The organism is Candidatus Palauibacter sp. (assembly GCF_965222475.1).
GTDB lineage: Bacteria > Gemmatimonadota > Gemmatimonadetes > Palauibacterales > Palauibacteraceae > Palauibacter.
Genome location: NZ_CBDCUB010000001.1, coordinates 57672 through 173014 on the forward strand (window position 1 = coordinate 57672; position 115343 = coordinate 173014).

Consider the following 115343-nt stretch of genomic DNA (forward strand, 5'->3'; position numbering starts at 1 on the left):
GCCTCCGGGAACGCCTCCCGCGCCCCCTTCATGTAGGCCGCCGACATGTCCATGCAGAGGTCCCGGACGCTCCCGGCCCGGCCCCCGCGCGCCTCGAGATCCTCCCGGAACAGGCTCACGACCAAGGCGTCGCGCCCCGGCGTCGCGTACAGAAGCCGCGAACGGTCCAGGTCGGCGAACAGCGTGATGTGGTCGTGGCCCCGCCGGCACGCCGTCTCGTCCACCGCCACCGCGCGCACCGACGAGAAGTCCGCCTCCGCCCGGGCCTCTCCCACGCGGCGCTTCAGAAGCCGCCACAGCCGCGTGTCGTGCTCGCCCACCAGGCGGGCCACCGCCCTGACCGGCATCTCCCGCGCCAGCGCCACCGCCAGCGCCTCGAACCACAGCGTGAAGCCCGAGCCCGGCTCCGCCCACGGCACCCTCGCCCGCCTCACCCCGCACGCCGGACACCTCACCCTCGGCACCCGGGCGTGCAGGTAGGCGCGGTGCTGGAAGAAGTCCAGGTGCCGCCAGCGCTTCCCGCTCGCGTCGTGCGCCTTGCAGCCCCCCCGTCCGCACGAGGGGCAGTCGAACGTTCCGCCCGGCTCGAAGTCCAGATGCAGGTCCAGGCGGCGTTCCGCGGCGTCGAACTCCGTCCGCTCCACCCGCCACGGCCACTGAAGCCCCAGCGCCCGCTCGAACAGTCCCCTCTCCGCCATGCCGCCGTCCCGCCCGGCCGCTCCGCATCCCTCCACCGCCCCGGCCGGCCCCGGAGACCACCGGGCACGTCACGGACCCGCTCGGGCACCGGCGGCCACCGCCGCCGGCCCCGCCACTCTACCGCCCCTCATCCACCCCCAGCAGCGAGGAGCCAAAAAAATACGTGGTGATCATCCCCAACTCTCTCTTGCTCGGAACCCGGAAACTGGGAACCTACCGGCCCGCCCGAAGCACGGGAAACCGCCGCCCGGACGTTCATTGCGGTCCTTTTCGGGCCCTGATGACGCTCCGTTGACACGTGGCACCAAGCTGGCCTGTGAACCTTGGGAGGCGGAGGACGGAGGGCCCGTCCCGGAGGGTCGCGTCCGGCTTCGGCTGCGGCCGCGATCCGGCCTTCCCCGTCGGAAGAAAGGGAAGATCGTGAGAAAGCGACGATGGGTGTTGCTGGGCGTCAACCTTCTGCTCGGCACCGCCATCCTGGCCCAACCCGGTCAGGCGGCGTCGGCGTCGGCGGCGGCGTGCCAACAAGGCGACTGCCTGTGCGAATGTGCGCAGGAATGGGGCGAATGCGTCGTGAACGGTGGCTGGAACTGTAACATCCGGTTCTCTCGGTGCATCAGCAAGAAGTGTATCCCCGTCTAGACGCGCACGCCGTCGCGGGCGTGCGACGAGAACGGAGGCGAGAACTGCGACGCCGTGTACGCCATCCCTGGGTCCTCCTCGCCGCACCGGTGTTACTGGTGGCGTGTCTGGATGGGGATCTCGACCGCAACGGTTCAGCCACGCCCGAACCGGACCCCGCGCCCCTGCGCGCGGGGTTGCCGCGGCTGAGTCTGGGAAGCTGGACCGGAGACGGGCACACGGACTTCTACGGCGTCGTGGGCGTCATCCTCGACCGGCGGGCTGGCATTCTGGTCGTGGCGAACGGCGGCGACGCGACGATTCGCACCTTTGGTCTTGATGGAGAGTGGCGCCGTACGCGCGGCGGGACCGGAGGCGGGCCGCAGGAGTTCCGGGACCTGACGGCGCTCTTCGCATACCGCGGCGATTCCCTCCTCGCCTTCGATGAGCGAAGGGATGAGGCGTCGGTGTGGCCGTACTCCGATGGGGACGTGCGTCGGATTGCGGTTCCGAGTCTTGCCGGGGACAGTCTGCGGTACCCGAAGTTGAACGGCACCCTGGCGGACGGCCGACTCGTGTGGACGGCGGAGAAACCGTACCGCCAGCCGGACGAGGTCGGCGACTCGCATCCGGATACGATGCTCATCTTCCTCACGTCACCGGGGGGAGGGGGGTTCGAGCCGATCGCCGAGACCCTGGGCAGACGGTACTTCAGTTACGCAGCCTCCATTTACCAACAGGGGAGGGCACCGTTCTCGCCGGAGGCGTTCGTGCTCCCCCGGGACTCGGTCATCCTGTTCGGGTCGACGGAGCGGGCTCGGGTGGAGCGCGTGTCCGATGCGGGGACCCCTATGGACCCGATCGTGGTCTCGCTCCCTCCCGACCCGGTGACCGGCGGCCACCGGGCGTGGGAGATCGCGGGGCGTCGCCGAGTGCTGAACAGCCGTCCCCTGCCGCCCTCGCTGCTGGAAGGTCAGACGGCGGTCCTCGACATCCTGCCCTTTCCCGACTCCTTCCCGGTCCTGGGCGAGGTGGATGCCGGGGAGGACGGACGCGTCTGGGTGAGGGGCTATCGGCCGCCGGAAACGGACTCCGCGCGTGTTCGGGATGAACCATCCGTGTGGAGCGTGTACGCGGGACCGGGCAGCCGGGGCCGGGACATCGAGTTCCCCCCGGGGTTCGACCTGCTGTGGGCCGATGAACTGGAGGCGGTCGGTATCGTGCGAGACGAGGTCGACGTGGAGCAGGTCCTGATCGTGCCGCTCCCGGCGGCGGCTCGGGGTAGGCGAGAGCCATGAAGCGGCCCGCGATCCAGGACATCGGACTCGGGGTGTGCTTCCTCCTCCTGGCCGTGATCGCGTTCCGGCCTTCGGGGGTACTGGGCAGCCGGCTCCGGGCGTGGAAGGTCGAGCGGCAGGCGCTGGCGCTCTATCGCGCGGAGTGGGAGGAGGCCGCTTCCGGCAGGAGAAGTACGCTCGGGAGCGGCGGTGCGCCCGTGATCTTCGAGTTCAGCGACTACCAGTGTCCCTTCTGCCGGGCTTCGCACCAGACCGTGACCAGGTGGGCCACCGCTGGCCGGGCGGGGGTCGTGTTGGTGCACGTCCCGCTCTCGGACCGCTCGAGGGAGGCGGCCCGGGCGGCCATCTGCGCGGAGGAAGGAGACGCCTTCGGGCGCATGCACGACTACCTGATGACGAATGAGGAATGGAAAGCGGCGGTGGTGGACTGGGAGGCTGCCGCCGAGGCGGCCGGCGTTCCCGCGGGAACGCGTTTCGCCCGCTGCCTGGAGTCGTCGGCGACGGCGGCGCGACTGGCCCGCGACTCCGCGCTCGCCGTCCGCTGGCTCGTCACCGGCACCCCGACCTTCGTGTCGGAGCACGCCCGGATCGTCGGACAGGCGTCGGAGGCCGACCTCGAGGAGCTGCTCGGCCGGTAGCCCCGCCGCCTACCCTGTTGAGCCTGGTGAGGCGGTTGAGACTGCGTTGACGCGCGGGGCGACTATGGCGCGGACCTCGGGGGGCAAGGGACGGAGGGACCGTGCGCCGCCGCCCGAATCGAAGAGGGGGAGGACGATGATGAAGCGACGCTGGGCACTCCTGGGTTTCAATCTCCTGCTGGCCACCGTCATCCTTGTGCAGCCCGGCCGGGCTGCGTCCACATGCGACTACAACGCATGCACATGCGCATGCCTGGACGTGTGGGATGAGTGCTTCGACAGCCGGGGCGAGAACTGCCACCGGAAATACAACAAGTGCATGAAGAAGACGAAGTGCAAGCCGGACATCGATATCGGGTGAGGGGCCACGCGGCGAGGGGCGTGGCCGTCGTGTCGGCGGCCGCGCTCCTCGGCTCTCTCGCGGGCTGCGGCGAGCCGCCGGTCGAGTGGCCGGAGTCGAGTCCGTTTCCCACCGAGGAGATTCAGCTCGGCATGACGTTTGCCGATCTGCGCATCGCGCGTCCCGACATCGTGATCGATCCGGACGAAGGTTCCATCGAGGATGCCTACTACGGCAATTGGCTGCACTACGGCTTCACTTCGTGGGGCGCGAACGGTCCGGTCCCGCGGTCGAGGCTGGTCTATGTCGACCTCGTTCAGACCGACCTGACCCGGGAGCGGGCCGAAAGCTGGTGGCCCTCAAGGGTCGCCGACCTGTCGGCTGATCTTGGCGTGGAGCCCCGCTGCACGACGATGGAAAACGGACGCCTCACCTGGCGACGCGCGACGCTGCGGCCCCTGGACTCACCGCTCGCCGCCGCCGTCGAAATGCGCGTCATGGCGGACGCGCCGGGATCCGCTACCGCGGAGCTGACCACGCGGATGTGGCTCCCCGAATACGCGACCCCGCTCGCCGATGCCGCGGACCCGCCCGAAGGGGGGAATCAACTGCCCCGCTGGAGGCCTTGTCCCGGCGAGTGATGTCGACTGCGTCAGGACGTTGAGCCGTATATGCTGGGTCCGGGGAGGGCTGCCCGACAGCTTCCTGGCCGGGAGCGACGAAGACAGCTTCGCCTTCCGGAGGAACTTCATCCGCACCTATCCGGAGCGCGACGTGGGGGAGTTCGTCTCCAGGCGCCTGCCGCCCGAGACGCTGGGTCGGCTGTGGACGATGCTCGCGCACTGGCAGGGCGGGCTGCCGCGGGCCTCGGAACTGGCGAGGAGCCTGGGGATCAACACGGCGACGGTGGGGCGCTACATCGATACGCTGACCAGCCTGTTCATCCTGCGGCGGCTTCCCCCGTTCGTGGCGAACGTCCGCAAGCGGCTCGTCAAATCGCCCAAGATCTACGTGCGGGACAGCGGTCTCGTGCACGCGCTGGCCGATCTCGCCGGCCTGCGGACCGGGCCAGCGCGGGATCCGTAGCCATGCCCACTTGTCCGCGCGGGCCGATGAATCTCACCGCGCAGCCCCGTATCGTGATCCGGAACTATTTCGCCGCCGGGGGCTATGGCCATGCACGATCCGTCCCATCCCCGGAAATGGCCCTGACGCAGGCTCGTCGAGCCCGGGAGCAGAGAGAAGAGAGGACCCTGATATGAGTTCCGCATCCTGCCGCTGGAGCCTCGTTGCGATCCTGGCCGTGACCACGCCGGTTCGGGCGCAGGACGTCGTGCCCATCTCCACGGATCACCCGCAGTGCACCGTCATGCTGGAGGAGGTGCTCAGCCTGGGTGGGATCGACGATCCCGGCACCATCGGACTCCCCACGTGGATCACGCGGCTCGAGTCCGGGGACTTCGTGCTCTCCACCCCGGAGAACGGCGCGGAGATGATGGTCTACGACGCCGAGGGCCGTTACCGGGAGAGCTTCGGCCGGAGCGGGGAGGGTCCGGGCGAGTTCGTCGCCCCCGGCATGGGGAGGCTTCGCCCCTCGCCCGACGGAGGCGTGCTGATTCTGGATCCCATGACGCGGCGGATCACGAGCCTGTCAGCCACCCGGCAGCTGCTGGGGGCAACGCAAATCGGCGACATGATGGGGATGAACTTTCTCCCCGCGACCTCCGGGTCGGGCTTCATCGTCGGGGGTTGGGGCGGCTCGGCCGACGGGACTCCGGGTGGCGTCACGAGGATGATCGACTCCGAGGGCGTGACGCTCGCGGAGACCGACGCCGTGCCTCGCGAGCGATGGCTGATGGGGTTCTTCTTCTTCCCCATGACGACCGATGCGGAGGGCAGAGTGTGGCGGGCGCGGCCGACCGAATACGTCGTGGAAGCGTGGGATCCCGAAGACCCGGCCGTGGACGTCAGGCTGGAGGGATCGCCCGATTGGTTCACGCCCGGCCCGCCCCAGCCGGGCTACCCACTCGAGGCTCCCGGCCCATCGGTCATCGGGAGCCTGGCGTACGAAGAGGGGCTGCTGTGGATCGCGACTTGGGTGGCCGACAGCGAATGGGCGCAGCTCTCCGGTTGGAGCGTGGACGACGGAGCCCTGGATGGCAACAAGCTGATGGACACGGTCCTCGAGGTGATCGACCCGGCTACGGGCGCGCTCGTCGCCCGCGCCGTGCACGACGAGTTCCTCTGGAGGACCGGTGACGGTGCCTTCCTGTACGGCCTCCGTCGGGATGGCCTCGTCCCGACGGCCGTGCTCTATTCCCCCTCCTTCGAGGGACAGGACTGCCCGCCGCCCGGCGCCTCATCCGGATAGACATGGCGGGGGCGGGGAACCGGCTCTCCCGTCGTGCCAGCGGGGACGGCGAGCTGGGCTACTGACGACTGCTTGGGTTGCGGCGGAGCGAACCGTCGGCGACCGAAACGCACTTTCCTGTCTGCTTTCTCGCAATGATCGCAACCGTGCCTGCCGAGGAACCACAGGAGACAGACGGCTGTCCACCAGACTGGCGGCGATGCCGAGCCAAGCGCGTGTATCCGGGCGGTGCTTCCGACTCACTCGATTGATCCTTGGAAGTTGCTGAAGTGCGTCAAAGTCGATGCCCGAGGCGTGCTGCGGATCGAAGATCTGTGGACTATCGAGAAAGAGACTCAGCCCGGCGTTCCAGAGCTGCGTGGCGTTGCGAGCGCGATCCATCGCCCCGATAAACGTCAAGAACCGGCGAACGACCCGGTCGTCCGCGCCTGACGACCGGATGGTTCGTGCGGCCGCTACTTCTGGAATACCGAGCCACGTTTGCCCACCTGCTCTCGAACCTGGTGGTGCACGCCCAAGACGGTCATCGGCGTCTGCTGATCGCTCACCCTGGTGACCCATGTTGCATGAGGCCAGGTCCAGCCCGTCGCGATAGAAGTCCTCCGCGATCAGCCGGGCGATGCAGCCAGCCCGAGAGCCGTCAAACGACCGGCCCACGTCGACCTCGGCGATCGGGGGGCCGTGGGTCGGCGCGATCCAGGCCGCGAGTTGTGACCCCGTTGAGCCCGACCTGCAACGTGTGGTTCATATGGAACGTTTGGGCGTTCTCGAACGAGTAGCCTGTATACGTAACGGTATGACCGGCCATAGCGCGAACTGGATCATCGCGGGACCAACGTGGCCGCGGTCGCGCCGAATCAGCATACTTCGCCGGTAGGTGGCGTCGCGGTCGGCAGATTCCGCGCCGCCGCTCGAAGTTGCCCGCACCGGAGGTGTACAATGACAACGCCTGCTTTCGGCACTGGAGAAGCCGATGTCTGGTTCGACGCCGACGCGTGGGGTTTCACGCCGGGGCTGCGGCGCGCGAGCGTATCTTCGGGATGATGTCGCCGTGATGTCGCCGCGCTTCACCGATGCCGAACTCCGCAAAATCCTCTCACGGGGCGAGGGTCGGTTTGTGGAGTTCAAGTCAGCGTGGGACCGAAGCTCGGGAGATCCCAAGGCACTTAAGCGGCGCGATGTTCGAGACAAGATCGCCGACTCCGTCGCGGCCTTCGCCAACGCCGATGGCGGTCTACTGCTGCTGGGCGTGGAGGATGACGGCGCGCCCAGCGGTCACGGTTACTCTGGCGGGGCGCTGGAGGATTTTCGGGCCGTTCCCGCCCGCCGCCTGCGTCCATCCGTCAGTTGCCGGACCGAACGACTGACAATCGACGGCAAGGAGATTCTGGCGTTCCAAGTCCCCATCGCGGCCGAGGCGGTCATGATCGAAGGGAACGGTTTCCCCTACCGCGTGGGAGATCGGATCTTACGCGAGCCGCAGGAGGTCATGAACGAACGGAAGCAGGCGTACCGGCGAGTCGGCTGCGAGCAACGGTATCGACCGGAAGCGATGATTGAGCACCTGGACCTTGACCTGGCCGCTTCATTCCTGCGGAAGACACCGGTCGGAGAGAGGCCCGTCCTTGAGCTACTCGAGTACTACGGGCTGATCGAGAAGGACAGCCGTGACTGGCGGATCACGACCGCCGCCCTGCTTCTCTTCGCTCGCCGTCCGGCGCTCAAGTGGCATCCAAGAGCGGGAATCCGGGTCTTCCGGGTGACAGGAACGGAACGTCTCCACGGAACGGAGAGAAACGTGACCCAGATCGGTCGTGCCGACCCGCCCCTTGCTCGCGCCGTAGAAGAGGGCAAGGTCATGGCTCGGAGCCAGGTACGTCGTTCCGAGACGCTGCGCGACCTCTTCTTCGAGGATACGCCGGAATACCCCGATTTCGCGTGGCAGGAGGCCCTCGTGAACGCCGTCGCGCATCGCGACTACGAAGTGACGAGCCGCGAAACCGAAATCTGGTTCTACGCGGATCGCGTTGAGACATCCAACCCAGGCGACCTCGTCCCGCCGGCCACCCTGGAGGCCCTACGCCAGGGACGCCCCATCCACGCGTCGCGCAACCCCATGCTGGTCCGTGTACTCGCTGACGCCGGAATCATGCGTGACGAAGGTGAGGGTGTGGCCCGCATCTTCGGCGAAATGAAGACACATTCTCTTGCCGTGCCCACTATAACCTCGGTCGACGGGCTGTTCACGATTACGCTGCACAACGATGGCCGCCACGAGGCATCGAGCCGCGAATGACGCCGTTGCACGGAGTCGATCGGCCATTCTCGGAGGACGGCCGTCGCCATCCCCGCCTTGAATTACCCCGCGCGCCCTACTGACTCCTCGCCCGGGACTTCAGGATCTCCATGCTTTGCTTGACGAGTGCTTCGTATCGCCCAAGGAGATGACGATTGCGGCGAAGCGCCTTCCGGCCGTCGCGTGCCAGCAGATAGTTCTTGATACAGTCATCGCGGTACGTTTGATTCCCAATCCTCTCTTCCAGCAGGTCCGCGAGGCTTCCCCCTTCACCGATGTACCCCTCCAGCAACTCCAGTTCGGACACGGCCATTGCCTGCAAAGGGCGAGCTTTCCGGTGGGTTAGCGCGTCTCGTCGAGTGATTTCCTCTTCGATGAGCTGGTAGAAGAAGGGTGTGATAGGAAGCGTGTCCAAGGTGACGACCAGCGGCAGATAGCGGGACACGCGATCGGGTTGGATCACATGCCCGAGACGCCCGGCTTCAATCGCTGCGATGGTGTTGGTGAACTGCTGTGCGGCCCTTCCGAAGATATGACCGAGCTTCCGTTGCAAGGTGTCGAAATCACCCTGCGCCCTTACCGCGTACGGGAAGAGCGTCGCTTTGCTCTCGACCAGAACGACGGAGTCGCCGTAGAGGATCGCCCCGTCACAGGCCTTCCCTCGGCCCACGAACTGCCTCAAGTCGGCTTCGCCGATGTAGCGCCGCGCCTCCGGCGGGAACACACGGCCAAGAAGCTCCTCGACATAGTCTTCGAATATACGGCCCGCGAAGGTCAGGTATCGATCTGCTTCGGGACTCTTGGAAGGACTAAGAAATACGTGGTGAAGTCCCGTCGTCAGCTTCCAGCGGAGAAGCCGAACCGAAGGGCAATACAGGCGTCCCTCCAGCCTCACCAGGGGTGTGGCGGCCAGGGGAAAGGGATCGTACGGGCGCAGGTTGCCCGGGCCGATTCCGCGGGTCTCAAGTTCGGTCTTGGCGGCCTTCGCGCCGACCGAGAGGAAATCCGACAAGGCCTCCATCTCGCGGTTCTTCAAACTGAAGGACGAAGCGAACGCCTCCACGCTGAGCGGGCCGGGTGGCCGGTCTGCGCGGGGGTCCACGGTCCGCCACCTCGCCAGCAGGGCGATTCCCGTGGCAAGCGCAAGATCGGGGTCTAGTCCCGTGATCTCGCGAAAGCGACCGGGCAAGTCGACGCCACCGGGGGCATCCCGCAGTACCGGCTGATCCGTGAAGTAAAGCTCGTGCGCACGGGCTAGTGCGTGCGAAATGTCGTCGGAAGCGTTGAACAGCCCGTTGGTTAGCAGAAACCGCAGCCACGGGATCCGACCTTCAAGGGCATCGAAGCCGGCAGGCAGGTCGTCCGCGGTCTCGTCGTCGATGAGATCGCTGACCATGAGCAGCGACTCTCCAAGGGGTTGCAGAGACCGGACCTTCATCTGAGTTACGGGTGGGCAGACCAGCAGAGCGATTTTAGCGAGAGCCAAGATCTGGTGTTCACTGAAGAAAAGCGGGAGATCCGTGAGGCCTTCGCGCTTCATCCGATCCCACCACGCTTGAATGTCGCGCCCCATCTGGTCTGGTGACTGGAAGAGGGCCCCAATGATCCGGCGCTGTCCGGCAAGCGGCTCGTAGGAATTGAGTACGGCGCTGACCCCACCGAGCCCGTTCAGTACCTGCCCGAGCCCGTACCCGGAGAGCCTCGCAGCGATGTCGTCCCACGTCGGCGCTTCTCCGTAGATGTCCCGCCAGGTTCCCCGCGCGTAGTGCCACTCAAGCCCGCTCGGTGTCCGGGGGGTCGCCAACCGGTCGGGCAGGTACAGCCCGTTCTCGGCGGCCTGGACAAAAGCTTGAACCACTCCCGATCCGAACTCCGGCAACAACGGCGCTCCTCCCCCCGGCTCGTTCGGCCGACGATTCCGGCCTGCAGTCCGAGCCATCATACCCCCGACGCGCTGACGCTCAAGGCCGATGCCACGTCCGTTCGAAGTTGGCTCTCGGCCATTCGAACTCCCAGGAGGTTGGCGACACTTCCCAATGGTCGCCCATGTATCGCGCAGGCCTTGCCTCGAAAGTCACGGAAGACTGATCGAGGAATGCCATGAATCGCGCCGCCGTTTCCCCATTGTCAAGCACCGGCACGAGGACCGTATGCAAGTGTTCGCCGGTTCGAACGAACACCGCTTTGGCCAAACCGCCGCTATACCTGCACAGGTGGAACAGTCCATCCGTCACTGTTCCTGCAAGATCCGTCGTTGGCGGCACGATGGGACGGACAAGATTGCGAAACTCCTTGAAGTGGTTCCGCGCCTCGAGCAGGGCATCTGATCGTGACAGTTCGACCGTCCGGTCAAAGAAATCTCCCAACACCTTGCGACCCAGGAAACGCCCGCCCGCCGACAACGCGTACCTGTACCCCACCAGCTGGAAGAGCGTCAGGTGTGCCGATTTCAGCAGCGACACTAACGCAGGTAGCCGCAGGTCCTGTTCAAACGCGACGTCCCATTGCTTCCGCTCACCTTTCAGCAGCTCTTCCGGCGGCACCTTGAGAACCAATTCAATCGGCTCGGACTCATGGTCGACGAGGACGGGCGAGAAGCGATCCGGGACGGGGCCGGTGACAGCGTAGTGCTCCACCTCTTCGCCATCGAGAGTGAACTTGGGGCGAAGCTGTCTCGTCAGCTCAGGGTCGGCCAGGACATCCAATACTTTGAGCTTCTCTCGGTACTTCAGCTTGACGAAATCAGCTTCGAACATGGAGCCAAACCAGCTGTCGACGTCAGCTCTCTGGATGGTCCATTTCCGATCGGATTCGGGAAATGACTCATTGACAATGTGAGCCCTGCACAACTCAACCTCCTCGTCCCGATACAGAATCGGGCAGTAGAACGTTTGGGGCTCACGTCCCGCGACCTCTCGGTAATCGGCGTTGAGCAGCCTTAGTCTTTTCTCTGCAGCAGCTTCCACGAGTAGGTTCGCCTTCCTGAGGCAACAGCCCGGGACTCGACCGAAGCACTTCGTTCAGGCTGCACTGGTTCCGGTGATCCGTAGCGGAAGATGAGGTAGTAGGAGGTTCTCCGCCAACAGAACAGCAAGCGCGCGGAAATGAAGGCTCGTGGCCACGTGGAGGCGCCGTCCAGAACGGGTCGGACATGAAGCCGCATAGAGTGCATCCCTACTACACTAGGAAGCCGTGATGCGGGTCAGCGCGTCTCCGAGGTCCCGCATGTAGCGGTCCACGTCGCCCTCGGCGATGGGCGGGCCGTGAATCGGCGCGATCCAGGCCGGGGGGTGCCGCTCCAGCATGGCGCGCAGCGCGCCCATGACGCGGTCGGGGTCGGCGTAGCGCAGCCAGGGCAGCGTCTGGGCGTGGAACTCGTGCACGCCTTCCGCGCGTCCGTCCTCCGGGATCCGTCCCCAGTCGATGTCGCAGGCGCCGGGGGCGTGCAGCGTCCCGAACCCGTCCGCCACGAACAGCGTGCGCGAGACCTCGTCGTAGACCCACGTCGTGTGGTTGCGGTCGGCGAGCGGGGGATCGAGGACGGCGAAGCGGCGTCCCAGCACCTCGGTGACGTCGCCGATCCGGGTGCGACGCGCGTAGGGGAGTCCCTGGAGTTCGGGGTCGCCGCAGGAGGCGACGATCTCGAAGTCGCCCCAGTCGCGGCGGAACGCGGGGATGTTCCCCGAGTGGGGATAGTCGGAGTGGGAGAGGACGATGGCGCCGATTCCGCGCCCCGCGGTGGCGTCGCTGATCCGGTCCGAGAGGCGTTGCCGGTGGTGGAAGGAGCCGGAGTCGATGAGGATCGCCCCTTCCGGCGCGTCGACGAGGTAGACGGAGACGTGGATGTGGCCGTCCGTCTCGGCGAAGCACTCGTGCACCCAGGAGACGCCACCGCCCAGCCCGATCGCGCTCACGGGGCGCTCACAGCACGCCTCCGCGCCCGCTCGCCGCCACGCGCCGCACGACCTCGTTCATGCGCTCGTAGCAGGGAGCCGCATCCGCGCCCGGGATCGGAAGGCCGTGCGCCGGCGCGAACCCGTAGCCGTCGAAACGCGCCGCCAGGTCGTCCGTCGCCGCGATGACCCTGGGCGGGTCCACGTACTGGAACCAGAACATGACGCGGCTGTGGAACTCCTCGAGGCGACCCACGTCCACCGGCGTCTCGATCTCGTCCGTCCGCCGCAGACACTCGCCGCCCTGGTGCGGGAACCCCATCCAGTCGACGGTGAACAGCGTGCGGGTCGTCTCCTCGCTCATCCAGGTGTGGATCGCGGCGTCGAGGAACGTCGCCTCGGGGAAGCGCACCCGGAGCCCGCCGAGATCGATCTCATCCTCCGGGCCCACCTTCATCGCTTCGTCCAGATGGTACAGCGCATGCGTCTCGCCCGCGGCCGGCGCGACCAGCCGGCACTCCGGGTAGCGCCGCAGCACCTGCAGCGTGTTCCCGGCGTGGGGGACGTCGGGGTGGGAGAGCGCGAGGTAGTCGAGAGGCCGGCCGCCGAGCAGGTCCTCCAGAGCCGGGAGCAGGATGTCGTCCGATGCCGGCGAGAGGGTGTCCCAGAGCAGCGTCCGCTCGCCCGTCAGGAGGTACGCGTTCTGGGGGACGTGAAGCTCGCGGCCGGGCGTGTACCAGTGGGCGCCGCTCTCCTGCACGGCGCGGGCGATCCCGGCCCGGTGCGCGCCGCATTCCTGGACCCAGTGGATGCCGGGCCACACGTCCCGCCGCCAGCCGGCGTCGGTCCGCGGCGGCATGGTCTCGCTTCCGGGCTCGTTCATGAGGGCCAGTCTACCGACCGACCGCCCGCCGCCACCAGCCCGGGAGACCCGTGCCCGGCCGGCTCTATCCGAGCCGAAACTTCAGCGCCGCCGCCACCTCCGCCTGTCGTTCGTCAAGGGTGATGAACGAGACATCCGACGGATTCCGCGCGACATACAAGGCGCATGCCACATGCCAGAGATCCGCGCCCCGCAGGTAACCGGCTCGGAGCGCGGCCCGCATCTCTCGCGACAGAGGCGGGTTCGGCTGAATCCAGCGGAACCCCGAGACGAGGTTCTCCGGAAAGGGCCTCCCCTCTCTGGCGCAGGCGGATCGCAACTCCGCCTCGAGGAGGCTGGATGAGATCAGATCCCGGAACCTCCCCAATCGGCGAGCGATATCTTCCGCGCCCGCCTCGACAAAAGCGACCGAGACGATCGCGGACGTGTCCACATAGGCCGTGCTCACTCTCCGCGGTCGGCCAGGAACCGTTCCATGGCGCCCGGCACCGGCGTACCGAGCTTCATGGGCTCGCGGTGCTTCGGACGCGGCGTAAGGACCCCTCGCCGCTCCAGATCCGCCAGCCGTTCCTCGAGATCCGTGGTTTCGCGCCGAAGCGGACGGAGTTCGGCCACCGGCTCCCCCCGGTAGGATATGGTCACGGTTCTGCCCTCCCGGACGTGACGTAACACTTCGGAGAAACGGGCCTTCGCCTCGTAGGTCGAGTAGAGGAGTCGCATCGAATCATTATAACTAGTCAGACCAGTCTTTTCAATTGGATCCGACCACCCTCCCGTGGCCTGCCTTCGACCGAGACCTCACATTCCTCCCATGGAACCCAAGAGATGGTCTGCTCCATCATCCGGACGTCAACGCGCGGTTGCGACGAGAACGCGCGTATCGCTGACGACCTTGGCCGCAGTGACCCTGGGGACCGTCGCGTGTTCGCCGGCCGGAGAAGACGTGGCGTTTCCGAGCCGTCCGGTCGAGATCGTCTCGTGGGCGACGCCGGGCGGGCCGACCGACCTCCTCTCGCGGGCTTTGGCAGAGGCCGCGCCGCCGCACTTCGGGGGCCAGCGCGTGACCGTGATGACCCGGCAGGGCGGGGCGGGCGCCGCGGGCATGCAGTACCTCCAGGGCCGGGAAGGGGACCCCCACGTGCTCGGCGTCTTCACCGCGAGCGGGACCGTGAACATGGCGACGGGGCGGATCCCGTTCGCGCCGGAGGACTTCACTCCCATCCTCCGCATCCAGATCGATCCGTTCCTGATCGCGGTGCGGGACGACAGCCCGTTCCGCACGCTCGGAGACCTGTTCGAGGCGGCCCACGCACGGCCCGGCGAAGTTTCGGTGTCGGGGTTCGGGGCGGCGTCGGCCCACTTCCTCGGCTTCGCCCGGCTGCGGGCGGCGGCGGGGGATCCGGACATCCGCTGGATCGCCTACGAGGGGTCGGCCGACGCGGTCGTGGCGGCGCTTGGGGGGCACACGGACGCGGCCCACACGAACTACAACATCGTGCGCGAGCACCTGCGCGCGGGGACGATGCGGGTGCTGGGCGTCGCGCTTCCCGTCGAGGCGCTCCCGGACACGCCGAGCTACGCGGATCAGGGGTACGACCTCCAGCCTGTCCACTGGCGGGGCGTGGTGGGACCGCCGGGACTCGCCCCCGAGACGCGGGCCGACATCCGCGCGCGGCTGCTGGCCGCGATCGAGGATCCGGGGTTCCGCGAATACATGGAGCGTGCCGCCCTCGAGTACGCGACGATGGAGGATTCGGACGCCTTCGGCGCCTGGATGGCCGAGGAAGTGATGACGAGCCGGGATCTCCTGAGGCGGCTGGGGATCCTGGATGAGTCGCGTTGAGTAGCCCCTCCGCGCGCCGGGCCCCGCCGATGCGCCTGCTCGCGGAGGCCGCGTTCCTCGCGGTCCTGGCAGTCGGCGTCCTCCTGGACTCGCGGAGCTATCCGGCCTCGCTGGCCGAGGGCGCCCCCGGCCCCGCCTTCTTCCCCCGGCTCCTCGCGACGCTCGTGATCGCCTGCGCCGCCTGGCTCGCGGTCCGCGCCAGGCCGTGGTCTCCCCCGGAGCGGCCTCCGGAGGCGGGTGCGGATGGCGGCACCGGGGTCGATTCGGGCCAGAGACTTTCCCGCGGGAACGTTTTTTGGGGCGCCGGCGCCTCGGGCGGGGCCTCGCGCGGTGTCGGGCGCGGCACCCGCCTGTGGCTCGCGGTGGGGTGGATCGCGGCCTTCCTCCTCGCGTGGCCGCGGCTCGGCACCGTGCTATCCGTCCCCCTCCTCGTCGCCGGGCTCATGTGGCTGACGGGGGAACGTTCGCGGGTGGTGCTCGTCTCGGTGCCGCTCGTCTTCGCGGGTTTCATCTATCTCGTGTTCATGGTCGCGCTCGGCGTGCCGCTGCCGTCCGGCTTCTGAGCGGGCGGCGCGGCGCGTGACCGCCTTCCTCGACGGCCTCCTGACGGCGCTCCAGCCGGGGAACCTCCTGGCGCTCCTCGCCGGCAGCCTGCTGGGCGTGTTCGCGGGAGCGATGCCGGGGCTGAGTTCGACGGTGGGACTCGCGCTCGTCCTTCCGGTGACCTTCGCGCTCGATCCGACGCCGGCGCTGCTGATGATGGTCTCGATCTACATGGCGGCGGAGTACGGGGGATCGATCACGGCGATCGCGATCGGGGTCCCGGGGAGTTCGCCCGCCCTTGCCACCACCTTCGACGGCTACGCGATGACCCGGCGGGGCGAGGCGGGGCGCGCGCTGGGAATCTCCCTCTTCTCCTCGATGAGCGGCGGGCTGCTGGGGACGATCCTCCTCGTGCTGGCGCTGGGGCCGCTCTCGCGGGCGGCGATCGCCTTCGGGCCGGCGGAGTACTTCGGGCTCGGCGTGTTCGGGCTCTCGATCGTGGCGAACCTCGTGGGGAACGATCCGCTCAAGGGGATCATCAGCGCGCTGCTGGGCCTCCTCTTCTTCGTGGTCGGGCTGGACGTGCTGACGGGGGCGCCGCGGCTCACGCTTGGCACGACCATGCTCATGGACGGGCTCGGGCTGGTGCCGATGCTGATCGGCTTCTTCGCCATCGCCGAGGCGCTGAAGGCGGCGACCGGCCAGCGCAAGGAGACGGCCCCCGGCAGTGGGATTGCGGGCGCCCTTCCCAAGGCGCGCGAACTGTTCGGCCTCTGGCGCACGATCCTGCGCGGCTCCGCGATCGGGGGGATCATCGGGGCCATCCCCGGCGCGGGGGCGACGATCGCCTCCATCGTGGCGTGGAACGAGGAGCGGCGGGTGTCGAAGACGCCCGAACGGTTCGGGACGGGCGAACCCGCCGGCATCGCGGCCCCGGAAGCCGCGAACAACTCCTGCGTCGGGGCGGCGATGATCCCGCTGCTGGCGCTCGGAATCCCGGGGTCGGCCAGCGCCGCGGTGCTCCTCGGCGGGCTTACCGTGCAGGGGGTTGCGCCGGGGCCGCTCCTCATGACCGAGCGCGCCGACCTCGTCTACGCTCTCTACGCCGGATTCGTGGTGGCGGTGCTGCTCATGCTGGCCGTGGGACGCCTCGGCATCCCGCTGTGGACGCGCGTCGTGCGCCTGCGGCCCTCGATCCTGATGCCGCTCGTCGTGGCCATCTCCCTCGTCGGGACCTACGCCCTGCGCGGGAACCCGGCCGACGCCTGGGTGGCCCTCTTCTACGGGCTCGTCGGCTTCGCTATGCTGCGATACGGATACCCGCTCGCCCCGGCGGTGCTCGGCCTCATTCTCGGTCCCATGATCGAGACGAACTATCGCCGAGCGCTGACGCTGTCCTCCGGGTCGCACTCGGTCTTCCTCGAGAGCCCGATCAGCCTGGTGCTGCTCGCGCTGGCCGTGATCAGCTTCGCGGCCCCCGCGGTGCGCAGCCGGCTGGTGGCGGGAAGAGCGCGCGGGCCCGACAAAGGACGCGGGCCCGGCAGGAGCCGCGGGGCACGAAAACACGAACCCGAAAAACCCAACCACAAGGAGCACGAGTGAGCGCGACCCGCGCGGTCATCGACTTCATACTCGAGACGACGATCGACGGTTTTCCGGAGCGGCTGCTGGCCGAGGGGCGGCGCTGCGTCACGGACGGCACGGGCGTGATCCTCGCCGGTTCGACGGATGCCTGCGCCCGCATCGTGCAGGACCAGATCGCCGCGCAGGGCGGGAACCCGCAGGCGACCATTCTCGGGCCGCCCGACACCCGCGCCCCCGCCTCGCTCGCAGCGCGGGCCAACGGCACGGCGGGCCACGCGATGGACTTCGACGACACGCAACTCTCAAACGCCCCCGACCGGATCTTCGGGCTCCTCACGCACCCTACGGTGGCGCCGCTCTCGGCGGGGTACGCCGTCGCCGAGCGGGAGGGGGCCACGGGGGCCGAGTTCCTCGAGGCGTTCCTCATCGGCTTCGAGGTGGAGTGCAAGATCGCCGAGGCGATCCACCCCCGGCACTACATGGAGGGGTTCCACTCGACGGCGACGATCGGGACGCTCGGCGCCTGCGCGACGGCCGCCAAGCTGGCCGGACTGGAGGCGGACGAACTCGCCATGGCGCTCGGCATCGCCGCCAGCCTCTCGTCGGGGATCCGGCTCGGGTTCGGCACCATGACCAAGCCGCTCCACGCCGGCCGCGCCGCCGAGAACGGCATCCTGGCGGTCGACCTCGCGGCGCGCGGCTTCACGGCCGGGCACGACGCGCTCGAGGCGCCGTGGGGCTTCTTCCGCGTGTTCGGCGGCGGCTTCGAGCCCGAGCGGCTGGTCGGCGCCCTCGGCGCCCCCTACACCCTGCTCGACCCCGGCGTCTCCGTGAAGCCGTTCCCCTCGGGGAGCCTCGGCCACCCCGGCATGGCCGCCATGCTCGAACTCGTCACCGAGCACGACCTCGCTCCCGACGACATCGCCGAGATCACCTTCGGCGCCGGGCACAACATCCTGAACCCGCTCCGGTATCCGGTGCCCAACAACGAACTCGAGGCGAAGTTCTGCATCCCCTTCGTCCTCTCCAGCATCGTCCTCCGCCGCCGGGCCGGGATCCGCGAGTTCCACGACGACTTCGTCCTCTCCGGCGAGGCGGCGGACATGATGCGGCGGGTCACGGTCCGGTTCGACGAGGAGATCGACGCGCGCGGCTATGACCGCATGCGGAGCGCGATCGACGTCCGCCTCCGCGACGGCACCGAACTCCACACCGAGGCGGACACCTATCCCGGCGGCCCGGAGCGTCCCCTCAGCCGGGAGGAGCTGCACGCCAAGTTCCGGGACTGCGCGAGCCTCGTGATGGACGACGCGCGCATCGACGCGGCCCTGGACCGTCTCGAAGGCGTGGACGAACTGAGCCATATCGCCGACCTGGTGGACGCCCTCGCGACCGTCTCGGCTGGAGCCCCGGCTGGAGCCCCGGCTGGAGCCCCGGCCGGAGTCCCGGCGTGAGGAGCGTCGCCCAGGCCTCGCGGGGGGGCGTCGCGGGGAGCGGAAGCCGCCGGGCACGATGCGGCCTCGCCCTGCTGGGAGCGCTGTGGGTCGCGGCCTGCGGCGACTCGGCCGGCTCCGGAGCCCCGGACGCGGACGCCGAAGCGGCGGGGCGCGGTCCATACGACGCGCTCCAGGTGGAGACGAACCTCATGGTCGAGATGCGGGACGGCGTTCGGCTCGCGACCGACATCTACCGCCCCTCGCGCGACTATGAGCCGGTGGACGAACCCTTTCCCGCCCTCCTGCACCGGACCCCGTACGACAAGACCTCGCGCGGGCTCGTCGACCAGGCGCGCTGGTTCACGACGCACGGCTTCATCGTCGTGCTCCAGGACACGCGCGGCCTCTACGCCTCCGAGGGCGAGTTCCAGAAGTATCACGAGTTCGATGCGCCCGACGGCTACGACACGATCGAGTGGATCACCGGGCTCGACTACGCGGAGCCTTCGATCGGCATGTGGGGCACCTCCTACGGCGCGCACACGCAGGCCGACGCCGCCAAGCTGAACCCGCCCGCCCTCGCGACGCTCGTCCTCACGATGGGGGGGCTCTCGGACGCCTGGACGCACAAGGTCCGCAATCACGGCGCGTTCGAACTCGGCCAGCAGCTCGGCTGGGCCCACCTCCAGCTCGCCGCCGTGGCGGACGACCCCGAGATCCGTCTCCGGCTCCAGGAGGAGCCGCCCTCGGACTGGTTCCCCGACACTCCGTTCCAAAAGGGCGCGAATCCGCTCTCCGTCGCCTCCAATTTCGAGGACTATTACCTCACCATGCAGAACCGCGGGGACTATGACGACTATTTCCGTGGTATCGGCCGCAACTGGGCGGAGTACTATGACGAGACGGCGGACATCCCGATGCTGCACGTGGGCGGCTGGTACGACTCCTACGCCCCCGGGACGATCCAGAGCTTCGCCGAACTGTCTCGCCTGAAGTCCTCCCCGATGATGCTGGTGATGGGGCCCTGGACCCACGGGGGAAACAGCCGCTCGACCGCAGGCGACATCGAGTTCGGAGCCGAGGCCGCGATCGACGACTTCTCGCGCGAGTTCCACCTGCGCTGGTTCGACCGGCACATGCGGGGACAGCGCTCGACCGACCTGTTCGAGGATGACTCGCGGCCCGCGGGGCGGAGCGTGGGCCCCGTCACGATCTTCGTCATGGGCGGCGGCGACGGGCACCGCGACGAGAACGGCCGCCTCTTCCACGGCGGTGAGTGGCGCACGGCGGACGCATGGCCGCTGGAGGATACCGAGCCGACCCCCTTCTACCTGCGCGCCGGGGGCGGGCTCACCTCCGAACCGCCCGGCGACGACGAGGGGTCGACGGCCTACACCTACGACCCCGAGCACCCCGTGCCCACGATCGGCGGCGCCTTCTCGGGCGCGCTCAAGCGAGGCGGCTACGACCAGCGAGAGCGAACGTTCCAGTCGCTCCAGGGCGGCTCCGACAATGGGTTCTTCGCCTCCGAGGTGGACGGCCGCCGCACCGCGGACCGGTCCGATGTCCTCGTGTTCGAGACCGAGCCCCTGGCCGAGGATGTGGAGGTGATCGGCCCGGTGACCGTCGCCCTGTGGGCCTCATCGAGTGCCCCCGATACCGATTTCACGGCCAAGCTCGTCGACGTCTATCCCCCGAATGAGGACTATCCCGAAGGGTTCGATCTCAATATCACGGATGGGATCCTCCGCGCCCGCTACAGGGACTCGCGGGAGACAGAGACGTTGATGACGCCCGGGGAGGTCTACGAGTTCGAGATCCGGCTGTTCCCGACCGCCAATCTGTTCGCGGCCGGGCACCGCCTCCGGCTCGAGATCTCCAGCTCCAACTATCCCCGCTTCGACGTGAACCCCAACACCGGCGAACCGCTGGGCCGCCATACCCGCATGACGCCGGCCGAGAACACGATCCACCACGCCGGCGCGCGCGCGTCGGCGATCCTCCTCCCCATCCAGATCCCCTCGGAACGGAGATGAATCATGCATGACGTCAACTGGCTCGCCGTCCTCGTCGCCGGCATCCTCCCGATGGTCGTCGGCTTCCTCTGGTACGGTCCGGTGTTCGGCAAGCAGTGGCTCGCCCTCATGGAGACGACCGCGGAGGAAATCCAGAAGGACTTCAACCCGCTGAAGACGCACGGGTCGAGCTTCGTCCTGTCGCTGGTCACGGCGTACGTCCTGGCCCAGTTCCTCGCCACGATGGACGGCTCCGGCGCGATGGCGGGGGTCCACGTGGGGCTGCTGGTGACGGTCGGGTTCGTCCTCAACGTCGGATACCAGGGCGTCGCCTACGAACAGCGGAAGCCGGGGATCTTCGGGCTCAGCCTGGGCTACAACGCCGTCTCCCTCATCGGACAGGCGGTCGTTCTCGCCGCCTGGACCTGATCCCGTTGAAGGCTCGTTGACGGAGCGAGGGAGGATGAACTCGGAAGCTTTGCAGGCCGGTGCGCTTCAGAGTAGATTTCCGAGCAATGAACCTCCACGACATGCTCCGGCGGCCCGAGGGCAAGACCCTCGAGTTCAAGCGCGACCTTTCGTCGCCGCAGGGATTCCTGCGCGCCGTCGTCGCGTTCGCCAATACGGCGGGAGGCACCGTGCTCATCGGTGTGGAAGACCGGACTGGCCACGTCGGTGGCGTCGACCAACCCCTGGATCTGGAGGGACGTGCCGCCAATCTGATTAGCGACGCGATCCAGCCTCCGCTGCTGCCGGATCTCGAAATCCTGCCGTTTCGTAACAAGCACGTGCTCGCGGTTCGGGTCCACCCCGGTTCTGTGCGCCCGCATTTCATCGCCAAGGCCGGACTCGAAGCGGGAACCTACGTACGGGTGGGCTCGACCAACCGCCGAGCGGACCCCCAACTCATCACGGAGCTGCGGCGCTTCGCCACCGGCGAATCCTACGACGAACACGCGCTGCCGGCGGTTGACTCGGAAGCGTTGGACTTCCGAGCGGCTTCAGAGTCGTTCGCAGCGGTTCGGGAGCTGAGGCGGCGCGATCTCGAGAACCTCCGCCTCCTCGCTCCTTACCAGGGCCGTCTCGTGCCGACCATCGGCGGGATGCTTCTGTTCGGCCGCGACCGGCTCGACCATTTCCCCGACGCGTGGATCCAGGCGGGGCGTTTCGGCGGAACGAGCAAGGCGGTCATCCTTGACCAGACGCGGCTGGAGATGCCGCCGCTGCAGGCGGTCGAGGAAGCGGTTTCGTTCGTGAAGAAGCACCTGCTCCACGGCGCCACCATCGGCCCCGTGCGGCGCACCGACCATTGGAATCTGCCGCCCGAGGCCGTGCGGGAGGCGGTCATCAACGCCGTGGTCCATGCGGACTATTCGCAGCGCGGCGCGCCGATCCGAATCGCGATCTTCGATGACCGCGTGGAGGTCGAGAATCCCGGCCTTCTCCCGTTCGGACTCACGCTGGAGGCACTGCCGCTCGGCGTCTCGAAGGTGAGGAACCGCGTACTCGGCCGCGTCTTCCACGAACTCGGGCTCGTCGAGCAGTGGGGGAGCGGCGTGCCGCGAATGATCAGAGCCTGTCGGGACGCGGGTCTTCCGGCCCCGGTGTGGGAAGAGATCGGGTTCTTCGTGCGGGTCACCCTGCGCACCGAGAAGGTGGGTCCAGCCCTGGTCGATGGGCGGGACAGTTCGATCCTCCGCGTGCTGGAGCGTGGCGACGGACACCGCACCCGCGAGATCGCCCAGGAGGTCGGACTCTCGACGCGTTCGACCCGCACACGGCTGGCCAGACTCGTGGAGAGGGGCCTCGTCCGCGAGGTGGGCACGAGTCCCAACGACCCGAAACGGACTTACGTCAGATCCTTGGAGGACTTCCGCGGCTTCACGAAGAAGCGGTAGATGAGATAGCCGACGACGCCGAGGACGAGGATCGTCGGGATCCAGCCCAGGAAATTGAAGATGGCCCCCGCGGCCACGACGGCGGCGGCCCCCTCGATGCGGCCGAGGGTCCGGTGTCGCCCGCGGGCCTTGTCCAGCTCCCGCTGGGTGTAGAGGTCGGGCAGGAGATCCGAATCCGCGTCCTTCATGAGGCGTCCTCCGGGCTGGGGCTGGGAGATCCTACGATGCCGCGAGGGGGGAGGATTCCGCCATTCCCCCTCTCCCGTTTGCGCTCGATTCGGTAGGTTCAGGCCGCGACCGGGCCAGGTTCCGGGTCGCTCCCGGACGCTGGACACGCAACGGAGACTCGAGATGCGCTTTCCGATTCCCTCCTGTTCGAGGTTGGCCGGCCGTGCGCTCGCGGTCTGGGCGCTGCTCGGCGGCCTTTCGCTGACGCCGGGACTGACGCCGGGACCTGCTCCGGGACTGTCCCCGGGGCCATCTCTGCTGGCGGCGCAGTCGGCGATCCCCGCTGCCCACGGCGGTTTCGCGGACGCGCAGCGAACGGACGGGGCGATGCCCGTCGTGCTTCCGCTGCGGGAGCGGGCGGCCGTCATCGACCGCTGGCTGGAGCGGCGGCTCGAGACCGTGGTGCCCGAGATCATGCGCCGCGAGGGGGTGGACCTGTGGATCGTCGCCGCGCGCGAGTACAACGAGGATCCGGTCATCGAGACCATGCTCCCGTCCACGTACATGGCGGCGCGGCGGCGCACGGTCCTCATTCTCCACGACCGGGGGCCGGGGCAGCCGCTCGAGCGGGTCGCGGTGGCCCGGTACGACATCGGTCCCTTCCCGCGCGCGTGGGATCCCGAGATGGAGCCCGACCAGTGGGGGCGCGTGGCGGAGATCATCGCGGAGCGCGACCCGGGGCGGATCTCGGTCAACCGCTCCTCGACCTTCGCGCTGGCCGACGGGCTCACCGGCACGGAATACGATGCCTTCATGGACGCGCTCCCGGCGAAGTACCGCGAACGCGTGATGCCGGCCGAACGGCTGGCGATCGGGTGGCTCGAGACGCGGACCCCGGAGGAGATGGAGGTCTATCCCCAGATCGTGCGCATCGCGCACCGGATCATCGCCGAGGGGTTCAGCGCGAAGGTGATCCAGCCGGGGGTGACGACGACGGAGGACGTCGTGTGGTGGTATCGCGAACGGATCCTCGACCTCAGGCTCGGTACCTGGTTCCAGCCCAGCGTGTCCGTGCAGCGCCACGAGAAGGCGGGCGGCGCGCGGGAGGGGGAGGGGGATTTCTCGGCTCGTCCGGAGGAGAACGTGATCCGGCCGGGAGATCTGCTCCACGTGGACTTCGGGATCACCTACCTGAGGCTGAACACGGATACGCAGCAGCACGCCTACGTGCTGAGACCGGGAGAGGACGCCGCGCCCGCGGGGCTGGTCCGCGCGCTCGCGGCCGGGAACCGTCTCCAGGACATCCTCACGGAGAACTTCGCGGCCGGGCGCTCGGGGAACGACATTCTGGCCGGCGCGCTGGCCCAGGCGGAGGCCGGGGGGATCGCCGCGACGATCTACACGCACCCGATCGGTTTCCACGGGCACGGGGCCGGACCCACGATCGGGCTGTGGGACAATCAGGGCGGGGTGCCGGGCCGCGGCGACTATCCGCTCTTCCCGAACACGGCGCACTCGATCGAACTGAACGCGGCGGTCGCGGTCCCCGAGTGGGACGGCCAGACGGTCCGCATCATGCTGGAAGAGGACGCCTTCTTCGACGGCGAGCGCACATGGTACATCGACGGCCGCCAGACCGATCTCTGGCTCATCCCGCGATGACTTGGGCGACGCCGGGCGCGCGGACCCGGGGTGCGCGGACGGGGCTCCGAGGGCTCGCGGCGGCGGCGGTCGGAGCGCTCGCGGCGCTGGCCGCGGGGGGCGGAAGCGGGCTCTCCGCCCAGATGCCGGACGCCTGGGTGCTCGTCGGCCCGGACGAGGCGGACTACCGGCTGCGGCTCGACCGTGAGGTCGCCCATTCGGGGGGTTCCAGCATGCGGCTCGAGGCGAGGGGGAACCGCCGCCGCAGCCAGTGGGTAGCGAGCGTCCAGATGGTCGACGCGACCGCCTACCGGGGCCAGCGGATGCGCCTGCGGGGGTATCTGCGGGCGGACGACGTGGACTCGGGCGGGCTGTGGGTGCGGGTCGACGGTATCCTGGAAGGCAAGTACGCCATGCTGGCGCTGGACAACAGCGAGGACCGCCGGGTCGAGGGAACCGGCGACTGGGGGCCCCGCGACATCGTCATCGACATCCCGCCCGAGGGGGTGACGATCCTCCTCGGGGCGATGATCACGGGGGACGGCGAACTCTGGGTCGACGACCTCACCTTCGAACCGGTCCCCGCCGACGTACCCCTCACGACGGAACCCGAAGTCGTCGTCACCGACCAGCCCTACGAGCGGCCCCTCGGCGTCTTCCCGACACCCACGAACATGGACTTCGAACGAGAGATGGAGGACCCGATGGAGTCGAACCGATGAGGCCCGGGCGACCCGCACGCGGCCGGGCCGTGCTGCTGCCGGCGCTGCTCGCCGCGGGGCTCGCGTGGGGTTGCGGCGAGGAAGGCCGCGGTTCGTACCGGCCGCTCCCTCCGCTCGATGTGACGTATCTCGACGGACAGCCGGCCGATCTCGCCCAGTTCCGAGGCCGCGTCGTCGTCCTCAACCTGTGGGCGACCTGGTGCATCCCCTGCCGCGACGAGATGCCGGAACTGGAGGAGATGCAGGCCCGCTACCCGTCGGACGACTTCACCGTGGTCGGGATCTCGATCGATGAAGGGGATGTGGCGCTAGTGGAGGGGTTCCTGAACGAGTTCGGCATCACCTATCCCAACTTCATGGGCGATGGACCCGCGCTGACGGAGTCGCTGGACCTCTACCCGGGCGTGCCGCACACGCTGCTTGTGGACAGGGAGGGCCTGATCCGGGCGTACTGGGGCGGACGCTTCCACCCCTTCGAACCGGAGACGGAGGCCCTCGTAGAGCGCGTACTCGCGGCTGCCGAGTAGCGCGCCGGTCCCTGCCGGCGGACAGATGATACCTGGTTGACGCGTCGGGCTATTCTCATGGCGAGGGAGGCAGAAGGGACGATGGTTCTTGAGATCCGGCCGCTCCTTCCGAAGGACTGGAACCGGGTGCGGACGATCTACGAGCAGGGGATCGCGACCGGAGACGCGACCTTCGAGATGACGGCGCCAAGCTGGGAGGCGTGGAGTGAGAATCACCTCGAAGGTTGCCGGATCGTGGGCGTGAGCGGCGGGCGGATCGTGGGGTGGGCCGCGCTCGCCCCGGTCTCGGAGCGTTGCGTCCACGGAGGCGTGGCGGAGGTCAGCGTCTACGTGGACGCGGACGCCCGTGGAGGCGGAGTCGGACAGGTGCTGCTGGCCGCGCTTGTCGAGGCGTCCGAGCGGGCCGGGATCTGGACGCTGCAGGCGGGCATCTTCCCGAAAAACGAGGCCAGCGTCCGGATTCACGAGCGCGCCGGCTTTCGGCAGGTCGGGCGGCGCGAGCGGTTGGGCCGGCTTGCGGGGCGGTGGCGCGACGTTCTGCTGCTCGAGCGGCGGAGCCCCAGCGTCGGGATCGACGCCCGCGTCGACGTAGGCGTGTGAATCGGTCCCCCTTGACGCGCGGCCCACACTCCGCGATCATTGCGCCCGTCCGGACCTACCCGGTCGTATGCCGGAGGTCACGGGCTGAGAAGGCAGGATCGCAGGATCGGGGGGGCCTCTCAACACGGCCGCCCTTTTTTTTATAGGTTTGCGTGGCGAGTGCCACGACCCTGGCGCGGGGGAGACCGCGTCGAACTGGTCAACGGTCGGCAGATGCGGGTTTTCCGAACTCCGACAGTGACTACAGCAAGGAGTAGGGAATGCGTACGACAGGTACAGTGAAGTGGTTCAACGACCAGAAGGGCTTCGGTTTCATCACGCCCGAAGGCGGTGGTAAGGACTGCTTCGTACACCACACGGCGATCCAGTCAGACGGTTTTCGCACCCTCAAGGAGGGCGAGGCCGTCGAGTTCGACGTTACGGACGGGACCAAGGGCCCGGCCGCGGAGAACGTGACCCGAGTCGCATGATCGCCGATCGCCACCAGGCGTAAGGTGAGATCAGAAAAGGGCCGCCCGGCGACGGGCGGCCCTTTTTTCTGGCTCCTCGCTGTTGGGGGTGGATGAGGGGCGGTTAGAGTGGCGGGGTCGGCGGCGGTGGCCGCCGGTGCCCGAGCGGGTCCGTGACGTGCCCGGTGGTCTCCGGGGCCGGCCGGGGCGGCGGAGTGATTCGGAGCGGCCGGGCGAGACGGCGGCATGGCGGAGAGGGGACTGTTCGAGCGGGCGCTGGGCCTGGAGTGGCCGTGGCGGGTGGAGCGGACGGAGTTCGACGGACCTCTGCATGGACATGTCCGCGGCCTACATGAAGGGGGCGCGGGAGGCGTTCCCGGAGGCCGGGATCACCCTTGACCGCTTCCACGTCCAGCGGCTCATGAACCGGGCGGTCGACGAGGTGAGGCGGCAAGAGCGCAAGGAGCGTCCCGAGCTGAACCGCACCCGCTATCTGTGGCTCAAGAGACGCGGCAAGCTCACCGCCTCCCAGCGGCGGTGGCTCGGCGAACTGCTCGATCCGTCGCGGCGGGGACTGAAGACGGCCCTCGCCTACCGGATCAAGCTCGCCTTCGAGGTGTTCCGGGATCTCCCGCCCCGGCTGGCGGCGACCTACCTCGAGAAGTGGTGTTCGTGGGCCGCCGAAAGCGGCCTCCAGCCCGTCATCGACGCGGCGAAGACGATCGGGAAGCACTGGGACGGCATCCTCCTCTGGTTCCGCTCGAGGATCGGCAACGGCATGATCGAGGGCATCAACTCTCTCGTCCAGGCCGCCAAGGCCAGGGCCCGCGGCTACCGGACCACCGAGAACTTCATCACCATCGCCTATCTCGTGTGCGGCAAACTCAACTTCAACCTACCCACTTGAAACAGCGAGGAACCAAGTTTTTCTATCAGTATTTCAGCAAGGCGGGTTTCCAGGCGAGTGCCTATACTAGTACGAACCGGTTTTGGCGGTATGGCACGTCCTGGCTTCTGGGTTATAGGGGAATTGCGGGACATGGCACGACCGTACCGAATAGTTGCTAAAAGGAGAAGAGGAATGAAAAAGTCTATATTGTTGTTGGGCATGTTGGTCGTTCCGGCAGGGCTGGAAGCTCAGACCGACATGCCACAAGGGATGCTCCTGAAGGAAGGTGTGTGGCAAGCGCCGACACCGGCTGCAGCCCTTCAGGCCCTACGCGAACGGCCGCAATCGTTCGAGTCCGTAAACGCGGCCATCGCCGTTTTGAGACAGAAGTTCGAGTCCCGGCCGCTCGCGGAACTGGATGCGTTTGCCGAGGACCTTACGCAGCTGATGCGCGAAGATGCAGGGTCAAGTTCGATCAACGCCGCGGCTGCTTTACGTCGTGCGGGGATGGCGATGGCGGGCAACCAGGAAGGCATCCCCTATGAAGGTGCAAACGACGCTTTTGTCCGTCTGTATGAGTCCTATGACGACCGGACCTCCGATGGCGCGGACATTGCGTTGTTCGAGGTCTTTCAAACCGGCGGTAGGGATTATGTGCGAGAGTTGTTCGCATCGGGCGAAGAGCCGCCTCCGTGTTCATCTCCGGTGCCGGTGACGGACATGGCGGGTAAGCCGGTTCTTGATGAAGGTGGCGAGATGATCTTGACCGAACCGGAGAATCCGTGCCCCAACGTCACTACTTGGTGTCAAGCCGGGCAGCTTCTGTTGTCGATAGGCGAAGGACCGGACCCTATGCTTTGGCGGTACCGATGCCAGCTACAACGAGCATAGGACTTCGAAAGGGACGTAGTAGAATGCGTTGGTGATGTTGCTTGCGTTGGGACACCTCGCTGCATCAGGTGCAATCGGCGGAGCACCGAGGAAGGAATCGCGGCGCAAATGCTCGGGTGGACCCTGTTCTCGCCACGAAACAGGTATATTGGAGCACAGATGGCGATACGCTCGCCGGCCCCGGTGCATGGAGACAGCAGGATCGATGTTCACGCGGCCCGGGCTATAAACTGGCTCCTCGCTGCTGGGGGTGGATGAGGGGCGGTAGAGTGGCGGGGCCGGCGGCGGTGGCCGCCGGTGCCCGAGCGGGTCCGTGACGTGCCCGGTGGTCTCCGGGGCCGGCCGGGGCGGTGGAGGGATGCGGAGCGGCCGGGCGGGACGGCGGCATGGCGGAGAGGGGACTGTTCGAGCGGGCGCTGGGGCTGGAGTGGCCGTGGCGGGTGGAGCGGACGGAGTTCGACGCGGCGGAGCGCCGCCTGGACCTGCATCTGGACTTCGAGCCGGGCGGAACGTTCGACTGCCCCTCGTGCGGACGGGGGGGCTGCAAGGCGCACGACGCGAGCGGGAAGCGCTGGCGGCACCTGGACTTCTTCCAGCACCGCGCCTACCTGCACGCCCGGGTGCCGAGGGTGAGGTGTCCGGCGTGCGGGGTGAGGCGGGCGAGGGTGCCGTGGGCGGAGCCGGGCTCGGGCTTCACGCTGTGGTTCGAGGCGCTGGCGGTGGCGCTGGCGCGGGAGATGCCGGTCAGGGCGGTGGCCCGCCTGGTGGGCGAGCACGACACGCGGCTGTGGCGGCTTCTGAAGCGCCGCGTGGGAGAGGCCCGGGCGGAGGCGGACTTCTCGTCGGTGCGCGCGGTGGCGGTGGACGAGACGGCGTGCCGGCGGGGCCACGACCACATCACGCTGTTCGCCGACCTGGACCGTTCGCGGCTTCTGTACGCGACGCCGGGGCGCGACGCCTTGGTCGTGAGCCTGTTCCGGGAGGATCTCGAGGCGCGCGGGGGCCGGGCCGGGAGCGTCCGGGACCTCTGCATGGACATGTCGGCGGCCTACATGAAGGGGGCGCGGGAGGCGTTCCCGGAGGCCGGCGTCACCTTCGACCGCTTCCACGTCCAGCGGCTCATGAACCGGGCGGTGGATGAGGTGAGGCGCGCCGAGCGCAAGGAGCGCCCCGAGCTGAACCGCACCCGCTACCTGTGGCTCAAGAGACGCGGCAAGCTCACCGCCTCCCAGCGGCGGTGGCTCGGCGAACTGCTCGATCCGTCGCGGCGGGGACTGAAGACGGCCCTCGCCTACCGGATCAAGCTCGCCTTCGAGGTGTTCCGGGATCTCCCGCCCCGGCTGGCGGCGACCTACCTCGAGAAGTGGTGTTCGTGGGCCGCCGAAAGCGGCCTCCAGCCCGTCATCGACGCGGCGAAGACGATCGGGAAGCACTGGGACGGCATCCTCCTCTGGTTCCGCTCGAGGATCGGCAACGGCATGATCGAGGGCATCAACTCTCTCGTCCAGGCCGCCAAGGCCAGGGCCCGCGGCTACCGGACCACCGAGAACTTCATCACCATCGCCTATCTCGTGTGCGGCAAACTCAACTTCAACCTACCCACTTGAAACAGCGAGGAACCATTTTTCTTGGGGGGGCCCGGCACCATGTGCGCGCGCTGCAATCGGTGGTATGCTCGAGGCATCGGTCGGAGAATCCTGCGGCCGAGGAGGATCCAGTTCTGGTTGGCACCGTGACGAATCCGCGCCGATGGGTCATTCTGGCGATTCTCGGATCCACTGCCTGCTACGATCCGGTCACCTGGGGACTGGTGGTGGACGAGGGAACCGGCGAAACACGTCCGCCGACCACGGATGAGGCGTACAGGGCGCTCCGCAACGGCGACGGATTGATGGCCGTCGCGGTCCTCCGCCAGATTCACGAGAAACGGTCACCGGCCGAGTTGCAGGCGTTCGCCACCAGGGTCGGATACCTTCTAGTGGAACCGCCGGTGCCGGACGGCGACGACCCCCACCACCGCAGCGCGGCCCTGGCGCTGCATCATGCGCTGGCCCGCTGGCAGACCTATGGCAAGAGGTATCGACCGGCGTTTGATCAATTCGTCAGAGTCTACGAAACGCGGGCCGCACGGATGGCAGGTGGCGGGAGAGATCCGATCTACGTGGCGCATCGTAGCGGAGATCGCGAAACCGTGCGCTCGCTGGAACGTGCCTTGCGCGACATCCATAGCGCTGAACCCAACGGCCGCGGCAAGAACCATCTGCGCCGTCTCGCTGCCTCGATCCGTCCGCCGCCGCCATGTCGGAGATTCGTACAGGTACCTCCGCCGGGCTACACGCCCGACCTCTCGATCCCGCCGTGCCCGAACCATTCCGCATGGTGTGTCGCGGTCGGTAGATTCATGACTACGCGGGACGGCGACCTGCGCAGGCCGTCCCGCCGATTCCTTCGGAACGCACCGGCACCCGACCTGTACGAACGTCTCTGCGAGATGCGGCTGCATTAGCATCGGCCGCTGATCCATCGTTCCTGCCTGTCCGATCCTGTCGCGGCGGCTCCTCTCTTCGTACGGTGGATTCCTGGTCCCGTTCGCCATCACCAGGCGGGCTGCCAGCCGCAACCCCATCGACATGGACGGAGAGCGTCAAATGACCGCCCGGCGACGCAGCACCCGATTCTCCCCCCGATCCGCCTCCCCCCGGCTCGTCTCCCTCTGGCTCGTCTCCCTCTGGCTCATCACAACGGCCACCATCCTCTCCGCCCCTCCGCCCGCTGCGGCGCAGGACGGCGCCGAGTCCGGCCCGCTGCGCATGGGGGACATCTTCGAGGTCGAGATCGCGGCCGACCCGCGGATCTCGCCCGATGGCCGCTGGGTCGTCTACGCCCGGCAGCGCGCCGATATCATGACGGACAGCCGGTTCTCGAACCTGTGGATCGTGGGCGCCGACGGGTCGGGTCACCGGCCGCTCACCGCCGGAGATTTCACGGACAGTTCGCCGCGCTGGTCGCCCGACGGCACGCGGCTCGCCTTCATCTCGAACCGGAGCGGGGATGCGCAGATCCACGTGCGCTGGATGGATTCGGGCGAGACCTCCGCGATCACGAACGTGACGGAACCGCCGAGATCCTTCGCGTGGTCGCCGGCCGGGACGCAGATCGCGTTCGGGAAACTGGTGCCGCAGCCGGCGCCGACGATCGGCGGCATGCCGACGCCGCCCGAGGGCGCGGAGTGGGCCGAGCCCGCCCAGGTCGTCGAGCGGCTCGTATACCGCTTCGACCAGCTGGGCGACCTCCCGCACGGGTTCGTCCATGTCTTTGTGGTCCCGGCCGAAGGGGGGACGCCGCGCCAGATCACCAGCGGCGACAACCACTGGGCCGGAAACGGGATCGGCGGGACGCACTTCTCGTGGACGCCGGACGGCGGCTCCCTCGTCATGTCGCGCGACCCGCGAGGGGGCGACACCGAGAGTGTGTTCGTGGCGGACACGGAGGTATTCGAGGTTTCCGTCGGCGACGGCGCGGCCACGCAGTTGACAGATCGCCGGGGCCCGGACGACGGGCCGATCGTCTCCCCGGACGGCCGTCACATCGCCTACTTCGGGATGGACGACCGCTTCCAGGGCTATCAACTCACGCAGCTCTACGTCATGAACCGCGATGGGAGCGACCCGCGCTCGATCTCGGCCGGGCTCGACCGCGAGGTGTACAACGCCACGTGGGCGCCCGACGGGTCGGGCCTGTACGCGCTGTACGACGACGAGGGAATGACCAAGCTCGCGCTCTTCGGTCCCGGGGACGACGGAACCGACCACCGGGTGCTGACCGAGAACGTCGGCGGTGTCGGCCGGGCGTACGCCGGCGCGACCTATACCGTGGCCCAGGGCGGCAGCTTCGCGATGAACTACACGACGCCCGCCGTCCTCTCGGAGGTCGCAACGGGTCGCCCCGGCAGCGACATCCGGGTGCTTACGGGGATCAACGACGACCTGTTCGCGAAGCGGGAGATCGGCGAAGTCGAGGAGATCCGGTACGAGTCCTCACACGACGGACGGCCGATCCAGGGCTGGATCATCAAGCCGCCGGGCTTCGACCCATCGCGCCGGTATCCGCTCATCCTCGAGATCCACGGCGGCCCGTTCTCCAACTACGGAGCGCGCTTCGACCTCGAGAAGCAGCTCATGGCGGCGCAGGGCTACGTCGTCCTGTACACGAACCCCCGCGGCAGCACGAGCTACGGGGAGGAGTTCGGGAATCTGATCCATCACGCGTACCCGGGCGACGACTTCTACGACCTCATGTCGGGCGTCGACGCCGTGATCGACCGCGGCTACGCGGACCCTGACGAGCTGAACGTCGTGGGCGGGAGCGGCGGCGGCGTGCTGACGGCGTGGCTCGTCGGCCGCACCGACCGCTTCCGGGCCGCGGTGTCGTGGTACCCCGTCATCAACTGGTACAGCTTCGTGTTGACGGCCGACATGGCCGCTTCGGGCGTCAGGTACTGGTTCCCCGGATTCCCGTGGGACCATGTGGAGCACTACGAGTCGCGCTCGCTCCTCAGCGTGGTGGAGAACGTGACGACGCCGACGCGGATCGTGACGGGCGAGGAGGACTGGCGCACGCCGATGTCCGAGTCCGAGCAGTACTTCAAGGCGCTGAAGCTGCTCGGCGTGGAGACCTCGCTGGTGCGTTTCCCGGGCGAGCCGCACGGCATCCGCCGCCGCCCGAGCCACCACATCGGCAAGATGCTGTCGACGCTGGAGTGGTTCCGCCGCTATTCGGCGACAACGTCCTGAAGACGCGGGGCCTGGGCCAGGAATTACAGCGGCAGCCCGGTGGACAAGAGGATCTGATCGTCGTACCCTAGGATTGTTGAATATCGCATCTCGGGAGTACGATATGCAACAATCTATACCGAGACCGCGTCTCGAGGGTGCGATCCGGCGGGGACTGTCCGAGGCTCCGGTGGTGGCTCTTCTGGGTGCCCGCCAAGTCGGGAAAACGACCCTCGCCGAGCAGGTCGTGTCCGCCCGGGATGGGCCAGCCGTCATCTTCGACCTGGAAGTGCGCGCCGAGAGGGCAGCCCTGACCGCAACGCCCGAGAGGCTGCTCCGCGGCACTGAAGGGCTCGTCGTCATTGACGAAATCCAGCGCATGCCGGAACTCTTTGAAGTCCTGCGCCCGATTTGCGACGCCCGCGACCGCAAGGCCGTGTTCCTCGTCCTGGGTAGCGCTTCGCTGGACCTGATCGAGGGCGTTTCGGAGACTCTGGCCGGCCGCGTCCTCTTCGTGGATGTGGGCGGCTTCTCGCTCGCCGAGGCCGGGCCGGAGAACCAGGATCGCCTGTGGTTGCGGGGCGGCTTTCCGCGAGCCTACCTCGCCCCCTCGGGCGGGGCGTGGTCCCGCTGGATGGAGTCCTTCGCGCGCACCTTCCTGGAACGGGACATTCCGGGGCTCGGTTCGAGGGTCGCACCGGCAGCGCTTGGCCGCTTCTGGAGGATGCTGGCGCACTACCACGGGCAGACGTGGAACGCGGCTGAACTGGGGCGCTCCATGGACGTGAGCGTGACCGCGGTGAGGAACTACCGCGACCTGCTGGCGGGTTCGTTCATGATCCGCCTGCTCCCGCCGTGGTTCGAGAATCTGGGCAAACGGCTGGTGAAGTCGCCGAAGGTGTTCCTTCGAGACAGCGGCATCCTGCATTCCCTGCTCGGGATCGAGGGAATGATGGAATTGGCCGTGCATCCCCGCTACGGCGCCAGCTGGGAGGGGTTCGCCCTGGAGCAGACGCTCCTCGAGCACGGAGAGCGGGAGGCCTATTTCTACGGCACGCAGCGGGGGGCGGAACTGGATCTGCTGCTTCTGCGGCGAGGACGGCGCTGGGGTTTCGAGTTCAAGTGCACGGACGCTCCCCGGACCACGAAGTCGATGCACGTCGTGATCCGGGATCTGGGCCTCGAACATCTATGGGTCGTCTACCCCGGCGATGTCGAGTACCCGTTGACCGACACCATCACCGCCCTGCCGCTGAAGCGAATCGGGGACGTTTCGCTACGCTAGCGAGCGACCTGGAAGGGGGCCGTCGCGACCTGGTCGTCCCACCAGATCGTGAACTCGCCGCCCTCCTGCGTCATGTCCATGAACGAGATGGAGAGCTGGTCGGCCGACAGCATGATCGTCGACACGTCCATCGTGGTGCGCAGCACGTCGCGGTCGGGCGTGTAGCCGTAGGCGCCCCACAGCGCGTCGGGGTTCTCCTCCTGGAAGGTCTCCTTCACGCCCCAGTTGGAGAAGATCAGGGTCCACTCGTCCTCGGTGAGCTCGGCGAACACGCTGTACTCGCCCGCCGGCAGGCGCTCGCCGCCGAACATGAGGTCGACTTCGGTCATGAAGCGGGTGGACTGGTCCGCTCCGACGCGCCACAGGGGCGCCCCGCGCAGGAAGGCCTGTCCGTACTCGTCGCCCGAGCCGAACAGGTCCCGGCCGCGCAGAATCGGGCGGCCGTACGTCACGACGACCCAAGATCCGTCCTGGTAGCGTCCATCCGCATCGAACGAGCCGCCGACCTGGGTCGCGGCCTCGCCGCGAGGGCTCATACGACGATCCTGGGCCTCCGCCGCCGTGGCGAAAGCGAGCGCAACGCCGAGGGCAATGGCGAGGCAGGGAATCGAGCGAAACATCTTCTTCATTCGGACCTCCAGGGGGGTGCACGGGGCAGCTTCGTTCAACGGCGCGGCGGGTCGTTCCTGCGGCGCGCGCCGCCATCCTACGTCCGCGTCCCCGACGGGGAAAGCGGCATGCGTCGCCGTCCCATTCCGCCGCCGATACAATAGGGCGCATGAACAAGGGCGCATGAACAACAGGTTCCGGTGGCTCGTGGCGGCGGCTGGCTTTTTCGCGGCGGCGTGCGGTGGGGGATCCGGCGCGGGCGAGGCGGGAGGGTCCGGCGAGGCGGGACCGTCGGCCGATGCGGCCGCGGTGCGGGCGGAGATCGAGGCCGTGACCCGCCGCTGGGAGGCCTCGCTGATCGCGGGCACGCCGGAAGCGGCGGTAGCGGAAGTGTTCACACCGAACGCTGTGCGGCTGCCGTCCGGCGCTGCGGCGGTAAGGGGGCACGAGGCGATCGGCCGCGCGCTCGAAGGCTCCGCCCCCCTCCTCGAGGCCCGGTTCACGATCGACGATGTCGAGGTGGACGGAAGCCTGGCGTTCGCGAACGGGACGTACCGCGTGCGAGGTCCCGATGGCACCGAGCTGAGCGGAAAGTTCCTCGAGGTGTGGAAGCAGACCGCGGATGGCTGGCGCATCCACCGGGTGATGTGGGATTAGCGCAAGCGTTCGATCGGGCGAAGCAACGTCCCGCGGGAACGTCCCTGACCGAGGAACCCAGTAAAGACGGGCGTTTCGCGACGCGAAGCCGGCTGGGCGCACTGACAACTCTGCGGGAGATACGGACGCGATGAAGAAGACGGGAAGGGCGCCCTCCACGGACGCCGTACACGCGGGGCAGCAGGAGCCGCGGCCCGAGGGGGCCATCGTCACGCCGATCTACCAGACGGCCAACTATGTGCTTCGCGGCGAGGACTATCACGACATCGGGTACATTCGGCTCAGCACGACGCCGAACCATCGCGTGCTGGGAGCGCGTATCGCCACACTCGAAGGGACGGAGGCGGCACTCGTCCTCGCCAGCGGGATGGCGGCGATCTCGGGGTCGCTGCTCACCGTTCTGTCGGCGGGGGATCACGCGCTCGTGCAGGACACGCTGTACGGCGGCACGGCCAGCTTCCTCCAGCAGGACCTGCCGCGGTTCGGGGTTACGCATACGGTGATCGATCCGCAGGACCCGTCGAGTTGGGCCGCGCAGTTGAGGCCAACCACGCGGGCGATGTACGTGGAGACGCTCACGAATCCGCTCGTGCAGGTCGCGGATCTCGAGGCGGTGGTGGCCTTCGCGCGCGAGCACGGGCTGGTGACGATGATCGACAACACGTTCGCGAGTCCGGTCAACTTCAGGCCCGCCGAAATCGGCTTCGATCTCGTGCTCGAGAGCTGCACGAAGTACATGAACGGACACAGCGACATCGTGGCCGGGAGCGTGGCCGGCCGGGCCGAACTGGTGCGCCGCGTGAAGGTCATGCACGACCACCTGGGCGGGGCGCTCGACCCGCACGCGGCGTTCCTGCTCGAGCGGGGTCTCAAGACGCTGAGCGTGCGGGTCCGTGAGCAGAACGCGTCGGCCGGGCGGCTGGCCTCGCTGCTCGAAGCCCACCCCGCGGTGTCGGTCGTGCACTATCCGGGGCTGGAGAGCCACGCCCAGCACGGGCGTGCCGCGCGCCTGTTCGACGGCTTCGGCGGGATGATGTCGTTTGAACTCGCGGGCGGGGTCGACGCGGCCGAGGCCTTCATAGCCGCGTTGACGATCCCGACGGTCGCGGCCAGTCTCGGCGGCCCGGAGTCGCTCGTCGTGCGGCCCGCCGCCGCCATCCACGCGGGCATGTCCGCCGAGGAGCGGGCCAAGGCCGGCATCAGGGACGCTCTCATCCGCTTCTCCACCGGACTGGAGGGCACGGAGGATCTGGCCGCTGACCTCACCGCGGCACTGGCGAGCCTGCCACTTGCGGTCGCGGGTCTCACCGCGTGAAGTCCCCCGGCCTGCCGGAAATCGAGGCGGCGCGCGAGCGGGTCTACGTGGCCGCGCTCCGCTCCCCGCTCGTCCGCCTCGGCGTCGACGAGGGGCCCGAGATCTGGCTCAAGCTGGAGAACCTGCAGCCGATCGGTTCGTTCAAGATCCGTGGCGCGGCGAACGCGATCGGCCTGATTCCGCCCGAGGAGTTGGCGGCGGGCGTGTGGACGGCGAGTGCGGGCAACATGGCGCAGGGCGTCGCCTGGAACGCCCGGCGGCTGGGCGTCCCGTGCTCGGTCGTCGTGCCGGAGACGGCGCCGCGACTCAAGCTGGACGCGATCGCCCGGCTCGGCGCCACGGCGGTGAAGACCTCGGTCGCCTCGTGGTTCGAGGTCTTCCGCACGCAGCGCTTCGAGGGGATGACGGGGCGCTTCGTGCACGCGTTCATGGACCGCGACGTGATGGCGGGCAACGGCACGATCGCGCTGGAGCTGATGGAGGACCTCCCGAACGTGGACGCCGTCATCGTGCCGTTCGGGGGCGGCGGGCTGGCGTGCGGCATCGCGGCCGGCCTGCGCGCCCTCGCACCCGATGTTCCCGTGTACGCCTCGGAGGTCGTCGGCCAGGCCCCGTTCGCGGAATCGCTGCGCGCGGGCCGGGCCGTCTCGATCCCGTATACGCCGTCCTTCGTGGACGGTATCGGGGGACCGCACGTCGAGCCGACCATGTGGGAACTGGCCGAGGATCTCCTCGCCGGATCGGTCGAGATCACGCTCGCGGACACCGCCCGCGCGGTCCGGCGGCTCGCGACCCGCAACCGCGTCGTGGCCGAGGGCGCCGGCGCTTCCTCGGTCGCGGCGGCCCTGTCGGGCGCCGTCAGGGGGGACAAAATTGTCTGCATCGTGTCGGGGGGGAATCTGGATCCGTCCAGCCTGGTGACCATCCTCGAGGGTGGAGTGCCCTGAATCAGGTCGAGAGACGTGACGCCTGAGTGCTCGCGCATGCGGTATGCGCTCATTATGATAGCGTCACTATGATAGCGTCGCTCTGATAGCGTCACTGAGATCCAGAGGCGGGAGACCAGGATGGGAAGCCTGACGATACGGAACCTGGACGACACGGTAATCGCCCGGCTGAAGGCGCAGGCGAGGGAAAACGAACGTTCCCTCGAGGGCGAAGTCCGTCACGTGCTCAAGCGAGAAGTGTCGAGACCTCGCCGCGCGGCCGAGTTCTTCGCACGGGCCGATGCCTTGGCGGCGACGACGGTCGACGCCAGGCAGAGCGACAGTACCGCTCTGGTCAGGGAAGACCGCGTTCGGTGAGAGTCACGGTCGACGCCAGCGTCGCCGTGAAGTGGTTTGTGGCGGAGGAAGGACGCCACGAAGCACTGAAGGTGGCGGGTGCCCGGATCGAGCGGCACGCACCGGACCTCGTGTTGCCCGAGTGCGCCAACGTGGTCTGGAAGAAGAGCCGTCGCGGAGAGGTTCGTTCAATTGAATCCTTCATTCACGAGATCTCCAGACTGTCGGAGGTTCCTGGTTCTTCACCCCGGCGCGGAACTGGTGCGGGATGCGACCATGATCGCCGTTCAAGCCGGACACTCGGTGTACGACTGCTTCTACATCGCATGCGCAAAGCAGACGGACTCGATCCTCGTCACGGCGGATCGCCGACTGGCAGAGATCGTACCGCGATGGGCCCCCTCCGTGACGGCCGTTACCCTCGAAGACGGGGACGGGATGGCCGCGATCGAAGCCGCCGGCGTTCGGCTGATCATTAGCCCGGAAAGCGTCGGCGAACTGATCCAGGCGTGGGACCCGTCTTGCAGCGACGGAAAAAAGCCTTCTGGAGGACACCTTCGCAGGGGAATCGACCGCAGGGGTTCGGATCATCACGCCGGAACACGGCGGGATGGTCGAGAACCTTCGTCCGGACATCGCCTACGTACCGGAGGCTGTCTGCGGCTGATTCGGACTCTGGAGCACGAGGAGCGCGTGGATCTGCTGGTCCTCGGCTGGCTCGGAAGGGACGAACGGATGACGCGGCGGAGGCTCCTCGATCACGCAATCCGTATGGTGGACCAGTTGAGCGTTCACTACATCGCGTATCTGGGTGCGCACTGGCGCGCCGGCCAGGCGCGGGTGGCCGGGCAGGAACCGACGTAGTGGCGGACAACAGCAGCGGAGGGCGAGACGCATGACCGACCCGCCCGTATCCGGTCCCCCGATGAAGCTCACCGCCTCCCAGGTCTCGCTCGTCCTGAAGCGAGCGGCCGAGATCGACGCCCGAGGCGACTCGCTGAGCGTCGAGGAGTTGGAGCGCATCGCGGCCGAGGCGGGGATCGATCCGCGGGCGACGCGAACGGCGATCGCGGAATTGATCGCGGAGGAGATGCCCGCCCCCGTCCCCACCCCCGAGCCCCGACCTCCGGCCGTCACCACGGCTCGCGACGGCAACCCGGCATCTCCCTCTCCCGGGCGTATCCTCACGGGCGGAGCGGTCGGGCTGGCCTTCGGGTTCCTCTTCGCGCTTTCATTAGGGAGCGCCATCGTGGGATCCGGCGCCACGGTCATCTACCTCATACTGCGTGCCGTGCAGGGCATGAAGCGCGGCAGCCAGCTCGACTTCCAGCTCCAGAACTTCACCCTCTGGTTCATGGCGACGCTGATAGTCTCGGCCGCGCATGGGTTCGAAGGGTTAATGTTGACCTTGCTCGGCTGGATCCTCACCTCGATCGTCGGCGGACTCCTCGTCCGCTTCGGGCCCCGGGAAGAGACGACGGAGGAAGACGTCCCACAGATCGAGTCCGGAGGGCGATGACGCATGAATGACGCACCGATGAAGCTCACCACCTCGCAGGTCTCCCTCATTCTCCAGCGCGCGGCCGAGATCGACGCCCGGGGCGACACGCTGAGCATCGACGAGTTGGAGCGCATCGCGGCCGAGGCGGGGATCGATGCCCGCGCGACGAGAACGGCGATCGCGGAATTCGTCGCGGAGGAGATGCCCGTCCCGTCCCCCGCCCCCGAGTCCGGACCACCAGCGGTTCCTGCGGTTCGCGTCGCCAAATCGCACTCGCCTTCTCCCGTGCGCATCGCTGTGGGTGGGGCCGTCGGAGTCGCCGGCGGCTTTCTCATGACGCACGCGGAGACCGGGGCGGCGCTGGGCTTGGGCGGCACGGTCATCTATCTCATGCTGCGGGCGGTGCAGAGCATGAGACGTGGTCGCCAGCTTGACTTCCAGCTCCAGAACTTCGCCGTCTGGTTCGGGGCGACGATGGGAGGCCTGGCCACCGACCTCTTTCGTCCGGAGGAGTTCATCGGACCGTTGTTTATCGTCTGGATCCTTACCTCGATCATCGGCGCACTGCTCGTCCAGTTCGGACCCCGCGACGAGGATCCGGAAGACGGGGCCCCCATCGACGCCGTAGGTCGCTGAAGTGCCCCTTCTTCGCAGGTCTGTCGGGCTCTGGATCGGGCTGACCGTCTGGGCGGCGGCGTGCGGCGCCCCGGCCGACGATCCGGCGGGTGAAGGGATACCGCCCGGCGCGGCCGCCGCCGAACGGGCGCCCGCGCTTCTGGGGGCCCTGCTCGACTCCGCCTGGGCCCGCGATCTCGAGACGAGCCCCATCATCCGCCTGCGCGAGGGGCTCGATGTGGAGCGGCTCCCCAACCTCGGCTACGAGGAGGCGGAGGACCGGGCGGCCTTCTTCCAGCGGCAGCTGGATCGTGCCCTGGCCATCGACGGTGCGGCCCTGTCGGCCGAGGAGCGCGTCACGCTGGAGACCGTCCGCTGGCAGGCGGAGATAGCCGTCGAGGGACACCGGTACTTCTGGCTCCGGAGCGTGCTCACCCCCTATTCGAGCGTCCTCCGCAGCTACAGCCAGATCTTCCCCCTCCTCCCGCTGGAGGATGAGGAGGACCTCGACCGCTTCGTGTCGCTCGTCGAGCAGGTCCCGTCCCACGTGCGCGACCTCGAGGGCTACGTGCGGGGACAGTTCGAGCGCGACTTCATCGTCTCGAGCCAGAACCTGGCGCCCGTCATCCAGCTCGTGCGCGCCACGGCGGGGGAGGCCGAGGGCGGCCCCTTCGCGCTGCCCGCGGATCGCGCCGCCGGACTGGATCCCGACCGCGTGGCGGAAGCGAGGGCCCGCATCGGCGAGATCGTGCGCGACTCCATCAACCCCGCGCTCGAGGAACTCGCCGCCTTCCTCGAGGGGCCGTACACGGCGCGCGCGCCGGCCGGGGTCGGCCTCTCGCAGTATCCCGAAGGCCGCGACTACTACCTCTATCTGACCCGCCTCCACACGACGATGGAAGTGACGCCGGCAGAGGCGCAGGCGGCGGGGCATGAACTGCTGGCCGAGTTCCGCCGCCGCATGGCGGACATTCGCGATCGCCTCGGGTCGGAGGGGAGCGCCGAGTCGTTCCACGAGCACCTGAAGACGGACCCCCGCTACTTCCCGACCTCCCACGAGGAGGTGCGCGACCGACTGCTGGCCGCATCCACCCGTATGCTCGAGCGCATCGACGGCTACTTTTTCGGCGTCCCCGAAGCCCCGTGGGATGCGAGGCGGCTGGCGCCCGAACTCGAGCCGGCGATGGCGTACGGCTACTACTCCGCCCCCACGGCGGCCGAACCGACCGGCATCTACTACTACAACGGCTCGAACCTGGACCAACGGAGCTGGCTCGGGCTCGCGTCGATCTCGCTGCACGAGCTGATTTCCGGGCACCACTTCCAGATCGCGGGTCAGCGGGAGAGCGAGACGCTGCCGGACTACCGGCGCAACACCTCCTACACGGCCTACGCGGAGGGGTGGGGCTCCTACGCCTCCTTCCTCGGGTTCGAGGCGGGCGTGTACGAGGACCTCTACAGCGAGTACGGCTTCTACATCCTGGAGAGCTTCCTCGCGACCCGGCTCGTCGTGGATCCGGGGATGAACTACTTCGGCACGACCCGAGAGGAGGCGCGCCAGTTCATGCGCGAGAACACGCTCGAATCGGAGACCCGGATCGCAACGGAATCCCTGCGCTATTCCACGGACCTGCCGGGGCAGGCGCTCGCCTATCAGATGGGGAAGCGCAAGCTGCTCGAGTTGCGGGCCCGGGCCGAGGACGCGCTCGGCGACGGGTTCGACATCCGGGGCTTCCACGATGTCGTGCTCCGGAACGGGTCCGTGCCGATGGTCGTGCTTGAGGGGCAGGTCGACGCCTGGATCGACGCGGAGGGAGGCGGGAGATGACGACGCGGACGATGAAGACACGGACGCCGACGACACGGGCGCTGGCGGTGGCCGGCGCCCTCGCGCTCGTGACCGGGGTCGGGGCCGGCCGGGCCGAGGCCCAGACGCCGGGTTCGGTGCCGACGCCGGGTTCGGTGCTGGGGCACGCCGTCGGGGCGGATTTCCGGCTCGCGACGTACGAGACATCGATCGAGTACTTCGAGAGGCTGGCCGCTGCGACCGACCGTCTGGAGCTGCGCGAGGTGGGGCGTTCGTCGTTCGGGCGGCCGGTCTACCTGGCGCTGATCTCGAGCGCGGAGAACCTCGCGAACCTGGATCGCCACCGGGAGATCGCACAGCGGCTCGCGCATCCCCGCGGCCTGACCGACGGGGAAGCGCAGCGCCTTGCCGCCGAAGGGAGGGCGCTGGTCTGGATCGACGGCGGGCTGCACGCATCGGAGGTGGCGCACGCGCAGCATACGATCCAGCTCGCGTACGACCTGGTGACGGGCGACGCGGACCCCGAGATCGCCGCCATCCTCGACGACGTCATCCTCCTCCTCTGGCCCTCGATCAACCCGGACGGCCAGACGATGATCGCGGACTGGTACCACTCGAACGTGGGCACGCCGTACGAGGTCGCGTCCGCCCCCTTCCTCTACCAGAAATACATCGGGCACGACAACAACCGGGACGGCTACATGATCAACCAGATCGAGTCCCGGTACACGACCCGCGTGGCGCGCGAGTGGGAGCCGCACATCCTCTACAACCACCACCAGAGTTCGCCCTTCCCGACCCGGATCTGGATCCCGCCCTTCGCCGAGCCGATCTCGCCGCACGTGCATCCGCTCATGTGGCGCATGGTGAACCTGATCGGGATGGCGATGTCGCAGGCGCTCGAGGAGCGGGGCCAGCGCGGCGCGACTCACATGGGCACCGGGTTCGACAACTGGTATCCGGGGTTCATGGACCACGCGCACAACTTCCACAACGTCGTGTCGTTCCTCACCGAGACGGCGCTGTACCGGTACGCGACGCCGGGGTTCTACACGATCGGGGACTTCCCGCCCTCGGAGCGGGACCTGCGGCCGGAGTCGCTCTACTCCAGTCCGTGGGAGGGCGGGTGGTGGCGGCTGCGCGACGCCGTCGACTACATGCTCACGGCGTCGATCTCGGTGCTCGACGTGGCGGCGAAGTACCGGACGGACCTCCTCTACAACCGCTACCAGGCGGGCCGGGACATCATCGCGCAGTACGAAGGGGGGCCGCCCTACGCGTACTTCGTGCCGCAGGATCAGCGCGATCCGGTTGCGGCGGTGGAGTTGCTGCGCCGGCTCGCCTTCAACGGGATCGAGATCGACCAGCTTGAGCGGGCGGCGAGCCACCAGGGTTTGGACCATCCGGCGGGGACGTGGGTCATCCGCATGGACCAGGAGTTCGCCCACTTCGTGCGCCAGTTGTTCGTCATCCAGGACTATCCGGATCTGCGCGAGTACCCGGAGGGTCCGCCCGACCAGCCGTACGACGTGTCGGGGTGGACGCTGCCGCTGCAGATGGGCGTGCGCGTGATCGAGGCCGCCGCGCCGCTCGGCCCGCAGCTGCGGGAGGCGCTGCTGCCGCTGTCGGGGGAGGCGCTCGCGTGGGACGCGGAGGTGGAGGACGCGTCGCCCTTCGATTCGCCGATCGGGGTCGGGTTCGACTCGCACCGCGTGGCGGCGGCGATCCTGCCGCCGGCGGGGCGGATCACGGGCGGGGGATCGGCGCTCGTCGTCGACCCGGCCCAGAACAACGCCTTCAAGGCGATCAACCGGGCGTGGGCGGCCGGGGCCCGGGTCTCGTACCTGCCCGGTGCGGCGGGAGCGGACGAGGAGCCGGGGACCGGAGGCCGGTACGCGATCTCGGGGTTCCCGAGCGAGGCGGGGGTCGTCCGCGATCTCGGACTCCAGGCGACGCGCGGCGGTGGGGGCACGAGCCTGCGCGCCCCGAGGATCGGCCTCTATCGCCCCTGGAACGCCAGCATGGATGAGGGGTGGACGCGCTGGGTGCTCGAGCGCTACGGGTTCGATTTCGCCAGCCTCCGCAACGCGGATGTCCTCGCGGGTGACCTTTCCGACCGCTATGACGTGATCATCGTGGCGGACCTCTCGCAGGGGCAGATCCTCAACGGGTTCGCGAAGGGCTCCGTGCCGCCGCGTTACGCCGGCGGCCTCGGTCCCGGGGGCGTACGGGAACTGGACGCCTTCGTGCGGGGCGGGGGCACGCTCGTGACGCTCAACCGGAGTGCGCTGTTCGCCATCGAGGAACTGCACCTGCCCGTGCGCAACGTCGTCGCCGGGCTGAGCCGGCAGGACTACTTCCAGAGCGGCTCGATCCTCGAGATGATCGTCGACCCGTCGCACCCCGTGATGTCGGGGATGCCGGAGCGGGCGTCCGTCGTCGCCGGACAGAGTCCGGTGTTCACGACCGAGGAAGGGTTCGAGGGGCGGGTGATGGCGAAATACGAGGTGGAGGGTTCGCCGCTGCTGTCGGGATACCTGCTGGGAGCCGAACATCTCGCGGGCTACGCGGCGGCGGTCGACGTGGCGCATGGGGACGGACGCGTTGTGCTGCTCGGCATGCGGCCGCAGTGGCGCGGACAGCCGTTCGGGAACTTCCGCATCCTCTTCAACGCGGCGCTCTACGGCCGCGAACTCGCCGCCGCCGCGCCGGAGTCGGCGGAGTTCTGGACCGCCCCCAAGGAGACCGAGGACGAGACGGAGCGCGAGACGGAGCGCGAGACGGAGCGCGAGGGCGAGCCCGGGGACGGCGGACCATAGCGGCCCGGCGATTCCGACCCGGCTGGACGGGCTGGATGCTCCTCTTCCTCCTCGCGACCGCGGCGGTGCTCGCCGCGTGGGCCTTCTGGTGGGAACCCGGACGGCTCGTCCTGAACGAGATCGAGCTTGAGGTGCCGGGGTGGCCGGAGGGCGAGGAGACGCGCATCGCGCTCATCGCCGACCTGCACGTCGGATCTCCCAGAAACGGCCGCGAGAAGCTCCGGCGCGTGGTCCGGCGCGTGAACGAGACTCTTCCGGATCTGGTGCTCATCGCGGGGGACCTGACGATCGACAACGTGCTCGGGGGCGGCTTCGTCCCGCCCGAGGAGATCGCCGAGGACCTCGCCGCGCTGGACGCGCGCTACGGCGTGTTCGCGGTGCTCGGGAACCATGATCGGTGGCTGTCGGCCGGGCGGGTGGAGGAGGCGCTGACCGGCGTCGGGATCACGGTGCTCGACAACCGGGGGCAGCGCGTGCGCGTGCGGGGGCACGACACCTGGATCGCGGGCGTGGCCGACTACTGGACGGGTCATCCCTCGATAGACGACGCGCTCGAGGGCGCGGGCGCCGGCGAGCCGGTGATCCTGTTCACGCATAACCCGGATCTCTTCCCCGAGGTGCCGGCGCGTGTCTCGCTGACGCTCGCCGGACACACGCACGGCGGCCAGGTCATCATCCCCTTCGTGGGTCCCGGGATCACCCCCTCCCGCTTCGGCGCCCGTTACGCGGCGGGTCACGTGGTCGAGGACGGACGGCACCTGTTCGTGACCACGGGAGTGGGGACGAGCCGGCTCGGCGTCCGCTTCCTGGTGCCGCCCGAGGTGGTCTCGCTGAGGCTCGCGCGCTGCGAATCCTGCGAGTCGCCGCCGGAGTGACTATCATCCCGCCGAAGACGATCATGCCGCCGCCGCGATGGGCGCCGATTCCCTGAAACCGGAGTCATGCCGAACATGCGGTCTGTCCCGAAACTGCGCGTCCGGGCGATGCGACTCGCGCGCGCGAGCTGGTTTCTGGTTGTCCCGGGTCTGGTCATGCCGCTCGCCGCCGCCGCGCAGGAAGACCAGCTTCCGCCGCCGGAGGGTTGGCTCGCCCGTGCGGACCACGGGGGCGATGGAATGGACGCGGTGCGGGAGATGCCGCCCGGCTGGCACATCACGACGGGGCCGGCGGGCATCTTCTACCATCCCGGGACGACGGCGAGCGGAGACTTTCGCGTCGAGTCCACCGTGTTCCTGTTCGACCCGGAGGGGCGGAACGAGGGGTTCGGCGTCTTCTTCGGGGGCACCGACCTCGAGGGCGACGGCCAGGCCTACACCTACCTCCTCCTCCGCCAGGACGGGAGCGTGATCGTGAAGCGCCGGGATGGCGGGGAGACATCCACGCTGCTCCCGTGGACGAAGCACGATGCGGTCGTGACCTGGGCGGCGCGCGGCGATGGCGCGGCGACGGCGAAGAACGTCCTCTACGTCGAGGCGGCGGGGGACGATCTGATCTTCGGCGTGAACGATCAGGAGGTGTTTCGGATGGGTCGCGACGGGCAGCATGTGGACGGCGTCGTGGGCCTGCGGGTGAACCACGGCCTCAATCTGCATATCTCCGCTCTGGAGGTGACCCCCGTGGAGGTGAATGATGGCTGAGTCCGGCGGGGCGCGGCTGGAGGCGATCTGGCTCAAGTCGGAGAAACTCGGTCCGATGCGGCCGGTGTCGGAGGCTACTCTCGTGGCGGGGGAGGGGCTGGAGGGCAACGCCGACCGCGGCGGCTATCGGCAGGTGACGCTGCTCGATGCGGGCGCCTGGGAGGTCGCGACGCGCGAGGTCGGCGTCGAGGTGAGCCCGGATGCCCGCCGGGCCAACCTGCTGGTCCGGGGCGTCGATTTCTGCGACACGGCGGACCGGGTCCTGCGGATCTCGGGCTGCCGCATCAGGATCCGCGGCGAGACGCTCCCCTGCGAGCGCATGGAGGACGCGGCCGCGGGGCTGAAGGCGGCGCTGGCGCCGGACTGGCGCGGCGGCGCCTACGGCATGGTGCTCGAGGGCGGGCCGCTCGCGCTCGGCGATGCGGTGGCCTGGGAATCCTGACGGCCGGGCCGTGAGGAGATCGCGGACGGCGGCGGGGGTCCTCTCGCTCTCCGCCCTCGCCGCGGGGTGTGAACCCCCGGCTCCGGCGTCGGGGCCGCCCACCCTGGCCGGGTCGCTCTCGGTCTACCAGGCGGAACTCTTCTATCAGAAGGTCGGCCTCGGGGACCCGGTCGTCGTCGTGAACGGGGCCCCGGGGCTCGACCACTCATATCTCCGCCCCTGGCTGGGACCGCTGGCCGAGACGCACCAGGTCATCTTCTACGACCAGCGAGGGCTCGGCGCCTCGAACGCGGTGCTCGACGCGACGAGCATCTCCATGGAGCGCTACCTGACGGACATCGACCGCATCCGGGAGCGCGTCGCGGGAGAGGAGCAGTTCACGCTGCTCGCGCATTCCTGGGGCGCGATCCCCGCGCTCCTGTATGCGCTCGAGCGGCCGGAGCGGCTCACGGGCCTCATCCTCGTCTCGCCCGTGGAGCCGGGCAGCCGCTTCCGGGATCAGACGGACGGGAACCAGTTCGCGCGGCGGGATTCGGGGGATGTGGCGGCGCTCGATTCGATCCGGCGGACGCCGGCGTTCGCGGCCCGGGACACGGCGGCCATGAACCGGATCTTCTTCCACGTCTTCCGCGGCACCTTCGCCGACGCGGGCGTGGCGGACAGCCTGCTGCGCCTCTCTCTCCACGAGCGGACGGCGCGCCGGGGCCAACAGGTCGCGGCGCTCCTCATGGCGCCGCTGCGGGGGCTCGACTTCTGGGACCGTCTCGGGGATGTCGCCGTCCCCGTGCTCATCGTGCACGGCGCCGAGGACCCGATCCCGGTCGAGATGGTGGAGGCGATGAACGAGGCCCTGCCGGACAGCCGTCTCGCGCGCATCGCGGGCTCGGGGCACTTCCCCTTCATCGAGCAGCCGGCGCGGTTCTGGCCGGCGATCCGGGACTTTCTGGGCGCACGGGGGGAGGGCGGTCCGTGACTTCGGGCGACGAGCCCGGTCCGGCAGACGATCCGGCCCGGCTGCTCGACGCGCTCTCCCGCATCAACGCCGCGCGACGGGAGCCGGTGTACAGTCCGGCCCGCGTGGGCGGCCTCCTCGAGGGATTCGAGAAACTCGTGGCGACGCTGCCGGGGGGGGATCGCGATCCGGTGGGCGCGGCCTCCCTCGCCGAACTCGAGGCCCTCCTGAGCGGGGAAGGCGCGGGGGACGCCGTGACGGAACTGCGCCGCTATCTCGAGCCGGTCCTCGACCGGCTCATGCAAGAACTCCTCGACCACCCGGAGCGGCGCCTCGCGGCGTACGGATCGCTTCTTCCCGGGGAAGACAACCAGCATCACGTGGCGACGCTGGTGGGGAGATGGGTCCCGGGGACGGTCGAAGGCACGCTCATCGACCGAGGGTGGGCGGCGCGGCAGGGCTATCCCGGCTTCGTGCCCCGGGCTTCGGGCGCTCGCGTGGCCGTGAAGGTGTTCGAGAGTCTCGCGCTGCCCGAGGCCTGGGGGCGGCTGGATGCGTTCGAGGGAGCGTCCTACCGCAGGATTCTCATCCCGGTCGAAACGGAGTCGGGCCGGGTCGTATGCAACATCTACGAGTGGATCGGTCGCCTGGATTGAGGGTGCGCGTTACTCCTCGGCCTTGATCTCGTCCCACACCGCGTCCAGCGTTTCGAGGTCGGCGCCCCGCCACGCGATGCCGCGCGCCTCCGCGACCTCGATCATGCGCCGGCAGCGGCGCTCGAACTTCTCGATCGCGCCCAGGAGGGCGTTGGCGGGATGGGCTCCGGCGAGCCGGGACGCGTTCACGACCGCGAACAGGAGGTCCCCGACCTCGTCGACGACGCGGGCCCCCGCCTCTCCGATGCGGCGCGGCCGCGGGCGGGCGTCCGACGTACGGGCGGCGCGCTCGAGTTCGGCCGCCTCCTCCCGCACCTTCTCCAGGGGCCCCGCCAGGTCGGGCCAGTCGAAGCCGAGCGCCGCCATCCGCTCCTGAACCCGCGCGGCACGGCTGAGCGGATCCAGCCCCGCGGAGACCCCGGCGAAGGGGTCCGTCCCCGCCGACGCCGCGGATTCCGGCCCGCCCCTCGCCTCGGTCCTGGCCTGGCGCTCCGCGGCCTTCAGCGACTCCCAGTCCGGCGGCGCCTCGGCATCGCCGTACACGTGCGGGTGCCGCGCTTCCATCTTCGCCTCGAGCGCCTCGACGACGCCGCCGGCCCCGAAGGCGCCGCGCTCCTCGGCGAGGACGATCTGGAAGGCCACGTTGAGGAGCAGATCGCCGAGTTCGCCCGCGAGGCCCTCGTCGTCGTGGCTCCGGATCGCGTCGGCGACTTCGTGGGCCTCCTCGAGGAGGTAGGGGCGCAGCGTCTCCGGGGTCTGCTTCGCGTCCCAGGGACAGTGCACGCGGAGGAAGCGAACGAGCGCGAGGGCGCGGCCCAGGGCTTCGTCTCCCTCGCGCGCCCGCTCCGCATGCAGGCGTTCGGCATCGGTATCGACAGGTTCTGCGTTCATGGCACGGTTCATGGCGCGGGGAAGCTAGGCTCGATAGGGTGGCAACTCCAGTTCGACGAGCGATTCCCCGATCTCGCAGGCGCCCCTTGACCCGCAGTCCCGCAGACCCCGCGTGCCGAGCCTGGCTGGAGGTCGATCTGGCCGGGCTGACGCGCAACGCGGAGCGCGTGGCCGATCACGTGGCGCCCGCCCGCCTCGTGCCCATGGTCAAGGCCGACGCCTACGGTCTGGGTGCGATCGTGGTCGCCCGCACGCTGGACCCGCTGGAACCGTACGCCTTCGGGGTCGCCACCCCGCGAGAGGGAGCCGAACTCCGGCGCGGCGGGATCGAGCGACGGATCGTCGTGTTCGCGCCCTCGGCCGCCGCCGAGGCTTCCGAACTCCTCGAGGCGGGACTCGACGGCGCGGCGCTCAGCCTCGACTCGCTCCGGAGACTCGCGGCCCGGGCGCGGGCGGAGGCGGGACGGATCGCGGTGCATCTGGAAGTCGACACCGGAATGGGGCGAGCGGGGCTTCCCGCGGCCGCGGCCGCCGACTGGGCGCCCGAGGTCGCGTCCGTCCTCTCCGGGGGCGGGGTCTCGCTCGCCAGCGTCTACACGCACTTCCATTCCGCGGGGACGGACGCCGCGGTCACGCGCGGGCAACTGGCGCGCCTCCGGGCCGCGGTCACGCGCCTCGAGGCGGCGGGCGTCGACATCCCTCTCCTGCACGCGGCCAACAGCGATGCGGCGATGGGGGATCGGCAGTATCATCTGGATCTCGTCAGAGCGGGGATCTACCTGTACGGCGGAAGACGGGGGACGGGGATCGCCGGGGCGCCGGCGGATCCGGAAGGCGTCGCGCGGGTACGCGCCCGGGTGCTGGAGGTCCGTGACCTGGCGCCGGGATCGACCGTCAGCTACGGAGCGAAGTACACCACGAGCGGCGCCGAACGCCTCGCCACGCTCGGGATCGGTTACGCCGACGGTCTGGCGTGGCGTCTCTCGAACCGCGGGCGAGCGCTCGTCCGCGGGGTCCGGGTGCCGATCCGGGGCGGGGTCTGCATGGATGTGACCTCGGTAGACGTTTCTGAGGTGTCGGGTGTCGAACCGTCCGACGTGGTCACGCTGCTGGGCCGGGACGCGACGGAGGAGATCACCCTGGCGGAGGTCGCCGACACCGCCGGTACGATCGAGTATGAAGTGCTGACGGCGATCGGTCGCCGCCTGCCCCGCTGCTACGTGGGCGGGCCGGACCACGCCGCTGAAGGGAGCCGATGACGGAGACGCGCGCGCAGGATGGAGTCACGCTCTCGTGGGAAGATCTCGCCGCCGAAGCGAGGTCTGCCCGCGAGCGAGCGCACGCCCCGTATTCGCGTTTCGCGGTCGGGGCCGCCCTCGAGGCCGCGGACGGGCGAGTGTTCGTGGGGTGCAATGTCGAGTGCGCCTCCTATCCGGTCGGGACGTGCGCGGAACGGGTCGCGCTGGGCCACGCGGTCGTCTCGGGAGCCCGGTCCTTCGCCCGCATCGTGGTGGCGTCCGGCGGAGCGGTCCCGGCGTCGCCGTGCGGTATGTGCCGCCAGGCGCTCGCCGAGTTCGGCCTGGAACTCGAGGTCATGAGCGTGGGCGGGAACGGGGTGGCGACGACCTGGCGGCTGCGGGACCTCCTGCCGGCCCACTTCGGCCCGCGGCAGCTCGGTCTTGCGCCGGGGTCCCCTTCGTGAACCCTTCGCCCGGTCGATTCGCCGCGGCGCTCCGGCTCGGGATCGTGGCGCTCGGGACGCTCGCCGTGCTCGCCGCGTGTACGGAGGACCCGCTCTCGCTCGGTCCCGGCGAGGTCCCGGGGGCGGGCACGCAGACGAGGGATGTGACGGTTTCCGTGGCGGAGCTGGGGACGTGGCGGGACACGACCGTGACCGGCTTCGCGCTGCCCTCGAACGCGCCGTTCGTCTCCGTGTCGAACGGGCCGCTCGTGGCGAGTCGCGCGTTCGCCCGCTTCAACGTTCCGGACACCATCCGTACGCTGGGCGACACGCTGCCGGTCGCCACCTTCGAGGAAGTGGAACTGCTCGTGCGGATCGACACCGTCAGCTCCGAGTTCGGCGGCTTTCCGCTGACGCTGCGGCTGCTCGCTCTGGAGCAGCGTTTCGATCCGGACTCCGCGACCTGGCGGCGGGCCTCGACGGGTGTGCCCTGGGAGGAGCCGGGCGGCGATCTGGGCGTCGAGATCGCGTCGGGCGTGCTGGAGGCGGTCTCCGACACCCTCCTCATGTCGGTCGCCGTGGCGGAGGACTCGCTGATGAAGGCGTGGCAGGACGAGGACGGAGGAAACGGATTCGCCCTCGTGGTGGAGGGTCCGGAGACGAGCCTCCGGGTCAGCCGGATCGTCCTCCGGTATGATCCGACGCTCGTCGGACGGCAGCTCCCCGTTCCCCAGGTGCAGCAGTGGGACGAGCGCACCTTCATCCTCGATCCGCCGCTACCGCCGACGGGCTCCGAACTGCGCATCGGGGGGCTCCCCGCGTCGCGGATCTACTTCGAGTTCGCCCCGCCGGAGAGCCTCGGCGGGACGTCGCTCGAAGGGGTCACGATCAGCCAGGCCGAGGTCATCCTGTATCCACTCGCCGCTCCCGAGGTCCATGCCGCCGAACGGGCGATCGAGGCGCGAAGGGTCAGCCTGCTCGGCGACCCCTTCGAGCGGGGCGCGAAGACGCCGATCGGCGGCGCAGATCTGCAGGGGACGCGGCTCCACCCGGACCTCCTGGCCAGCGGGGAACCGGTCCGGATGAATCTCACCTTCCTCGTGGCGCGGGCCGTGGCCGGCTCGGAAGACCGCATCCGGATCGGTTTTCGCGGGGACCCGGACGCCCAGGTGCTGGGCTACTGGGAGTTCGGCTCTGCCGAATCGCCGCCGGAGTTCCAGCCGCGGCTCCGGCTCGTGTTCAGCGCCGCCCCGAAGTTCGGCGTGCCGTGATGCGCGGCGCACGCCGGTTCGGGACCTGCCTCGTGCTTGCCGCGCTCCTGGCGCCGCCGCTCGCGGCGCAGGCGCCGCTCACGTCGATCGGCCTCGGCTATCCGGTCGCCCCGGTGGACGGCCGGGCGGCGGCCCTCGGCGGGTCCGGCACGGGGCTGCTCGGCGGATCGTTCACGCTCGGGAACCCGGCCGACCTCCTTCTCCACGAGGAGCCGGGATTCTCGCTGTCGCTCTCGGGCGAGGGCGTCACGGTAGAGGGTGATGGGACGTCCGTCGACACGGGCCGGGAGCGCTTCACCACGATTCGCGCGCTGGTGCCGTTCAACGGCTGGGCGGTCGGCATCGCCTTCGGCGGCGAGTTGGACCAGGACTGGTCGAACATCTTCCAGGATACGCTGCGACTGCACGACGGCGCGGTCCCGTACGAGGAGACGCGGGAGCACAACGGCGGGATCAGCAGCATCGACCTTTCCCTCGCGCGCCAGGTGGGGCCGTTCGGGGTCGGGATCGCGGCGCAGCGGCTGACGGGGGCGCTGCGGCAGTCGTTCTTCCGCGGGTTCGCTGATCCGACCGGCGGCGCCCCCGCGCTCCTGGACATCGCGGGGGCCCGGGAGCTGTCCTGGCGTGCGTGGCGCTTCAAGGCGGGCGGGTCCGTCCGGGTGTCCGACCGGGTGGTCGTCGGGGCGGGGTACGGGCAGGGCGGGACGCTGTACGCGACCGTCGAGGGCTCCGATCGTCCGGACGCGGAGTTCGACCTGCCCGCGTCGCTCGAACTCGGGGGAAGCGTGCGCGTGACGAGCGAAATCCTGGTCACGGCCGGAGCCGGACGGACGTGGTGGTCGGCGGTCGAGCCGTTCGCCGGGGGCCCCGGCTCGGAGTTCACCTCGCACGATGTCGCATGGCTGGGCGGCGGGATCGAGTACGGCGGGATGTCGCTCCTGGGCGGGCGGCTGCCGGTGCGAATCGGGGCCCGCCGAACGGGCCTTCCCTTCAGTCCGGGTCCGGAAGCTCTGGACGAACGGGCGTTCACCGGCGGCTTCGGATGGGAATTCCAGGAGGGGCTCGCCGTGTTCGACTGCGCCTTTGAAACCGGTTCGCGCGGCGACGTGGCGGCGCTGGGAATCGCCGAGAGCTTCCGGCGGGTGACGCTGTCCTTCTCCCTGCGGCAACGCTAGCGTCCACGACATGAGCACGACGGTGAGCACGAGTCTCGTCAGCCTCAAGACTTCCGGCGGGCGGCGCGCCGCTCCGGCGGGCGTTCGCGGTCCGCGCCCCTTCGGCAGCCGCGTCTATATCGAGACGTACGGCTGTCAGATGAACATCAACGACACCGAGTTGATGGAGGGGCTGCTGGGGGACGAAGGGTTCGTGCGCGTGGACGGTCCCGAGCGCGCGGACGTCATCCTGGTCAACACATGCGCGATCCGGGAGCACGCCGAGCGACGCGTGCGCGGCCGCATCGGCGAACTGCAGCGCCACCGCAAGCGGCGTCCGGAACTCGTCCTCGGCGTGACGGGGTGCATGGCGCAGCGGCTCGGCCCCCGCCTCCTCGAGGAGGCGGCCGGTGTGGATCTGGTGGCCGGCCCGGACACCTATCGCGGCCTCCCGGAGCTGATCGGCTCGATCCAGGCGAATGCGATCGAGCGGGGCCAGACGCTCCTCGAACTGGACGCGGAAGAGAATTACGAGGGCGTGGCCGGCGTGCGGCAGCAGGGGGTGAGCGCGTGGATCACGGTCCAGCGCGGCTGCGATCACCGCTGCACCTTCTGCATCGTCCCCTACGTGAGGGGCGGAGAGAAGAACCGGGCGCCCGAGGCGATCCTGGCCGAGACGCGAAGGGCGGTCGCGGACGGCTTCAGCGAGGTCGTCCTCCTCGGGCAGACCGTCAACTCGTACCGGTTCGACGACCGGGATTTCGCGACGCTGCTGCGGGCGGTGAGCCGCGTGGACGGGATCCGTCGCGTGCGCTTCACCTCGCCCCACCCCAACGACGTCACGCCGGAACTGCTCGGCGTGATGGCGGAGGAACCGGCGGTGTGCCGTCAACTCCACCTGCCCGTGCAGTCGGGCTCCAACCGGGTGCTGAAGCGGATGGTGCGGCGCTACACGGCCGAAGCGTTCCTGGAGAAGGTGGAGGCGACGCGCCGGGAGGTGCCCGGGATCGCGCTCTCCACGGACGTGATCGTGGGCTTTCCCGGCGAGACGGAGGCGGACTTCGAGGCCACGCTGGAGCTGATGCGAGACGTGAGGTTCGATGACGCCTACCTGTACAGGTACTCGAGGCGCGAGGGGACGCCCGCCACGCGCTTCCCGGCGGCGGACTTCGTGCCGGACGAGGTGGGGGGCGAGCGGCTGGAGCGCCTCATCGGCGTGCACCGCGCGATCCAGCGAGAGATCAACGAGTCCGAGGTCGGGACGGTGCGCGAGGTGCTGGTCGAGCGGCCGGCGCGTTCCCCCGGGGACGTGCTGGGCCGGACGGAGCAGAACAAGGTCGTCGCCTTCCCCGGCGATCGCGGGCGAATCGGCGTCTACACGAAGGTACGGCTGACCGGGACGACGGGGGCCACGTTCATGGGTGTGCCATGCCACGGGGACGAAGGGGGCTTCCGATTCGTTACCTGACGCGCATCGTCGTCTTCGCGGTCGTCATCCTCGCGGCCTTCTGGTTCACGACCGAGAACGCGAACGAACTCGTGAACATCGATCTGGCCTTCGTACGCATCCGTGCCTCGCTGCCCCTGGTCGTGTTCGTGTCCATCCTCGGGGGCATGGGTCTCTCGGCCGCGCTCGCGTGGCGCGCCGAACGCCGCGTCCGGAGACGCGAGGCGAGCCGGGCCGCGATCGTGCGGCCCCCGGCGGACGCGATGCAGGGTCTCGGGGAGGACCCGGCGGCCCCGCGGTTCCAGGCGGAGGAGCGCGACCCGCCGCTTTGAATCCTCGTTGACGGTCGCTCCGAGCGTGGGGACGGACCCTGCGACTCGGAGGCTGATCGACGCGGTTTTCTCCCTCACCCCTGCTCCTCATGGCGCTGGCGCTGGCCGCCGGCGACGTGGCCGGGCTCGCGCTGGCGCGCGCGGACGGTGCCGTCCCTCCGGGTGCCGTCGCCGTCGGGATCGGTCTCCTCTGTGTGCTTGCGGGCCGGGCCGGGGTGCGCTCCGCCGGGGGCGATCGCCGGGGGCGCGGCGTCCCGCTGGCCGTGGCCGTCGCCCTCGCGGTCCTCGTCGGGGTGCTGGCGGGTCTGCCGCGGGGGACGGCGGCGCTCGGCGCCTGTGTGACGAAGCTGGAGGGGAACGCGCCGGCCGTGGTGGCCGGCACGGCCGCGGACGCGGTTCCGGCGCGAGAGGCGGGCCCGGGAGCCGGCCTGGTCCGGGTGTCGATCCGCGACGCCCGCATCGTCTCGGGCGGGGCGATCTGCCGCCTGGGCGCGCTGCGCGCCTTCGTGCGGCCCGGCGCGGCGCACGCGGCCGGCTCGGCGGTGCTCGCCCGGGGCACGTGGCGGAGGGCGGACCCCGGTCGGCTGCCCCGGCCGCCCGAGGCGCTCGGCTGGCTGAGCGGCGCGAGCCTCGAGGCGCGCCCCGCCGCGCACGGGGTAAGGGGCCCGCGCGGCCTCGACCGCTGGATCATCGGGTGGCGGGCGGCGCTGCTGGCGCGGCTCGACGCCCGGCTCGCGCCCCGGCACCGCGCGATCGGGAAGGCCCTCCTGCTCGCCGACCGGAGCACGCTCGATCCCGCCACGCGCGATGCGTTCGTGGGGGCGGGGATCATCCACCTGCTCGCGATCTCGGGGCTCCACGTCGGCCTCATCGGCGCGTCGCTCGCGTGGCTCATCGGCCTGCGCGTGCAGGGACCGCGGCGCCTCCTGTGGGCGGCCGCCTTCACGAGCGCCTACGTCGGCCTCATCGGCGCGCCCCCCTCGGCGGTCCGCGCCGCGCTCATGTTCTGGGGCTGGGCGCTCGCCTTCCGCAGGGCGCGGCCGGCCCGGATCGGTGACCTGGCGGCGCTGGCGGCGACGCTCGCGATCCTGGCCGATCCGCTCATCGTGACGGACCCGGGCTTTCAACTCTCGTTCGCCGGCTTCACGGGCGTGGTGTTCGGGGGGCGGGTGAGGCTCCCCCGCCCGCTCTCGGGTCGTCGCGTGAAGGCACTCGCCCGCGCGCTGGCCGTGAGCTGCGGGGCCTTCCTCGCGACGGCGCCCATCGCGGCGTTCCATTTCGAACGCATCGTGATCGCCTCGATCCCGGCCAGCGTCGTGGCGGGCGCCGTGGTGGGGCTGGCGCTGCCGGCGCTCGCGCTCACGCTGATCCTGCCGTGGGGCCTGTGGGTGCTCTTCGCCGGCGCCGCGGACGCATCGCTCGCCTGCCTGGCGGCGATCGCGTCGTTCTTCGCCGACCTGCCGCTCAGCTGGTCCGGGCCCGGCCTCGGCCCCCGCGCCTGGCTCGCCGCCGCCGGCCTCGCGGCCCTCGCGCTCGACCGGACGCGGGTGCGACGCGGCCTGGGCATCGTGGCCGTCGGCGCCGGGCTCGCGCTGGCGAGCGCCTGGCCCTCCGTCCGGTCCCTGCTCGACCGCGGCACGGCGCTCGTCTGCACGCTGGACGTGGGGCAGGGTGACGCCGCCGTGGTGCGGACCGGCGCCGGCCGCTGGCTCGTCTTCGACGCGGGCCCGGGCGGCGCGTTCGCCGCGGCCGGCACGGCATCCGGCCGCCCCGCCATGAGCGATGCGGGCGGTCGCGTGGTCGTGCCGTTCCTCCTCGCGATGGGCGCCCGCACCGTGGAGCTCTTCGCCATCTCCCATCCCCACCTCGACCACTATGGCGGCGGGGCGGCCGTCTTCGACGAACTGCGGGTGCGGCGCGTGTTCGACCCCGGCGTCCCGGAGCCCAGCGCCGCGTACCTCGCGTTCCTCGAACGGCTCGAGGAGGAGGGCGCCTCGTGGCACGCGCCCCGTGCCGGCGACCACCTGCGCATCGACGACGTGGAACTCGAGATCCTGTGGCCGGAGGAGGAGGCCGGGACCGACGCGAACGAAGGATCGCTCTCCTTCCGGCTCACCGCGCACGGCTTCCGCTACGTAAACACCGGGGACGCCGGCGAACCGGTCGAGCGGGCGATCCTCGCCCGCCTCGCGCCGGACCATCCGGAGGCCGACCTCCTCAAGCTCGGCCACCACGGGAGCCGTACCTCCACCTCACTCGAGTGGCTGCGGGCGATCGGCCCCGAGATCGCGGTCATCTCGGCCGGCAAGCAAAACCGCTACGGCCATCCGCACGCCGTCACACTGGCCCGGCTCGACTCGGCCCGGGTAGAGCGCGTCTGGCGCACGGACGTCGACGGACCCCTGTGCGTCGAGAGCGACGCGGACGGCTGGCGGATCGTCGACCCGCCCTGATGCCCGCCCCCCGGGGCGGACCCCGCCCGCGACGCGGCTTGACGGGAAAAAGTGCCCTTCCGTAACCTTGGCGCGCCCCCCATCCCGAGCAGCCACGGGCTGCCGAGCACGTCTCCCGCGGAGCCGCCGTGAGCAGATCCATCACCACCGTCGAACACTTCATCGCCGAACAGGAGCGCGAGCACCCCGAGGCCACCGGCGCCTTCACGGACATCCTGCTCGGGATCAGCCTCGCCGCGAAGGTCATCTCCGCGGCGGTGAACCGGGCCGGCCTCATCGACATCCTCGGCGTGAGCGGCACCGAGAACGTGCACGGCGAGGCGGTGCAGAAGATGGACGACTACGCGAACGGCGTCCTGGTCGGCATTCTCGGTCGCTGCGGCAGCCTGAGCGGCATGATCTCCGAGGAGGAAGAGGGGTTCATCCACATCCCCGAATCACGGGACCCCGGGCCCTACATCATCGCCTTCGATCCCCTCGACGGCAGTTCGAACATCGACGTGAACATCTCGGTGGGGACGATCTTTTCCGTGTATCGCAAGCAGAGCGCCGGGAAGAAGGTCCGGAAGAGCGATCTGCTGCAGCCCGGATCCGCGCAGCTGGCGGCCGGTTACGTCCTCTACGGGTCATCCACGATGCTCGTGTTCACGACCGGGGCGGGGGTACACGGCTTCACGCTCGACCCGGGCATCGGGGAGTTCCTCCTCTCCTACCGGAACATGAAGATCCCCTCGCCCGGGAAGAACATCTACAGCATCAACGAAGCTTACTACGAGCGCTGGACGCGGGGGCAGCAGCGTCTCGTCGAACGCTTCCGCAGCCCCCCGGACGGCGGGGCGTCATTCTCGGCGCGCTACGTCGGCTCGATGGTGGCGGATTTTCACCGCACCCTGCTGCGCGGCGGGATCTTCATGTACCCGGGGACGAGGGACAAGCCGGAAGGGAAGCTTCGGCTCCTCTACGAGGTGTCCCCCATGGCGCTCATCTGCGAGCAGGCGGGCGGAAGGGCGAGCGATGGCCGGCGCCGCGTCCTCGACCTCGAGCCCAACGGACTGCACCAGCGCGTGCCGACGTTCATCGGCAGCCCGGAGCTGGTCGAGATGGCGGAGCGCTTCCTGGCGGAGGACTGACCCGCCGCGCAGATGCGAAGAGGGGGCCCCGGAAGGCCCCCTCTCGTAACGTAGTCAAGACCGGCTGAACCGGTCGACCCGCCAGCTACAGGGAGAGCCGCACGCCCAGCTGGAGCGCCCACCGGGACAGGATGTTGTCGATGTTCAGCACATCGCTGGCATCGGCCACGCCGTCCTCATTCTCGTCGCCCTGATAGAACCGGACGATGGGACGTCCCGTGTCGGAGTCGTAGCCGCGGAACGACAGGATCGTGGGGGCCTGGAAGGGGGCGTACCTCTGCCTTCCCCACTCCTCGTTGAAGAAGTTCCCGACGTTGATGAAGTCGAGCGTGACCTGGAGGTTATGGCTGCCGGCGCCCGGCAGGGGCAGGTCCTGGGCGATCCGCAGATCGAGGCTCCGGACCCACGGTTCGCGCGAGGAGTTCCGGTCCACGATCTGGCCCCGGAACGCGTCCAGATCAGGAACGTTGCTCACGAATGCATCCCAGGCGGCGAAGTCCAGGCAACCGCGGCAGTCCGTCTGGAAGATCGCGTCGTCGGCGTCGCCGGGCACGAAGACGAGGTCGTTGAACCTGCGGTTGTCGTTGTTCGCGTCGCCGAAGTACGTCCAACTGAAGGGTCGGCCCGCCCGCGCCTCGTAGAAGGCCGTGATCGTCGTCCCCACGTCCTCGCTCCAGGCAATGCGCTGCGAGACCGAGGCGACGATCCGGTGCTTGATCTCGAAGTCCGCCGTCCCCTCGCCCGGATCGTTGGGGTCGACGCCGACCTCGTTGTACTGGAAGTTCGAGATCGCGCGGCTGGACTGGCCGCTGTTCACGTCCGTGGCGTCGGTCCACGTGTAGGACAGACTACCGAACAGGTTCGGCAGGAAGTCGCCACCGAACCGTTTTTGCAGCTGCGTCGTGAACTGTATCTGACGGCCCTGGTTGGTGTTGTCGAGCAGGAAGACGCCGGGGGCAAACTCGGCGTCGACCCTCTCTCTGGCGAAGAACACGCGGCCATCGCTCGCCCGCCCCTCGCGGACGAGGCTCAGATCCTGGAACATGACATCGTTGACGTTCTTCGTATAGATCCCCTCGACTGTCAGCACGAGCCCGTCGCGAAGCTCCCGGTCGATGCCGACGGACGTCCGCCACGCCTGGGGAAACTTGAAGTCCGTGTCCGTGAGGTTCACCTCCGTCGTGGCCTCCTCGCGCGCGCTCGGCAGATTGTCCGGATCCCCCGTGAACGGAGGCGGAGTGCAGCCCTCCCAGACGGGGCAGTCAATGCGGATGAAGTCCATCCCGGTGTTCGAATACTGGTTCGAGAGCCACACAAACGGATTGCGGCCCGTGAAGATCCCGGTGCCGCCCCGGAGCTGGGTCGTCCGGTCTTCGTCGAGCGCGGCGTTGAAGCCGAGCCGGGGCGACCACATGACGTTCCCGCTCGGCACTTCGCTCGTGCTTCGGCCGGGGAAGGCGGCGGCGAAGTTGGGGTTCTCCAGCGGTGCGCCGGGCAGCGCCATGATGTCCGCGCGGAGGCCGAGCGTGACGTTGAAGCGGTCACTCAGCTCGATCTGGTCCTGGGCGTAGAAGCCGAACTGCATGGCGCTCCATTCGGCCCGGGGGAATCGTTCCGACAGGCGCGAGACGGAGGCTCGGTATCGGGTCGCAACCCCGTTCCGGAAGTTCTCGAGGGCGTCATCTCCCGAGAACAGCCATTCTCCGAACGCGTCCTGGATGAACAGGTTCGAGAAAGAATAGAACTCGTTGTGCGTCCCCAGGGTGATCGTGTGGTCGCCTCGGAAGAGGCTAAGGTCGTCGGTGATCTCGAACACGTCCTGGTCAAGCGCGTTCTGCTGAGAGAAGCGCTCCACGCCCAGCCTGACGCTTTCGCCGCGCGGGGCTTCGGGCGGTTCGATGGTCACCGACGGGAAGTTCGGGAAGTCCGGGTTTCGGATGTCTCGCTGACGCTGGTAAGACAGACGCAACATGTTCGAGGTGCTCGCCCCGAATCGGCTGTCCAGCTGCAGCACAGTGGAGTTGGAGACGGCACCGAACTCGTACCCCTGGCTCGGCAACCCCAATGTCGACCTGCTGCGGGAGATCCCGCGGTCCGAACTCGCGTTCACATGGTTGTGCCGCACGGTGAGATGCTGATCGTCCGACAGATTGAAGTCGAGGCGGCCGAAGAGCTTGAGATCGTCCGTTTCGCGCTGGAGTTCCTCCTCGAACATACCAGGACTATGGCGCCAGACGGCGTTGGCGATGTCGATGATCTCGTTGACCGACGCCGAATTGATGGGGATCGTAGTGGTCTGACTGCTGCCGGCGAGTCCGAGGGCCAGCGGGCGGCTCGACTGCTTGATTTCGCCGCTCGTGAAGAAGTGGATCCTGTCGCGCTGGATCGGGCCGCCCGCCCTGAATCCGGCCTGCAGTTCGCTGAACTGGCTGAGTTCGTTCTCGTCGAGGGCGCCCGTGAAACTCTCGTTGCGTCCGAAGAAGTAGCCCGAGGCGTCGAAGTCGTTCGTCCCCGAGCGCGTGATCACGTTGATCGAACCCCCCGTGAAGCCGCCCTGGCGGATGTCGAAGGGCGCGATCGCGACCTGGAACTCCTGCACCGCGTCGAGCGAGATCGGCTGCGAGTTCGCCTGGCCGCCCGGCGTGCCGCTGGCCGGGAGGCCGAACACGTCGTTCAGGATCGCGCCGTCGACGGAGATGTTGTTGAAGCGGTTGTTCTTTCCGCCGATGCTGATCCCGCCGGTGTTCTCGCTGCTCCCGATGTTCGTGCCCAGCGCCTGCGGCGTAAGGCGGGCGAAGTCCTGGATGCTGCGGGCGATCGTCGGGAGGCTCTCGATCTCGCGCGTCGTCACGGTCTGCTGGGGCCCCGTACGCCCGCTCGAGAGGATCGCGCCGCGTTCGGCCGTCACCGTGATCTCGCCCACGGCGACCGCCTGCACGCCCAAAACGAAGTCGATCCGCCGGTTGTCACCCAGAGCGAGCGTGAGCGACGCCAGCGACTCGTCCTGAAAGCCGATGAGCGAGACCGAGATCGTGTACGGTCCACCCACGCGCATGCCCGGAAGGTTGAAGCGGCCATCCTCGCGCGTGAGCGTCGAATAGGAGGTTCCGCTCGGGCCGTGCACGGCGGTAACGACGGCGCTCGGAAGGGGGGCCAGATCCTGCCCGGTCACGCGCCCGTTGACGGCCGCGGTGGTGACGCCCTGGGCGAGGGTCCCCGAGGGCAGAAAGAGGCCGCCGAATGCCGCGAAAGCGACGAGGGCCGGGCTTCTGAAGAGGGTAGCGTATTTCATGGCGTACTCCTGCTTGGTGAGGTAGAGACTCCGGGGCGTAGGCACCGGGTGTTTATCACTCCAAACGGTATGCAGCAGGATTCCCTCAAAATGTAACGATGGACGGTGTTTTTCGTAACGCCATCACGCGTCTACTCGAGGCGATGGGTACGGAAAGCTGCGGGTTCATGATGTATTGCATGGCCGGGTTGTCATTCGGGATGGCGTCGACGCCCAGCACTGCCCCGCCGGGATAGCGACCTCCCTACGTGAGGGACCTGCGAGCGGTTCCGGGGTTTGTTTCGCCTGACGGCCGGGGCTAGCGGGCCGGGGACTCGATCCAGCGGGGGTCGCGCGGAATGGGGAAGGATTGGGGCTGCGCTTCCAGGTATGAGACGAGGGCCTCGAGATCCGCGAGACCGACGGCTTCGGCGGCCTCGGCCTCCGCGAAGGTGGTGTAGCCACCGCCCCCGGTTGAGAGGAAGTCGTTGACCGTGACCTCGTAGCGGCCCTCCCGCCGAACCGGGGAGCCGTCGTCGAGCGTCACCTGCAGGATCCGCTCGCCCTCGGGGGCGGCCGGATCGTAGCGGACGGTGATCCCGCTCACATGGAGGTCCACGTCCCCGGACGACCGGACAGAATGCTCCAGTGTCCGCAGTAGCTGTGCGCCGGACATCGTGTGCCGGATCAGCATGTTGGCGAACGGCTGCAGTTCGAACAGGTCGGAGTAGCTGACGGGACCGGCGGGGAGTGGCCGCCGGATACCGCCGTTGTTCATGAGCGCGATGTCGGCGCCGCTCGCGTGCCGCTGCGCGTCGGCCACGATCCGGCCCAGAGCGAAGTCACCGTTTCGCGGGGCCGGTAGCGGCTCGGGAAGTGTCACCACGATGCGGTCGATGAGGTGCGACAGTTCGGCGGTGTAGGAGGCGACTACCTCCTCGAGGGCGGGATCCGGCGCAATTTCGTCCGCCCACACCTGTCGGATGCCGAGGCGTCGCGCGCTCACGGTCCCGTCCGCGCTCCGGTCGATCCGGCCGAGTCCATAGGCCGTCGTGTTCGAGAATGACTGGATCACGGGCACGCCGCCGACCTCGGCCTCGACCCGCGAGTGGGTGTGTCCCGTGACTGCGTAGTCGAAGCGCTCCGTCGTCGCGGCCAGCGCCTCCAGAGCCCGGCCCTCACACACATCGTCTTCGCAGAAGGCGCCTTCGTGCATGACGGCGACGACGAAATCGACCCCCGTCTCGCGCACGACGGGGATGTAGTGGTCGAGGGCGTCCGGGATGGAGCGGAACTCGAAGTCCACCACGTTCGCGGCCCGCGTGATGGTCGGGGTGGACGGCGTGACCATCCCGACGAAGCCGATGCGGACGCCGTCCTTCTCGACGATCGTCCACGGCCGGACCCAGTCGGGGTGCCGGTCGGTATCCTTCAGGTAGACGTTCGCCCCGAGCATGGCGAAGTCGGCCTCGGCGACCCGTTCGGCGAGCACATCCACGCCCCAATCGAACTCGTGGTTTCCGATCGCGACGGCGTCGTAGCCGATCCCGTTCATGGCCTCGATCGTCGAGCGGCCGTCCGTGAGGTTCGAGATCAGCGTGCCCTGCATGACGTCGCCGCCGGACACGATGAACAGGGGGCATTCGGGAGTCGAGGAGCGTTCACGGGCCACGTACGCGGCCAGGGCGGCCGACCCTCCGACGGGCCGCCCCTCCGACCAGCTCTGGACGGCGGGCAGCAGGCGTCCGTGCGTGTCGTTGGTCGAAAAGATCTGCGCACAGAGGGCGTCGCCCGACGCGGTGACGTCCGCGGATCCAGGAGATTCGCAGCCCGAGAGCCCCGCGACGGTGAGGCAGGCGAGGCAGCAGAGGGCGAGACCACGGGCCATCAGGTCCCCTGCGGGGCTTTGAGCCGCTCGATGTCGACGAGGGGCGCCGCATAGTTGCCCGTCCAGCAGGCGTCACAGAACGGCCCGTGGTCCCCGACCGCGTCGCGCATCCCCTCCATGCTGAGATAGCCCAGCGAGTCGACGCCCAGGTGCCGCCGAATCTCCTCGACCGAATGACTGGAGCCGATCAGCTCCTCGCGCGTGGGCATATCGATCCCGTAGTAGCAGGGGGAGCGCACCGGCGGCGAGGCGACCCGAAAATGCACCTCGGCTGCGCCGGCATCGCGCAGCAGCGTCACGAGACCGCAGCTCGTCGTGCCCCGGACGAGTGAATCGTCCACGACGACGATGCGTTTCCCGTCCACCAGTTCCCGCACGGGGTTGTATTTCACGCGCACCTTGAAGTCGCGTCCGGTCTGCGTCGGGTGGATGAACGTGCGCCCGACGTAGTGGTTGCGGATGAGCGCGAGTTCGAACGGCAGGCCGCTCACCTCGGAGTATCCCAGGGCGGCCGAGTTCGACGAGTCCGGCACGGCGAACACGCAATCGGCCTCGGCCGGGTGCTCGCGGGCGAGCTGCCGCCCGAACGCCCGTCGCGCCTCGTCCACGCTGCACCCCCACACGCGCGAGTCGGGGCGGGCGAAGTAGACGAGTTCGAACAGGCAGGCACTCGGCGTCTCGGGAGGCAGCGGCCGCATGGATTCGACGTGGCCGGCGCGGATCTTGAGGACTTCCCCGGGGGCCACATCGCGGACGTAGGCGGCTCCGATGATGTCCAGGGCGCAGGTCTCCGACGCGAAGACGACGGCTTCCCCGAGCCTCCCCATCACCAGCGGGCGGAACCCCCGCGCGTCTCTCGTCGCGTAGATGGTGTCGCCGATGCAGAGCAGGAGCGAGAAGGCGCCGACCACCTGCGACAGCGCATCGTCGATCTTCCCGTCCAGATCCCGGCGCCGGGAGCGGGCGATGAGGTGGACGATGACTTCGGAGTCGGAGTCCGTCTGGAAGATGGTTCCGTCTCGCGCCAGCGATCGCCGGAGCTGGTTCGCGTTGGTGAGGTTGCCGTTGTGCGCCAGGGCCAGCGGATTGTCCTCGTACTGTACGAGGAGCGGCTGGGCGTTCCGCAGGCTGGAGTCGCCCGCCGTCGAGTACCGCACGTGCCCGATCGAAATCGAGCCCTCCAGGCGACCGAGCACCTGGTCGGTGAAGACGTCGGCCACGAGTCCCATGCCCTTGTGAACTCTCGACGCCCCCTCGTCATCCACCGTGACGATCCCGGCGGACTCCTGGCCGCGGTGCTGGAGCGCGTACAACGCCAGGAACGAGAGTTCGGCCGCCGCGCCCGAGCCGCTGACCGCCACGATGCCGCACTCCTCGCGCAGCTTGTCCGGCGGCTCGCGCGTCGCGTCCCCGGTCACGTCCGTCGGGAGCTTTCTCATGAGGTGATGCCTGCCTCCTCGCTCATGCGACGCGGGATCGCCTCTTCGTAGGTCCGGGCAAGCTCCCGGACCGGCGGAGCGATCGTGTGGCCGGCGCCGGTCAGCCGGCACGGGCCGTCGGGCCCACCCACGGTGCCGACATGCGACACGGGTACGCCGTGGTGCCGCCCGTGCGCGGCGAGTTGTTCTCCCCCGCCGGGCCGGCACGTGAGCACGACGCGCGAGTGCGACTCGCCGAACCAGCGCCCCGCCGCCGACAGGTCCGCCCCGGCGGGCGCCAGGTCCAGATCGGCCGTGCAGCCGACCGGCCCCCCCGAGGCGCGGATCGCGCACTCCAGAAGCGCGACCGCAAGCCCGCCGTCGGAGCAGTCATGAGCCGAAGCGAAGGCCCCGTCCGCCGCTCCCTCGACCAGGAAGTCGACCAGAGCCGACGCCTCCTCGAGGTCCACGGCCGGCGGCAACCCGGCGACCACGCCGTGACAGGCGGCGAGGTATTCCGATCCCCCGATCTCGTCGCGGGTCGCGCCCGCCACCCAGATCTCGTCCCCCTCGCGCTGAAAGGCCGACGGGACGCAACGCTCGAGGTCCTCGATCACCCCCAGCATCCCGATGACCGGCGTGGGATAGACCGGCTGCCCGCCCGTCTCGTTGTAGAGCGAGACGTTGCCCCCCGTCACGGGCGTTCCGAGCGCTCGGCACGCCTCCCCCATCCCGCGGACCGCGCCCGACAACTGATAATACACCTCCGGCCGGAGCGGGCTCCCGAAGTTGAGGCAGTTGGTCACCGCAAGCGGCTGCGCCCCGGAGCAGGCCACGTTACGCGCGGCCTCGGCGACCGCCGCCCGTCCGCCCGTCCGCGGATCGAGCCAGGTGTGCCGTCCGTTCCCGTCGGTGGACGCGGCGAGGGCGCGCCCCGCCGCGGGCAGCCGCAGCACCGCCGCGTCGGAGCCCGGGCCCGCGAGCGTGTTTGTCTGGACCGTGGTGTCGTATTGCTCGTAGATCCAGCGGCGCGAAGCGATGACCGGCGCGTCGAGCAGCGTCCGCAGCGCCTCGTCCACATCCCCGTCCGCGGCGAAGGACCCGTAGGCCTCCAGGTCCACCGCGCGCGCTTCGGCCACCGCCGGGCTCATGACGCCCTCGCGGACATAGGTGGGGCAATCGTCCACGAGCGGCTTCACCGGGATCTCGACCCGCACCCGGCCCGCTTCCCGCACACGGAACATCCCGTCGTCCGTCACGCGCCCGATCGTCGCCGCCTGCAGGTCCCAGCGCTCCAGCACTTCGCGCACGTCCGCCTCGTGCTCCGGCTTCGCCACGAGGAGCATCCGCTCCTGCGACTCCGACAGGAGCATCTCGTACGGCGTCATCCCCTCCTCCCGCACCGGGAGGTACGCCACGTCGATGTCGATCCCCGAACCCGAGCGGGCCGCCATCTCCGTCCCGCTCGACGTCAGACCCGCGGCCCCCATGTCCTGGATCCCGACGAGGAGGTCCCGTTCGATGAGTTCCAGGCTCGCCTCGAGGAGGAGCTTCTCCGTGAACGGGTCGCCCACCTGCACCTGCGGCCGGCTGTCGAGCGCCTCCTCGTCCAGTTCCTCCGACGCGAAGGTCGCCCCGTGGATCCCGTCCCGTCCCGTGCGCGCGCCGACCGCCATCACCGGGTTCCCGACGCCCTCCGCCTCGCCCCGGATGAGTCGCTCGAGCGGCAGCACGCCGATGCACATGACGTTGATGAGCGGGTTCTTCTCGTACGCCGGATCGAAGATCGCCTCGCCGCCCACGGTGGGGACGCCGACGCAGTTCCCGTAGTCGCCGACCCCCCGTACGACTCCGTCGAAGAGATACCGCGACTGGGGCGAGTCGAGCGACCCGAAGTGGAGGCTGTCGAAGATCGCGATCGGCCGCGCCCCCATCGTGAACACGTCGCGCAGGATCCCGCCCGACCCCGTCGCAGCGCCCTGGTAGGGCTCGACCGCGGAGGGGTGGTTGTGGGACTCGATCTTGAACGCGACCCCCCAGCCCCCGCCGACATCGATGACGCCGGCGTTCTCTCCCGGACCCTGGACCACGGCGGCGCTCTCCGTGGGCAGCGTCTTCAGCAGGGGGCGCGAGTTCTTGTACCCGCAGTGCTCCGACCACATGGCGCTGAACACGCCGAGTTCGGTGAAGGTGGGCTCCCGCCCCATGAGTTCGAGGATCTGCTCCCACTCCTCCGAACTCAGGCCGTGCTCGGCCACGAGGGCGGCGCTGATGACGGGATCGCCCGGCCGGGCCTCGACGCGGTCCCGGCTCCCGGCGGCAGGGCGGCGTTCGAGCGCGAGGTCGGTCATGACGAGACCCCCGCGACCGCGCGGTCCGCCGCCGCCCGTTCCCCCTCGAGCCGCGTCCGGCCGCTCCCGGAGCCGCTCAAGGCGGAGACCGCCGCGAGCAGCGACCGGAAGACGCCGAGTCCGTCCGTATTGCCGAGGACCGCCAGCGAATGACGCTCCGGGTGCGGCATGAGCCCGAGGATGTTGCCCTCGGCGTTCGTGATCCCGGCGATGTTGCGCGCCGAGCCGTTGGGGTTCGCCGCGTCGGTCGCCTCCCCCCGGCGGTCGACGTATCGGAACACGACCCGGTCCTCCGCCTCCAGTTCATCCAGCGTCGCCGCCTCGGCCACGAACTGGCCCTCGCCGTGGGCGATCGGGATATCCAGCAGATCACCCCGGGAATAGGCCGTGGTGAAGGGCGTCCGCTCGCTTTCCACCCGGAGTCCGACATCGTGGCAGCGGAAGCGAAGGGTTCGGTTGCGGACCAGCGCGCCGGGCAGGAGGTGCGCCTCGCACAGTACCTGGAACCCGTTGCAGATCCCCAATGTGAGGCCCCCGCCGCGCGCGAAGGCGATCACCTCGCGCATGATCGGGCTGAAGCGGGCGATTGCCCCCGCCCGCAGGTAGTCGCCATACGAGAAGCCGCCCGGCAGCACGACGACGTCCGCGCCCTGGAGGTCGTTCGACTTGTGCCACAGGTAGACGGCGCTCTCGCCGAGCCCCTCGGTCACGGCCCGGTACACGTCCGCATCGCAGTTCGACCCGGGGAACCGCACGATCCCCGCCTTCATCCGTTCCCCCTCATCCGTTTCACCCCTCCCGTACGCGCACGACGTAGTCTTCGATGATCGGGTTCGCGATCAGTTGCTCGCACATCTTCTCCGTCGCGGCCTGCGCCGCCTCCGGCCCTTCCGCCTCGACCTCGAGGCGGATCAGCCTCCCGGCCCGCACCGAGCGCACGCCGTCGTAGCCCAGGTTACCGAGCGCCCGGCGGATCGTTTCCCCCGCAGGGTCGAGGATCCCCTCGCGCGGCGTGACCCGGATGTCCACGGACCAGACGCGGCTCATGCGGGCGCCTCGTACAGTTCGTGCCCCGCGATGCGCCGGAACGCCTCCAGGTAGCGCTCCGAGGTCGTGCGGATCACCTCTTCCGGCAGGGCGGGCGCGGGCGGCGTCTTGTCCCATTCCCCGTGCCCGACCATCGCCTGCAGGCGGTCGCGCACCGGCTGCTTGTCGAGCGAGGGCTGCCCGCCCCCGGTCCGGTACGAATCGGCGGGCCAGAAGCGGGACGAATCCGGCGTCATGACTTCGTCGATGAGGATGATCCGCCCGTCCGCGGCGCGCCCGAACTCGTACTTCGTGTCGGCGAGGATGATCCCGCGTTCGCGCAGCGTGTCGCGGCCCGCCGTGTAGAGCGCGAGGCTGATGTCCCGCAGTTCCGTCGCGAGTTCGGTTCCCACGATGTCGCACATCCGGGCGAAGGTGATGTTCTCGTCGTGCAGGCCCTGCTCGGCCTTCGTCGAGGGGGAGAAGACCGGGCTCGGGTATTCCTCGGACTCCCGCAGCCCCGCGGGGAGCGGTTCGCCCGCCAGCGTCCCGTGGCGGCTGTACTCCTTCCAGGCGGAGCCGGAGATGAAGCCGCGCACGACGCACTCGACGGGGAAGGGCCGCGCCTTCTCGACGAGCATGCCGCGATGGCCCCAGACGTCGATCGTGTCGGCGAGTTCCGGCGCTGCCCCGGCGATGCCCGCGGGCGTGCTGGCCACCCTGTGATTGCTCACGATGTCCGTCGTGCGGTCGAACCAGAACGCGGAGAGCTGCGTCAGCACGGCGCCCTTGTGGGGAATCGGGTTCGGGATCACGCAGTCGAAGGCGCTTATGCGGTCGCTGGCGACCATCAGGATCCGGTCGCCGAGGTCGTACATTGAGCGGACCTTCCCCTTGCGCAGCAGCGGCAGCGGCAGGTCGATGTCATGTAGCGCGGTCGGCGGGTTCGCGCCGAGCGTGGTGTGCGTCATTGGCATCCTTTCGGGGCGAAGCCGGGGTTCATACGCGGACCTCCTCGGCGGGCCGCGGCGCGTCCGCGGCCTCGAACAGGGGGTCGATGCGGGTGGTCAGGAAGCGCTCGACCTGGTCGGCGGAGCGGCCCACGAGACGGTGCGGGTCGGCGAGTTCGTCGAGTTCCTCCATATTGAGTCCGAAGTCTCCGTCGCCGGCGATGCGCGCGAAAAAGTCGTTATCCTCGGCCCCGTCGTCGAGCCGTTCGCGCGCGGAGAGCGCGTGCCCCCGCACCCGTTCGTGCAGGTCCTGACGGTCGCCGCCCCGGCGGACCCCGGCGATGAGGATCTCCTCGGTGACCATGAACGGGAGGGCCCGACCCAGCCGGCGCGCCACCACGGCCGGGTGGACGACGAGCCCCGCGCTCACGTTGCGGGCGAGGATGAGGAGCGCGTCGGCGGACAGATAGCCCTCGGGGAGCGAGATGCGCCGGTTGGCGGAGTCGTCGAGCGTGCGCTCGAACCACTGCACGGAGGCGGTCCACGAGGCGTTGAGTTCCAGCGTGCAGAGGTGTCGCGCGAGCGCGCAGATGCGTTCGCTCCGCATCGGGTTGCGCTTGTAGGGCATCGCCGACGAGCCGATCTGCCGCTTGCCGAACGGCTCCTCGATCTCGCCGAACGCCTGCAGGATCCGGATGTCGTGTCCGAAGCGCGAGGTCGAGGCGCCGATTCCCGCGAGCACGGCGAGCACCCGGTGGTCGACCTTCCGGGGGTACGTCTGCCCGATGACGTCATAGGTGCCCGCGAACCCGAACCGCCGGGCGAGCCGCTCGTTGAGCCGGTCGACCTTGCCGCCGTCCCCCTCGAACAGTTCGAGGAAGGTCGCCTCGGTCCCCGTCGTCCCCCGCGCGCCTCGGAAGCGGAGTTCCGACCGCACTGCCTCCACTTGCTCGAGATCGAAGAGCAGATCCTGGAGCCACAGGCAGGCGCGCTTCCCGATCGTCACGGGCTGGGCCGGCTGCAGGTGCGTGTAGCCGAGCGTGGGCACGCCGGCCTGCGCGCGGGCGAAGGCGGCCAGGTCATTGATCGCGCCCAGCAGCCGCTCGCGCACGATCTCCAGGCCCTGGAGGTGCTGGATCAGGCCGTGGTTGTCGCCCACGAAGGCGCTCGTCGCGCCGAGATGGATGTACTTGCGGGCCTCGGGCGCGACCTCGCCGAAATGATGCACGTGCGCCATGACGTCGTGCCGCAGTTCGCGCTCGATCTCGGCGATCCGGTCGAGGTCGATCTGCTCGCGCGCCGCGTGCATGGCCGCGATCGCCGCGTCGGGAATGTCGACGCCGAGCGCCCGCTCCTCCTCGGCGAGGGCGATCCACAGGTCGCGCCAGACGAGCGCCTGCATGCGAGGGGAGAAGATCGCCGCCATGTCGCCCGAGGCGTAGCGGTCGATGAGAGGATGTGGGTAGCGACGTTCCGCCATCAGGCGCGTTGTCCGATCCAGCGGCCTCCCGTGGCGACCTCGGTCGCCGTAAGGTCGCAGTCTAGCCCTTGACCGTCCCCCGTGAAAGTCCGGGAGGCCACCCCTTCTTCGAGAAGCCGGGTCCGACCACCGGTCGTCGTCTCAGCGGACGCGGAAGGTCCGGAGATAGCCGGTCTCGGTCCCTCGTGCGATGTACAGCCGGACCGAGCCGTCCGGCGCCCGCGCGGAGTACTCGAAGAGTTCGCCGGCTTCTTCGGCGGACCGCACCTCGTTGCGGTTGATGCTGAGGATGACGTCGCCCTCGCGGAGCCCCGTGCCGCGTCGCGCGGCGTCGCCGACCGAGACCACGAACGCCCCGAACTCGACAGCGAGGTCGCGCTCCTGGCTGACCTGCGGCGTCACCGTGATCAGTTGCAGGCCCCGTAGCACCTCGATCCGCTCGGCCCGCCCCGTGGGTATCTCGTCCAGCCGAAGCCGGGTCTGGAGTTCGCGCCCTCCCCGCAGGAGGGACACGTCCACCGTCGCGCCGACACCGGCGTCCGCGAGACCCACCTGCCAGTCGAGGTCGTGGTTGATGACGCGCCCGTTGAGGGCCAGGATCTCGTCGCCCGCCCGCAGCCCGGCCTCGGCGGCCGGCGTACCCTCGAGGACTTCCTCGACCAGCGGCCGGCCGAAGACCGACGACGCGTCCCGCCGGTCCGTGAGCACCTGCAGCCCCACCCACGGCCGGCGCACCCGTCCGAACTGACGGAGTTCGGCGGCGACCAGCAGAGCGCGGTCGATGGGGATGGCGAAGCCCAGTCCCTCGGACCCGCCGGAGACCGACAGGATCGAGCTGTTGACCCCGATGACTTCGCCGTCCGCGTTGGCCAGCGGCCCGCCCGAGTTACCCGGGTTGATCGCCGCGTCGGTCTGGATCATGTCGGCGTACAGCACCTCCCGTCCGCGCTGGGACCGTATGTCCCGGCCCAGGCCGCTCACCACGCCCGACGTCACCGTCGCCTCCGTGTTGCGTAGGGCGTAGGCCGACGGATTCCCCAGCGCGACCGTGGGTTCTCCGATGAAGAGGTCCGACGATGTGCCGAGCGGCGCCGCCGGCACGCGGTTCGGAGGGATGTGCAAGACGGCCAGGTCGGTGAGTTCGTCGGAGCCGATGAGTTCCGCCTCGAACCGCTGGCCGCTGAAGTCCACCACCTCGATCCGGTCGGCGCCGCTCACTACATGGGCGTTGGTCACGATCGTGCCCTCATTGTCGATCGCGAACCCCGATCCAAGCCCTGACTCGACCCGCGATCGGCCCCCGCGGAAGAGGAAGGGGTTGGGTCTCTCCCGCACCGTCCGCTCGGTCCGCAGGCTCACGACCGATGGGAGCACGCGGTACGCGGCGACGACCGTGGGCGTGCGCCGGGCGTCCGAGATGTCGGCCACGGATTGCGGCGCCAGCGCCGGCTCCGCCAGCGACGTCCGGGTGAACGGGTTGCGCGCGGGCTCGCTCTCGTCGACCTGGACCGGTCGCTCCCCGAGCGTCGTCACCACCGCCCCCACGCCGAGACCCGCGAAGACGAGGACGGTCGCCGCGACGAGAACGCGCACAACCGCGCGTATCGTCCTTCCGATTCGGTTCCCTTCACGCATCGACATCGATCCGTCAGCAGTTTCTGCCGCTCAACCGCACCCGACGCACTATGCAAGGGCACGATAACTGTACGCGGAACTCCCCCGAAGGGTTCACCTCCCCAGCGCCGCCGGGCAACCTGGCGGGACCAGGAGGGTCGAGCCTCCAGGAACGCCGCCAAAGAGCTACGAGTGATCTCCAGGTAGCAAGACGACGGCCGCCTTCAGGCTGCGTGGACGGGACACGGTGGCGGCCGGTACCGCTGCTGAGGCTGGCTGCGGTAAGGCTTCGCCAACTCATTGCATCTAGCTCATCAAGGAAGAGGCTTGCTCGGTACGCCGCACTCGGACGCGGGTTGAGCGAGGTCGTGCGCTTGAGGCGGGAGAATCCGGAGAGGGTGCTCTTCAACGCCGAACGGGGCGCGGTTCAGGTGCTCGACTGCGACGGGGGTGTGGTAGCGAACTTCCCTGCATCCTCCGATGTCATGCAGTTTCTCCACGCCCAGGACTAGGAGGACGATGAGCATGGGCAGAACACATCGGCCCGCACGTGTTCCAGGGCTGGCCATCGCGCTTGCGGCGGCCAGCCTTGTTCAGGGAGCCACGCCCGCTTCGGGTCAGGACTTCGTAGCCATCGAATCAGACGCCGCCTGTACCTCGTGCGCGCTTTCCCTAACACACATGGTGACCCTGGGCAGCCTGGACGATCCAAGTGTCGGATTCACGAAGTCTGTGGCGATCGATTCGTCAGGCCGTACCCTCGTCCTCGGACACGAAGTGACTCCACACGAGCTTATGATCTTCGATCCGAAGGGGGCCTTTATCCGTGTGATCGGTAGAGACGGGGAGGGCCCGGGAGAGTTCAGTTTTGTCATGACAGGTGCTTTGACGACGGGTGACTCGCTCCACCTGTTCGACGGCGAGCTTCTTCGCGAGACCGTGTTGACTCCGACGTTCGACGTTGCAAGGACTCTCCGCCTGCCACTTCGAGTACGGGAAACGGTATTCCTGGATGACGGCCGGATCGTCGTGCAATCCAGCATGGCGACTCCCGATCTCGTCGGGCACCCGATTCACTTGCTGGACCGCGAGCGAAACATCGTGAAGTCCTTCGGATCCGCGGACCAGGTGATCCGGCCCGACATGTCGATCTATCGTTTGCGACGCATCGAGAAAGCCGACGAGTCCTCCGTGTGGTCCGCGTTCGTGAACCAGTACGTGATCGAAAGCTGGAGCATCGACGGTGTAAGGTTGACTGTGCTGAGGCGGGACGTTCCGTGGTTCGAGCCGTGGCATTACAACAAGGGCCTTCGTTTAGCGAACCACCGGACGTCACCCTGGAGGCCATCAGGCAGGATCACGAGGGTCGGCTGTGGATCCTGATCAGAGTGCCCTGTGAAGACTGGGAGAATGGACTGGCTGAGGTGGACACACCCGAGGGGAGGGTCGTCGGGACTCGGGATTGGGACATCGCGTACGACACGGTAGTCGAGATCATCGATCCCCGTCTGGGTGTTCTCGTCCACTCCGAGCGCGTGGAGCCATCGCTCGTGGGTTTCACGACCATGGGGTAGGCGATCGGATACCGAGAGGGGCCGGACGGGGTCCCCTACATCGATCTGTGGCAACCCGAATTGGTGGAAGTTCCGCGCAGCCCCTGATAGCGCCCCCGGTCTTTCCGGGCCACTCGTCTGGCACGGTGAGGGCTTCACCAAAGCAGGTCGGGATCGGAGTTCCACTCGCCGGCGTAGCGGACGCCAGTGAGGTAAAGGCCTCCGGGCGGGGCGGGGAAGACAGGTCTTGATCCGGCCTCGCCCGCCAGCAGGCGCTCGAAATCGTCGAACGGGCGGCGGCCGGCCGCGATCTCTACCGACGTCCCGACCAGGTAGCGGACCATGTGGTGGAGGAAGCGGTCAGCGATGATCTCGAAGAAGGCGAACGGGGGCCGATCGAAGAGCCAGATGGCGCTCCCGACCCGGCATCGCGTCCCCCGCTCGGGCTGTCCGGCGCGGGCGAACCGCTCGAAGGACCGCTCGCCGGAGATGGCGGCGGCCAGCCGCGCGAGCGCCTCCGGGTCGAGCGGCCAGCCGGGGCTCCAGCAGCGGTCCCGCAGGAACGGACGCCTCCGCGCCCCGGCTGCGATAGCGTAGCGGTACCGGCGCGCCTCGGCGTCGAAACGCGGATGGAAGTCCGCCGCCGTCTCCCGCACTCGCCGAACCCCGATGTCATCCGGAAGGACGGCGCCGAGCGCGCGCGCCAGTTCGTCCGCATCCCAGCGTCGCGGTGCCGCGAAGGCGATCTCCTGCGCCGTCGCATGGACGCCTGCATCTGTGCGGCCGGCCAGGTCGATCCGGGTGCGCCGATCGAAGAGCCTGGAGAGCGCCGCCTCGACCTCGCGCTGGACGGTGCGCACGCCGGGCTGTAGTTGGGATCCGTGAAACGAGGTCCCATCGTACTCGATCGTGGCCAGCAAGCGGGCCGCAGACGCCGCGGAAGCAGACATGCGTGTAGACTAGCAGCTTCAGCCCGGCGGCGGGAATCGCAGCGGGGCGCTGATCAGGCGTTGCCAGGGAGGATCCAGGTGATGGACACGATCCGGCGCGTGCTTTCCGGAGAAACGCTCGATGCGGCCGCGGCCGAAGCCGCCTTCGACCGATTAATGAGCGGCGAGGCGACGCAGGCGGAGATGGCGGCGCTCCTCACCGCCCTCCGCATGCGAGGCGAGACACCCGCCGAGGTCGCGGGGGGCGTCCGGGCGCTGCGGAAGACGATGATCCCCCTCCACCTCGACGACGACCGCATCATCGACACCTGCGGCACCGGCGGGGGCACGCTGACCACCTTCAACATCTCCACCGCCGCCTCCATCGTGGCCCTCGCGGGCGGCGTCCGGATCGCCAAGCACGGCAACCGGTCGTTCACCTCGAAGTGCGGGAGCGCCGACGTGCTCGAGACGCTCGGCGTCCCCATCCAGCTCTCTCCGGAAGACGAGAAGCGGATGTTCGAGGAGACGGGGTTCGTGTTCATGTTCGCGCCGGCCCACCATCCGGCCATGCGGCATGTGGGTCCCGTCCGCGCCGCGCTCGGCGTGACCACGATCATGAACCTGCTCGGCCCGCTCGCGAACCCCGCCGGCGTGCGACGCCAGATCGTCGGCGTCGCGCACCCCGATCTGCAGCGCCTCGTCGCCGACGCCCTGCTCGAGTTGGGACACGAGCGCGCGCTCATCGTCCACGGTGAGCCGGGCATGGACGAACTGAGCCCGCTCGGTCCAACCCGTGTCTTCCAGGTGGAGGACGGCGCCCTGTCCGAGTTCGCGGTGGCTCCCTCCGACTTCGGCTGGCCGGAGTACGATCCCGGCGATCTGGCGGGTGGCGAACCGGCGGAGAACGCGGAACGGGTGCGGCGGGTCGTCGGCGGAAGCGAGGGCGGGGCGGGCCGTGCCGCCGTGGTCCTCAACGCGGCGGCCGCCTTCTGGGCCGCGGGCGCCGTCGACACGCTGGTCCAGGGCGTCGCCGCCGCCGAGCGGTCGATCGACTCCGGCGCCGCGCGCGCCTGGTTGGAGTCCCTGCGGGAGTTCCGACCGACCGCCTGATCGACCCCGGCCGGCCGGGCCATGACCATGGCGAGGAACGCGGTCTTCCCGGGGCGGGTAGACTTCCGGTAGGGGACGGGGTCGGCCGCGCTGTCGTCGTGCTCGACGCGGCGGCGGCCTCTGGATGGCGGCCCCGTCAGTGCGCTTCAAACCACTGTGGGAGGGTCGGTTCAGGGTGGTTCATGCACGCCTCCCGGAAAGTATACATAACAATGATCCGGATCCTTGCGGATATGCCCGGGGATGCGGAGCGAATAAACGCTGCAATCGGCGGCGCCGGACGGTTGCTGGACGTCGCGAGAGGATTCAATGCGGATGACGCGGACATTGACTGCCTGATCGTCGGTTGCCGACGACAGTGCCCGCGCGAGATGCTCGAACTCCTCCGGGAGATCGAGAGGAAAATGCCGTGGGTACCCGTCATCCTCTTCCAGCAGTTCCGCGAGAGCGCCACCGAGCCCGCCACGTTGAACCGGCTCCTCGGAGCGCTGGTCATCCCGCGGGCGCACCAACTCAGGGACCTCGGTCTGGACTGGAAGGCCGTGGGCGCGCGGTTGGGCCTCCATCGGAGCACTCTGAACCGGAAGGCGAGGACATGGCCCGGCTGCGCGCTCACGGAACTCGAGCGGATCGGGGCCGATCAGCTCGTGGCCGCGTTCGTCACGGAGCACGTCGGGCCTCTCTTCCCGTAACGTCTCGGAGACGCGAGGCATATGGTGGGTGAAGAAGCCCGGGCAGCTGACCCGACACCGTCGATCCGGTGACGGGAACCTCCGCCCCGACGGTTTTAGGTGGGAGGTGGGTGGCCGTCGGGACGGGTACTCTCGGGGAGTTGAGAGCGGTCCTCCGTCGTTACAGCGTCGGGAGCCCCGGGCGGGGCTCCCGACAGAAGTGGCGCGGTCCTTCCGCGGACGTCAGTAGCGGCGGATCACTCCGATCACCACGCCCTGGATCTTCACCCGCGACGGCTGGAGGTACAGCGGCGTGAGCGCGGGATTCGCGGGCTGCAGACGGATCTGCCCCGGCTCGATGTAGAACTTCTTCATGGTCGCGCTCTCACCGTCGACGAGCGCGATCACCATCTCGCCGTTGTAGGCCGTCTCCCGCGACTGGACGATCACGTAGTCACCGTCACGGATCTGTTCATTGATCATCGAATCGCCGCGCACCCGCAGCACATAGTGCTCGCTGAGGGATCCGGAGATCATGTCCTCGGGGACGGAGACCGTCTCCTGTTCCTCAATGACCTCTATGGGCTGGCCGGCCGCCACGTTGCCGTACAGGGGCAGTTCCACCGCCGCGACGCGGAGCTTCCCCTCCACGAGTTCGATGGACCGGCTCTCGTTGTAATTCTTGCGGATGTAGCCCTTCGCCTGGAGGTTCTCGAGGTGCTCGTGAACGGTCGCGAGCGAGCGGTAGCCGAAGTCCTCCGCGATCTCCTCGAAGCTCGGCGAATACCTGCGAAACCGTATGAATCCCTCGATGAAGTCCAGCATCTCGCGCTGCCGCTTCGTGAGAGCCATCGTTTCCCGTCCCGGTCCTGAGCCGCTACCTTGACCCCTTGCGGGGCACCGAACGTCCGCCGAATCTACCCGAATATGAACCGAATCGCAACCCCGGTCGACGAAGGCCCGGGAGGGTCGCCGACCCCCCGGTGGCCGTCGAGGCCGCTCCGTCGCAGCTTGGCGCCATGACACCGAATACGATCCTCGACGAGATCCTCGCCGCGAAACGCGAAGAGGTCGCCCGTCTGCAGTTGTTCCGGACTGCGATCCGCGCGCAGGCGGAGGAAGCGCCGCCCCCGCGCGGGTTCGAGTCCGCCCTGCGCAGGCCCGGCGAGGTGGCCGTGATCGCCGAGTTCAAGCGGCGTTCGCCCTCGGCCGGCGAGATCAATCCCTACGCTCAGGTGGCGGGTGTCGCGAGCGTGTACGCCGCAGGCGGCGCGTCGGCGATCTCGATCCTCACCGACGGACCCTGGTTCGGCGGCTCGCTCGACGATCTGAGATCCGCCCGGGGCGCCGTGGGCGTCCCCCTCCTCCGGAAGGACTTCACCCTCGATTCGGTCCAGCTGTACGAGGCGCGCGCCGCGGGGGCCGACGCGGTTCTGCTCATCGTCCGGGCCCTCGCCGACACCCGGCTGCGTGAACTCCTCGAGTTGAGCGGAGAGCTCGGGCTCGCCGCGCTCGTCGAGGCGCACGACGAGGAGGAGATCGACCGGGCGCTCGAGGCCGGCGCCCGCATCGTCGGCGTGAACGCCAGGGATCTCGCGACCTTCGAGGTCGATCTGGAGCGCTCGCTGCACCTGATCGCGCGGCTCCCGGCGGAAGTCGTCGCGGTCGCGGAGAGCGGCATCCGTTCGTCCGAAGACGCCGCGGCCGCGGGTCGTGCGGGGGCCGGCGCGGTCCTCGTCGGCGGCTGGTTGATGGCGGGCGATCCGGCGGCGGGCGTCGAGGCGCTGGCCGGACACCCCCGGCGTCCCCGGCGTGCCGCGATGCAGGCGGCGGGCGTCGAGGGCGCGGACGGCGGCGGCGCCTCATGACCCCGGTTCGGGTGAAGATCTGCGGCCTCCGGGAGCCGCGACACGCCGCGGTGACGTCCCGGGCCGGCGCGGACTACGTGGGCGTGGTGTTCGCCGCCCGCGTGCGGGAGGTGACGGCCGAGGAGGCGGCCGCCGTCGTGGGGGCGCTCGAGGGGGACACGCGCGCGGTGGGGGTGTTCCTGGACGCGAGCCCGGCGGAGATCCTCCGGAAGCGGGACGCCGCGGGGTTTCACATCGCGCAGCTCCACGGCGCGGAGCCACCCCGGGTCTGCGATGAGTTGCGGGCCGAGGGACTGGGCGTCTGGAAGGGGATCCGGCCCACCTCGGGCGACACCCTGATCCGCCGCTGGGACGAGTACCGGGAGGCCGCCGACGCGATCCTCGTGGAGGGATTCTCGCCGCGTGGACCCGGGGGTACCGGGTCCGCCTTCCCGCACGCGTGGCTGTCGGGACTGGACCGCGACCGCTGCGCGCTCGTCCTCGCGGGTGGGCTGGACGCTGGCAACGTGGCGCGCGCGATCGGTGAAGGGCGCCCGGACATCGTCGATGTCTCCTCGGGCGTGGAGCGGGCCCCGGGAGAGAAGTCGATCGAGAAGATCCTCGAATTCCTCGCGGCCGTCCGGGACGCGGCGAACCCCGCCCCCGCCCCCGCCGAGGCAAGATGAGCAGCCCGGCCCCCGGCTGGTTCGGCGACTTCGGCGGGCAGTTCGTGCCCGAGACGCTGATCCCGGCGCTCGACGAACTCACCGAAGCGTGGGCGGACGCCCGCGACGACCCCTCCTTCCGCCGGGACCTCGAGGAGAGCCTGGCGGACTACGTGGGCCGCCCCATGCCCCTCTACAGGGCGTCACGCATCGGCGCCGACCTCGGCCTCGAGCTGTGGCTCAAGCGGGAGGACCTCAACCACACCGGCGCCCACAAGATCAACAACACGATGGGGCAGGCGCTCCTCGCGCAGCGGATGAACAAGGCGCGGATCATCGCCGAGACGGGGGCGGGGCAGCACGGCGTGGCCACGGCCACCGCCTGTGCGGTGCTCGACTTCGAGTGCGCGGTCTACATGGGCGAGGAGGACATGCGCCGCCAGGCGCTCAACGTCGAGCGCATGGAACTGCTCGGGGCGGAGGTCATCCCGGTCTCGAGCGGGAGCCGGACCCTCAAGGACGCGACGAACGAGGCGATCCGCGACTGGGTCACGAACGTCGACACGACGCACTACATCATCGGCTCAGTCGTCGGCCCCGCGCCGTATCCGGGCCTCGTTCGCGACTTCCAGCGCGTGATCGGAGACGAGACCGTCCGGCAACTCGCGGAACGCGGGGTGGCGCCGGACGCCCTCTTCGCCTGCGTGGGCGGCGGCTCGAACGCGATCGGCATCTTCGCGCCGTTCATCGAGCGCAACCGGGAGCGGAACGCGGGCGAGCGCGTGGCACTCGTCGGCATCGAGGCGGCGGGCCACGGCCTGGAGACCGGCCGGCACTCCGCCTCGCTCACCGCGGGCGAGCCGGGCGTCCTGCACGGCAACTACAGCTATCTGCTGCAGAATGCCGACGGGCAGGTCATCCCCGCGCACTCCGTCTCGGCGGGTCTCGACTATCCCGGCGTCGGACCCGAGCACGCGTGGCTCAAGGAGACCGGCCAGGTGCGCTACGAGTCGGTGACGGACGACGAGGCGCTCGCCGCCTTCCAGGATCTGTGCCGGCTCGAGGGCCTCATCCCGGCCCTCGAGAGCGCGCACGCGCTGGCGGGTCTCCGCCGCGAGGCCGCGCGCTGGGCGGGCCGGAACGTCGTCATCTGTCTCAGCGGGCGGGGGGACAAGGATGTGGAGGAGGTCGCCCGCCTCCTCGATCCGGGCGGGGGCTCCTGAGCGTGGCCTTCATCGACTATCCGGAGCCGGCTCGGATCCCGGAAGGGGATCGCGTCCCCGACGACGACAACATCATCCGCATCCACGGCGTCCACAGCCGCGTCATCCCGCTGCACTACGATCTCTACCGGGAGCTGATGTACGGGCCGGGTCCCCTCTCCCGGATTCAACGGGAGATGATCGCGGTGACGGTTTCGGGGCTCAACGACTGTCACTACTGAATCGTCCACCACGGGGAGGGTCTCCGTCGCCTGATCGGCACCACCGGCCGCTCTCCTGAAGAGATCGAGCGGCTCGTGGCCGCCCTGGCCGCCGACCATACGGAGGCAGGGCTGGACGAGGCCGACCGGGCGATGCTGGACTACGCGGCGCGCCTCACCCGCACCCCCGGAGGGACAACGGCGACCGACATCGAGGCGCTGAAGGCGCGTGGCTTCGACGACCGCGCGATCCACGACATGTGCGCGATCGCCGGCTACTACGCGTTCGTGAATCGGATCGCCGACGGCCTCGGCGTCGAACTCGAAGACAGGAAAGGCTGACGAAATTGGCTACTCTCCCGCCGCCGGCGCCCGGGCCCGTATCCGTGCCTGTACCCATGAACCTCGACCACCTGCTGCTCGGCACGGCCGACCTCCTCGACGGCGTGCCGCGGGTGGCCGAACGGCTCGGCGTCGAGGCCGTGTTCGGCGGCCGGCACGAGAATCCGGGCACCGCGAACTACCTCCTCTCGCTCGGCCGCGACGTCTATCTCGAGATCCTCGGCCCGGACCCCGAGGCAGCCGCAGGGGGCGAGCCGCCTCCGTTCGGGATCGCGGAACTCGATGAACCGAGGCTCGTGACATGGGCCGCCCGGGCGACCGACCTCGACGCGCTCGTCGCCAGGGCCTCGGGCGTCGGCGTGTCTCTGGGGCAGGTTCGGCCCGGTTCGCGGCTCCGGCCGGACGGCACCGAACTGCGCTGGGAAGTCACGTCTCCGGGCGCGTCCCTTCACGACGGCCTCGTGCCCTTCTTCATCGACTGGGGGACGACCCCGCACCCGGCCCGCGCGACCCCGCCGGGCGGTCAGCTGATCTCGTTCCGGGCCGAACACCCGGACCCCGCCCCGTTACGATCCACGCTGTCGACGCTCTCTCTGGCACTCGAGGTGGACGAGGGGCCCGAACCCGCGCTCGTGGCGAGGATCCGCACCCTGAGCGGCGATGAGGTGGAGTTGCGCTAGAACTCCCCCGGCGCGGATTCGCAGCGGTCGCGGAAGACCCGAGCCTCAAAGTTTGGAGCAACCACACCATGAAACACGAATACCTGGCCGGCCTGGTGCTGGCGGTGCTGGTAACGGCCGGCTGCATCGATGATCCGGCCGCGCCGGAGCCGGAGCCGGAGGGGGGACCGATCACGCTCGCGGCGGCCATTGCGCAGAGCGGACGCCACGGCGAGCTGGGCAACGCAGTCGCGCGCGGATACCGCCTCGCGGTCGAGATCCTCAACGAGCGGGGCGGCGTGCGCGGACGGCCCGTCGAGCTGGTGCTTCGCGACGACGGGAGCGACCCGGAGACGAGCGCCCGGCTGTACGCCGAGTTCGCCGCCTCCGACACGATCGACGCCCTGCTGGGCCCCTACAGCAGCCCGATCACCACGACCGTCCTGGCCGTGACCGAGGCGGCCGGCATCCCGCTGGTGGCGCCGGCGGCGGCGGCGCCCGAGCTGTGGGCGGGGCGACAGAGGCAGTGGAGCGCCCAACTCCTGAACCCGGCTCCCGGCTACCTCGGGGGCTCCGTGGAAGTGGCCGCCCTGGTGGGGGCTCGCGACGTCGCCCTCGTGTGGGAGGATACCGCTTTCCCGGCGTCGGTCGCGGGAGGCGTGCGCGCAGTGGCCGCGGCGCACGGACTCGACATCGTGCTGGCCGCCTCCTACGCGGTCGGGGCCGCGGACCACGAGGCGCTCCTGGCCGCGGCCCGCGATGCGGGTGCGACGCTATTCATCGGCGGGGGATACGCCACCGACGCGATCGAGTTCACGCGAGCCGCGACCGCCGTGGGCTACCGGCCGCTCCTCATGAGCCTCCTTCTCGGCCCCGCGGAACCCACGTTCCCCGACGAGGTGGGCGAAGCGGGGCGCTGCGTCATGGGTAACGCGCCCTGGGACCCGACGATCCGCACGTCGGGTTTCATCTCGGACAGCGAGACGATGGTCCAACGCTATGAGGCGGCGTACGGAACGACACCCGGCTACCATCCGGCCGCGGGCTTCGGGGCCGTGGAACTCCTGGCGGAGGGGATCGACCAGGCGATCTCCGCCACGGGCGACGCGGACCGCAGCGCGATCCGCGACTTCCTGTTCACGGCCATGACCGAGACGGTGCTGGGCCCGTACAGCGTATACCCGCTCGGGGACCTGCAGGCCGGCGCGCAGCGCGCGCTCACGGGCCTTCAGGTCCAGTGGCAGGACGACGGGGCGGGCGGCCTCACCCGGCGCATCATCCACCCCTGGGCCGTCGCCAACGCGACCCCGTGCCTGATGCGCTGACCCCGGCGTGACCCCGGCGTGACCCCGGCGGCCGCGACCGGCCGGGCCTACCTCCTCCGGATCCCGGCGGCGGCGCTGGCCGCGCTCTCCTCGGCGGGGCGCTGCCGCTCCAGGGTCCGCGTCTCGGGATAGACCTCGTCGAGCGTCATCCCGTCGTACAGTCGCCCGTCCTTCATCACATAGCGGATGTCGACCGTGCTCCGGAGTTCATCGAGCGGGTTCGAGTCGAGGATCACCAGGTCGGCGAACTTTCCTTCCTCGATGCTCCCGAGTTCCTTCCCGAACCCGATCGCCTCGGCGCCGAGAATGGTTGCGGCCCGGAGGATGTCGTAGTTGGACGCGCCCCCGGAACCCATGGCCCACATCTCCCAGTGGTATCCCACGCCCTGGATCTGCCCGTGGCTTCCCACCCCCATGCGGGCGTCGCCCTCGAGCATCTTCTTCACGAACTCGCCGTGGCGCGGGAAGACGTACTCCTCCTCGAGGAACCAGCCGGCCTGTCCGGGGCTCCCGCCCGCGCCGGGTCCGCGCCGTCGCGCCCGGGCGTCGATGTTCGACTTGGGCACGAAGGTCGCGAGCTTGTCGTCCCCCAATACATCCTCGTGGGTGTAGAAGTAGTTCTCGCCGAAGGGACCGCCGTAGGAGACGAGCAGCGTCGGACTGTTCGTCGTCTCTGACGTCTTGAACAGTTCGACCACGTCCGAATAGATGGGCGCGATCGGAAGGTTGTGTTCGATGCCGGGGTATCCGTCGATCGCGTGCGTGATGTCGATCTTGTAGTCGAGCCCGCCCTCGGTCGTCGGCATGAGTTCGAGTTCGCGGGCCGCCTGGATGATCCACTGACGCTGCTGTCGGTTCCCGGTCATGTACATCTTCAGCGTCTTCGTATCGAAGTACTCCGCGTAGCGGCGCAGGATGGTCTTGGCGTGGTCCGCGTCGCGGAGGTTCTCGCCGGCGAAGACCCCCGGTCCGGTCGAATAGACGCGCGGCCCGGTCATGCCGCCGGTCCGCAGCCGGTCGGTGTAGCTGAGGATGTCCGTGGAGCCGGTCTGAGGATCGCGCGTCGTCGTGACCCCGTAGGAGAGGGTCGCCAGGTACTGCCACACCTCCTCCGGATGGACCTCGGGGACGAGCCACTGCGCGTGGTAGTGCGTATCCACGAAGCCGGGGACGAGCGTCTTTCCGCTCACGTCGATCACCGTGGCGCTGTCGGGGACCTCCACGGAGTCCGCCGGTCCCACCGCGACGATCCGGTTGTCCGTCACGAGCACGACGCCGTCCTCGATGATGAGGGGTTTCATGGCGGGCTCGTCCGGCTCCGCCGCCGTGTCGGGGGCCTCCGCCGTGTCGGCCGCTGCGGCAGCCGCCGTGTCGGCCGCTGCGGCCCCGGCGGTGTCGGCCGCTGCGGCCCCGGCGGTGTCGGCCGCTGCGGCCCCCGCCGTGTCGGCCGGCGCCCCCGCCGTGTCGGCCGGGGTTTCCTCGGGGACCTCCGTCATCGTGATGATGCGCCCGCCCCTGAGCGCCACCGTGCCGCGCGGGATGTCCCGCGGGAGGTGCGCCTCGATCCTGCGTTCGACGGCCTCGTACGTCTCCGTCGTGTCGGCCAGGACCTCCGCGTCGCCCGCCCGCACCGCGGCCGACTTCGCCGCGACTTCTTCCGCCGCCTGCCGGATCGAATCGGCGCGCGCCATGAGCGAGTCGGCGACGACCTGCACCGAGTCCGCCCGGAGGCGGGTGATCTCGTCCTCCAGCTCCTCCGGCACCTCCTCGTCGGCGTTCTCGAGGCTGTCCGCCTCGGCGTGCTTCTCCTCGAGTGTGTCGGTGATCGCCGCCGCCCTTACGCGCAGCAGCGCCCGCGCATGGGCGGTCTCCTCCTCTTCCTCTTCCTCGGCTTCGACATGGTCGAGGTCGTAGCTGAAGAGGACGTTCCCCATCGCCCAGTGCAGGGCCCCGCCATCGGGCGCCCACGACGGGAACTCGCCGCCGACGTCGGTGAGCTTGCGGGTCGGCACGGGGGAGTCGTCCAGCCGGAACAGCGTGATCGCGGGGGGCTCGGCCCCGACCTCGGCCAGGTCCACGACGAAGAGATCTCGTCCGAACTGCGCGAAGGCCCGGTCTCCCTCGGGCGAGACCATGATGAGACCGGCGGGCGCCGGACCGCCCGCCTCCGCGGGGGACGCGGGATCCGTCGGGTCGGGCCCCTGCCGCCACGGGAAGACGCGCCGCGGCAGGAACTCCCACTCGTTGGGGTGAGGGTCGCCGATGCCGGCGATCCCCTGGCGTCCGCGCACGATGAGGTGGCGCTGCACGTCCGTGCCGTCCCAGCGGAAGGACACCAGGCCCTCGACCGGGCTGTAGGCGTAGATGCGGTCGGGATCGTCCGCCGCGAAGTGCGCCACGTCGCGGAGCCCGGTGGGCGAGATGACCTCCGCCTCGGCCGGCTGCGTCCCGGCCGACGGCACCCACACGAACTCGCCCCCGATGGGGCCGAAGAAGGCGCCCGAGGCCTCCTTGAGCTGGCGGGCGGCGCCGCGCGTGGCGACGAGGCGCCCGCCGTCCGGCGACCACGCCACGTTCGAGTAGAGCGCCGCCGTCTCGGTCAGCCGCACGGCTTCGCCGCCGGCCGCCGGGACCTTCATGATGTGGCCGCCGTCGGTGTCGTCCCATGTCGCGTAGGCGAGCCACGCGCCGTCCGGCGACCACTGCGGATGGAACTCGCCCGCGTCCCCGTCAGTCAGCCGGCGCGCCTCGCCGTCCGGCAGGTCACGGATCCAGAGACGGTCGAAGGCGGTGAAGACGACCTGGTCGCCTCCGGGCCCGACGACGGGGCTCCGGATCTGGCTCGCGGTGACCATCGCGGTCGTGTCGATCTGGTACTCGAACTTCACCTCGGGCCCGACGCCGAGTTCGACCTCCGCCTCGAACGGGATCTCCGTCGGTTCTCCCGCAGCCATCGGGATCCGCCAGATCTTGCCGCCGTACGAGGCGACGATCGCGGAACCGTCCGGGAGGAAGGCGTAGCCCGGCAGGAGGTCGAGAGGCGCCCGCGACTCCTGCTCGTCGCGCTGCACGGGATAGGCGAGCCACGTCTCCTCGCCCGTCTCGAGGTCGCGCTTCCTGAGGCCGGTGTCGGCGTTGTAGCGGGTCCCGTACACGAGCCACCGGCCGTCGGGCGAGATCGCGGGACGGAACGCCGACCCGTAACGGTTCGTCATCGTCGTCGTCGCGCCCAGCTCGCGGTCGTAGCGGTACAGCTGGTAGCGGGGCAGGGCCGCGTTGTACTGCCAGTCGCCGAAGCCGCCCGCGTACCAGATGTGGCGTCCATCCGGGCTGAACGCCGCGCCGATCCGCTTGACGGCGGAAGATCCGGGCAGCGCCAGGGGTGAGCCGCGCTCCGCGTGGTACATGGCGAGCTGCGCGACGCCGCCCAGCCCGGTCGTGCGGCTGGCCACGATGTACTCCCCGTCCGGGCTCCACGCGGGCGACAGCATGAGGCTCGATCCGCCGCCGGCTACCTGGGTCGTGTCCGTGAGATCGAGGCGCAGGGTCCACAGCGCGTCGCCTCCGCTGCGGTCGGAGATGAAGGCCACCGACTCCCCGTCCGGACTGAAGCGCGGCTGCGTCTCGTACGCCATCCCGGTCAGGAGAGGCGACGCCTCCCCGCCGGTGATCGGCATCGTGTAGAGGTCGCCCAGGAGGTCGAAGACGATCATCGACCCGTCGGGACTCACGTCGAGCGAGATCCACGTCCCTTCCGTGGCCGTGAAGCTGGCCGTGCGCGCCCCCCGCAGCGGCAGCGGCTCCCGTCCTCCGGGACCGCCGGGCCCAAACATCTGGGCCGCCGCGGGAATCGCGGTCGCCGCACCGGCCACCGCCGCCAGCGCCGCTGTCCCCAGGACCCTCGCGCGCCGACTCATCGGTCACCTCCCCGGAGCCCGGCGCTCACGGCGGGGGCCGTATCCCTCCACGGCTCGTGCGGCGCGGACCGTTGCCGGGGCCACAACTCGTCGAGCGTGTCGCCGTCGTAGAGTCGCCCGTTCATCATCACCCTGTCGATCGTGTTCGTGTTGCGGATGTCCTCGAGCGGATCCGCGTCGAGGATCACGAGGTCCGCGAGCTTGCCGGGCTCGATCGAGCCCAGGTCGCCGCTGAGTCCGATCGCGTCGGCCCCCATGAGCGTCGCGGCGCGCAGCGCGTCGTGCTCGTCCATGCCGCCGCTCTGCAGCGCCCACAGCTCCCAGTGGTAGCCGAGGCCCTGCAGCTGCCCGTGGCTGCCGACGCCGGTGTTGCCGCCGTTCTCGACGAGCTGTGCCAGCCACGCCGAGTGCTTCGGGAAGGCGTATTCCTCCTCGGCGAACCAGCCGCCCGGGCCGGGGCCCGTGGTCTGCAGGCGCCGGGCCTTGAAGTCGAGCTCCCGCTTCGGCGTGAAGTGGGTCAGCTTCTCGTCGCCGAAGACATCCTCGTGCGTGTAGAAGTAGTTCTCCCCCCACGGTCCGCCGTACGAGACCAGAAGCGTGGGGGAGTTCACCGTGCCCGAGGTCGTGAACAGCTCCACAACGTCCTGATAGGCCGGAACGATCGGCATCGAGTGCTCGATCCCCGGATAGCCGTCCATGGCGTGCGTCATGTTCAGGCGATATTCCAGGCCACCCTCCGTCGTGGGCATGAGCCCGAGTTCGCGCGCCGCCATGATCAGCCACTGACGCTGCCGCCGGTTGCCCGACATGTACATCTTGAACGTCTGCGTGTCGTAGTACTGGCTGTACTTGCGCAGTACATCGAGCGCGTGCTCGTAGCCGCGGATGAAGTCGAACCGGAACACGCCGGGGCCGGTGTGATAGACGCGCGGCCCGGCCATTCTTCCCGCCCGCACCATGTCCTCGTAGGAGAGGACGTCCGTGGTGGCCGTCTGCGGATCGCGCGTCGTCGTGACCCCGTAGGCCAGGTTCGCCTGGTAGATCCAGGGGCGCGCCCAGTGGAAGTCCCACAGGTTCCACATGTGCGAGTGCGTGTCCACGAACCCGGGCACGACCGTCTTGCCGCTGATGTCGATGACCTGCGCGCCCTCGGGCACCGCCCCCGGCCCCGAGGTGACCGAGGCGATGCGGTTGTCGGTGACCACGATGTCGGCGTTGTCGATGATCTCGTCGCCGTTCATGGTGATCGCCCGCCCGCCGCGCAGGACGACGGTGCCCCGCGGGATATCGCGTTCCGCCGAGACCTCGATCTGCTGCTCCGCCGGCGCGTAGGCCGTGTCGCCGGCCGCGGCGTCGAGGTCGTAGGAGAAGAGGGCGTTGCCCAGCGACCAGTGGACCGTCCGTCCGTCCGCGCCCCACACGGGGAACTCGGCCCCGAGTTCGTTGAGCTTCCACACGGGCACGCCCGCCGAGTCCGGCTTGGCGACATCGATTCTCGGCAGCGTGGCGCCTAGGTCCGGCACCGTGACCGCGTACAGGTCATCGCCCACGTGCGCCAGCGCCAGGTCACCCTGCGGCGCCATGACGACCGACCCGGCGCCGAGCCGGATGATGAGTTCGCGGGGCTGGTCGTCGTCGAACGTCCGCGGCATCGGGAGGTCCGACTGCGGGGAGCGCTCGTACCCCGGCGGGACGCCGCCCGCGTCGAGGTTGGCCCGGGCGGTGACCTGCAGGTGGCGCCGCCTGTCGGTGTCGTCCCAGCGGGCGGAGGAGAGAGCGGTCGTCACGGTGGGCGGGTTCGGCGAACCGGGCACGGCGTCGGCCCGCGCCGTTCCGTAGTAGTAGATGCGGTCCGGGTCCGACGTGAAGTGCGGCTGCCTGCGTCCGCCCGTCGGCCCGATCCTGGTCAGCTCCCCTCCACTCGCCGGAACCCAGACCAACTCGGAGTCCAGGCCGAATCCGATGAAGGGATCGATGGCCTCCTGCACGTTCCGTCGCGACGAGCGGATCGCCACGATGCGCCCGCCGTCGGGGGACCAGGCGAGCTGCTGGTAGTAGGCGGGGGTCCGGGTGAGGTTCGTGCTCGAGCCCCCGTCCGCGGACACGCGCCGGATGTGGCCTTCGCCCGTGTCGTCATCCCACGTCACGTACGCCACGGAGCGTCCGTCGGGAGACCACGCCGGGTGATACTCCCCCACCTCGTCCTCCGTGAGGCGGCGGGGCTCCCCGTCGGGCAGGTCGGCGACATATAGCCGGTCCAGCGCGGTGAAGGCGATCCGCGGTCCGTCGGGCGACGGCCGCGCGTTCCGGATCTGTTTCACGACGAAGGTCGGCGTGTCCTCGATCGGATACTCGAAATCCACCTCGGGGCCGACGGCGACCTCCGCCTCGACCGTGAACGGGATCCCGGTCGGCTCGCCGCCATCGATCGGGACGCGCCAGATCCCGCCCCCGTACGAGATGACGAGCGCCTCGGAGTCCGGCGTGAAGGAATAGCCCGGCAGCACGTCCATCGAGGCCGTCGACTCCTGGTCGTCGCGCTGCACCGGGTAGGCGAGCCAGCGTTCCTCTCCCGAATCCAGTTCGCGGAGCCGGATTCCCGTGTCGGCGTCCTCGCGCGTGGCGTAGGCGAGCAGCTCGCCGTCGGGTGAGAGCGCGGGGCGGAACGCGGAGCCGTAGCGGCTCGTCATCGGTGTGCGCGTCCCGGTTCGGCGGTCGTAGACCCAGAGCTGGTACTGCGGGAAGATCGCGTTGTACTGCCAGGTGCCGAAGCGCTCCGCGTACCAGATGTAGCGTCCCTCGGCGTCCACCGTGGCGCCCAGCATGCGCTGCCCCCCGCCTCCGGTCACCATCTCGAGGCCGGTGCCGCCGTCCACGTGATAGAGCCAGAGTTTCTCGAGGCCGAGGAAGGGCCGCGCCCGCGAGACGATGATGTAGTCGCCGTCCGGCATCCACTCCGGGGAGAGAAATACGCTCCCGATGCCCTTGCTGAGCTGCGTCGGCTCACCCCCCTCCGCGTCGATCAGCCACACGTTCTCGTCGCCGCTCCGGTCCGAGACGTACACGATCCGCGACCCGTCCGGGCTGAAGCGCGGCTGCATGTCGTGCGGCAGACCGCTCGTGAGCCGCGTCGCCTCGCCTCCCGTGATGGGCATCCGATAGAGGTCGCCCAGGAGGTCGAAGACGATCGTCCGGCCGTCGGGACTCACGTCGAGGGAGATCCAGGTCCCCTCGCTCGTGGTGAAGCGCGCCCAGCGGGCCGGTTCCAGGGGAAGGCCCCGATCGGGGTCCTTCTTCTCCTCTTCCTGGCCCTGCGCCGGAAGGGCGGACAGGGGGATGAGCAGGAGAAGGGCGGCTGCCCAGGGGCGACGGGGGAAGGAGAACATACGGCGACTCCGTTCCGGAGGTTGCGGTTTGAACCCCGAATAGTAGTGTCGCCTGGCACTCGCGACCAACAAAAGAGGAACGATTCTTGGGCAACCATCGGGACATCGCGCTGATCTCCGTCTCCATCGACCTCGGCGCCGGCCGCCGGGGCGTGGACATGGGCCCCTCCGCGCTGCGTATCGCGGGAATCAGCCGGGAGATCGAGGCCATAGGACACTCCGTCACCGAGCTCGGCACGCTGACCGCCGGAGGACTCGAAACGACCGCGGCGGGCGAGAGCGAACTGCGTTTTCTGGATGAGGTCGCCCACGTCGCCGAGGGCACGCACGCCCTCGTGGGCCAGGGTCTGGACCGGGGCTGCACCCCGCTCGTGCTCGGCGGGGATCACTCGCTTTCGATCGGATCGGTCGCGGCCGTAGCGGACCACTATCGGCCTCAGGAGGCGTCCATCGGCGTCATCTGGGTCGATGCCCACGCCGACATGAACCGGCCTCACACGTCGCCCAGCGGCAACATCCACGGGATGTCGCTCGCGGTGCTGCTGGGGCACGGGGAACCGCGCCTGACGCGGGGAAGAGCGAACCTCCGTCCCGAGAATGTGAGCGTCCTGGGGGCGCGTGATCTGGACGCCGGCGAGAAGCGACTCATCCGGGAACTCGGCGTGCGGGTGTTCACGATGTCGGAGATCGACGAACGCGGCGCGGCGCCGTGCATGGACGAGGCGCTGGAGCGCGCCAACGCGGGGACCGCCGGGTTCCACCTCTCGTTCGACCTCGACGCGCTCGATCCGCGCATCGCTCCCGGCGTGGGCACGCCCGTGCGCGGGGGGCTGACCTACCGGGAAGGGCACCTCGTGTGCGAGAAGGCGTCGCGCTCCGGGCGGCTCGTCAGCCTGGAACTCGTCGAACTCAACCCGGTCCTCGACGACCGCAACCAGACCGCCCAGCTCGGCGTGGGTCTCGTCGCCTCCGCTCTCGGCGCCACGATTCTGTAGGAGACCCCGCCGACTTGCGGCCCGGCGCCGGCCCGACGGATTCTTTCGGTCGCCGCGGTCCCCGCGGGAACCACGATCGAGGGGGTCACATGCATGACACGATTGCACGGTTGCTCCTCGCGACCGCCACGGCCGCCGGGCTGGCCGGGTCCGCGCCGGCCCGACCGGCAGACGCGCAGCAACCCACCGCGGCGGAGCTGGCCGACCTTCGCCACGGCGTCCCCAACGGCGCGTGGCGCTCGACCTACGCCGCCCCCGGGCATCCGCCGACCCTGATCCGGGGCGCGACGCTGATGACCGCGGCCGGCGAGGAATACGTCGGCAGCATCCTGTTCGAAGACGGGATCATCGTACAGATCGGCCGCGACCTCGAGGCGCCGGCGGATGCGGTGATCCTCGACGGAGCCGGGCGCTTCGTGACGCCGGGTCTCATCGACTCGCACTCTCACCTCGGCGTCTCCGCGACGCCCGAGGTTCCGACGAGCTTCGACAACAACGAGACCGGCATGACCACGCCCGGCGTCTGGATCGAACATTCGATCTGGCCGCAGGGTCCCGGGTTCGTGCGCGTCCTCGCGGGCGGGACGACGACGCTGCAACTGTTGCCCGGCTCCGGCGACCTCATCGAAGGGCGCGGGGTGACGGTCAAGCCCGTGCCCGCCCGCACGCCCCAGGAGATGCTGTTCCCCGACGCGCCCCGCACGGTCAAGCTGGCCTGCGGCGAGAATCCGAAGCGCGGCGACGAGTTCCCCACCACGAAGATGGGCAACGTCTTCGGCTACCGGGAGGCGTTCATCGCCGGGGCGAAGTACCGCGACGAGTGGGACGCGTGGCTGGCCGATCCCCGGGGTGGGCCGCCGGACCGCGACCTGGGCCTGGAGACGCTCGCCGAGGTGCTGAGGGGCAACATCCTCGTGCAGTGGCACTGCTACACGGCGGACGAGATGGCCACCAACCTTCAGGTGGCACGCGAGTTCGGCTTCCAGGTGCGGTCATTCCACCACGCGGTCGAGGCCTACAAGATCCGCGATCTCCTGGCCGAGAGCGGGACCTCCGCCTCCATGTGGTCGGAGAACTGGGGATTCAAGATGGAGGCGATCGACGGGATCCCGGAGAACGTCGCCCTCGTCTCCGCTTCGGGCGCCCGCGCGATCGTTCATTCCGACGACGACATGCGCGCCCAGTACATGAACCACGAGGCCGCCAAGTCGATGTGGGCGGGCCGGCGACGGGGGATGGAGATTTCGCGCGACGAGGCGCTGCGCTGGGTCACGGCCAACCCCGCCTGGGCCCTCGGGATCGACGACCGCGTGGGGACGCTGGAGGTCGGGAAGAACGCCGACTTGGTGCTCTGGTCCGGCGACCCGTTCTCGGTCTACTCCGTTCCAGATCAGGTGTGGATCGACGGCGCGCGGCGCTGGGACCGGAAGGACTCCGACTACCAGCGGGTGAGCGACTTCGAACTCGGGCTGGTGAAGAAGGGAGGCGGCCGATGACCCCCTCCCGGCGCGGGGCGTGCATTGCGCTCGGGCTCGCGGCGTTCGTCGCGGCCGGCGCGGCCGCCCAGACCATCGCGATCGCCGGCGGGACCGTGCACCCGGTCGCGGGGCCGCCGATCGAGAACGGCGTCGTCCTCATCCAGGACGGCCGCATCGTCGCCGTCGGGCCGGCCGCGGAGGTGTCCATCGGAGATGCGGCCATCGTCGATGCGACCGGCAAGGTGGTCACGCCGGGTCTCATCGAAGCCGGCACGCAGCTCGGCCTCATCGAGGTGGGGGCCGTGGCGTCCACGCGGCATGGAAGTCTCGACCGGGGCGCGAACCGGAGTGCGTTCCGGGTCAGCGACGGGCTCGACCCGCGATCGATGCTGTTTGCGATCGCCCGGGCCGACGGGGTCACCGGCGCGATCACGTCGCCCGCGGGCGGCGTCCTCTCCGGGCAGGGCGCGGCGCTCACGACCCTCGGCGCCACGCGCGCCGAGGTGCTGTTCCGCGATCCGGTGGCGCTCTACGCATCGCTCGGCCCCGGCCCCGGGGCGGCCGCCGGGGGGAGCCGCGCCGGCGCGGTCATGGAGCTTCGCGAAGCGCTCGAAGGCGCCCGGGACGAAGTGGAGGAGGACGCGAGCGAGCCGGGCCGGGCCGCGGTCGCCGCGGTCCTCGTCGGCGAGATCCCCCTCATCGTCCGGGCCAGCGGCGCGACCGACATCGAGATGGCGCTCGAAATCCAGGCCGAATACGGCTTTCGCATGGTCATCGACGGTGGGGAGGAGGCATGGCTGCTGGCGGAGCGCCTTGCCGCGGCCGGGGTGCCCGTGATGGTCCGGGCGCTCGCGAATCTGCCCACGCAGTTCGACCGGCTCTCCACCCGATACGAGAATCCGGGCCTGCTCTCGGCGGCCGGCGTCGACGTGATCCTCACCACGCAAAGCTCGCACCGCGTGGGTCAGGTCACGCACGAGGCCGGAAACGCGGTCCGGTACGGGATGGACTGGGACGATGCGCTGGAGGCGATCACTCTGGGGCCGGCCCGCGCGTTCGGGATCGACGACGCGGTCGGGAGCCTCGAGCCCGGCAAGCGGGCCAACGTCGTCATCTGGTCCGACGACCCGCTCGACTTCGCGGGCTACGCCGAGACCGTCTTCATCGACGGCCGGCAGGTCGACACGACATCGAGGCAGCTGCAACTCTTCGAGCGCTATCGTCGCATCGAACCATAGCAGGCCTCTATCTGGCCTCTTTGCGCTCCCTTTTGCGCTCCCTTGCCGGGGACGGCCTGCGGGAGTAGAGTAATCTCATTGACATTCGTTGACACTGGATCAATTCTAACAAATGTCGGAGACACTCGATAATGGATCAGATCACCGCCCGCGTGCCCCCTGCGATGGTCGAAGCCCTGGATGCGGCGGCGGCCGCCTTGAGGCGAAGCCGGGCCGATGTCGTTCGCCACGCTCTGGAGCGATATCTGGAAGACTTCGATGATCTGACGGTCGCGCTGGAACGACTTCGCGATCCCAGCGATCCCGTACTGGACTGGGATGAGGTCAGGGGTGACATACTCGGTACGGATTAAGCGGAGTGCGGCCAAGGCGCTCTCCCGTGTTCCGAAGCAAGACCGTTCACGCATCGTAGAGGCGGTCGACGGGTTGGGCGAACACCCCCTTGCGGGCAGTTCCCTGAAAGGAGGCCTCCGCGGCCTTCGGCGCGTCCGGGTCGGCGATTATCGGGTGGTGTACGAGGTGCTTGACGATGCGCTGGTGGTACTCGTCGTACGCGTCGCTCATCGAGGGACCGTCTACAGGCGGAGCTAGCAGCCGGTCCGCGGCAAGATCCTGCCCGTCTGGCCACCCCTTCGCGGATCGGCGCCGCAGGAAGGACGATGCGATATCTGGAGGATTGCGATGACCTGACCGGCGTGTCAGCGGGAGATCGCGGTCCCGTACGCGGTCAGGTCTCTGAGCGTGAAGTCCCTGCCCGCCACCTGGAGCAGGCTGACGCGATAGCGTGCCTCGTCGCCCCGGTGGGGCACCCAGATCCGCAGCACCGGCGCGTCCGGCGCCAGCGCTCCGGCGATGACGATCTCGCGCCGCGTCGAGGACGAGTCGTCCGTCTCGAAGATCTCGAGCCCAGGCGCCTGCACCGAGTCGATGGCCGGACCCTCGACCACGAGCATGGCACCGATGTCTCGGGCACCGGCCGGGGCCGTCAACCGGACGTGCAGGGGGCCGGCATCCACGACCGCCGCGATGGGTCCGTCATGCCGGGGTGCGTCAGCCCGCGGGCCGACGATGCCGTCCCCGCAGCCCCAGGCCGAGACCAGCGCGGCCAGCAGCGCCGTCCGCAGCCACCCGGACCGCTGGGTCCGGGAACCGGCGGCGGGCGGGCCCGGGAACCGGCGGCGGCGGGCGGGGCCGCGCGCGCCCCTTCGCCGGCGGCTGGCCCCTCCCTCCCTCCGCGACGCGGGCAGCGCGGGGGGCGGGGAGGGCGGTTCCGCGCCGTCGGCGGCCGGCCCGGGTCCTTCGCCCCGCCGGCAGCGGTTCATCCAGGCGAGCAGGTCGCCGAGGTCATAGCTTCCGTTCCCGTTCCCCAGACTGTCCAGGGCGGCACGCCGGTCTTCGCTCATGTCTCCATCCTCCCATAACGCCGCAGCCACCGCGGCCGGGTTTGCGCCGTCTCCGCCGGCCAGCGCGAAGCAGAGGCGCGCGGCCCGGTCTTGCTCCATGGCCCCCGCCGTCAGCCCCGCCGCATCTCCGCTTTGGCCACTCTGGACCACCCTCACCGTCACCCCCGGCAGCGGCCACCGGTCGTAGGCGTAATACGCGCCATCGGCGCCGTGGGTCAGCTTCGCCGTCGTGCCGGACGCCGAGGCCGTGGCGCTCACCGTCACCTCCTGGCTCCGGAACCAGTTCTCCCTCGTGAAGCTCATGGTCGTCGGCGACACCGTCACCTCGGTCACGTCCGAGCTTACCGTCACCTTTACGGGATTCGCGGCCCTGGCGTTGGTCGTGGCCATCAGGCGCACTCGATACGTCACCGTGCCACCCGCCGCGACCTCGAGGCTTGCGTCGCCCTCGCCGCCCGCCACCTGGAGCTTCCTGCGGCCCACCAGGTCCACCCGCAGATAGGTCAGCTCCGGCAGCGCCTCGAACTCGTCGTAGGGGAGCGACTCCAGCGACGGATTTTGCTGTAGTTTCAGACGCTCCAGCGATCGCAGGTCCGAGAACAGCCCGGCCGGCAGCGACGTCAGCTTGTTCTCGTTCAGCTCGAGCTCCTCCAGTTCCGCCAGTCCGCCGAACACCCCCGCGGGCAGGGACTCCAGCCCGGTCTCCCTCATGTACAGTCTCTCGAGGTTCACCAGCCCCTGGAAGTCATCCTCCTTCAATCTCATCGTGAACTCGCTCTCGTTGCTCGAGTTGCGGCCCAGGTCGAGCGACTTCAGCTTCGCCAGGTGCGTCCCGGTCACCCCGGAGCAGTCGCCCTTGTAGCTGTGCCGGTTCTTCAGCAGCACCAGGATGCGGTCGCGGACGCGCGGCGTGCGGCCGCAGATGCCGCTGTTCGGGCCCGGCGGCGTGTTGGTTCGCACGTTCGCCAACGCCGTCCAGGGGCTCGGCCCCATGGCGCTCAGCGCCCGCACCTGCACCTGGTAGGCGGTGTTCGCTTCAAGCCCCGTGATCGTCGCCGTCGTCGCCGTGCCGCCGTGGCTCCAGTTGCTCCAGCTCCCGCTTTCGCCTGCCCGGTATTGCACCTCGTAGCCGGTGATGGCCGGGCCGCCGTCCGGCGCCGACCAGGTCACCGTCACGCTCGTGGACGAGCCCGCCTCCGCCTGCAGATCCTGCGGCGGCGGCGCCGCGTTGGCGTCCGTCCGGCCGCTGCCCGAGTCCGACCAGTCGCCCGTGCCCTCGTCGTTGGTGGCCCGCACCTGCACCTGGTGGGAGGTGTTCTCCGACAGGCCCGTGAGCGTCGCCGTGACCGCCGTGCCGGCGTGGCCCGCGTCGCTCCAGTCCCCGCTGTTGCCCGCCCGGTACTGCACGTCGTAGTCCGTGATCGCCGGGCCCGCGTTGGCCGGCGCCGTCCACGTCACGGTCAGGCTCGTCACCGACGCCGCCGACACCGCCGGCGCGTCCGGCTTGCCCGGCGCCTCCGTGTCCACGTCGGTCACCGTCACCGTGATCGTCTGCGTCGCCGTCTTCTCCCGCTCCCCCGCGCCGCTCGTCGCCGTCACTACCACCACGTAGGTGTTGCCGGTGTCCTGGTCCTTCGCGTCCTCGTAGTTGGGCGCCGCGTCGAACGTCAGCGCCCCGTCCGTCGCCCCGATCGAGAAGAACGCGTCATCCGCCCCGCCGGTGATCTCGTAGCCCGTCACGTCGTCGCCCGCGTCGCTGTCCGTCGCCAGCACCGTGCCGGCCACCGTCTGGTTCTCCGCCGCGTCGAACGTCGCATCCGAGCTGAACGTCGGCGCCGCGTTCGCGTCCGTCCGGCCCGAGCCCGAGTCCGACCACGAGCCCGTGCCCTCGTCGTTGGTCGCCCGCACCTGCACGTCGTAGGACGTGTTCTCGGCCAGGCTCCCGATCGTCGCCGACAGCGTCGTGATCGTCGTGCCGGTCACCTCCGTCCACGCGCCCTCCGGCGAGGTCGTCCGGTGGCGGTAGTCGTAGTCGGTGATCGCCGGGCCCGCGTTGGCCGGCGCCGTCCACGTCACGGTCAGGCTCGTCACCGACGCCGCCGACACCGCCGGCGCGTCCGGCTTGCCCGGCGCCTCCGTGTCCACGTCGGTCACCGTCACCGTGATCGTCTGCGTCGCCGTCTTCTCCCGCTCCCCCGCGCCGCTCGTCGCCGTCACTACCACCACGTAGGTGTTGCCGGTGTCCTGGTCCTTCGCGTCCTCGTAGTTGGGCGCCGCGTCGAACGTCAGCGCCCCGTCCGTCGCCCCGATCGAGAAGAACGCGTCATCCGCCCCGCCGGTGATCTCGTAGCCCGTCACGTCGTCGCCCGCGTCGCTGTCCGTCGCCAGCACCGTGCCGGCCACCGTCTGGTTCTCCGCCGCGTCGAACGTCGCATCCGAGCTGAACGTCGGCGCCGCGTTCGCGTCCGTCCGGCCCGAGCCCGAGTCCGACCACGAGCCCGTGCCCTCGTCGTTCGTGGCCCGCACCTGCACGTCGTAGGACGTGTTCTCGGCCAGGCTCCCGATCGTCGCCGACAGCGTCGTGATCGTCGTGCCGGTCACCTCCGTCCACGCGCCCTCCGGCGAGGTCGTCCGGTGGCGGTAGTCGTAGTCGGTGATCGCCGGGCCCGCGTTGGCCGGCGCCGTCCACGTCACGGTCAGGCTCGTCACCGACGCCGCCGACACCGCCGGCGCGTCCGGCTTGCCCGGCGCCTCCGTGTCCACGTCGGTCACCGTCACCGTGATCGTCTGCGTCGCCGTCTTCTCCCGCTCCCCCGCGCCGCTCGTCGCCGTCACTACCACCACGTAGGTGTTGCCGGTGTCCTGGTCCTTCGCGTCCTCGTAGTTGGGCGCCGCGTCGAACGTCAGCGCCCCGTCCGTCGCCCCGATCGAGAAGAACGCGTCATCCGCCCCGCCGGTGATCTCGTAGCCCGTCACGTCGTCGCCCGTGTCGCTGTCCGTCGCCAGCACCGTGCCGGCCACCGTCTGGTTCTCCGCCGCGTCGAACGTCGCATCCGAGCTGAACGTCGGCGCCGCGTTCGCGTCCGTCCGGCCCGAGCCCGAGTCCGACCACGAGCCCGTCCCCTCGTCGTTCGTGGCCCGCACCTGCACGTCGTAGGACGTGTTCTCGGCCAGGCTCCCGATCGTCGCCGACAGCGTCGTGATCGTCGTGCCGGTAACCTCGGTCCACGCGCCCTCCGGCGAGGTCGTCCGGTGGCGGTAGTCGTAGTCCGTGATCGCCGGGCCCGCGTTGGCCGGCGCCGTCCACGTCACGGTCAGGCTCGTCACCGACGCCGCCGACACCGCCGGCGCGTCCGGCTTGCCCGGCGCCTCCGTGTCCACGTCGGTCACCGTCACCGTGATCGTCTGCGTCGCCGTCTTCTCCCGCTCCCCCGCGCCGCTCGTCGCCGTCACTACCACCACGTAGGTGTTGCCGGTGTCCTGGTCCTTCGCGTCCTCGTAGTTGGGCGCCGCGTCGAACGTCAGCGCCCCGTCCGTCGCCCCGATCGAGAAGAACGCGTCATCCGCCCCGCCGGTGATCTCGTAGCCCGTCACGTCGTCGCCCGTGTCGCTGTCCGTCGCCAGCACCGTGCCGGCCACCGTCTGGTTCTCCGCCGCGTCGAACGTCGCATCCGAGCTGAACGTCGGCGCCGCGTTCGCGTCCGTCCGGCCCGAGCCCGAGTCCGACCACGAGCCCGTGCCCTCGTCGTTGGTCGCCCGCACCTGCACGTCGTAGGACGTGTTCTCGGCCAGGCTCCCGATCGTCGCCGACAGCGTCGTGATCGTCGTGCCGGTCACCTCCGTCCACGCGCCCTCCGGCGAGGTCGTCCGGTGGCGGTAGTCGTAGTCGGTGATCGCCGGGCCCGCGTTGGCCGGCGCCGTCCACGTCACGGTCAGGCTCGTCACCGACGCCGCCGACACCGCCGGCGCGTCCGGCTTGCCCGGCGCCTCCGTGTCCACGTCGGTCACCGTCACCGTGATCGTCTGCGTCGCCGTCTTCTCCCGCTCCCCCGCGCCGCTCGTCGCCGTCACTACCACCACGTAGGTGTTGCCGGTGTCCTGGTCCTTCGCGTCCTCGTAGTTGGGCGCCGCGTCGAACGTCAGCGCCCCGTCCGTCGCCCCGATCGAGAAGAACGCGTCATCCGCCCCGCCGGTGATCTCGTAGCCCGTCACGTCGTCGCCCGCGTCGGAGTCCGTCGCCAGCACCGCGCCGGCCACCGTCTGGTTCTCCGCCGCGTCGAACGTCGCATCCGAGCTGAACGTCGGCGCCGCGTTGCCGTCCGTCGGACACGCGTTCCCCTCGGTGTACAGGCACACGGTCGCCGTGGAGCCGACCGGAAAATTGGTCGCCGGGTCGTGCAGAGCCGTCGGAGCAAGCCACAGCCAAAAGGTACCGGTGCTGCGAACCGTTTTGTCGAACGGGAACTGGTGCCCATCGATCTCCAGCGTCAGGATGTTAGGAAGTCCGGCCAGGTTGACATTCAACCGCACATAGGTGACATCAGGTTCTCGCCCGTCAATGTACACCCCGACGTTGGTTACCTCATAGGTGGCCGACCCGAACTCAAAATCGTCGTCGGAGAGCGAACCAGTGCCGGGGCGGTAGCCGAACAGAACGTTGCTGAAATTTCCCACCGTCAGGGTCGTCGACCAGGCCAATGGCGGATAGTCGTCGTTCTTGATCGTGCCCGTCGCCGTCGCGACCGAAATCGCGACAGTCGCGTTCGACAACATCACCGTGAAGGTCTCGTCTTCCTCCACCGTCATGTCCTCGGTCGTCGATACCGTGAACGTCTGCTCCCTGGCGCCCGGCTCGAAGGTCAGCGTCCCCATGCCCTCCGTGAAGTCCGTGCCCGAGACCGCCGTGCCGCCCGAGGTCGCCCAGTCCACCGTCACCGTCTCCGTGCTCGGCAGCGACAGCCTCGCCGTGAAGGTCAGGTCCTCGCCTTCCGCCGCCGAGACGTCCGCCACGCTCAGCATCGGCGTCGGGGTCCGACACACCTCCCCCTCGGTGCGCAGACACACGAGCACCGTGGAGCCGACCGGAAAATTGGTCGCCGGGTCGTGCAGATCCGCCGGAGCATCCCACACCCAAGTCTTATCGGTAGATTCAGACTTTCTGTCCCCGAACGGGAACTCGTGCCCGTCGATCTCCAGCGTCATGACGTCTTCTGTCGGAAGTCCGCTCCTGTCGAGATTGAAAAACACCTCCCGGCCCGTGGTCACCGTGACCCGCTCTACCACATAGGTGGCCGACCTGTACCTAAAGTACGGGTCGGTGGAGAGCGAACCGACCGAGGCGTAGTAGCCGTAGTGTTCAAAAGCCAAAAAGTCATGTCCCACCGTCAGGGTCGTGGACCAGGCCAATGGCGGCCAGTCGTCGTTCTCGATCGTGCCCGTCGCCGTCGCGCCCGAAATCGCCGCGCTGGTCGCGTTCGACAACGTCACCGTGAAGGTCTCGTCGCCCTCGTCCGTCATGTCCTCGATCGTCGCCACCGTGAAGGTCTGCTCCGTGACGCCCGGCGCGAAGGTCAGCGTCCCCGAACCCGCCGAGAAGTCCGTGCCCGAGGTGGCCGTGCCCCCCGAGGTGGCCCAGGCCACCGTCACCGTCTCCGCGAACACCTCGCTCGCCGGCGACAGCTCCACCGTGAAGGTCAGGTTCTCGCCTTCCTCCGCCGAGACGTCATCCGCCACCCGCAGCTCCGACGCCACGATGCGCCCCAACGGACACACCTGCGTGTCCGTGCGCAGGCACACCGTCGCCGTGCTCCCGAGCGGAAACTCGGCCGCCAGATCGTCCAGTGCGGCCGGAACGGTCCAATACCACGTCCTTCCGCCGCCGATGCCGATAGGGATTTGATCCGAGGATGCGAGCGCGTGCCCGCCCAACTCCAGCGTCAGGGCGTCGTCTGTCGGAAGTGCGCCGTCGACGATGAATCTGACGACATTCGTCGCCACGTCGATGGCAAGGACCCTATAGGTGGTCGCCGGGGTGGACCCGTAATCGAAATCGTCGTCGTCGAGCGTCCCGACCGCGGGCGTGCCGGTCGCGTCGTAGCCGTGCCCCGCCGGAGTGTCGCCCGCCGTCATGGTCGCGGACCAGACCGGCTCGCCGCCGCCAGCGGTGCCGTTGACGCGGATCGCGAGCGCCTTGCTAACATCCCCCGAGCTGGCGCGCCAGCTTGTAGACCCGGCCGCACGGCGGTGTCCCGTATTGCCGATAGACCAACCGGACGCCGGGTTCGCATCTTCAGCGGTGGTCGTCACCCAATCCCAGCCGGGTGAGTTGCCGGCATTGGCGATCGACTTCGTGAGATCATGACCACGGCATACGTCTTGCCCGCCCCCAGCGTTGAGTTGGGGGGAGCGTCAAACCTCACCAGGTGCTCAAGCCTTGGGATGCTCGCCGGCTTGGTCAGCGTGTAAAGCGGACTATCCGGGTGCCCTGCGCTTGCCCCCGACGCATGGGTAGACCAGATGGCGACAGTCAGCAAATCCATGTCCGCCGACGAAATACCAGCGTTACCCTTCACGATCTCGATCGAGCTCAGCGTGTAGTTGCCACCATCAGCGCCGACCGTGAAGGTCTGGCCGTACGCGACGCCGTCACGAAGAGGCTGCGTCACCAAGCTGCGTTGCTCCGTATTGCTGACCAGCACGGCGGTCTGGTCCTGGGCCGCGGCGGGGTGGGCGAGCGCGCCGAAGAGCGCGAGCAGCGCCGCGGCGGCCAGCGCCCGGGCGGAGCGGACAGGCCCGCGCGCGCGAGGCGCAGTCATGGCGGTGGGCGCTCCGCGCTCGCGACCGCATCCCGTCGCACGCCGCACCCGGCCATCCCCGTTCGACCGTTCAATCGTCTCTCTCCTCGATGAATGACAGCCGGGCACGGATGTCGGACGCCCCAATGATTCAACTGCCTACCTAACTTCCATTTGGACCCTCCTACCGCTCTTCTCGATAGCTCGCGATAACTTGGTAGGCATAGGTATAGGTATAAGGAGAGGAACCGCCGCCCCGGCGGGGCGGCAGGCGGTCCGGGCGGCATTGCTCCCTCACCTGAGGCACAGTCATGCGCTCGGCGCTCGGCGCTCGGCGCTCGGCGCTCGGCGCTCGGCGCTCGGCGCTCGGCGCTCGGCGCTCGGCGCTCGGCGCTCGGCGCTCGGCGCTCGGCGCTCGGCGCTCGGCGCTCGGCGCTCGGCGCTCGGCGCTCGGCGCTCGGCGCTCGGCGCTCGGCGCTCGGCGCTCGGCGCTCGGCGCTCGGCGCTCGGCGCTCGGCGCTCGGCGCTCGGCGCTCGGCGCTCGGCGCAGCGTGCCTAACATAGTCTGGACCGTTCCGCAATGGCCTGTCGGCGCCCATCGACAAATCCCCCTTCAGCAGATCCCGTTCGATATCATGAGCGGACCCACTGGGCCCGGCCCGGTCAAGACGGCCAATCCTACCAAGTGACCGTAAGTCTTGCAACGATGGGCACATACATTATGGCGATGGCATAATTGTACTATGCCTCGTGCCCATGTCCCTGGGCGGGCAGGGCCAGCGTACGCTCTCGGCGCCAGATTCCGCCGCGAGCCTTCTCGCCGGTCTCTCGCCGGGACCGAACTTCGGGATCAGGCGGATCACGCAGCGGTCCTGAGGCGAAGCCGGGCCGATGTCGTTCGCGGCGCGCTGGGGGATATCTGGAGGATCTCGATGACTTGACGGTCGCGGTGGAACGGCTGGCCGCTGCTCCGCACATCTCCGATACTTCCAGGTCCGACCACGGGCCGCTCACAAAAGGAGTGAAGGATGAAGACGAGACTCGGATGCGCCGCCCTCCTGGCGGCCCTCTTCGCCGGAGGGTTGGCTGCCGACGCCGAGGCCCAGACCCGGCGACTGTCGCTCGACATCTACATGGACATGGAATCCGTTTCCGATCCCCGGATCTCGCCCGACGGGTCGCAGGTCGTGTACACGCGCGGCTGGGTGGACAAGGTCAACGACCGGCGGGAGTCCTCTCTCTGGATCATGGACGCCGACGGGGGCCGCAAGCGGGCGCTCATCGACGGGGGCGGCGCGCGCTGGTCCCCCGACGGAACCCGCATCCTGTATACGGCGGCGGGGGAGCCCTCGGGGTCGCAGATCTTCGTGCGCTGGATGGACGACGAGGGCCTCACGAGCCAGGTCACGCGTCTCGAGAACGGGCCGTCGTCGCCCCGCTGGTCTCCGGACGGGAGGTGGATCGCGTTCACGAGCCGCGTGGACCACCGGGCGGACTTCGCGGGCGTGGACCTTCCCTCCAGTCCGGACGGGGCCACCTGGACGGCCGGCCCCAAGATCGTCGAGCGCGCCGGCTACAAGCGCGACCGCCAGGGCTACGTGGACACGGGCTGGACGCATGTGTTCGTCGTGCCCGCAGATGGCGGCGCCGCCCGCCAGCTCACCGACGGAGACTGGAACCACGGGGGCATCGCCTGGAGCCCCGACGGGACCGAGATCTATTTCACGTCCTACCGCTCTCCCGACTGGGACCGTCCCTCGAACTGGCAGGAGTCGGAGATCTACGCCGTCTCCCTGGAGTCCGGCGAGATCCGCCGGCTCACGGACCGGCGCGGGCCCGACGCGGGACCCGTCCCCTCGCCCGACGGCCGTCTGATCGCCTACACCGCGGGGGACGAACACCGGGATACGTACCGGAACCAGAAGATCTACGTCATGAACCGCGACGGGTCCGGCTCGCGATTGATCTCGGGCGACTATGACCGCCAGTCCGGGGGCTTCCAGTGGGCACCCGATGGGAGTGGTCTCTACTTCAACGTGAGTCGAGAAGGGTATCGCCAGCTCCACTTCGTTTCGGTGGACGGCGGGGTCACGCAGTTGACGGAGGGGGCGCAACTGTTCTCGCTTTCCTCGTTCGCGGAGAACGGGACGGCGGTGGGCACGATTTCGACCGATCACCAGCCGGGCGACCTGTATCGGTTCTCTCTCTCGAACGCTCGCGACGCCGTCCGCCTCACGGAGGTCAACGCGGACGTGCTGCACGGCGTGGCGCTCGGTGAGGTGGAGGAAGTGTGGTACGAGTCGACGGACGGCTTCGATGTCCAGGGGTGGATCGTGAAGCCGCCCGACTTCGATCCGGAGCGCGAATATCCGCTGATCCTCGCCATTCACGGCGGGCCGCACGGGATGTACAACGGCGGGTTCAACTTCGCCTTCCAGGAACACGCGTCGAACGACTATGTGGTCCTCTACACGAACCCCCGGGGGAGCACGGGCTACGGCACACGGTTCGCGAACGCGATCAACCACGACTATCCGGGCGCGGACTTCCCCGACCTCATGGGCGGCGTCGACGAGATGCTGCGGCGGGGCTACATCGACCGGGACAATCTCTTCGTCTATGGATGTTCGGGCGGCGGCATCCTCACCTCCTATATCGTGGGGAACACCGACCGCTTCCGCGCGGCGTCGGCCAACTGTCCGATCGTGAACTGGATGTCCGCCATGGGGACGTCGGACGCGATCGGCTATCTGCGCACGTTCGAGAAGCCGTTCTGGGAGGACGCGGCCGAGTGGATGGACCGGTCCTCGATCTTCTACGTGGGGAACGTGACGACGCCGACGATGCTGATGACGGGGGAGATGGACCTGCGGACCCCAATGGGCCAGACGGAGGAGTTCTACCAGGCGCTCCACTACGAGGGCGTACCGACGGTCATGGTACGATTCCAGGGCGAATGGCACGGGACAAGCCGGCGGCCCTCGAACTTCCTGCGCACGCAGCTCTACCTGAGGAAGTGGTTCGAGAAGTGGGGGACGCACCGGGCGGCCGTGACGACGGAAGACGACGCTCTTTGACCTCGCGGATCGAGGGCGCGTTCGCCGACCGGACGGCGTTCATCCCGTTTCTTTCGAGCGGGTATCCTCGGCCGGCGGACACCCCGCGCCTGCTGGAGCGGCTGGCGGCGGATGGAGCGGACATCATCGAACTGGGGATCCCGTTCAGCGACCCGCTCGCCGACGGACCCACGATCCAGGCCGCGAGCTGGCGGGCGCTGGAACAGGGCGTGACGGTAGAGTCCGCGCTCGACCAGTTGGCCGAGATCTCGGCCGACCTGCCGCCGGTCGTCGTCTTCTCCTACGTCAACCCGATCCTGCGCATGGGCGTGGAGCGTTTCCTCGAGCGCGCGGAGGCCGCGGGGGCGGCGGGGCTGCTCGTGACCGATCTCCCGGTGGGGTCGCACCCGCCGCTCGAGCGCCGGCTCGCCTCGGGTCCGCTCGACCTCATCCCGCTCGCGGCCCCGACCACCCCACGGGCGCGACTGGAGACGATCCTCGGCCACGCCTCCGGGTTCCTCTACTACATCTCCCGCCTCGGGGTGACGGGGGCGCGGGAGGCGCTGGACGCCGCGCTTGACGACCAGGTGAGACGGCTCCGGACGATGGTCCGGCTGCCGGTCGCGGTGGGGTTCGGCATCTCGACGCCGCAGCAGGCGGCGGCGGTCGCGGGCATGGCCGACGGCGTCGTGGTCGGATCCGCGCTCATCGCCGCCCTGGGTCGCAGCGAGGCCGCCTTCGGGGAGCTGTCCGCCGCCCTCTCCGAGGCGGTGCATGGTAAGACCTGGCGGTCTGCGGCGATTCGCCATGGCTGACCAGGGTTAGCAACCCGCAGGACCAGCCTCGCATCGATTCCGGCTGCGGTCAGCGATACAGGAGCAGGCTTGACGTGTTAGTATCAATAACGATACCGTGAGCCGGGATTCGGCGGCGATACTTGCCAAACTCCGCAACAACCCGCGGGGCGTTCGGTTCTCGGAACTCTCCAAGTTGAACGCCAAGGGAATGGCGAAGCCCTATCAGGTGCGCCAAGTCATCAAGGCGATCGAGAAGCTGGAGGGCACGACATGAGCGACCGCTATACCTATCGCATCACCTGGTCCGCCGAAGACAACGAGCATGTAGGCCTGTGCGCCGAGTTTCCCTCGCTAAGCTGGCTGGCGTCCACTCCCACGGAAGCGTTGTCGGGGATCCAGCGTGTCGTGCGACGCTGCCTCGAGGACATGCAGGCAACTGGGGAGACGCCCCCGGAGCCCCTGGCCAGCCGCACGTACAGCGGGAGATTCATGGTCCGCCTGCCGCCCGAAATCCACCGCTCTCTCGCGATTCAGGCAGCCGAACAAGGCGTGAGCATGAACAGGCTTGTGAGTGCACGCCTCGCCGAATGAAGCCCATGGGATGAGATCTCTTGAACGGGGAAGCAAAATGACAAGACGCGTTCTTTCACTTGCACTCCTGGTGGCCGCGACGGCCGGGCCGGTAGCGGCGCAGGACGAATTCGGGGCGGCGGTATGGGCCCCATCGGTGGACGAGATCCTCGTCCTCAAGCCGGCGTTCGGCCGGGGGCCCGCGTCCGTGCTCGTTTTCGAGAAGGGCGACGGCGGCTGGTCGCAGGCACAGGAGGTGTGGTCGGCGGGCTCGCTCCTGGGGGAGTCGTTCGGCCGCACGATGGCGCCGGTGGAAGATGGATTCCTCGTGGCGAGCGGGGACCCGCAGGTCATGATCGGGGCGTACGGATTCGCGCGCGGCGTGGACGGCGGCTGGGCGGAGTCGGGGGTGCTGCGGCTCCGTTCCGAAGCCGGCGCGGCGCCGGAAGAGATGAGCATGGGCCGCGTGATGGCCATCCTGCAGCCGCCCGCGCGAGTCGTTGCGGCGGATCGCGGGTTGGCGCTCGTCTCGGCGCCGGGCGGTCGGGGCGCGGGGACCGCGGTCCACGTCTACGAGCGCGGTGCGGACGGTGCGTGGAGCGCAGCGGGCTCGCTGCAGGCCGGAGATCTCCGGGCCAACGCGCGCTACGGGGCGGCGATGGCCGTGCGTGGCGGGTTCGCGGCGGTCGGGGCGCCGGGACAGGGAACTTCGGGCAAGGTGTACGCGTTCGCGCGCGGCGCGGACGGCGCGTGGAGCCTGGAGGCCGCGCTCGAAGCGCCCGCCCTCGGCCGGGGCGCCGGTCTGGGCTCCACCATCCTCTTCGCCAGCGACAACGAACTCGCCGTTGGCGCCCCCTCGGCCGATGGGTCCGTCGGGCGGGTGGTGCTGTTCGCCCGCGGGCCCGGCGGCGCCTGGTCGGAGCGGGCGACACTGGCGCCGCGTGAGTCGGGGCCGGGGCAGCGTTTCGGCGCCGCGCTCGCCGCCTCGGACGTCGAACTCCTCGTCGGCGCGCCCGGCGCCGCGGACGGTCGGGGCCGCGTGGACGGATTCACCCGCCCGGATATGGCGTCCGAATGGCGGGCCGCGGGCTCCTTCACGGCCTCGGAGCCCGATTTCGTCGCGGGCTTCGGCGCCGCGCTGGCCCTCCGCTCCGGCCTCGCCATCATCGGGAGTCCCGGGGCCGAGGGGGGCGCCGGCCTGGTCGCCGTCTACGAGAAGACGCCCGATGGCGACTGGTCCGGGCCGGTGTGGCTGCGCCCCGGGGGGTCGCCGGTAGCCGTGACGTCCGGGGAAGTCAGCTGCGAGGACGACGAGGCCGCCGGGTTCGACTGCTCGGACGTCGATCTCCAGGCCTACCTCCCCCTCGCCTCGATCGGGGCGGAGCCGGGCGAGCGGGTCAGCGATGCCTGGGGCTGGACCGACCCCGAGACCGGCCGGGAGTACGGTCTCGTCGGCCGCTCCGGCGGCGCGGCGATCGTCGACGTGACCGACGCCGTGAATCCCGTCTACCTCGGCGTCATCCCCGCGAACCGCAGCGGCGCCCGCGACCTCAAGGTCTACGCCGACCATCTCTTCTTCACCGGCGACGGGGCGGGGGACCACGGGCTCGTCGTGTTCGATCTCACGCGGCTCCGGGAGGTGTCGAATCCCCCCGTCGAATTCGCACCCGACCTGCGCTGGGACGAGATCGGGAGCGCGCACAACCTCATCATCGACACCGGCGCCGGCACCGCCTTCACCGTCTCCACGAGCGGGGACGGGCACACCTGCGGCGGCGGGCTCGTGATGATCGACATCCGCCAGCCGCTCGCGCCCGGGTTCGCGGGCTGCTTCACCGACACCGAGGGACTCCTCTTCCAGGGGCGGACGCACGACGCGCAGTGTCTCGTCTATGACGGCCCGGACATGGACTATCAGGGGCGGGAACTGTGCTTCGCCTCGAACGAGACGGCGCTCCGGATCGTCGATGTGACGGACAAGTCGAACCCGAACCCGATCTCGGCCGCCGCCTACCCGGGCGTGGCGTACATCCATCAGGGGTGGCTGAGCGAAGACCGGCGCTACTTCTATCTGGACGACGAACTCGACGAACTCGTCGGCACCACGGACCGCACAAAGACGATCGTGTGGGACGTGACCGACCTCGACGACCCGGTCGCGGTCGCGGACTACTACGGCCCCAACAACGCGACCGACCACAACCTCTACGTGAAGGGCGACCGGATGTACCAGGCCAACTATCAGGCCGGCTTCCGCGTCGTCGACATCAGCGATCCCGAGAACCCGCGGGAGGTGGGCTTCTTCGACACCACACCCTACGGCGCGGATCCCCCGGGCTTCAACGGCGCCTGGACGGCCTTTCCCTGGTTCGAGAGCGAGACGGTCCTCGTGACCAGCATGCTCGAGGGTGTGTTCCTGCTGAAGCCGAGACGAACCGAACTCGTGCCCTGAGGCCGTGGGCCCGCCGCCTCAGAGCCGCTGCATGAACCACCAGTGGTGTCCCTCGAGGTCGCGGGCCTGGTAGCCCCTCTCGGACCAGTAGTCCTCGCCGTAGTCCTGCGTCGTCGGCTCGGCCACAATGACGGCGCCGGCCGCCCGCGCGCGCTCGCAGTGGGCGTCGGCGTCGTCGACGAATACGGCCAGCGCCTGTGTGTTCGCGCCCTCGACAGCCTGCGGGGATCGCAGGTACGTCCGGTCCGGCGACAGACCCGCCTGTCCGACCATGATGAGGCCGCCGTTCACGACGAGCTGCGAATGGACAATCTGTCCCTGCTCGTTCTCGACTCTCACCTGCACCTCGAATCCGAACGCGGCTGTCAACCAGTCGATCGCGGCGGCCGCATCGTCGTAGAACACGGCGGGTGCGATTCTGGGCCAGCCATCGGGTGGGTTCTTCATCGGGACCTGAGGCTCCTGCTCGGGTAGGGCGTCACGCGCACGGTACCCCGCTACCGGAGTGGGTTGCAAGCTGCCTGTCGCGGGGTTTCCTTTCTCCGGCCCACCACCCGAAACCGCCGCGCGGAGGCGACATCCGATGCCAGGACTCACCAACCCAGATGGCGGCGAAGTCTGCACCGTGCGGTGCCACGGCGACGGGCCGCTCGTGGCGCAGGGATCGCTGCGCGTGCTGGAGCCCGGCGCGGAGGAAGGCGTCGTGAAGCCGCGGGCCGCCTTCTGCCGCTGTGGCAGATCCGCCAACAAGCCGTACTGCGACGGGGCGCACAAGGACACCGACTTCGAGGCGTCGGGACCCATCGACACCAGCAGGTCCGTCGCGGCGGACGCCACGGACGACGCGGGGGCCGAGGTCGTCGTCACTCCGCACGCGAACGGTCCCTACCACTTCGATGGCGTGGTGGAAATCAGCGGAGAGGGGCACGAGGGGACGGTGCGCTTCGAGAAGCCGTGGCTGTGTCGCTGCGGAGCCTCGAAGAACAAGCCGTTCTGCGACGGCGCGCACAAGGAGATCGGGTTCGAGGCGGAGGGCCTCTGAGCGTGGCGGAGCCGGGTGCGCTCGCTTTCTACCCCCTCCTCTACGTCGCCTGGGCGGACGGCGAACTCGCGGCCGAGGAAATCGCCATACTCCGCGAGCAGGTGCGCGAGGCGGGGTTGCCCGAGGGGGCCCTGGCGGAGTGGCTGGATCCCGAGGCGGCCCCTGCGGCGGACCGACTCGTCCATCTCCTCGACGCGGTGCGGCGGCGGGCCGCCGACGTATCCCCGGAGCGCCGCCGTTCGCTCACCGAACTCGGCATCGCCATCGCGGAGGCCGATGGGGCCCATCCGACGCCCGAGGAGCGGGAGGCGATCCTCCGCATCGAGGACGCGCTCGGTTTGGGCGGTCCCGACGCCGTGGCGACCCTGTTCGACCCGGTCCGGCCGATCGCGCCCCTCCCGGTCGTACAGGCGAGATTCGACCGCGAGGCCATGGCCCGCTTCCTCGACGGCCCGGCTCCGGAGACCCGGCGGCGGGTGCGCGCACTCCTCGGCGACGGCCGGTTTCGCCACGTATCCGGCCTCCCCACGCCGGAGTACCGGGCCCAGGTTGCGGCCTGGTGCCGGGTGCTCGCCGATGAGGGGCTGGGGGCGCTCGGCTACCCCGCGGAGTACGGGGGTGGAGGCGATCCCGCGGGCTTCGTCGCCACGTTCGAGACGCTCGCCTTCTTCGACCTCAGCCTGCTCACGAAGTTCGGCGTCCAGTTCGGGCTCTTCGGCGGCAGCATCCATCAACTGGGTTCAAGTCGTCATCACGAGAAATACCTGAGAGACGCCGGCACGCTGGCCCTACCGGGTTGTTTCGCGATGAGCGAGACGCTGCACGGATCGAACGTCCATGATATTCAGACGACGGCGGTCCATGACCCCGCGACCCGTGAGATCGAGGTGCATACGCCGGTACCGGGGGCGCGGAAGGACTATATCGGCAATGCGGCACGGGACGGCCGGCTCGCCACAGTGTTCGCACAGTTGGAAGTAGACGGGGAGGGGCGCGGCGTCCACGCGATCCTCGTCCCCATTCGGGACGACGCCGGCGCGCCGCTGCCCGGCGTGACGATCGAGGACTGCGGGGAGAAGCTGGGCCTGAACGGCGTGGACAACGGTCGTCTCCTGTTCGACCGCGTGCGCGTGCCGCGTGAGAACCTCCTGGACAGGTTCGCCTCCATCGATGACGAGGGCCGCTACCGGAGCCCGATCGCGAGCCCTGCCCGGCGCTTCTTCACCATGCTCGGGACGCTGGTGGGCGGTCGCGTCGCCGTGGGGAGTGCGGCGCTGGGCGCGACCAAGGTCGCCCTGACGATCGCCGTCCGTTACGGCGCCCGCCGACGTCAGTTCGGCCCACCGGGGGAGGCCGAGCGGCTGTTGCTCGACTATCCGAGCCACCAGCGTCGCCTCCTCCCGCGCCTCGCCACGACCTATGCCCTCAACTTCGCGCTCCACGATCTGCAGGCGCAGCACCTCGCGGCCGAATCCGCGGCATCCGGGGAGTCCGCGGCACCGGGCGGCACGGACCGCCGGCGCACGGAGGCGGCGGCCGCCGGACTCAAGGCCTACGCCACCTGGCACGCCTCGGACACCATCCAGGCGTGCCGGGAAGCGTGCGGGGGACGCGGCTACCTGGCGCACAACCGCTTCGCGGCGCTCAAGGCGGACAGCGACGTGTTCACGACGTTCGAGGGCGACAACACCGTCCTCATGCAGCTCGTGGCCAAGGACCTGCTCACCGGCTTCCGGCAGCAATTCGGGGATCTCGGGGCGCTGGGCCTCGCGCGGTTCGCGGCGGGGCGCGCCCGGCGGGCCGTGGCCGAGCGCAACCCGATCGTGTCGCGCAAGACGAGCGAGGCGCACCTCAGAGACCCGGCGTTTCACGTTGCGATCCTCGACGCCCGGCGCTCGGACCTCCTGCTCTCACTCGCCCGCCTGATCCGGCACCGGATCGCGGGCGGGATGACCTCGTTCGACGCCCTCACCGACTGCCAGCACCACGCGCTGACCGCCGCCCGAACTCACGTCGAGTGCGAGATCCTGCGCTCGATGCTCGCGGGCGAGCGCCGCACCCCCACCTCGGGCGTGGCGGAGTGGCTCGAGCGGCTGCGCAGCCTGTTCGCGCTCGTCGCCATCGAGCGGGACGCCGCGTGGTTCCTTGAGCAGGGCTACCTGGATCCCCCGAAGAGCAAGGCGATCCGGAGCATGGTCACGGCCCTCTGCGCGGAGATCCGTCCCCAGGCGATCCCCCTGGTGGACGCGTTCGATGTCCCCCGCTCCTGCCTCGAGGGCTCTATCGGCCTCTGACGCAGACACCTCCGCACGACGACTCCTTTCCCGGGAGGAAGCATGAATCAAGGAGATCAACCAACTCCAACCGCGTCACCCTACCAGATCTTCATGCTGGCTCTCGCTGGTCCGAGCCGAAGACCGCAAACGGTACATGATGACCTGGGGTTGGATCGATCTCCTCTCCAGCGTGCCCACGGTCCCCGAACTTCGCGCGTTCCGGGTCGGACGCGTTCTGCGGATTCTGAGGTTCGTGAGAGGGATCCGCGCCGCGAGGGTCGTCGGTTCCTTCTGGAAGGGGCGAAGGGCCCAGACCACGGCCCTCGTCGCAGTGTCCGTCGCGATCCTGACCGTGGTGGGTTCGAGCATCGCCATTCTCTATCTCGAACGGCCGGCGGGTGGGGGCATCGGCTCGGGTCCGACCGCGCTGTGGTGGTCGTTCTTCACCGTCACGACCGGCCAGCAGGCCGACCCCCTCCCAATCACTCCTGCCGGACGCGCCATCGGCCTCGGTCTGATGACGATCGGTGCGGCTCTGGTGGGGACCTTGACCGCCACCCTGGTGTCATGGGTGGTCCGGCCGAGAGAGGACGCCAAGAGTCGGGAGTTGACCGCCATCCGCGAGGAACTCGCCGCGATCCGCGCTCTCCTCGAAGCGCGCTGACGCCGCCGAAGACGGAGCCTACGAACGACCTTGGGGCGCGACGAGTTGGGCGGCGAGGTCGAGGGCGTCGACCGGCCAGTACATCTTCGGGCGCGAGCGCAGAACGCCGGGGCGGCGCGCTTCGGGACGGCAGCGGAGGATCGCTTCGGTCCAGCGTTTGGGCACGGCCTCCAGACCGTGGACGGCGCCCGGGAGCGCCCCGCAGATCGCGGCGTTGGTGTCGGTGTCGCCGCCTCTCATGACGCTGTCGACGACGCCTTCTTCCAGCGAAGGGGCGTGCAGCAGCTGCCACAGCGCGTTCCGAAAGGCGATCCGCACCCAGCCCATGCTCGTGAAGTAGTCGTCCGGCGGGCCGTCGGCTGCGCTCGCGACGCACGCCCGCACCTCCGCGCAGATCGCGTCGTTGTTCGCCCAGTCCACGACCCATTCGTACAACTCCTCGGCGGTCGGACCGGCGTCGATCGCATGGGCCAGTGCCATGGTGAAGAGAGCGTTCGCGTCCAGGCAGACCCGATTCGGATGAGTGAGACGCGCGTCCTGTCGCGCCCAATCGGCGACCGCTTCGAGCCCGGAGTGGCGTTCCGTGTCGACCGGGATACGGGCGCCGAAGATCGCCAGCGGGCTGATCCGCATCAGCGCGCCGTTGGCCTCGCTGGCGGGGTTCAGGGTCCCCATGAGCGCCCCCCGAATCGTGCCACCGCAGTCGAACGGCCCTGAATGGAGCCATTCCCTGTACGCGGCGAAGGTCGCCTCCGCGTCATAGGTGCCGCGCGCAATGAGGGTACGGGCGAGGGCCAGCGCCATCTCGGAGTCGTCCGTGGGCTGGTCGGCCAACGTGTTGAACGTGCCTCCGTCCTCAAGATCCCGGACTCCGTCGGGATACAGACGGCGGATCTCGCCGGGCCTCTGAAACTCGACGAGGCTGCCGAGCGAATCGCCCGCGAGCTGTCCGAGAAGACAGCCGCGGGCCCGGTCGAGACGCGGATCGGCGCCCCGAGACGTTTCTGCGGAAACGTCAGCGCTCATCAGCGGGACTCATCGTCGCGCAGTCTCTTCAGGAGGTCTGGATCGGGCTTGACGAAGATCGTTTGAACGCGGGCCGGCGCGACCGTTCCCGGCGGAGACTTGCGCGGCTTGCGGACGTACTTGCGGCGGGTCCACACGACGGGGGCGGTGCCGCTGTGCCGCGCGCCGGAGTGGACCGCGGCCGCGATGGCCGCCTCGAGGAGATCGCGGCGGGGCGGGTTCGCGTCCCTGCGGCCCCAGCGGAGGATGACGTGGGCGCCCGACGCCTGCGAGGCGTGGAGCCAGATGTCGTCCGGGGCGGAGTGCCGGAAGGTGAGGTCGTCGTTGTCACGCGGGCCGCGGCCCACGCGGAGTTCCAGCCCGCCCGTGGTCCGGAGCCGGAGGTAGGGCAGCCGCGCCTCCGGCTGGCGGGAGCGCGACCCTCCGGTGCCCGGAGCGGGCGGCTTTCCTCCGACCGCCGCCCACAGGGCCTCCGAGGGACCGGACTCCGCGAGCCGTTCGAGGTGCTCGTCGAACTCGGCGACGCGCGACCGGGCCGCCGCGATCTCGGCGGGCAGCCGCCCGAGCGCCCGCGCCCGGCGGCGGGCTTCCTCGAAGTAGCCCTCCGCGTTCGAGACGACATCGAGCGCCGGGTCGAGCGCGATCTCACGCATGGCTCCGTCGAATCCCTCGAGTGTGACCGTCGCGGCACCCTTCGGAGCCTCGTCCTTGCGGGCGAGGAGGATCTGCCCGAGGAGGCGCGGCTCGTCCGGCGGCCCGGCCGCGGCGAG

101 protein-coding genes and 1 pseudogene (2 of these 102 cut by a window edge) are annotated in these 115343 nt (G+C 69.4%); 74 read left to right on the forward strand and 28 right to left on the reverse strand.

Annotation, left to right across the window (positions count from 1 at the left end; translation table 11 throughout):
• On the reverse strand, positions 1-698 hold the 5' portion of the coding sequence (locus ACOQPP_RS00240; protein ID WP_420635583.1) for an ISL3 family transposase. Its footprint begins 523 nt before the window's first position; 698 of the gene's 1221 nt are visible here — the first part of the coding sequence; it begins with the start codon at positions 696-698; the stop codon falls past the left edge of the window.
• 741 nt (positions 699-1439) lie between these two features.
• Here ACOQPP_RS00240 and ACOQPP_RS00245 point away from each other — a divergent pair.
• From ACOQPP_RS00245 to ACOQPP_RS00280, 8 genes are all read left to right on the forward strand, one after another.
• A complete protein-coding gene (locus tag ACOQPP_RS00245; protein ID WP_419167064.1) occupies positions 1440-2618 on the forward strand; it encodes a hypothetical protein in 1179 nt (392 codons plus the stop codon).
• Complete coding sequence (locus ACOQPP_RS00250) at positions 2615-3256, forward strand: DsbA family protein (protein ID WP_419167065.1); 642 nt, start codon at positions 2615-2617, stop codon at positions 3254-3256. The genes ACOQPP_RS00245 and ACOQPP_RS00250 overlap by 4 nt, the downstream gene beginning before the upstream one ends.
• 136 nt (positions 3257-3392) lie before the next feature.
• Positions 3393-3617, forward strand: a complete 225-nt coding sequence (locus ACOQPP_RS00255) for a hypothetical protein (protein ID WP_420635584.1) — start codon at positions 3393-3395, stop codon at positions 3615-3617.
• Positions 3614-4237 (forward strand): hypothetical protein, encoded by a 624-nt coding sequence (locus ACOQPP_RS00260; RefSeq protein ID WP_419167067.1) that lies wholly within the window; start codon positions 3614-3616, stop codon positions 4235-4237. Before ACOQPP_RS00255 ends, ACOQPP_RS00260 begins: the two co-directional genes overlap by 4 nt.
• A 19-nt stretch (positions 4238-4256) precedes the next feature.
• Complete coding sequence (locus ACOQPP_RS00265) at positions 4257-4682, forward strand: DUF4143 domain-containing protein (RefSeq protein ID WP_420635585.1); 426 nt, start codon at positions 4257-4259, stop codon at positions 4680-4682.
• A 172-nt stretch (positions 4683-4854) separates the two neighbouring features.
• The gene (locus tag ACOQPP_RS00270; RefSeq protein WP_420635586.1) at positions 4855-5967 is read left to right on the forward strand and encodes a hypothetical protein; all 1113 of its coding nucleotides are present in this window, start codon (positions 4855-4857) and stop codon (positions 5965-5967) included.
• Between the two features lie 261 nt (positions 5968-6228).
• On the forward strand, positions 6229-6399 hold the full coding sequence (locus ACOQPP_RS00275; protein ID WP_420635587.1) for a hypothetical protein: 171 nt from the start codon (positions 6229-6231) through the stop codon (positions 6397-6399).
• Between the two features lie 622 nt (positions 6400-7021).
• Positions 7022-8263, forward strand: coding sequence for an ATP-binding protein (locus tag ACOQPP_RS00280; RefSeq protein WP_420635963.1), 1242 nt, complete (start codon positions 7022-7024; stop codon positions 8261-8263).
• Between the two features lie 76 nt (positions 8264-8339).
• Here the strand turns inward: ACOQPP_RS00280 and ACOQPP_RS00285 are convergent, their stop codons facing one another.
• From ACOQPP_RS00285 to ACOQPP_RS00310, 6 genes are all read right to left on the reverse strand, one after another.
• Complete coding sequence (locus ACOQPP_RS00285) at positions 8340-10142, reverse strand: hypothetical protein (protein ID WP_420635588.1); 1803 nt, start codon at positions 10140-10142, stop codon at positions 8340-8342.
• Between the two features lie 82 nt (positions 10143-10224).
• The gene (locus tag ACOQPP_RS00290; RefSeq protein WP_420635589.1) at positions 10225-11229 is read right to left on the reverse strand and encodes a hypothetical protein; all 1005 of its coding nucleotides are present in this window, start codon (positions 11227-11229) and stop codon (positions 10225-10227) included.
• A gap of 216 nt (positions 11230-11445) precedes the next feature.
• A complete protein-coding gene (locus ACOQPP_RS00295) occupies positions 11446-12177 on the reverse strand; it encodes an MBL fold metallo-hydrolase (RefSeq protein ID WP_420635590.1) in 732 nt (243 codons plus the stop codon).
• Between the two features lie 7 nt (positions 12178-12184).
• A complete protein-coding gene (locus ACOQPP_RS00300; protein WP_420635591.1) occupies positions 12185-13039 on the reverse strand; it encodes an MBL fold metallo-hydrolase in 855 nt (284 codons plus the stop codon).
• 64 nt (positions 13040-13103) lie between these two features.
• On the reverse strand, positions 13104-13487 hold the full coding sequence (locus tag ACOQPP_RS00305; RefSeq protein ID WP_420635592.1) for a PIN domain-containing protein: 384 nt from the start codon (positions 13485-13487) through the stop codon (positions 13104-13106).
• A complete protein-coding gene (locus ACOQPP_RS00310; protein ID WP_420635593.1) occupies positions 13484-13759 on the reverse strand; it encodes a type II toxin-antitoxin system Phd/YefM family antitoxin in 276 nt (91 codons plus the stop codon). Before ACOQPP_RS00310 ends, ACOQPP_RS00305 begins: the two co-directional genes overlap by 4 nt.
• Before the next feature lie 223 nt (positions 13760-13982).
• Here ACOQPP_RS00310 and ACOQPP_RS00315 point away from each other — a divergent pair, with 223 nt between their 5' ends.
• From ACOQPP_RS00315 to ACOQPP_RS00345, 7 genes are all read left to right on the forward strand, one after another.
• A complete protein-coding gene (locus tag ACOQPP_RS00315; RefSeq protein ID WP_420635594.1) occupies positions 13983-14882 on the forward strand; it encodes a tripartite tricarboxylate transporter substrate binding protein in 900 nt (299 codons plus the stop codon).
• Positions 14879-15445 carry a tripartite tricarboxylate transporter TctB family protein gene (locus tag ACOQPP_RS00320; protein WP_420635595.1) on the forward strand — a complete coding sequence of 189 codons (567 nt, stop codon included), beginning with the start codon at positions 14879-14881 and terminating at the stop codon, positions 15443-15445. Before ACOQPP_RS00315 ends, ACOQPP_RS00320 begins: the two co-directional genes overlap by 4 nt.
• A gap of 16 nt (positions 15446-15461) precedes the next feature.
• Positions 15462-17027 (forward strand): tripartite tricarboxylate transporter permease, encoded by a 1566-nt coding sequence (locus ACOQPP_RS00325; protein WP_420635596.1) that lies wholly within the window; start codon positions 15462-15464, stop codon positions 17025-17027.
• Positions 17024-18463 (forward strand): MmgE/PrpD family protein, encoded by a 1440-nt coding sequence (locus ACOQPP_RS00330; RefSeq protein ID WP_420635597.1) that lies wholly within the window; start codon positions 17024-17026, stop codon positions 18461-18463. The genes ACOQPP_RS00325 and ACOQPP_RS00330 overlap by 4 nt, the downstream gene beginning before the upstream one ends.
• Positions 18460-20481, forward strand: coding sequence for a CocE/NonD family hydrolase (locus ACOQPP_RS00335; protein WP_420635598.1), 2022 nt, complete (start codon positions 18460-18462; stop codon positions 20479-20481). Before ACOQPP_RS00330 ends, ACOQPP_RS00335 begins: the two co-directional genes overlap by 4 nt.
• Before the next feature lie 3 nt (positions 20482-20484).
• Positions 20485-20889, forward strand: coding sequence for a DUF1761 domain-containing protein (locus tag ACOQPP_RS00340; RefSeq protein ID WP_419167082.1), 405 nt, complete (start codon positions 20485-20487; stop codon positions 20887-20889).
• Positions 20890-20975: 86 nt separating this feature from the next.
• The gene (locus ACOQPP_RS00345; protein WP_419167083.1) at positions 20976-22358 is read left to right on the forward strand and encodes an ATP-binding protein; all 1383 of its coding nucleotides are present in this window, start codon (positions 20976-20978) and stop codon (positions 22356-22358) included.
• On the opposite strand, the gene ACOQPP_RS00350 is transcribed toward ACOQPP_RS00345, so the two are convergent.
• On the reverse strand, positions 22310-22546 hold the full coding sequence (locus ACOQPP_RS00350; RefSeq protein ID WP_419167084.1) for a hypothetical protein: 237 nt from the start codon (positions 22544-22546) through the stop codon (positions 22310-22312). The genes ACOQPP_RS00345 and ACOQPP_RS00350 overlap by 49 nt on opposite strands.
• Positions 22547-22709: 163 nt before the next feature.
• Between ACOQPP_RS00350 and ACOQPP_RS00355 the strand changes: the two genes are divergently transcribed.
• From ACOQPP_RS00355 to ACOQPP_RS00405, 11 genes are all read left to right on the forward strand, one after another.
• Complete coding sequence (locus ACOQPP_RS00355; RefSeq protein ID WP_420635599.1) at positions 22710-24188, forward strand: M24 family metallopeptidase; 1479 nt, start codon at positions 22710-22712, stop codon at positions 24186-24188.
• Positions 24185-24889, forward strand: coding sequence for a hypothetical protein (locus ACOQPP_RS00360; protein ID WP_420635600.1), 705 nt, complete (start codon positions 24185-24187; stop codon positions 24887-24889). The genes ACOQPP_RS00355 and ACOQPP_RS00360 overlap by 4 nt, the downstream gene beginning before the upstream one ends.
• Complete coding sequence (locus tag ACOQPP_RS00365) at positions 24886-25416, forward strand: TlpA family protein disulfide reductase (RefSeq protein WP_419167087.1); 531 nt, start codon at positions 24886-24888, stop codon at positions 25414-25416. The genes ACOQPP_RS00360 and ACOQPP_RS00365 overlap by 4 nt, the downstream gene beginning before the upstream one ends.
• Positions 25417-25497: 81 nt before the next feature.
• Positions 25498-26016 (forward strand): GNAT family N-acetyltransferase, encoded by a 519-nt coding sequence (locus ACOQPP_RS00370; RefSeq protein WP_420635601.1) that lies wholly within the window; start codon positions 25498-25500, stop codon positions 26014-26016.
• 260 nt (positions 26017-26276) lie between these two features.
• Positions 26277-26486, forward strand: coding sequence for a cold shock domain-containing protein (locus tag ACOQPP_RS00375; protein WP_419167089.1), 210 nt, complete (start codon positions 26277-26279; stop codon positions 26484-26486).
• Between the two features lie 310 nt (positions 26487-26796).
• A complete protein-coding gene (locus ACOQPP_RS00380; RefSeq protein ID WP_419167090.1) occupies positions 26797-27372 on the forward strand; it encodes a transposase in 576 nt (191 codons plus the stop codon).
• A 174-nt stretch (positions 27373-27546) separates the two neighbouring features.
• Entirely contained in the window at positions 27547-28245 is a 699-nt protein-coding gene (locus ACOQPP_RS00385; RefSeq protein ID WP_419167091.1) for a hypothetical protein, read from the forward strand.
• Positions 28246-28631: 386 nt separating this feature from the next.
• Positions 28632-29852, forward strand: a complete 1221-nt coding sequence (locus ACOQPP_RS00390) for an ISL3 family transposase (protein ID WP_420635602.1) — start codon at positions 28632-28634, stop codon at positions 29850-29852.
• A 125-nt stretch (positions 29853-29977) separates the two neighbouring features.
• Positions 29978-30751 (forward strand): hypothetical protein, encoded by a 774-nt coding sequence (locus ACOQPP_RS00395; protein ID WP_419167093.1) that lies wholly within the window; start codon positions 29978-29980, stop codon positions 30749-30751.
• Positions 30752-30893: 142 nt separating this feature from the next.
• Complete coding sequence (locus tag ACOQPP_RS00400; protein ID WP_420635603.1) at positions 30894-33038, forward strand: prolyl oligopeptidase family serine peptidase; 2145 nt, start codon at positions 30894-30896, stop codon at positions 33036-33038.
• Positions 33039-33210: 172 nt separating this feature from the next.
• Positions 33211-34302 carry an ATP-binding protein gene (locus ACOQPP_RS00405; RefSeq protein ID WP_420635604.1) on the forward strand — a complete coding sequence of 364 codons (1092 nt, stop codon included), beginning with the start codon at positions 33211-33213 and terminating at the stop codon, positions 34300-34302.
• Here ACOQPP_RS00405 and ACOQPP_RS00410 read toward each other — a convergent pair.
• On the reverse strand, positions 34299-34931 hold the full coding sequence (locus tag ACOQPP_RS00410; protein WP_419167096.1) for a DUF2911 domain-containing protein: 633 nt from the start codon (positions 34929-34931) through the stop codon (positions 34299-34301). The genes ACOQPP_RS00405 and ACOQPP_RS00410 overlap by 4 nt on opposite strands.
• A 163-nt stretch (positions 34932-35094) precedes the next feature.
• Between ACOQPP_RS00410 and ACOQPP_RS00415 the strand changes: the two genes are divergently transcribed.
• From ACOQPP_RS00415 to ACOQPP_RS00480, 14 genes are all read left to right on the forward strand, one after another.
• A complete protein-coding gene (locus ACOQPP_RS00415; protein WP_419167097.1) occupies positions 35095-35568 on the forward strand; it encodes a YybH family protein in 474 nt (157 codons plus the stop codon).
• Between the two features lie 130 nt (positions 35569-35698).
• Positions 35699-36883: a trans-sulfuration enzyme family protein gene (locus ACOQPP_RS00420; RefSeq protein ID WP_419167098.1), complete on the forward strand. Its 1185-nt coding sequence runs from the start codon at positions 35699-35701 to the stop codon at positions 36881-36883.
• Entirely contained in the window at positions 36880-37830 is a 951-nt protein-coding gene (locus ACOQPP_RS00425) for a threonine ammonia-lyase (RefSeq protein ID WP_419167099.1), read from the forward strand. The genes ACOQPP_RS00420 and ACOQPP_RS00425 overlap by 4 nt, the downstream gene beginning before the upstream one ends.
• A 120-nt stretch (positions 37831-37950) precedes the next feature.
• Positions 37951-38187, forward strand: coding sequence for a FitA-like ribbon-helix-helix domain-containing protein (locus ACOQPP_RS00430; RefSeq protein ID WP_420635605.1), 237 nt, complete (start codon positions 37951-37953; stop codon positions 38185-38187).
• A gap of 78 nt (positions 38188-38265) precedes the next feature.
• A complete protein-coding gene (locus ACOQPP_RS00435; protein ID WP_420635606.1) occupies positions 38266-39030 on the forward strand; it encodes a type II toxin-antitoxin system VapC family toxin in 765 nt (254 codons plus the stop codon).
• 31 nt (positions 39031-39061) lie between these two features.
• A complete protein-coding gene (locus tag ACOQPP_RS00440; protein ID WP_420635607.1) occupies positions 39062-39685 on the forward strand; it encodes a hypothetical protein in 624 nt (207 codons plus the stop codon).
• A gap of 3 nt (positions 39686-39688) precedes the next feature.
• A complete protein-coding gene (locus ACOQPP_RS00445; RefSeq protein WP_419167101.1) occupies positions 39689-40303 on the forward strand; it encodes a hypothetical protein in 615 nt (204 codons plus the stop codon).
• A gap of 1 nt (position 40304) precedes the next feature.
• Positions 40305-42110 carry a DUF885 domain-containing protein gene (locus tag ACOQPP_RS00450; RefSeq protein ID WP_420635608.1) on the forward strand — a complete coding sequence of 602 codons (1806 nt, stop codon included), beginning with the start codon at positions 40305-40307 and terminating at the stop codon, positions 42108-42110.
• Positions 42107-44908 carry a M14 family zinc carboxypeptidase gene (locus ACOQPP_RS00455; RefSeq protein ID WP_420635609.1) on the forward strand — a complete coding sequence of 934 codons (2802 nt, stop codon included), beginning with the start codon at positions 42107-42109 and terminating at the stop codon, positions 44906-44908. Before ACOQPP_RS00450 ends, ACOQPP_RS00455 begins: the two co-directional genes overlap by 4 nt.
• A 35-nt stretch (positions 44909-44943) precedes the next feature.
• On the forward strand, positions 44944-45783 hold the full coding sequence (locus ACOQPP_RS00460; RefSeq protein WP_419167104.1) for a metallophosphoesterase: 840 nt from the start codon (positions 44944-44946) through the stop codon (positions 45781-45783).
• A gap of 75 nt (positions 45784-45858) precedes the next feature.
• Positions 45859-46545 carry a hypothetical protein gene (locus ACOQPP_RS00465; protein ID WP_419167105.1) on the forward strand — a complete coding sequence of 229 codons (687 nt, stop codon included), beginning with the start codon at positions 45859-45861 and terminating at the stop codon, positions 46543-46545.
• Positions 46538-46987 carry an MOSC domain-containing protein gene (locus tag ACOQPP_RS00470; protein WP_419167106.1) on the forward strand — a complete coding sequence of 150 codons (450 nt, stop codon included), beginning with the start codon at positions 46538-46540 and terminating at the stop codon, positions 46985-46987. The genes ACOQPP_RS00465 and ACOQPP_RS00470 overlap by 8 nt, the downstream gene beginning before the upstream one ends.
• Positions 46988-46997: 10 nt before the next feature.
• Entirely contained in the window at positions 46998-47960 is a 963-nt protein-coding gene (locus tag ACOQPP_RS00475; RefSeq protein ID WP_420635610.1) for an alpha/beta fold hydrolase, read from the forward strand.
• Positions 47957-48595: a gamma-glutamylcyclotransferase family protein gene (locus tag ACOQPP_RS00480; protein WP_420635611.1), complete on the forward strand. Its 639-nt coding sequence runs from the start codon at positions 47957-47959 to the stop codon at positions 48593-48595. The genes ACOQPP_RS00475 and ACOQPP_RS00480 overlap by 4 nt, the downstream gene beginning before the upstream one ends.
• A gap of 9 nt (positions 48596-48604) precedes the next feature.
• Here the strand turns inward: ACOQPP_RS00480 and mazG are convergent, their stop codons facing one another.
• The gene (gene mazG / locus ACOQPP_RS00485; RefSeq protein WP_420635612.1) at positions 48605-49486 is read right to left on the reverse strand and encodes a nucleoside triphosphate pyrophosphohydrolase; all 882 of its coding nucleotides are present in this window, start codon (positions 49484-49486) and stop codon (positions 48605-48607) included.
• Between the two features lie 86 nt (positions 49487-49572).
• On the opposite strand from mazG, the gene alr reads away from it, so the two are divergent.
• From alr to fbp, 8 genes are all read left to right on the forward strand, one after another.
• Positions 49573-50745 (forward strand): alanine racemase, encoded by a 1173-nt coding sequence (gene alr, locus ACOQPP_RS00490; RefSeq protein WP_419167110.1) that lies wholly within the window; start codon positions 49573-49575, stop codon positions 50743-50745.
• Positions 50742-51188: a cytidine deaminase gene (gene cdd / locus ACOQPP_RS00495; RefSeq protein WP_419167111.1), complete on the forward strand. Its 447-nt coding sequence runs from the start codon at positions 50742-50744 to the stop codon at positions 51186-51188. The genes alr and cdd overlap by 4 nt, the downstream gene beginning before the upstream one ends.
• Positions 51185-52438 (forward strand): hypothetical protein, encoded by a 1254-nt coding sequence (locus ACOQPP_RS00500; RefSeq protein WP_419167112.1) that lies wholly within the window; start codon positions 51185-51187, stop codon positions 52436-52438. The genes cdd and ACOQPP_RS00500 overlap by 4 nt, the downstream gene beginning before the upstream one ends.
• Positions 52438-53613, forward strand: a complete 1176-nt coding sequence (locus ACOQPP_RS00505; protein WP_420635613.1) for a hypothetical protein — start codon at positions 52438-52440, stop codon at positions 53611-53613. The genes ACOQPP_RS00500 and ACOQPP_RS00505 overlap by 1 nt, the downstream gene beginning before the upstream one ends.
• A gap of 22 nt (positions 53614-53635) precedes the next feature.
• Positions 53636-55060, forward strand: coding sequence for a tRNA (N6-isopentenyl adenosine(37)-C2)-methylthiotransferase MiaB (gene miaB, locus ACOQPP_RS00510; RefSeq protein ID WP_419167114.1), 1425 nt, complete (start codon positions 53636-53638; stop codon positions 55058-55060).
• The gene (locus ACOQPP_RS00515; RefSeq protein ID WP_419167115.1) at positions 55021-55371 is read left to right on the forward strand and encodes a hypothetical protein; all 351 of its coding nucleotides are present in this window, start codon (positions 55021-55023) and stop codon (positions 55369-55371) included. Before miaB ends, ACOQPP_RS00515 begins: the two co-directional genes overlap by 40 nt.
• 89 nt (positions 55372-55460) lie before the next feature.
• Complete coding sequence (locus tag ACOQPP_RS00520; protein WP_419167116.1) at positions 55461-57824, forward strand: DNA internalization-related competence protein ComEC/Rec2; 2364 nt, start codon at positions 55461-55463, stop codon at positions 57822-57824.
• A 128-nt stretch (positions 57825-57952) separates the two neighbouring features.
• The gene (gene fbp, locus ACOQPP_RS00525) at positions 57953-58954 is read left to right on the forward strand and encodes a class 1 fructose-bisphosphatase (RefSeq protein ID WP_420635614.1); all 1002 of its coding nucleotides are present in this window, start codon (positions 57953-57955) and stop codon (positions 58952-58954) included.
• A gap of 85 nt (positions 58955-59039) precedes the next feature.
• Here fbp and ACOQPP_RS00530 read toward each other — a convergent pair whose 3' ends face one another.
• The 9 genes from ACOQPP_RS00530 to ACOQPP_RS00570 all read right to left on the reverse strand — a co-directional run bounded on the left by ACOQPP_RS00530 (position 59040) and on the right by ACOQPP_RS00570 (position 72931).
• The gene (locus ACOQPP_RS00530; RefSeq protein WP_420635615.1) at positions 59040-62246 is read right to left on the reverse strand and encodes a TonB-dependent receptor; all 3207 of its coding nucleotides are present in this window, start codon (positions 62244-62246) and stop codon (positions 59040-59042) included.
• 298 nt (positions 62247-62544) lie between these two features.
• Positions 62545-64113: a bifunctional metallophosphatase/5'-nucleotidase gene (locus tag ACOQPP_RS00535; protein WP_420635616.1), complete on the reverse strand. Its 1569-nt coding sequence runs from the start codon at positions 64111-64113 to the stop codon at positions 62545-62547.
• A complete protein-coding gene (gene purF / locus ACOQPP_RS00540; RefSeq protein WP_419163828.1) occupies positions 64113-65552 on the reverse strand; it encodes an amidophosphoribosyltransferase in 1440 nt (479 codons plus the stop codon). The genes ACOQPP_RS00535 and purF overlap by 1 nt, the downstream gene beginning before the upstream one ends.
• Entirely contained in the window at positions 65549-67882 is a 2334-nt protein-coding gene (gene purL / locus ACOQPP_RS00545; protein ID WP_420635617.1) for a phosphoribosylformylglycinamidine synthase subunit PurL, read from the reverse strand. Before purL ends, purF begins: the two co-directional genes overlap by 4 nt.
• A complete protein-coding gene (gene purQ / locus ACOQPP_RS00550) occupies positions 67879-68652 on the reverse strand; it encodes a phosphoribosylformylglycinamidine synthase subunit PurQ (RefSeq protein WP_420635618.1) in 774 nt (257 codons plus the stop codon). The genes purL and purQ overlap by 4 nt, the downstream gene beginning before the upstream one ends.
• 19 nt (positions 68653-68671) lie before the next feature.
• A complete protein-coding gene (purS, locus tag ACOQPP_RS00555) occupies positions 68672-68929 on the reverse strand; it encodes a phosphoribosylformylglycinamidine synthase subunit PurS (RefSeq protein ID WP_419163831.1) in 258 nt (85 codons plus the stop codon).
• Entirely contained in the window at positions 68926-69879 is a 954-nt protein-coding gene (locus ACOQPP_RS00560; protein WP_420635619.1) for a phosphoribosylaminoimidazolesuccinocarboxamide synthase, read from the reverse strand. Before ACOQPP_RS00560 ends, purS begins: the two co-directional genes overlap by 4 nt.
• A 28-nt stretch (positions 69880-69907) precedes the next feature.
• Positions 69908-71338 (reverse strand): adenylosuccinate lyase, encoded by a 1431-nt coding sequence (gene purB, locus ACOQPP_RS00565; protein WP_420635620.1) that lies wholly within the window; start codon positions 71336-71338, stop codon positions 69908-69910.
• Positions 71339-71479: 141 nt separating this feature from the next.
• Positions 71480-72931, reverse strand: coding sequence for a trypsin-like peptidase domain-containing protein (locus ACOQPP_RS00570; RefSeq protein ID WP_419163834.1), 1452 nt, complete (start codon positions 72929-72931; stop codon positions 71480-71482).
• A gap of 395 nt (positions 72932-73326) precedes the next feature.
• On the opposite strand from ACOQPP_RS00570, the gene ACOQPP_RS00575 reads away from it, so the two are divergent.
• The 4 genes and pseudogenes from ACOQPP_RS00575 (at position 73327) to ACOQPP_RS00590 (ending at position 74526) form a co-directional block, all read left to right on the forward strand.
• Positions 73327-73464 (forward strand): hypothetical protein, encoded by a 138-nt coding sequence (locus ACOQPP_RS00575; RefSeq protein WP_420462835.1) that lies wholly within the window; start codon positions 73327-73329, stop codon positions 73462-73464.
• 169 nt (positions 73465-73633) lie between these two features.
• A pseudogene (locus tag ACOQPP_RS00580) lies at positions 73634-73810 on the forward strand (6-bladed beta-propeller); the annotation flags it as partial.
• A gap of 15 nt (positions 73811-73825) precedes the next feature.
• Entirely contained in the window at positions 73826-74335 is a 510-nt protein-coding gene (locus tag ACOQPP_RS00585) for a hypothetical protein (protein WP_419163840.1), read from the forward strand.
• A 41-nt stretch (positions 74336-74376) separates the two neighbouring features.
• Positions 74377-74526: a hypothetical protein gene (locus ACOQPP_RS00590; RefSeq protein WP_419163836.1), complete on the forward strand. Its 150-nt coding sequence runs from the start codon at positions 74377-74379 to the stop codon at positions 74524-74526.
• A 134-nt stretch (positions 74527-74660) separates the two neighbouring features.
• Here ACOQPP_RS00590 and truA read toward each other — a convergent pair whose 3' ends face one another.
• Complete coding sequence (gene truA, locus ACOQPP_RS00595) at positions 74661-75455, reverse strand: tRNA pseudouridine(38-40) synthase TruA (RefSeq protein WP_420635621.1); 795 nt, start codon at positions 75453-75455, stop codon at positions 74661-74663.
• An 81-nt stretch (positions 75456-75536) separates the two neighbouring features.
• On the opposite strand from truA, the gene trpD reads away from it, so the two are divergent.
• The gene (trpD, locus tag ACOQPP_RS00600; RefSeq protein ID WP_419163839.1) at positions 75537-76547 is read left to right on the forward strand and encodes an anthranilate phosphoribosyltransferase; all 1011 of its coding nucleotides are present in this window, start codon (positions 75537-75539) and stop codon (positions 76545-76547) included.
• A gap of 212 nt (positions 76548-76759) precedes the next feature.
• Positions 76760-77239 carry an SGNH/GDSL hydrolase family protein gene (locus ACOQPP_RS00605; RefSeq protein ID WP_420635622.1) on the forward strand — a complete coding sequence of 160 codons (480 nt, stop codon included), beginning with the start codon at positions 76760-76762 and terminating at the stop codon, positions 77237-77239.
• A 222-nt stretch (positions 77240-77461) separates the two neighbouring features.
• Here ACOQPP_RS00605 and lexA read toward each other — a convergent pair whose 3' ends face one another.
• Positions 77462-78070, reverse strand: a complete 609-nt coding sequence (gene lexA / locus ACOQPP_RS00610) for a transcriptional repressor LexA (protein ID WP_420635623.1) — start codon at positions 78068-78070, stop codon at positions 77462-77464.
• A gap of 167 nt (positions 78071-78237) precedes the next feature.
• Between lexA and trpC the strand changes: the two genes are divergently transcribed.
• The 7 genes from trpC (at position 78238) to ACOQPP_RS00645 (ending at position 83479) form a co-directional block, all read left to right on the forward strand.
• Positions 78238-79086, forward strand: a complete 849-nt coding sequence (gene trpC / locus ACOQPP_RS00615; RefSeq protein ID WP_420635624.1) for an indole-3-glycerol phosphate synthase TrpC — start codon at positions 78238-78240, stop codon at positions 79084-79086.
• Positions 79083-79751 (forward strand): phosphoribosylanthranilate isomerase, encoded by a 669-nt coding sequence (locus ACOQPP_RS00620; protein ID WP_420635625.1) that lies wholly within the window; start codon positions 79083-79085, stop codon positions 79749-79751. The genes trpC and ACOQPP_RS00620 overlap by 4 nt, the downstream gene beginning before the upstream one ends.
• Positions 79748-80953 carry a tryptophan synthase subunit beta gene (gene trpB / locus ACOQPP_RS00625; protein WP_420635626.1) on the forward strand — a complete coding sequence of 402 codons (1206 nt, stop codon included), beginning with the start codon at positions 79748-79750 and terminating at the stop codon, positions 80951-80953. The genes ACOQPP_RS00620 and trpB overlap by 4 nt, the downstream gene beginning before the upstream one ends.
• A gap of 2 nt (positions 80954-80955) precedes the next feature.
• The gene (locus ACOQPP_RS00630) at positions 80956-81174 is read left to right on the forward strand and encodes a hypothetical protein (protein WP_420635627.1); all 219 of its coding nucleotides are present in this window, start codon (positions 80956-80958) and stop codon (positions 81172-81174) included.
• A gap of 75 nt (positions 81175-81249) precedes the next feature.
• Positions 81250-81495, forward strand: a complete 246-nt coding sequence (locus ACOQPP_RS00635; protein ID WP_420635628.1) for a carboxymuconolactone decarboxylase family protein — start codon at positions 81250-81252, stop codon at positions 81493-81495.
• A gap of 56 nt (positions 81496-81551) precedes the next feature.
• Positions 81552-82175, forward strand: a complete 624-nt coding sequence (locus ACOQPP_RS00640; RefSeq protein WP_420635629.1) for a VOC family protein — start codon at positions 81552-81554, stop codon at positions 82173-82175.
• Positions 82176-82243: 68 nt separating this feature from the next.
• Complete coding sequence (locus ACOQPP_RS00645) at positions 82244-83479, forward strand: amino acid ABC transporter substrate-binding protein (RefSeq protein WP_420635630.1); 1236 nt, start codon at positions 82244-82246, stop codon at positions 83477-83479.
• A gap of 47 nt (positions 83480-83526) precedes the next feature.
• Here ACOQPP_RS00645 and ACOQPP_RS00650 read toward each other — a convergent pair whose 3' ends face one another.
• Together ACOQPP_RS00650 and ACOQPP_RS00655 are read right to left on the reverse strand one after the other, a co-directional pair.
• A complete protein-coding gene (locus tag ACOQPP_RS00650) occupies positions 83527-87396 on the reverse strand; it encodes an amidohydrolase family protein (protein WP_420635631.1) in 3870 nt (1289 codons plus the stop codon).
• Complete coding sequence (locus ACOQPP_RS00655) at positions 87393-90782, reverse strand: amidohydrolase family protein (RefSeq protein WP_420635632.1); 3390 nt, start codon at positions 90780-90782, stop codon at positions 87393-87395. The genes ACOQPP_RS00650 and ACOQPP_RS00655 overlap by 4 nt, the downstream gene beginning before the upstream one ends.
• Before the next feature lie 86 nt (positions 90783-90868).
• On the opposite strand from ACOQPP_RS00655, the gene rocF reads away from it, so the two are divergent.
• The 5 genes from rocF (at position 90869) to ACOQPP_RS00680 (ending at position 95084) form a co-directional block, all read left to right on the forward strand.
• A complete protein-coding gene (rocF, locus tag ACOQPP_RS00660) occupies positions 90869-91777 on the forward strand; it encodes an arginase (protein ID WP_420635633.1) in 909 nt (302 codons plus the stop codon).
• Between the two features lie 89 nt (positions 91778-91866).
• A complete protein-coding gene (locus tag ACOQPP_RS00665; protein WP_420635634.1) occupies positions 91867-93273 on the forward strand; it encodes an amidohydrolase family protein in 1407 nt (468 codons plus the stop codon).
• A complete protein-coding gene (locus ACOQPP_RS00670) occupies positions 93270-94493 on the forward strand; it encodes an amidohydrolase family protein (RefSeq protein WP_420635635.1) in 1224 nt (407 codons plus the stop codon). The genes ACOQPP_RS00665 and ACOQPP_RS00670 overlap by 4 nt, the downstream gene beginning before the upstream one ends.
• A gap of 131 nt (positions 94494-94624) precedes the next feature.
• Positions 94625-94846, forward strand: a complete 222-nt coding sequence (locus ACOQPP_RS00675; RefSeq protein WP_420634230.1) for a ribbon-helix-helix protein, CopG family — start codon at positions 94625-94627, stop codon at positions 94844-94846.
• Positions 94812-95084 carry a type II toxin-antitoxin system RelE family toxin gene (locus ACOQPP_RS00680; protein ID WP_420635636.1) on the forward strand — a complete coding sequence of 91 codons (273 nt, stop codon included), beginning with the start codon at positions 94812-94814 and terminating at the stop codon, positions 95082-95084. The genes ACOQPP_RS00675 and ACOQPP_RS00680 overlap by 35 nt, the downstream gene beginning before the upstream one ends.
• Positions 95085-95191: 107 nt before the next feature.
• On the opposite strand, the gene ACOQPP_RS00685 is transcribed toward ACOQPP_RS00680, so the two are convergent.
• Together ACOQPP_RS00685 and ACOQPP_RS00690 are read right to left on the reverse strand one after the other, a co-directional pair.
• Complete coding sequence (locus ACOQPP_RS00685) at positions 95192-102202, reverse strand: fibronectin type III domain-containing protein (RefSeq protein ID WP_420635637.1); 7011 nt, start codon at positions 102200-102202, stop codon at positions 95192-95194.
• On the reverse strand, positions 102199-102711 hold the full coding sequence (locus ACOQPP_RS00690; protein ID WP_420635638.1) for a choice-of-anchor R domain-containing protein: 513 nt from the start codon (positions 102709-102711) through the stop codon (positions 102199-102201). Before ACOQPP_RS00690 ends, ACOQPP_RS00685 begins: the two co-directional genes overlap by 4 nt.
• Before the next feature lie 1007 nt (positions 102712-103718).
• Here ACOQPP_RS00690 and ACOQPP_RS00695 point away from each other — a divergent pair.
• The 5 genes from ACOQPP_RS00695 (at position 103719) to ACOQPP_RS00715 (ending at position 109565) form a co-directional block, all read left to right on the forward strand.
• A complete protein-coding gene (locus ACOQPP_RS00695) occupies positions 103719-105767 on the forward strand; it encodes a S9 family peptidase (protein WP_420635639.1) in 2049 nt (682 codons plus the stop codon).
• The gene (trpA, locus tag ACOQPP_RS00700) at positions 105764-106561 is read left to right on the forward strand and encodes a tryptophan synthase subunit alpha (protein WP_419164315.1); all 798 of its coding nucleotides are present in this window, start codon (positions 105764-105766) and stop codon (positions 106559-106561) included. Before ACOQPP_RS00695 ends, trpA begins: the two co-directional genes overlap by 4 nt.
• 97 nt (positions 106562-106658) lie before the next feature.
• Positions 106659-106817, forward strand: a complete 159-nt coding sequence (locus ACOQPP_RS00705; RefSeq protein WP_419164316.1) for a hypothetical protein — start codon at positions 106659-106661, stop codon at positions 106815-106817.
• On the forward strand, positions 106814-107134 hold the full coding sequence (locus tag ACOQPP_RS00710; protein ID WP_419164317.1) for a type II toxin-antitoxin system HicB family antitoxin: 321 nt from the start codon (positions 106814-106816) through the stop codon (positions 107132-107134). Before ACOQPP_RS00705 ends, ACOQPP_RS00710 begins: the two co-directional genes overlap by 4 nt.
• Before the next feature lie 37 nt (positions 107135-107171).
• Positions 107172-109565 (forward strand): choice-of-anchor B family protein, encoded by a 2394-nt coding sequence (locus ACOQPP_RS00715; protein ID WP_420635640.1) that lies wholly within the window; start codon positions 107172-107174, stop codon positions 109563-109565.
• 18 nt (positions 109566-109583) lie between these two features.
• Here ACOQPP_RS00715 and ACOQPP_RS00720 read toward each other — a convergent pair whose 3' ends face one another.
• Positions 109584-110012, reverse strand: coding sequence for a VOC family protein (locus tag ACOQPP_RS00720; protein WP_419164319.1), 429 nt, complete (start codon positions 110010-110012; stop codon positions 109584-109586).
• A 136-nt stretch (positions 110013-110148) separates the two neighbouring features.
• On the opposite strand from ACOQPP_RS00720, the gene ACOQPP_RS00725 reads away from it, so the two are divergent.
• The 3 genes from ACOQPP_RS00725 to ACOQPP_RS00735 all read left to right on the forward strand — a co-directional run bounded on the left by ACOQPP_RS00725 (position 110149) and on the right by ACOQPP_RS00735 (position 113547).
• On the forward strand, positions 110149-110607 hold the full coding sequence (locus ACOQPP_RS00725) for a CDGSH iron-sulfur domain-containing protein (protein WP_419164320.1): 459 nt from the start codon (positions 110149-110151) through the stop codon (positions 110605-110607).
• Between the two features lie 2 nt (positions 110608-110609).
• Positions 110610-112901, forward strand: coding sequence for an acyl-CoA dehydrogenase (locus ACOQPP_RS00730; protein ID WP_420635641.1), 2292 nt, complete (start codon positions 110610-110612; stop codon positions 112899-112901).
• Positions 112902-113007: 106 nt separating this feature from the next.
• Positions 113008-113547, forward strand: coding sequence for an ion transporter (locus ACOQPP_RS00735; protein WP_419164389.1), 540 nt, complete (start codon positions 113008-113010; stop codon positions 113545-113547).
• Between the two features lie 18 nt (positions 113548-113565).
• Here ACOQPP_RS00735 and ACOQPP_RS00740 read toward each other — a convergent pair whose 3' ends face one another.
• Positions 113566-114573, reverse strand: a complete 1008-nt coding sequence (locus tag ACOQPP_RS00740) for an ADP-ribosylglycohydrolase family protein (protein ID WP_420635642.1) — start codon at positions 114571-114573, stop codon at positions 113566-113568.
• A protein-coding gene (locus tag ACOQPP_RS00745) for an NFACT RNA binding domain-containing protein (RefSeq protein WP_420635643.1) crosses the window boundary here: on the reverse strand, positions 114573-115343 show its final stretch. Its footprint extends 921 nt past the window's final position; the window shows 771 of its 1692 coding nt (coding positions 922-1692); its start codon lies off the right edge, out of view — the gene reads right to left on this strand; it ends in the stop codon at positions 114573-114575. The genes ACOQPP_RS00740 and ACOQPP_RS00745 overlap by 1 nt, the downstream gene beginning before the upstream one ends.

Coding starts and splice junctions, on each gene's coding strand:
- ACOQPP_RS00250 (WP_419167065.1), top strand. CDS start 2,615: ATGAAGCGGCCCGCGATCCAGGACATCGGACTCGGGGTGTGCTTCCTC.
- ACOQPP_RS00255 (WP_420635584.1), top strand. CDS start 3,393: ATGATGAAGCGACGCTGGGCACTCCTGGGTTTCAATCTCCTGCTGGCC.
- ACOQPP_RS00270 (WP_420635586.1), top strand. CDS start 4,855: ATGAGTTCCGCATCCTGCCGCTGGAGCCTCGTTGCGATCCTGGCCGTG.
- ACOQPP_RS00280 (WP_420635963.1), top strand. CDS start 7,022: ATGTCGCCGCGCTTCACCGATGCCGAACTCCGCAAAATCCTCTCACGG.
- ACOQPP_RS00300 (WP_420635591.1), bottom strand. CDS start 13,039: ATGAACGAGCCCGGAAGCGAGACCATGCCGCCGCGGACCGACGCCGGC.
- ACOQPP_RS00310 (WP_420635593.1), bottom strand. CDS start 13,759: ATGCGACTCCTCTACTCGACCTACGAGGCGAAGGCCCGTTTCTCCGAA.
- ACOQPP_RS00340 (WP_419167082.1), top strand. CDS start 20,485: ATGCATGACGTCAACTGGCTCGCCGTCCTCGTCGCCGGCATCCTCCCG.
- ACOQPP_RS00345 (WP_419167083.1), top strand. CDS start 20,976: ATGAACCTCCACGACATGCTCCGGCGGCCCGAGGGCAAGACCCTCGAG.
- ACOQPP_RS00350 (WP_419167084.1), bottom strand. CDS start 22,546: ATGAAGGACGCGGATTCGGATCTCCTGCCCGACCTCTACACCCAGCGG.
- ACOQPP_RS00355 (WP_420635599.1), top strand. CDS start 22,710: ATGCGCTTTCCGATTCCCTCCTGTTCGAGGTTGGCCGGCCGTGCGCTC.
- ACOQPP_RS00360 (WP_420635600.1), top strand. CDS start 24,185: ATGACTTGGGCGACGCCGGGCGCGCGGACCCGGGGTGCGCGGACGGGG.
- ACOQPP_RS00365 (WP_419167087.1), top strand. CDS start 24,886: ATGAGGCCCGGGCGACCCGCACGCGGCCGGGCCGTGCTGCTGCCGGCG.
- ACOQPP_RS00370 (WP_420635601.1), top strand. CDS start 25,498: ATGGTTCTTGAGATCCGGCCGCTCCTTCCGAAGGACTGGAACCGGGTG.
- ACOQPP_RS00375 (WP_419167089.1), top strand. CDS start 26,277: ATGCGTACGACAGGTACAGTGAAGTGGTTCAACGACCAGAAGGGCTTC.
- ACOQPP_RS00380 (WP_419167090.1), top strand. CDS start 26,797: ATGGACATGTCCGCGGCCTACATGAAGGGGGCGCGGGAGGCGTTCCCG.
- ACOQPP_RS00385 (WP_419167091.1), top strand. CDS start 27,547: ATGAAAAAGTCTATATTGTTGTTGGGCATGTTGGTCGTTCCGGCAGGG.
- ACOQPP_RS00390 (WP_420635602.1), top strand. CDS start 28,632: ATGGCGGAGAGGGGACTGTTCGAGCGGGCGCTGGGGCTGGAGTGGCCG.
- ACOQPP_RS00400 (WP_420635603.1), top strand. CDS start 30,894: ATGACCGCCCGGCGACGCAGCACCCGATTCTCCCCCCGATCCGCCTCC.
- ACOQPP_RS00410 (WP_419167096.1), bottom strand. CDS start 34,931: ATGAAGAAGATGTTTCGCTCGATTCCCTGCCTCGCCATTGCCCTCGGC.
- ACOQPP_RS00415 (WP_419167097.1), top strand. CDS start 35,095: ATGAACAACAGGTTCCGGTGGCTCGTGGCGGCGGCTGGCTTTTTCGCG.
- ACOQPP_RS00420 (WP_419167098.1), top strand. CDS start 35,699: ATGAAGAAGACGGGAAGGGCGCCCTCCACGGACGCCGTACACGCGGGG.
- ACOQPP_RS00430 (WP_420635605.1), top strand. CDS start 37,951: ATGGGAAGCCTGACGATACGGAACCTGGACGACACGGTAATCGCCCGG.
- ACOQPP_RS00440 (WP_420635607.1), top strand. CDS start 39,062: ATGACCGACCCGCCCGTATCCGGTCCCCCGATGAAGCTCACCGCCTCC.
- ACOQPP_RS00445 (WP_419167101.1), top strand. CDS start 39,689: ATGAATGACGCACCGATGAAGCTCACCACCTCGCAGGTCTCCCTCATT.
- ACOQPP_RS00455 (WP_420635609.1), top strand. CDS start 42,107: ATGACGACGCGGACGATGAAGACACGGACGCCGACGACACGGGCGCTG.
- ACOQPP_RS00460 (WP_419167104.1), top strand. CDS start 44,944: ATGCTCCTCTTCCTCCTCGCGACCGCGGCGGTGCTCGCCGCGTGGGCC.
- ACOQPP_RS00465 (WP_419167105.1), top strand. CDS start 45,859: ATGCGGTCTGTCCCGAAACTGCGCGTCCGGGCGATGCGACTCGCGCGC.
- ACOQPP_RS00470 (WP_419167106.1), top strand. CDS start 46,538: ATGGCTGAGTCCGGCGGGGCGCGGCTGGAGGCGATCTGGCTCAAGTCG.
- mazG (WP_420635612.1), bottom strand. CDS start 49,486: ATGAACGCAGAACCTGTCGATACCGATGCCGAACGCCTGCATGCGGAG.
- cdd (WP_419167111.1), top strand. CDS start 50,742: ATGACGGAGACGCGCGCGCAGGATGGAGTCACGCTCTCGTGGGAAGAT.
- ACOQPP_RS00505 (WP_420635613.1), top strand. CDS start 52,438: ATGCGCGGCGCACGCCGGTTCGGGACCTGCCTCGTGCTTGCCGCGCTC.
- ACOQPP_RS00515 (WP_419167115.1), top strand. CDS start 55,021: ATGCCACGGGGACGAAGGGGGCTTCCGATTCGTTACCTGACGCGCATC.
- ACOQPP_RS00520 (WP_419167116.1), top strand. CDS start 55,461: ATGGCGCTGGCGCTGGCCGCCGGCGACGTGGCCGGGCTCGCGCTGGCG.
- ACOQPP_RS00530 (WP_420635615.1), bottom strand. CDS start 62,246: ATGAAATACGCTACCCTCTTCAGAAGCCCGGCCCTCGTCGCTTTCGCG.
- ACOQPP_RS00535 (WP_420635616.1), bottom strand. CDS start 64,113: ATGGCCCGTGGTCTCGCCCTCTGCTGCCTCGCCTGCCTCACCGTCGCG.
- purF (WP_419163828.1), bottom strand. CDS start 65,552: ATGAGAAAGCTCCCGACGGACGTGACCGGGGACGCGACGCGCGAGCCG.
- purL (WP_420635617.1), bottom strand. CDS start 67,882: ATGACCGACCTCGCGCTCGAACGCCGCCCTGCCGCCGGGAGCCGGGAC.
- purQ (WP_420635618.1), bottom strand. CDS start 68,652: ATGAAGGCGGGGATCGTGCGGTTCCCCGGGTCGAACTGCGATGCGGAC.
- purS (WP_419163831.1), bottom strand. CDS start 68,929: ATGAGCCGCGTCTGGTCCGTGGACATCCGGGTCACGCCGCGCGAGGGG.
- ACOQPP_RS00560 (WP_420635619.1), bottom strand. CDS start 69,879: ATGACGCACACCACGCTCGGCGCGAACCCGCCGACCGCGCTACATGAC.
- purB (WP_420635620.1), bottom strand. CDS start 71,338: ATGGCGGAACGTCGCTACCCACATCCTCTCATCGACCGCTACGCCTCG.
- ACOQPP_RS00585 (WP_419163840.1), top strand. CDS start 73,826: ATGACAGGTGCTTTGACGACGGGTGACTCGCTCCACCTGTTCGACGGC.
- truA (WP_420635621.1), bottom strand. CDS start 75,455: ATGTCTGCTTCCGCGGCGTCTGCGGCCCGCTTGCTGGCCACGATCGAG.
- trpD (WP_419163839.1), top strand. CDS start 75,537: ATGGACACGATCCGGCGCGTGCTTTCCGGAGAAACGCTCGATGCGGCC.
- ACOQPP_RS00605 (WP_420635622.1), top strand. CDS start 76,760: ATGATCCGGATCCTTGCGGATATGCCCGGGGATGCGGAGCGAATAAAC.
- lexA (WP_420635623.1), bottom strand. CDS start 78,070: ATGGCTCTCACGAAGCGGCAGCGCGAGATGCTGGACTTCATCGAGGGA.
- trpC (WP_420635624.1), top strand. CDS start 78,238: ATGACACCGAATACGATCCTCGACGAGATCCTCGCCGCGAAACGCGAA.
- ACOQPP_RS00620 (WP_420635625.1), top strand. CDS start 79,083: ATGACCCCGGTTCGGGTGAAGATCTGCGGCCTCCGGGAGCCGCGACAC.
- trpB (WP_420635626.1), top strand. CDS start 79,748: ATGAGCAGCCCGGCCCCCGGCTGGTTCGGCGACTTCGGCGGGCAGTTC.
- ACOQPP_RS00640 (WP_420635629.1), top strand. CDS start 81,552: ATGAACCTCGACCACCTGCTGCTCGGCACGGCCGACCTCCTCGACGGC.
- ACOQPP_RS00645 (WP_420635630.1), top strand. CDS start 82,244: ATGAAACACGAATACCTGGCCGGCCTGGTGCTGGCGGTGCTGGTAACG.
- ACOQPP_RS00650 (WP_420635631.1), bottom strand. CDS start 87,396: ATGAGTCGGCGCGCGAGGGTCCTGGGGACAGCGGCGCTGGCGGCGGTG.
- ACOQPP_RS00655 (WP_420635632.1), bottom strand. CDS start 90,782: ATGTTCTCCTTCCCCCGTCGCCCCTGGGCAGCCGCCCTTCTCCTGCTC.
- ACOQPP_RS00665 (WP_420635634.1), top strand. CDS start 91,867: ATGCATGACACGATTGCACGGTTGCTCCTCGCGACCGCCACGGCCGCC.
- ACOQPP_RS00670 (WP_420635635.1), top strand. CDS start 93,270: ATGACCCCCTCCCGGCGCGGGGCGTGCATTGCGCTCGGGCTCGCGGCG.
- ACOQPP_RS00675 (WP_420634230.1), top strand. CDS start 94,625: ATGGATCAGATCACCGCCCGCGTGCCCCCTGCGATGGTCGAAGCCCTG.
- ACOQPP_RS00680 (WP_420635636.1), top strand. CDS start 94,812: ATGAGGTCAGGGGTGACATACTCGGTACGGATTAAGCGGAGTGCGGCC.
- ACOQPP_RS00690 (WP_420635638.1), bottom strand. CDS start 102,711: ATGACTGCGCCTCGCGCGCGCGGGCCTGTCCGCTCCGCCCGGGCGCTG.
- ACOQPP_RS00695 (WP_420635639.1), top strand. CDS start 103,719: ATGAAGACGAGACTCGGATGCGCCGCCCTCCTGGCGGCCCTCTTCGCC.
- ACOQPP_RS00710 (WP_419164317.1), top strand. CDS start 106,814: ATGAGCGACCGCTATACCTATCGCATCACCTGGTCCGCCGAAGACAAC.
- ACOQPP_RS00715 (WP_420635640.1), top strand. CDS start 107,172: ATGACAAGACGCGTTCTTTCACTTGCACTCCTGGTGGCCGCGACGGCC.
- ACOQPP_RS00720 (WP_419164319.1), bottom strand. CDS start 110,012: ATGAAGAACCCACCCGATGGCTGGCCCAGAATCGCACCCGCCGTGTTC.
- ACOQPP_RS00725 (WP_419164320.1), top strand. CDS start 110,149: ATGCCAGGACTCACCAACCCAGATGGCGGCGAAGTCTGCACCGTGCGG.
- ACOQPP_RS00740 (WP_420635642.1), bottom strand. CDS start 114,573: ATGAGCGCTGACGTTTCCGCAGAAACGTCTCGGGGCGCCGATCCGCGT.